This window comes from Tenacibaculum profundicola (assembly GCF_057220795.1).
This window is the reverse complement of the sequence record NZ_CM170137.1, coordinates 4,451,687-4,567,029: the sequence shown is the minus strand read 5'-3', so window position 1 is coordinate 4,567,029 and position 115,343 is coordinate 4,451,687. Positions and strand designations below refer to the sequence as shown.

Here is a 115,343-nt window from a genome sequence, read left to right as displayed (position 1 = left end):
AACCTCTTTATAAATTATTTATTGGTCAGGCAGGGAGTTCATTTACCTTTGAAGTCGCACAAAAAAATGGCATTCCTTACAGTTTAATAAACCGCGCAAAAAAACGTGTAGAAACTGAAAAAGTTCGTTTAGATAAAACTATTTCAAAACTTCAAAAAGAACAAAATAGACTACAGAAAACTTCAGACTCTCTTGAAAAACAAAAATATAAGGGACAAGAACACCTTGAAAACTTACAACAGAAAGAAGACAAAATACGTGAAAAACTAGCAGGTTTTCAAGAGCTCTATGATAACAATCAAAAAATACTAGGATTAGGGCGCTCTGTAAATGAACTTCTTAATAAATACTTCCAAACCAATAATAAAAAAGAGTTTTCGGCTAACTTTTTTAAATGGGTAACCACAGAAAAGATAAAATACACTAAAAAAAACCCACCGCAAAAGAAAACCAAAACAGAGAAAAAACAAGATCAACTTGTAAACAAGAAGCAAAAGGAAGCTATACAAAAAGTGGAACAAGAAGTTTTACAAAAGGTGGTTAAAGTTAGAGCGGAAAAGAAAAAAGAAGCAGATAAAATTGCCATAGAAAGGGCTTCTTACATTTATAAAATTAATGACCGTGTACGTTTAATTGATGGGAATGCTGTGGGAACCATTGACAAAATAGAAAAAAAGGCTGTTTTTATTAATTATGGAATGTTCACGACGAAAGCTTCTATTGATCAACTAGAGTTGGTGCAGAAAGCTAAATAACCTCATCGTTTATATGACCAAATTAAATACAACAACTGAGTTTAGGAATCCATTTTTTAAATATGCGCTTATTGTATTTATAACGCTACTATTATGTCGCAATGTATATGTACTTGCAACAGGTAACCTTTACGCACTACTTCCAATTGCACTTCAAGGATCTCTGCTGTTTTTACTGTTTTTAAGACATCATTATGCTAAAGTTGGCATAAAAATCTGGGGGATTCTTTTAATGTTGGGTTCAGGGCTTTCTCTAACAGGTAAATTACTAAAAGTCTTTTTGGGAGACGAATTGGTTAGCGGTGAATTTGTATATCAAATTATATACCTAGCAATTGGTATCTCTGTTTATGCTTTTAACGAAAAATACGTTAAACTTATAAAAGGAAATGTGTAAAAGATAAACATAGTATAGCAACAACCATCATTAATTTTCAGTTAGAAAAATATAGCTAGTACTGATTGAAGATGCATCAGAGTGTATGCTAAATTTTCAAGAAAACAAAAGTTTATATTCCCCACTATTGATGTTGTTTATAGTTATAATTTCGTTATGATGATAATCAAATCAATTATACTATTATTCTCGTTATGGATCATTCTTGGAGGAATTCGCGGATGCATTATTACTAGATTGTTTTGGAATTACCATCTTGGAAAAGAAAGCAACTATGAAATACAAAATAGTTGGGCACCCTTAATTATTGGAATTGCTATCTATGGAAGCTTTACAGTATGATCAATTCTATTAAATTTAATATCAGTTATCGTTTGAGTTTACTGTAAAAGAAAATATTTTTTTTTCTTTATATAAGATAGAAAAATCAATAATAGCCGTCAGTAGTTATGATTTCTTATTATATTGAAATAGAATGGGAAAAAGGACGCTTTATTACGGTAATTTCAAATGGTAAATGGTAAATGGTATATGGTATATGGTATATGGTATATGGTATATGGTATATGGTATATGGTATATGGTATAATACGATTTACAAATAAATATTTCGTTTATAGGTATTGAATTATTTTAAGTTAGTTTAAGGCATAAAACTTTAGCATAGCCAAGCTATGGTTAAGTTTTATAACGCAAAAATAGCTACAAAAGAAATAATAGATATGCGAAGTATTTATTTATAAATCGTATAAGTACGTCAAAACACCATACATCATTTGAGCAATTGAATTATACATTATGTTTACTTGAGCTCTAAGGAAACATTAAAAATTATTTGCCTTTGAATTTATTGGAATATACCTCCCCAATAAAAAGTTTTTTAGACCATTCAATAGCTCAAAATTGCAAATCACATCAAAAGCAGACACCCCTGCATCATTTGCCATTAAAGAGCATACAGAATATCGCTAGCTTGCGCGATTTTAGAGAATTTAAAGTGCAAATTACAAGAACTGATATGCATTCGTTATTTTCATATAGCTTATAAGCTTTGAGAGAAAAATAAAATTACACGTTTATTTTTTAATAATCCAACCCCATTTTAACATGAAAAAATTATTATTACACCTAATAGCAATTCTTAGCTTTAATTGCTACTCTCAAATTTCTTTTGAAAAAGGTTATTTTATCAATAACTCTGATGAGAAAGTTGATTGTCTTATCAAAAACATTGATTGGAAAAACAATCCAACAGATTTCACCTATAAACTATCCAAAAACAGCGAAATTGCATCAGCAAATATTTCCTTCGTTAAGGAATTCGGTATTCATGAACTCTCTAAATATATGAGAAAAACTGTAAATATCGATAGGTCTAGTGAAAACATAGCCTACATGAGCAATGATAGAAATCCAATATTGAAAAAAGAAGAACTATTCTTAGAAGTATTGGTTGAAGGCAAAGCCAATTTATATTTCTTTGAAGAAGGGAATTTGAAAAGACACTTTTACAATATCGGAAACTCTGCTATTGAACAGTTAATCTTTAAAAGTTACAAAACATCAGATAACAAAATTGGAACGAATAATCGATTCAAGCAACAATTGTGGAAAGATTTAAAATGTTCGACCATTACATTGAAAACTATTGAAAACCTAAAATACACCAAAAGGAGTTTAATCAATTTATTTATCACTCATAATCAATGTAGTAACTCAAAATATACGAATTACAGAAAGGAACAAAAAAAGGATTTATTTAATTTAACGCTACGACCACGTTTAAATAACACGTCCTTAAGTATACAAAATTCTATTTCAAATGCTAGAAATACTAATTTCGAAAATAAATTCGATTTTGGTTTTGGAATTGAAGCAGAATATGTTTTACCCTTTAACAAAAATAAATGGGCAATTTCTATTGAACCAACGTATCAAAATTTCAAAAGCGCGAAAACTCAAAAAGTAACGAATGTATCAGGAGAGAAATTAATCTCAGAAGTGAAATATACATCTATTGAAGTTTCTTTAGGCTTAAGGCATTATTTTTTTCTAAATAGTAATTCAACTATTTTTATCAATAGTGCTTACATGATAGACCTAAGATCGAAATCATCTATTTATTTCAAAAGATCTGACAATTCCATCTTAAGTGCATTACAAGATATTAATCGTACTGATAATTATTTAGCGTTTGGAGTAGGTGCTAAGCTCCATAACAAGTATAGCATGGAACTGAGGTACTTCAGCAGAAATATATTAAGTGAGTATAATAATTGGAATTCTGACTATAAAACATTTTCAGTAATTTTTGGCTATTCTTTATTTTAAGACTTCATGACTATTGTAAAACTCCCTTAAACGAACTATTTAAAAGCAAAAAGAAAAATAAACATTGAAAAAAGGATAATACTTAAATCTGAATTATGTATTAGTAAATCAATTTCAAGCTGGAAATGCTGTAAAATAAAGCACTTACTTTTATGGAGTCTTCAACTCTCATTACGAAGCTCTAATGCATAATTCGGGTTAAACTCCATTATATCCATTTCGAAGAAATCAAAGAAAGAAAAGCCAATATATCGATTAAGATGATATTGGCTTTTTAATAATTAAACTACCATAAGGTGAGTATATCTATTGTTTTGTAACTATAAAACAACGTTTTATTTTGGCAAACTTAATTGTTGTCCGCCGGTAAATCCATCTAATCGAACTCTATAAATTTGATTGCCATTAAAAGCTGATCCTTCACAAGCTGGTTTAAAAGGTTGGCCTACCACCCCTACACTGTTTTCTACTCTTACATCTTGATCAATAAATGTATCGTAAGATTTACCTATTGTATGATCTTCTAACCAAAGATGCTCTGGACATACCTGCTCAACACCTTCTGATGGTCTAAACCCTCCACATATAAATATTCTATGATTTGTACTGATTGTTCTTCGCGATGCTAGTGCCGCAATCTTTTCCATAGTTTCTTGTCGAATGGTAGCTAGTGACTTTCCTTTAAGTTTAGCTCCATGACCATAATTGGTTCCTATTGCATCTGATAATTTTACGTACTTCTGATTAATTGATTCACCTTCTTCTGGATTTCCACTTAATGCCCATGTGTGACATGCCATTTCTTTTGTTTTCATAATATTTAAATAATTATATTTCCTACTCTTTTCAAAACTAGGCTTTTCGGATTCCACCTGTGTAATCAAAAAATTATCGTAGCTACTAAATCGATATTTATATTTTTTAATACTTTTTTATGTTTCTTTGTTTTACAATGAATGCATTTATCTGACGTAAACTCTAGTTATTCTTTTGTTTACTTAGTCATATGGACACTCCCAAATAGCTATGTTTTTATTTTATATAGTATACATTTAGCTATTCGATACAACAAAGATGAAGCACATATTACAAGTAGATTTGCTATAATGTAATGAGCAGAAAGATGAATGTTATAAGTGGCAAATAAAACTATATAGCAAGTATTTTATTGGTTCTAAAACAGCAACGTTATGATCAAATCTATAAACACAGCAATACGATTGGTTTTTAAGTACTATTGTTATGAAGAAGCACCTACAATCGATTGATATACATAAAAAAATAAAGAAATAGTAGCTTAACTACTTAGATTCCCCCCACTAAGCTGATTTCGATATGAAATAACATCAAAAATAAATAATAGCAGTAGCTATGATTTATTCTTATATTGAAATAGAAAGAGAAAAAGGACGTTTTATTACGGTAAATTCAAATGGTAAATGGTATTAAAAAGCTGTAACGTAAAATTACGTCAAAATCACGTTACAAGTATTAAAAAGAGGAGTTTTCATATAAAAACAACACAACTCCCGAACCATTTCATTCTACTTTCAGAAAGACAAAAGGTATTCGGGAGTTGTGATCATTTAAATACACGCACTAGTTAAAACGCATAACCAATGGTGCATAAAAAGTTTCTTGGAGCTCCTGGGAAAACGCGACCTGCATTTAAACCACCTACGAAGTAACGCTTATCAAATATATTATTGACATTTAAAGAAAAGTCGATATTATTAACCTTATAAAATAAGCCCAATCTTGCCTTAGCATAACTTGGGAAACGAATAACATCGTTAATTCTGTTCGTGCCAGTATCGGCAATCTGACTCGTACTAACGTAGCTACCACCAAGTCCAATTCCGAAATTAGTTAAAAAGCCTCTATTAAAGCTATATTTACCCCAAAACCCAGCGGTATGCTTTGGATTATTATTACCTAACTCTAATTGTTGAATAGCAAAGCTATCATCTAAAATTTCAACATCGTTAAAAGCATAATTAGCAGTTAAAATTAAGTTTCTTGATACCCTACCTGTAATGTCCATTTCAATACCTCGACTGGTTTCATCACCAACTTGCAATAATTTAATGATTCCACTACCTCCATTTGGATCTTCAATTAACCTACCAGATCTATTGATCGTATAGAAACTCAGTTGTGCCAAAAGTCGATTGTTGAAAAATGATGTTTTCGTTCCTATTTCAATTTGATTACTTGTTAACGGATCAAATACCTGCCCCTCCTCTATCGTGTTTACCCCAAAAGGAACCACTTGATTTGAAAAAGATTCTGTATAACTGGCAAATAAATTTACACGTTTATTAAGTTCGTATGTTATACCAAACCTAGGTAATAAAATAGTATTATCGATATTATCTGTAAGTTCAAGTCCGTCACCAACAATGGCAGACTGATCTAAGTTTTCATATCGTAACGAAGCTAAAATTTTGAACTTCCCAATACCAATTAAATCTTGAATGTAAATTCCTCGGTACTGGCTATTATCTGTAAATCTAGTTTGCTCTTCATTAAAGTTAACACTCATCCCAACTAAACTATGAATCGGAACTCTATCATTGAATACTAGATTTGGAACACCATTTGCCTCACCCGAAGCTGATCGCGTTTGTGAGTCTTGGAAAGTATTATAATAATCCCAACCTAAAACACTTTCATGAGTTATATTTCCTGTTTTAAATTTACCTACAACATAAGCTGTAATAAAGTTTGAATATCCGGTGGTAATTCTATCATTAATTATTCGAATTAATTCCGTACCATCATCCGTAAAACGTCCAGTAGATCTAGTTTCTAGAAAATTTTGATCAAAATCAGAACGTGTATAAGACACATTAAAAACTAAATTATCTGAAAACCTATGATTTCCTGAAACTGTAAAAAGAACACTACTATTCTGACGGTTGTCATAAGGTTCGGCGGTATTAAAATTTATAGGCAGTGCAAATAAATCATTTTGTAACATAGGCATACCTCTGTCAACACCTGCCCTATCATTATTAAAAGTCCCAACTATATCAACATTTATGCTAGTCTTATCACTTGGTAAATATGATAGTGACGGAGCAAATAAAATACTTCTATTTTTCTGAAAATCTCGAAAAGTCTCCGCATTTTCCAAACCAAAATTCACTCGATACAATAATGTTTTATCCTTTTTCAAAGGCCCTGTCACATCCATCGTTGCCCTTTTAGTTTCAAAGCTACCATAAGATATACTGGCAGCAGCCCTATTTACTTTTAATGGTTTTTTTGTTACTGCATTCACAACACCACCCGGTGAACTATTCCCGAAAAGTGCTGCTGCTGGTCCTTTTATAAATTCAATACGCTCATACTGTGTTGTTATTGACGACGAAGCAAAGTCAGGAGCAAGTAAGGCTCTATTACCATTAACATAGTCATGACGTACTCTAAATCCACGAGAGGTAAAATTATCTCCTGAACGAGTTCTCGTAACACCAGCAACATTTTCAGATACTTCCTCAAGTCTAAAAATTCCTTGATCAGCTATAATCTCTTTATTTAACACAGCGATGCTTTGTGGAACCAACTTAATATCAGCACCTGTTCTTGTACCTGCGAAAGTAACATCAGCACGATAAGCCGTTTTTTTACGTCCAACAATCTCAACTGTTTGTAAAAGATCAGTATCTTCAAAAAGTTGTGCATCTACATTCAACAAGTCGTCCGTTATTGTTATACTCTGAGTAAAATCAGCATATCCAATATGACTAATCTCTAGTGTATAAGTACCATTAGCGATGTTTGGAAGAATATATTTTCCTAATTTATTAGTCAGGGTCCCTTTAGTGGTTCCTTCCAAAATTACATTGGCAGTTTCTATCGGATTACCATTCACATCAGTAACGGTTCCGGTGATTTCAATTTGTGCATTTAAAATAACACTGCTAAAAAGTGTTATTACACATAAATATAAAGTTTTCATATAAAGTAATTATTAAGGTAGTAAAGCGCTGTTATTAACAAAAACAAGCGTGTGGCCATTTGATGATGATGAGTCAGGGTGTAACATAAAGGTTCCGAAATTTCCATCTACGTTTGATGGTAAATCAATAGACACATCATTACTTATACGCACTCCATCAACTGTTGCCCAAATAGGTAAGGGAAGAATTGAATTTGATGGAAAGAAAATCTCTGAATTATCCTTAAAGTTTAATGCCCCAAATTGCTCTGGAACACCTAATGCACCAAACAGCGCATCCACTGGAATATTTCCAAAACCAACAGAAGTAGCGTCAATATACAATACTACATTTTGAGTTTCTTCAGACAAGTTAACAGCATCAAGTGCTACCAATCCTAGACCAATTGAATTTTGATTTCTTTGTTTTTCAACAAAAAAAAGTTCAGGGTTGTTCTCTGTTCCTACCAAATATAGCGTATAACTTTTAAGCGCTGCTAAAGTTTGATATGTAGTAATTTTCAAACCATTATAATCAACCTCTAACAAAACAGTACCATCGCTTTCAGTAGCTACGTTGGTATCAATATCATAATAGGTTTCATCTGAATTTTTAGAAGCTACTGGATTACCCGTGATATCTATTGATGGAATTCTCAAAGTAGCTGTATAATCAGCATCAATAGCGTTTACAAGAAGTACTTGTGCAATGGCAGGGTTGACATCTATATTCACAAAGTCTTGAGCGATTTGTGCTCCTTTAAAAATACGAAGTTGTAACTGAAATCGGCCAGAGGCATCGTTCGGTACTTCCAGTGTTGGTTTAGCAATATTAGGATCGCTCAACGTAACAACTGATCCTTCTGGAGTACTTATAACCTTCCATTCATAGTTAAAGCCAATATCATTGACATCTGACGATCCGCTGCCATCCAACTGGATCGTAGTACCCGATTCGTCAGTAAAAACAACCTGATCTGCCCCAGCATCAGGAAGTAAAACAGTAAAATCTTGATTGTCATAATCTGAACACGAAAAACATATCGTAAACAGTAGTAGTAGTAGTAGGTGTAATTTTCTCATAAATTTGAAATTTCGTGCAAAGATAATGCTCTTATTTTAATTTATTCTAAATTAAAATAATATCTATTGTGTTTTTTATATATTAAAGGCCAATACAGCTATCAATTTGTTTCACATATAATTACAAAAACGCTTTGTCATTCATCCCGAATTTGATTCCAATAATTTAAAGACAACCATTATAACAACTGTTCTTAAAGTTCCAAAAAAAACTTATCAACCCTAATAAATTCGGTTTATTACCTCAGCACTATCAACACATAACCCATAGAAAACCAAGATCATAAGAAACAAACACATCACTAAATTCAATATTAAATTTTACCATATATAGTAACAACTATGGTTAAAAAATTAATATGTATCATTAATTGTTTATCCATATATTTCCGTTGAAGTCTAATAAATATAAATTATATTCAAATTAATGTATGTATTATTGACACGATAAGTACTTAAAATTTTAGATAATAGGAATTAAACATAATAAATATCATTAAAGCAACCGATGGAAATACTTAAGACCAAAAATTTAACTGATATACAGTTTCAACAAATAAATCACCTTTGGAACAAAGAGTTTCCTATGAATTTAAAAGATCGATTTGCACTGTTATTAGAAGGTGTTAAAAACTACAATCATTATTTAATAGAAGATAAAAACAACACTATTTTAGCTTGGGCTGTTGACTTTGAAAAGGACGATGAACTACGATTTTCCATTATTGTTGATAGAAATCAACAAGGAAAAGGTTTGGGTAGTATACTTATAAATAGACTTAAAAAAGATATTAAAGTATTTTATGGCTGGGTAATTGATCATGATGATGACAAAAAAGAAAATGGAGAAAACTACCAGTCTCCTTTATCCTTTTATATTCGTCAAGGATTCAAAGTTTTACACGACAAACGAATTGATACTGATATATTGAAAGCTGTAAAAATTAAATTTGAGTTATAATTTGACTGACACAACTTTGACCGTAAAAAATCACCCTTCAATATAAAACATTAAAAACAAAGACTATACCCCAAAAAAAAGAAAATAATTTACAGAATTACTCCAAAACGCTACTCTAAAAGAGAGTATTGGCTGTCACCAACAACTCCTAAATGTTAAATTATCAATAAAAAACACCATTTTTTATATTTAACATAAAAAAGTAGTCTTTTTTGTTATATTTGGCCAATCTAAAATTAAATTTATTATTAAAAATTCAAAAAAAATAGGTTTTTGGTCAAGTACTGCCCTTGTTATTGGAAACATGATTGGGTCAGGTATCTTTTTGTTGCCTTCAACACTAGCTGCTTTCGGAGGAATTAGTTTACTAGGTTGGCTTATCTCCTCTTTTGGAGCAATTTTATTATCTATTGTTTTCGGAAACTTAGGAAACTTAGCTCCAAAAACTTCCGGTGGACCTTACGCTTATACTAGAATTGGATTGGGAGAATTTCCAGCATTTTTAGTCGCTTGGGGCTATTGGGTATCTATATGGTCTACGAATGCAGCAATTACCGTAGCATTGGTTGGATATTTAGAAGTGTTTTTTCCGCATCTGGCAGAAAATGCTCTGGCTTCAATTTTAACAGGACTAGCATTTATCTGGTTCTTTACTTGGGTAAATTCAAAACAGCTCAAAACCATTGCCCTAATTCAACTAATCACTACTATTCTTAAAATCATACCCATTATATTAATTGGCTTCTTAGGGATACTTTATATTAAAGCGGATCATTTTTATCCATTTAACTTAAGCGGTGAGTCTAATTTTTCTGCTATCGTAACTGCTACAACGTTAACCTTTTTTGCTTTTTTAGGAATGGAGAGTGCTACCATTCCAAGTTCAGATATTAAAAATGCCGCAACAACGATAAAAAAAGCAACAATTACTGGAACAATTGTAACCATAATTGTTTATGTATTGAGTTCTATTGCCATTATGGGCATTATCCCTGCAGAAACACTAGCTCAATCCAATGCTCCTTTTGCTGATGCCGCAGCGCTGTTTTGGGGAGAATCAGCCAAATATATAGTGGCAGGTGGTGCCGTAATTGCAACACTTGGCGCCTTAAACGGATGGATCCTTATTCAAGGGCAAATACCTATGGCAGCTTCCCATGACAAGTTATTTCCAAAGATCTTTGGAAAAAGAAATAATAACGGATCACCTATCTCCGGTATAATCATATCAAGTTTATTGGTTTCAGCTTTAATGCTTTTAAATTATTCTAAAAGTTTAGTAGATGCTTTTACTTTTATGATGACACTATCTACCCTCTCTGTGATCACACCATATTTGTTTTCAACAGCAAGTTTTGCTATTCTGATGTTTCTCAATAAAGAAAAACGCATTACTGGAAAATTAATAATCGCCTTTTTAGCATTCTGTTTTTCAATTTTTGTTATTATTGGTTGTGGTCAAGAGGTTGTTTTTTGGGGATTCATTTTATTAATGTTGGGAATTCCATTTTATGTAGTACTAAAAAGAAATCATTTAAAATAAATAATATGGAAAAATTTCATATAGATCCAGATATTACAAAAGCAGAAACATTACCTGCGTCATTTTACAAAAGTCAAGAAGTCTTCGATAAATTGAAGGAAAATGTTTTTGTAAAATCATGGCATTGGATTGGAGATGAGAACACACTCGTTCCTTTGGTGGAAAGTGTATATCCCTTGGTTCTATTAAAAGACTATTTAACAGAACCTCTTTTAGTTGTTCGAGATAAAGAGAATAAAACAATGTGTCTAACCAATGTATGTACACATCGTGGCAATTTAATTATTCATGCACCAGGGAAGACCAAAAAATTAGTGTGCATGTATCATGGAAGAAGATTTGGATTGGATGGAGCATTTAAAAAAATGCCTGAATTTCAAGACGCAGAGGACTTTCCAAGGCCTTGTGACAACCTGCATAAATTTCCTCTAGAAAAATTAGGAAACCATTTGTTTATTGGGCTAGACCCAGCTTTTAATTTCTCAGAAGTTATTGACATAATGAATGAACGAATTGGTTTTTTACCACTAAATCAGTTCAAACTAAATGAAACGTTAAACAAAGATTATATTGTTAACTGTCACTGGGCATTGTACTGCGATAATTATTTAGAGGGATTTCACATTCCGTTTGTTCATGAAGACTTAAATGCGGTTTTAGATTATGGCAGCTATACTACAGAAATCTATGATCACGTGAATCTACAAATTGGGTATTCTAGCGGAGGCGAAGAAGTTTTTGATTTACCCGAAGGGCATGTAGACTATGGTAAAGAAGTGGCCGCCTACTATTATTGGATATTCCCTAATATGATGTTCAATTTTTATCCATGGGGATTGTCTATAAACATTATAAAACCATTAAGTATTCATAAAACAAAAGTTTCTTTTATTACCTATGTTTATGACGAAGCAAAAATGAACGCAGGTGCAGGAGCTCTTTTAGATAAAGTTGAACGTGAAGATGAGTTTGTGGTAGAAGGAGTACAAAAAGGTTTACAATCGAGATTTTACAAAGCAGGTAGATTCTCTCCTACGATGGAAAAAGGTGTTCATCATTTCCATTCTCTACTTGCAAAATACATGAACAAGTAACTAGTGCTAATTAACACAAAAAATGTAACAACATAACCTTCAATATGGTTAGTTTTTAAAATTTGGTAAGCTAATTTGTACGTATACAAGATTACCGAATCTATAATCTAACTTTAAAAAATAACATCTAAACAATAAGGCTAGCAGAAAAATTTAAACCTACTCCTACTACTGCTAGTTCAATGATCATGGTAAATAAAGCCTACCCCATAAACTAACTGATATACATCTTTTAAGCTATCTTAATACTGACATTGGTGAATCTGATAAGATGCTATACACCTAAATGAATAAATTCTTTTAAAATATCTCAAATATTAATCATTTATCGGATTAAAATCCGATAATTATAAATATCTGCTAAAAAACCGATATATTTGTATATCGGCTAAAAAACCGATATACTATATTCATAAGAAATAACGGCAATGGTAGCAGTAATAACAGGTGATATTATTAATTCTAGAGAAGGAGACACTCATAAATGGCTAACTCTTCTTAAAGCAACACTAAATTATTATGGTAAAAACCCAAAAAACTGGGAAATATATCGAGGCGATAGTTTTCAACTATTAATAGCTCCCGAAAAAGCGATGTTAGCAGCTATTCATATTAAATCCGCTATTAAGCAAGTAAAATCACACGACGTTCGTATGGCCATTGGCCTCGGTGACGAGAAATATAGCGCTCCAAAAATAATTGAGTCAAACGGCTCTGCCTATGTACGATCTGGTGACTGCTTTGAATCTCTAAAAAAACAAACGTTAGCTATAAAATCAAATAATGAAATATTTGATCAATCGCTAAATATCATGCTTAGCTTATCGTTACTAACGGCTAATAATTGGAGCAGTACGGTTGCTAAAGTCATCAAAACATCTATCGAAAACACTGGTAAAAACCAAAAAGAATTAGCAGAACTACTTGATAAATCTCAAAGCAGTATAAGCGAAGCTCTCAAACGAGGTGGCTTTGACGAAATCATGATTATGAACAATTTTTATAAAAAACAAATTTCCAAACTATGATTATTCTGACAATCAAATTACTAATTGCTCATATTATTGGTGATTTTGTACTTCAACCTGATAATTGGGTAAAAGATAAAAAAGCAAAAAAACACAAATCAAAGTATTTATACCTGCATGGTTTAACTCATTTTATATCACTACTCGTGCTACTTCAGTTCGATTGGTCATATTGGGCATATTTAATCGTCATTATAATCAGTCATTTGATCATTGATCTCATAAAAATAAATGTTGAAGGAATAATTAATAGCAAACTATTATTCATCATAGATCAACTATTACACATCACTATAATCGGAATAGTTGTCTATTTATACACTCCCTATACAATAGATTGGGATAAAATATATTCAAAAGAATCATTATTGTTGGTGCTTTCTATATTGTTAATTACTTATGTATCTTCCATTATGATGAAAATAATAATGAGCAATTGGAGCTTAGAAGATGATACCCCAAATGATTCTTTACAGAATGCAGGAAAATATATTGGTATTTTAGAACGCCTTTTTGTGTTCGGTTTTATAATTTTTAATCAATGGGGAGCAATAGGTCTATTGATAACAGCTAAATCTGTTTTTAGATTTGGTGATCTTTCTAGAGCGAAAGACAGAAAACTGACAGAATATATGTTAATAGGCTCTTTAATAAGTTTTGGTTTAGCTATCTTAATCGGTTTGTTATATAACTATTTGATTGAACTCACTTAAATAACCGATTACAAAAAAATACTTAATTAATTTTACATCCATTTCAGAAAGAGTCAACTAATCATGATTTTTTTTACCCCCAGTAGTTAAAACGATTGCACCTAACCTCTTTGTTGTCCTTTTAAATTTAATCGTAGCGGTGCTCTGGTTAAATTTAAAAGGACTTGCTTTTTTACGTTTACCTCTACTCATGACGAAATTCTATTGCTTAATTCGGGGTACAGTACATACGTATAATTATACCATTTCTGCCTCCCCCAAATCAAAACTATAAATAATATATAAAATCAAAATAATTATAGTTAAATTTGGATCCCTTCCACACAAACAACTAAATATCAACACCTAACACTAACAAAAAACAATGAAAGAGTATTTAGAAAATTACATAAAAGAAAAAGTAAGCACTCCTAATCAAGAGGAAATTGACGAAATTTTAAGTCTTTTTAATACACAAGAATTTCGCAAAGGCGAATTTTTTAAAAAACCCAATATAACGACAAAAAGAGTTGCTTTTTTAGCAAGAGGAGCCGTCAGAATAATTATTTACAAGCCCAATGGTGATGAAATAACAGGAAGAATTCGTGAAGATAATTCATTCATTTCTGGCCTTTTTAATCTTGACAATCAAAATAACCATGCGTTAGGAATTGAATGCTTAACAAACCTTACATTATTAGTAGCCCCAGCCGAGGCCTTTCAGAAAACACTAGAAACCAATCTGACCTTAAATATTGTTATTCGAAAACACCTAATAGAACAAATAAAAATAATAGGGTCAAACCACTTATTATTTCTTACTGGAACGGCTAAAGAACGTTACCAATTTATAGTGAAAAACAATAAAGGATTATTGAAAAAATTTCCGCTTCGCTACATCGCCTCTATGATTGGCATTACACCTACTCAGTTAAGTCGAATACGAAAAAAAAAATAACCCTATTTTTCAACATTTGTTGATGGCTTTCATAATTTGTACAGAATATATTTGCTCTTATTAATTTAAGTATTCAATATAGTTTAATTTAAAGTTATAACAAAATGCAGTTTTTACAAAAAATACTACCTCGTGAAGCGAATAACAACTATAAAGGAAGTAAAATTGCTCTTTATACGTTAATTGTTATTAGTGCAATATTTGTTTTTCGTTCTTTAGTTCATTTCTTAGCACCCGATAGCGGAGTTCAAATGATCGCTTCTATTGTAAAGTTTGAAGGTGATCCGGATCCTAACAGAATCGTATATATGTTTAGCTCACTTGGCGGTTGCATGCAACTTCTTATGGTTATGGTTTACATTATTATCTTATTTCGTTACCGTAGCTTAATTCCTTTAATGTATGTACTACTTCTTCTAGAAACCCTTTTTCGTTACGTTGTCGGGGTATTGCATCCTTTAACCCCTGAATATTATACAACCCAGCCTCCTGGTACATACATAGGTCTTCCTTTATTAATAATTTCTATAGTTATGATATATCTATCAACTAGAACAGTTCGAAATTAAAACAAAATCCATTACTTAATTTACATATTATGAAACGATTCTTATTATCAATTATTTTAGTGCTAATTTCTTTGTCTGCCTTTACTCAAGAATCTATAAACGGTATCTGGCTTATAGAAGACAACAATACCAAAATTGAAGTCCTTGAAGAAAATGGCTCATGGATCGGAAAAATTAAATCTTCAGATAACGAAAACACAAAAATTGGCGCATTGATTTTAAAAGATCTAAAAAATGAGGGCTCCTTTTTCAAAGGGAAAATTTTTTCTAATAAACGAAAAAAATGGTACGACGTAAAAGTAACCCCTAAAGAAAATGATCTTCATCTTAAAGTTTCAGCGGGTCTTATTAATAAAACTATAAAGTGGCAAAAAAGTAAATAACAAAGGTTCATTCTATTTACATTGGTTGCTATACCAACTGTATTAAATAAAAGCTGAATAATGCTATCATTATTCAGCTTTCTCGATATGATTGACTTCTCTTCTATTATTCATATAAAAATTAACTATCCTCTTAACAAAACATCCAACTATTACGTTTGACACCCTGAATATTTAATGTGTTTTTAAGTCAGAAACAGCCTTGTACTTTCCTTGTAAAAAAATCCTCGTATCTTTACTAATAACCTGATTTCGATTTATATTACTTCCACAGAAGCCTTATAATATCAGTTATTGTTTGAATTTACTGTAAAAGAAAATGAGTGCTTTTTTTTATAAAATAGAGAAATCAATAATAGCAGTAGCTATGATTTCTTTTTATATTGAAATAGAAAGGGAAAAAGAACGTTTTATTACGGTGAACTCAAATGGTAAATGGTATGAATAGTGAAATTTGATTAAAAAAAACGTAGGTTTAGTCTTTTATTCAAGGTTTTTTCGAGTAAAGATTGCTTTTAATCAGGCTTTGTTCCTTTATTTTTGTTTTTTCTTATGCATTGTTATGATTTTTAGAATTAAAAATAATCATCCAAAATCATGCCTAGCCTAAGAAAGTCAAAATTAACTGTATGTATAAGATAGATCAGGTTAATAAGTTTCGGCAGAAAAATTAATATCACTTTTCACTTTAATACCTTACCTGATAATTAAGGGAGTAGCAAAAAAACAAGAAATGTCAAAAATAAAAAGAGAGGATATCCAAATAATTGCGCGTCACAGTAACTGGACTGAGAAAAGTATCGCTTACACTTTAAAAAATGAAATTTATAATGACCAAAAATCTTGGTATAGATTTCTTAGGCTATTTTTTATTAGTTTGGGGATTGTTTTTTTAGTGTCTGGACTGATATTCTTCTTTGCCTATAATTGGAGTGACATGCATAAGTTTGTTAAAATCGGGTTGATCGAAAGTCTTATTATTCTCACAACATCAATTGTATTGATAACTAAAATAAAAAAAGACATAAAGAACATAGTATTGACTGGTGCCTCAATGCTGATAGGTGTTCTATTCGCAGTTTTTGGCCAAATCTACCAAACCGGAGCTAATGCTTATGATTTTTTCTTAGGTTGGACAATTTTTGTGGCTATTTGGGCTCTTGTTTCAGATTTTGCCCCATTATGGCTTTTACTGATCCTACTTATTAATACTACCCTTTTATTATATGCTCAACAAGTAGCTAATGATTGGTCGGAGGTTATTATTTTTACCTTACTGTTCACTATTGATGTTTTATTTTTGATTTTCTTTTTACTCGTCAATAGATTTATAAAAGAGTTAACGCCTCCTATTTGGTTTACGAATCTGTTAGCTCTGGCTTCCGCAACTTTCAGTTCTATAGGAATTAGTACAGGTGTTTTTAATGAATTACAAACATCTTTCTTTGTTCTTGTGTTAATTACAATATTCGTTTATGCTGGAGGTATTAGCTACGGATTAAAAATTAAAAGTAAATTTTACCTTTCCATAATTTCTTTTAGTATTATTTTCATTATTTGTGCTCTCTTGGTTAAAATATCAAATGATGCAGGGATGTTTTTTATAATCAGTGTATTCGTTATCGCCGCTATAAGCCTCGTTATTAAAATTTTATTAGACCTTGAAAAGAAATGGATGAATTAACTAACAAAAAAGCCTTGCTCAATACTATTAAATTATTAGAAGGTGATACTTTTGAATGTGATGAAAAAGCTATTTTTAGCGAATATATAATTCAAAAAGAGAGCAACTCTGGCATAGCTATTAAAATACTATCAATTATTGGTGGGTTTCTTGCCTCTTTTTCTTTTATTACTTTTTTAATCATTGCTGGATTGTATACTTCAAAATATGGATTGTTGACTTTTGGAATCGGTTTTGTGATCGTTGCAGTTTGGTTAGCTACACTATACACTAAATTGGTTATTGATACTTTTAGCTTCGCTACATACGTTTCTGGTTTTGCAATGGTTGCTGCTGGGTTATTAGAATTAAATGTAGATGAAAGCATCATAACAATAATCATACTTATTTTAGCGATAAGCACTATGTTGATCGTTCAACGTTATATTTTATCATTTATTTCCGTTCTTATTGTTATCAGCAATCTATTTATTCTTATTCTTATCAATAACACATACGATCTAATTCATCTACTCATTGCAACCATTACAATAGCTCTTTCCTATGTATTTATAAAAGAAGCAAAACTAATTTCATTACATAAAAAATTATCCAAATTATACAATCCTATAAGAATTGGTTTAATAATTGGTCTTGTATTAATGCTCATCGCTATCGGAAAAAAAGACTTAATTCCTATATCTAAAGATTATGTATGGCTGTCTTCTATAGTAATGGTATTTATTACTCTCTATTTAATCAATACAATCATGAAAATCATGAATATTCGTAGTTTACAACATCAAATACTAATTTTCGCTTTTACAGGTATAATACTATTACTAACTGCTTTCTCCCCATCTATTCAAGGAGCCATTGTAATTATCTTATTAAGTTTTTTAGTCAATTACAAAACAGGTATAATCATTGGGATAATTTCATTAATATACTTTATATCTCAATATTATTACGACTTAAATTATACATTATTAACGAAATCAATAATTTTAATTTCATCAGGAGTGATTTTCTGCTTATGCTACCTATTGACCACTAAAACAAAGAAACATGAAAAAAATTAAGTGGATTGCCATTCTTATTAATCTATTTGTTCTACTTGTTTTGTTTAATAACTCAATCATCAAAAAAGAAAAAACATTATCTGAGGGCAAGCTCATACTCTTGGAATTAGCACCAGTAGATCCGAGATCGTTGATGCAAGGAGATTATATGCAATTGAGATATGCTATTCTAAACAACACTAACTATGACAGTATTTCTAAAAGAGGCTTCTGTGTGGTTAAATTGAGTACTACTAATATTGTTAAACAAATTAGGTTTCAAAAAAACAAAAACAACATTAAAAAGGGAGAATATCTTATAAGATATACAAGCGATAATTGGAACAATATCTTTATAGGAGCTGAATCATTCTTTTTCCAAGAAGGAGAAGGTGATAAATATGAAAAGGCAACATACGGAGGTTTAAAAGTAGATTCGAATGGACATAGTATTTTAATAGGTTTATACGATAAAAATAGAATAAAAATAGAATAGCTTACCTAAAGATAGCTTCTCGTTTTTTTATAAATATATAGGGTAAATTCACGATGAAAAGTATAATTATATGCTACCAAAATACATACGCTACTTTTCTAGAATTTACCCTATAACTAAGTGTCCCCCACTTATTATTTTAATATTTTAATACTGCTTTAGTTCTATTTTTTTATATAGTTTTTATCGTTTCACTACAAATTATATCTTCAAAGTCATACGACTTATTTTAAGATATATACTTTTCATTAAGTTCAATTGCTTATTGAGTTTTTCAATAGTAGTGGAATTCATTTTACGTACTACTGAAATTATTTTTTAATCAGAAATTTCTATTTAGTAAATTGAATAACATGAACATCTCAGTTTCCAAATTCAATACAATACCAACGCATTATAAAAAATAATTTGATTTGTTGACTGTATATAAACAAATATAAGTTCTTTTTTGAGTATGATTCTTTTAAATAAGTAGTACATTACAATATTATACAACATATATGCTACATCATGCCAACAAAAGAAAAGTATTCAATCTAAATAATTTAGGGTTCAATGGTTGTTTAGAATTTGGTTATTATCACTACAACAAAGCCGAACCGATAATAGAATCTCACCATCATAAAGATTTTATAGAAATTTGTTACTACTTAAAAGGTCAACAATATTATCAAATAGAAGAAACTTTATTTTCGCTAACGGGAAATGATGTAATTATTGTACCGCCTAACCTACCCCATGGATCAGGAGCACATCTTGAAGATATCGGTGAATTATTTTGGTTACAACTATCAATAAACAAGAAAGACAACTTCTGTTACCTACCCAAAGAACAGTCTAAACACCTACTTGAACAACTTAGAAAAAAAGAAAACATATTATTTGAAGGCGCCTATATTTTAAAACCTATTTTAGACAAAATTCTCAGTAATTTAGAACAACCTAAACATCTATTTAACACCCTGTATGTAAACAACTTAATAACCCAATTACTTATTGAAACCATATTCATTAGTAAAAAACCTGTTAAAAAACAAGGTACTAAAAAACTAGATCTAATTAATGCATTCATTCTAAACAACATGAATCGCCAAGTTTACGTAGATGAATTAGCTGATTTACTCTCTCTTTCTACGGTCTATTTTAAAGTATGGTTTAAGCAAAATTTTGGTACACCTCCTAAAACCTATATCAATCGTTTAAAGATTCTTCGTGCTAAAGAATTAATGAAAACCAAAACTAACATTACAAAAATAGCCTATGGCTTAGGTTTTAACTCTTCACAATACTTTTCTACTGTCTTCAAAAACCATATGGGAATAACTCCAAAAGAATATATAGAAAATACTAGGGTTAACTAACGTATTTTGTTTTCTTTAATGTACTTAGAATAACAAAAGAGGCCAAAAAGAATACGGCTAAACACAACACACTCCATTGCATTGAATTGGTAATAGAGTACAATAAACCATATACAAAAGTTCCTAAGACAATTGCAAACTTCTCTGTAACATCGTAAAAACTAAAATAAGTAGCATGATCTTGTGTTTCAGGTAATAATTTTGAATATGTTGAACGCGTCAGTGACTGTATTGCTCCTTGAACAAAACCTAACAAACCACCTAAGCCATAAAAATACAAACCAACATTCTCTTGATTCTTATCTAGTAAAAAAGCGCAAAAACAAACCAGTGTCCATATACCCAAGGTTACTTTCAACGCCGAAATATTCCCATATTTCTCAGACCATCTCGAGAATATAGCTGCACCTGCAATTGCAACAATTTGTACCAGTAAGATCGTTACAATTAAGTTAATAGAGGGCAGTCCTAATTCTGATGAACCAAAAATAGCTGCCATTAAAATAATCGTTTGTACCCCAACACTCAATAAAAAAAATGAAATCAGAAAGCGTTTTAAGGTTGGGTAGTTATGCATTTCATTAACCACTAGTTTCAATTCTCTAAAACCTTTCCATATATAATCTCTATCTGGTCGCTTATTATAAATATCATCTGGTAAACGTTTAAATGTTATTTGTGCAAACCCTAACCACCATAAACCCACCATTATGAAAGAAATACGCGAAGCCATTCCTGTTGTTATTCCGAACAAGTCGGGCATTTGAATTAAGATCAAATTTATAACCAGTAAAATAACCGAGCCAATATACCCATAGATAAATCCTTTAGCACTTGCTCTATCTTGTTGTTCTGGTTTTGCAACTTCTGGTAAATAAGCATTATAAAATACTAAACTTGCCCAAAAGCCAATACTAGCCAAAATGGTAAATACGATTCCGATCCAAACAGTGTCAATATCAACAAAAAAATATAAACTCATTACCGATAATGAGCCCATCCAACAAAAAAACTTCATAAATTTTTTCTTACTCCCTGTATAATCGGCTATACCAGATAAAATAGGTGAAATAAAGGCCACCACAAGAAAAGAAAATGACAGTGCATAACTATATAAACTATCGGGGTGTTCCCATTCCATTCCTAAAAAATGAACCAGCTGCCCTTCTGTAATGGCACTATAATACAGAGGAAATATAGCGGTACTAATTACTAATGAATACACTGAGTTAGCCCAATCATAAAAGGCCCAACCATTTATTACTTTTTTACTACCAATCTTATACATAAATACTCGATAAAAAACCGTTCATTTTTTTGAACGGTTTGCAATATACTATAATAATAATAATATGTTACGATTATTTTTTTACAGGTACGTTGAACTTTGCAGCCATATTTCTCGCTTCAGGTAAAAAAGCCTTCAATGTTTGAATTCGTGTTTCATTTGATGGATGTGTACTCATAAACTCCGGTGGTGCCGACCCTCCTGTTTTACTCATTCTAACCCATACTTCAGCTGCTTCTTCACCTCTATACCCTGCCATAAGCATAAAAACCAACCCAAGTTTGTCTGCTTCGGTTTCATGACTTCTACTAAAAGGTAACATTACACCAACATTACTTCCAATTCCATAAGCTGTATTCCATAGTGCCGCATTTTTACTATTCTGCGTCCCTATCGCCACAGCAACCCCTCCTAGTTGTTGTAATTGCCCTGTTGACATTCTCTCTTGTCCGTGTTTTGCAAAAGCATGAGCAATTTCATGTCCCATAACGGCAGCAATTCCATCTTCATTCTTACAAATCGGTAATATTCCTGTATAGAACACAACTTTTCCTCCAGGTAAACACCATGCATTTACAGTCTTATCATCTACCAAATTAAACTCCCATTTATAAGAATTTGCCTCTGCAACCATATTGTTAGCACGCATAAATCGATCTACCGCCACAGAAATCTTCTTTCCAACCACTTTAATCTGATTTGATTTTTTTACATCTTTTGATAGTTTATTTTTTTCCAAAAACCCTTTATACTGAGCAAAGCTAGCAGGAAGTACTTGTGCATCACTAACAAAATTTAAACGTTTTCTTCCCGTAATTGGTACAGTACTACACTGCACCATCAAAATGATTATACAGGCTATTGCTACTATTTTTTTCATGTATTTCTATTTTTTAATGGCTTTATATAACTGCGACCCGAATTTTAATACCATGTCACAAACCACCACCTAAATTATGAGTTTAAAGTTACATATTCTATCTTTAGCACAAAAATTATCTAAATGGATTTCATAAACGTTCGTAAAAACAAAAAAAGCATCACCATTCCAAAAAGCGTAATTTTTTTTACCAACATTTTACAAACTGTCTCGCCTTGGTTAGCGGCAAAATTTGGAGCTAAACTCTTTGTAACTCCGATAAATTTCCCTCTTCCTAAACGGGAAAAAATTCTCTACAAAAGTGCTCAGAAAAAAACAATTAATATTGATTCAATTCATAAAAAAATTGAGGTTATATCATATGGGTATTCTAAAAGAAAGGTGTTATTTGTTCATGGATGGGCAGGAAGAAGTACTCAACTGTTTATGACCGCAGATAAATTGTTAGAAAAAGGATACATGTTCATTGCGTTTGACGGGCCTGCCCATGGAAAATCAACGGGTAAAACCACTTCTATGCCCGAGTTTTTAGCGGCTATAAAAGAAATCGATAAACAATTTGGTCCTTTTGAAATTGCCATTGGCCATTCTTTCGGTGGAATGTGCCTGTATAATGCCGTTTCTGAAGGGTTTATAGTCGAAAAATTAATAACAATTGGTGCTGTTGACAAAATTTCAAATGTCATTTTAAACTTTACCAGAAGCTTACGCATCAAAGATCCCATTGCAAAAAAAATAAAAGCTATTTACGATAAACAATGGCAAAAAGACATAGACGAACACTCGTCTAGTGCAAAAGCAACAAATATCTCCATCCCTTCCCTTGTAATCCATGACAGTTTTGATGGAGATGTCGATGTAAGTTCCGCCTTAAACATACGTCAAAACTTAATACAAGGAGAGCTCTTTATAACACAAGGTTTAGGTCACACCAAAATTCTTCGTCATAAAAAAGTGACTTCGAAAATAATTGATTTTATACTTTATAATTCATGAAAAAATTTAGTTTACTGCTACTACTATCACTAATAATTTGTTTTACCGGTTATACTCAGAACAAAAAACATAAAATTTCTAAAACCAAAAGTGAATGGAAAAAAGTATTAACTTCTGAACAATACCATATTTTAAGAGAAGGAGGCACAGAGAGACGCTTTTCAAGCCCATTCAATAAGAATAAACGAAAAGGAGTTTATGTTTGTGCTGCCTGTAAAAATCCGCTGTATTTATCGCAACACAAATACGATTCTGGATCGGGATGGCCTTCTTTTGACAGAGAAATTAAGGGTAATGTTGAACTTGATGTAGATTATAAAATTGGCTATGCCCGTACTGAACTAAAATGCAGTGGATGTGGGGGTCACCTGGGGCACTCTTTTAATGATGGGCCGAAGGAAACAACAGGTGTAAGACATTGCATTAATGGTATTGCCTTAACGTTTACTTCTAAAGAATAAGCAAATAAAATTGTACCTTAGAGCCTAATATAACCTCCCGCTATTATGGAAAGCTCTTATCTTGAAAGTGTAAGAAAACAACTTATATATTATAAAGACCTTGGTGATAAAACAATCAATCAACTCACACAAAAACAACTATTCTTCCAGTACAATACAGAAAGTAATTCTGTCGCTATTATAGCAAAGCATCTAGCAGGCAATATGCTATCTAGATGGACAAACTTTTTTACCGAAGATGGAGAAAAAGAATGGCGGAATCGGGATGATGAATTTATAAATACATTCACCTCTAAACAAGAAATGATTTCTTACTGGGAGAAAGGGTGGCAGTGCTTTATTAATGTTTTAGATTCATTAGATAATAATGATTTAGAACGAATTGTATATATTCGAAATCACGGACATACGGTTACCGAGGCCATCAATAGACAAATTTGTCATTATCCATATCATATTGGTCAAATTGTTTTTTTAGGAAAAATGTTGAAAAACAACGAATGGCAGTCTCTTTCTATCCCCAAAAACGCTTCAAAAACCTATAACAAGGAAAAATTTAGTAAAGAAAAAACACTTAAACATTTTACAGATGATCTTTAAAGGGAAAATCTATATTTTTGAGCATGCAAAACTATCTTTTTAACTCGGAACGTTTAGGTTTTAGAAACTGGAAACAATCGGACCTGTTTAAGCTACATAAAATAAACTCAAATGAGAAGGTAATGCAATACTTCCCTTCCATACAATCCCAAGAAAAGAGCGCTGATTTCATTACCAAAATGCAACATCAATTTGCAAAGAACAATTTTTGTTATTTTGCCGTAGAACTACTGGAAACGGAAGAGTTCATTGGTTTCATAGGTCTTTCAGAACAATCCTATGAGAGCGACTTTAATCCTTCCATAGATATAGGTTGGCGGTTACACCCAAATTATTGGGGCAAGGGGTATGCCTTTGAAGGAGCCATAAGATGCTTAAATTATGCCTTTAACACCCTAGACTTAAACGAAATTGTTTCCGTTGCACCTATTGTTAATATTCCTTCAATTACTGTTATGAAAAAAATAGGTATGAAAAAAAGTCATGAATTCAAGCACACACTACTCACCAACTTTCCTCACATACAACAATGTGTTCTCTACAAAATAAGAAAGAAAGCTAAATGATTTATACGATTTACAGATACATATTTCGTTTATAGGCATTGAATTATTTTAAGTTAGTTTAAGGCATAAAGCTTTAGCATAGCCAAGCTATGGTTAAGTTTTATAACGCAAAAATAGCTACAAAAGAAATAATAGATATGCGAAATATTTATTTGTAAATGAATTACTAATTGACTTGTTAAAAATACATAAAGGAACCTCTAGCTTCCCTCAAACCAATCTTTAAAAGCGACCACCTTCTCTCTGCTAACGATAATTTCTTTATCTACCTTAGTTTTCGGTGTAATTTTTAAACGACTATTAGAGAACACCACAACATCTTGTATCGCATTGATACTTATAATAAATGTTCTATTAACTCTAAAAAACACTAAAGAATTTAAAACATCATGTAACGTTTCCAATTTAAAATCTAAGATGTACTTTTTCCCTTCAATGGTAACCAAATAAACCGTTCTCCCTTCTGCGTAAAACAACGAAATCTCATTTGTTTTTATGGAATGAATATGATTTCCTAATCGCACTAAAAACCGATCTTTAATTTTATTTTTATGTAGATTTTCAGCTAGTTTAGCAATATTTTGGTCATGAACAAATAAACCTTTCATTGATCGTAACTTACTCATGGCTTTTGATATATCAGTAAATGTAATCGGTTTTAGTATATAATCAATACTATTCACTTTAAAAGCGTCAATGGCGTATTCATCAAAAGCTGTTATAAAAATTATTGGTTTATTAATTTGAACTTGGTTAAAAATTTCAAAACTTAAACCATCAGTAAGTTGGATATCCATAAAAACAACATCAAAACTAGAATTATGTTTAAACCATTGAACAGATTCCTTAATACTTCCTAATTTTTCCTGAACAGCTATATTTTGATCGTATTTCAAAAGATAGCGTTCCAATTTATCTACGGCTAACGATTCATCTTCAACTATTACTATTTTCATGATCTTTCTTTTAGGCTTTAGTTATCAATTTTGGGATTTCTATTGTTCTTTTCAGATCATTTTCAATGACCATTACACGATTATTACTGTAAATTCCATAGCTGCGTCGTATTCCATTAAGTTTTGCTAATTTAAAAGGAGTTGTTATTCTATCATTTTTATAATACGAAACGATAAAAGTATCTTTATTTTCTTTTAAACGAATTTCCAATTTCACGTCTCTAAAAGAAATGGTTGTTCTTATAATTTGTTCTATTATAAACAATAAACTCCTTGGCACTATTAAAAATGTATTTTTCAATTCATTCACAATAGAAACATCTCTGTAAGGTAAATAGTTAAATAACTTTACTAATTGATGTATATTTTCGAGCTCCTCTTCTATAGGCACCAATTGCTCATTTCTACTCGATAATATATAACGATATATCGTTGCCAAATAATCAATAAAATCATCAGACTTATCCTTATCTTGTTTCATCAACACGAGCAAGCCTTCAAAACATTCAAACAATAAGTCGGAATTAATTCCCATCTGAAAATTTTTAAAATCTTCTTCTACATATCGTTTTAAATCTAATTCCTTAGAAAGTTTATCGGTATTTACTCTATGTAAATACTGATGACTCACAAATAATAAAATATAAATAAGCGTAATCGCGCAAAACACGCTATTAAATAACCATAATTCTTCAGCGTTTGGAGAAAATCGGAGCACCTGTTTAAAATATATTGTGATAAATATTGTGACAATAGCAACACATAAAAACATGGACATTATTACTTGAAATATGAGTAGTACAACTTCTGATGTGAACTTGGGGATTTTCTCAAACAAAATCAATAACAATCGAGAAAATTCTTGAATTACATAAGACATTCCAATACAAACATACAGTTCTTGACCTAAAAATTCTTCTTGTAACTGAGCGACATTATTGTTTACCAATAAAATCAACAAATACACTACAAAACCACTAAAAACAGGACTTAATAAACGGAATAAAGGCTGATGTATAAATAATTTGTTCATCGAATAATCGGTAGTTTTACAGTAAAACTTTGCCCATTTGTGATCACAATACCTTTACCTGAAATTAATAAATACCTTGAGTGTACATTTTTTAACCCAATATTAAAAGAACTTATCTTTTGGGGTATCTCTGTTTTGTTATTATTGACTATTATGTGCTTTTCTGTAGCAGTGATACTAACGTTTAAAGGAATCTGATTACTCATCACATTATGTTTCACCGCATTTTCAACTAGTAGTTGCAATGTTAATGGAGGGACCTTAGTCTTTAACAACATCGAAGGAATCTCTATATCACAACTATACTTCTTACCAAACCTCGTTTCTACCAAGTAATTATATGAACTTACAAAATCTAGTTCTTCTTGCAAGGTTATTAATTTTGTTTGGAAACTATTTAAGGTGTATGTATACATACTAGCCAATTTTCTAACAAATAACGCAGCTCTGGTTTCATTTTTATGAACTAACGAAGAAATCGTATTTAAACCATTAAATAAAAAGTGCGGCCCTAGTTGTAACTTTAAAATATTTAATTGGTACTCAATATGTTTCCTCTCTTGCCTAACAATCTTTATTTGTAAATTAGAATACGAATAATAAGAATAGAGTGCTAAATAAATTACTTGAAAAACAACAGCGAGTATAAAAAGTAAAATTCCTAATTTTATAAACGCCAATTTATAAGTTTCAATAACGTTATCCATAGGCTTATATAAGTTAATGTATATAAAAACTAGTATTAAAGAAATACTACTAGAAACACAAGAATGCACAACAACACCCAATAACAATCTATATCCTATGTGATTTTTCCATGGTAGTACAGTATCTAATAGTTTAGCTATTTCGAGATTACCATAGGTAATTAACACCCCCAAAAAGCCTGCTAAAGCAAGCTTTAAATTAATGCTTCCCCCCAATTGATTCTCACTAATCAGCATAAAATACCCTACAAGAATACCTCCAAGAATCCCGATCAACGCAATACTAATGTGTTTTTTCACTATGGATTTATAAATCAGATTATTAATTCTTAGTACAAAACTAAAGTAATCAATTCTTAATCAAGAATTTAACTACTTTAGTTTAATTTAGTAAATAGCTTTCATTGCACGTCCAAAGTAAGTATCAGAATGTATGGATTTTGCAATTTGAATATATGTGTTTTTAACCTGCTGAGAGCTTGATTTAACCTGTGGAGCAAAGGTTATGAGCGTACAAAACAAATAATTATCAGAGCTAACAACCTCATCTAAACCCTCTAAGGTTTTTTGCAATTGCTTTTTAGTCATTTTTTTTGTTGCTAATCGTTGATAGATTTCTGAGGCATAGTAATCTGACTGTACATTTTTATCAATTAAACCAAGAATTTGTTCTAAATTTTTATCATTTAAGTCTTTTTTAATCAAATCATTAATACGATTTGTAGTGGAATGATCCGATTTCACATCATCGATAGACGACATAAAAGTATCATAATTTTCTTTTGTCAAGTTTTTGTTCTTCATAATCTTGTTTAATACTTGTGATTTAAAATGATCAGAATGAATATTTTCACAAAGCTCCAATACCTTTGTCATATTCTTTTTATTCAAATCGCGATTATCAAGAACATCCATCAAAACTTGCGACATAAAATGGCCTGATCGAATGGCTTCAGCAATTTCTAATAAATCATACAACTGATCGTCTTTTATGGTATGATTTTGAATTACACCTCTCAAAAACTCTGATATAAAATGATCTGAATGAATACTTTTAACAGCCTTAATATAAGCAGGTAATATTTTACTATTTGACATAAACATGTTTTGATTCGACTTTAAAACTTCAACTAAAAAATGATCCGAATCAATCGTACCTCCTAAAGCTCCAATAACCTCTATAGTTTCTTCTATACTTAATCCTTTTTTAAATAAGTAGTTAAAATATTTGGTTTTAACCAAATCTTCTTCTAATTTATTTATTTCAATTAATACTTTAGCTATTCCTCCTTTCTTAAAATAACGGTCGACCCTAGATTGTAATCCTATACCTGTCTTTTTAATAACTTCCGGTAAAATTTCTACTAACCAAGTTTTTCCCTCTGGAATAAAACTTTTAAGCTTCGAACCAACATAATAACGCTTATTCAAAGTTTTTCCATCAGGCTTGATCACTATTCTTCTCTTTTTTCCGAAGCTTGATTTTTCGAATTCTAAAAAGCCGTCTTTTGAGATCTTAATGATATCATTATCATCCTCTGACAAAGTAAACTCTCCTTGATACTCAATCTGAAAATTTTGCCCTTCACGATTCACCTGAACTCTATAGAGTTGATCATTAAAATTATGATAACTATTGCCATTGTGATAAAAAAAAGTATCACAATGCCCATTCTCTGAATCTGTAGAAATTATTTTTTGTTGTGCTGAACTTCCTGCGCTATTTATTAAAAAGAATAGTGTTAAAAGCATACTCATTACCCTAATTTTTATTTTCATTATATATTGTTTTTCAATTAATTACACAACAAACTTATACTTATACCTCCCTTAAAAAAAAAAGAATGTAGCGAACTGTGGCTATATTGTATTCAATTGTAAGTTTGACTAAATTTTCCTTTTCTATAAGGAAACAAACTTTAGGTTATTTTATGCTTAATTTCAATATTAGAATAAAAATATCACTCTATTCGTATCTGAGAAAGCAGTAATGATGATTATAATATGACAAATAAGGTCAACTACTTTATAATATCGATATGATATACAAGCTCATCAACACTCTTTTTATCATAAATTTACGACTATATTATATATTCATTAACTTCTTCATATACAATAACATAAAGTGCTGTTAATTGTACAACAACGAGTCATTAAAGGGTAAAACAATCCTAAATTTGCCTCCGATAAAACACAAACATTAACACGAATTTTATGAACAAAAAAATACTATTTAATCAAAAAAACACAATAAAAATGTATACTAATTTTAAGATTATTATTGCAAAGATGTTACAACAAAAAAATTCTTTTATAGTATTGGCTACGCTACTCATTGCTTTTGGATGTAGTAACTCGGAAGATGACAACAACATCGAACCTGAACCAGAAAATACTGAAATTCAAAGAATTATTGCAAACATTTCAGGAGAACAGATGTTTACCTATATTAAAGATTTACAGGATATGGATCGGGTTTCAAAACCCAATGAAGTCGAAGAAAATATGGAGGTTTCAAAATATTTACTCGAGAAGTTAAACGACTTAAAAAACGACAATGCTATTGATGAAATAATTACTGACAAATGGCTCGACGATGAACATAATCCTAACATTATTGCCGTGAAGAAAGGATGTGCTAATCCTGAATCAATTATGGTAATTGGCGCACATTTTGATGCCGTTATCCCATACGCAGGTGCAGATGACAATGCATCAGGTGTTGCAGGTATATTAGGCATGTTAGATGTTCTTACAAATATTCAAACAGAAAAAACAATATATTTTTGCTTTTTTGCTGCCGAAGAGGAAGGGCTATTAGGAAGTAAGTCTTTTGTGAATTCATCGTATATATCAGCTGAAAAAGTAGATTTCGCTTTAATTTTTAATGGTATTTCTCATAAAAAAGCGAATTCAGAAAAACTTAACATGCTTTTGCTAGATGGTAACCATTCTATATCAACAGCTCTTGTGCATGACCTAAAAAACACCATGGCTCCATATACGGATTCTTTAGAAATTAACTTTAAAACAAAAAACGATTTAGAAACCGTATTTGCAGATTTTATAGATGGAATATCCTCTGACAATACCTCTTTTCAAGAAAAAAACATTCCTTCCATTCATATCATTGAAGATCTAGGTATTGAACAAGCAAGCCATTATCATACAAATTCGGATGTGATAGGTACCACACCAAATTCATCAGCCAATAGCCCTGATCTGATAGAAAAAATTAGTCAAATGACTTTAGCTTTTCTATTAGAAAAAGGAAAACTATGTGAATAAACGCAATCATATCTAAGTATTGATTGGACTCTAAGTTAAAAATATCGCATCATATCCTTGCATTGACACCAAGTTGAAGCTAAAAATTGACAGACTAAAGAGTTAGACATACGATTAAAATAATCTTGCTCCCGATATTTTTTTGGGAGCAAGATTTCATACTAAAACAGGAAGTAATTAAATTCAAATGGCAGCTATCAAAAACACCATAATTACTAACAAACAACAACAAGTGCCTCCAGTAGCTCATAGAATTCCCATGGAATAGACTATCCGGTGAATCATGAAAAGAAAAGAACTAAAACAGCCATAAGTACGTAATTCTAAAAGATAAAAACAATCATACACATCTCAGTCAAATTTCTTATATTTGTGCTTCCAAAAATGAAGCCTATACATGTTTAATAATTTAAGTGAGAAGTTAGATAAAGCGTTACATACGCTAAAAGGTCACGGAAAGATTACTGAGGTTAATGTAGCAGAAACATTAAAAGAAGTTCGCAGAGCTTTGTTAGATGCTGATGTTAACTTTAAAATAGCGAAAGACTTTACTAAGAGAGTAAAAGAAAAAGCTATTGGTCAGAACGTATTAACAACACTGAATCCAGGTCAGTTAATGGTTAAATTGGTTAAAGACGAATTAACCGATTTAATGGGAGGTGACTCAGTAGGTATTAACCTAGGTGGCTCTCCTTCTGTTATTTTAATGTCTGGTTTACAAGGATCTGGTAAAACTACTTTCTCTGGTAAATTAGCGAATTATCTCAAAACCAAAAAAGCCAAAGAAGTTTTATTAGTAGGGTGTGATGTATATCGACCTGCTGCCATAAACCAGTTGCGTGTTGTTGGAGAACAGATTGGAGTTGAAGTCTATGCAGAGGAAGGAAATAAAAATCCAGTTGAAATTTCTTTAAACGCTATTAAACATGCGAAAGCAAATAGCAAAAATGTTGTGATCATTGATACCGCCGGTCGTTTGGCTGTGGATGAAGAGATGATGACAGAAATTTCTAATATTCATAAAGCTGTTAGCCCTCAAGAAACATTGTTCGTTGTAGATTCTATGACTGGACAGGACGCTGTGAATACGGCAAAAGCATTTAATGATATCTTAAATTTTGAAGGTGTAATTCTTACAAAGCTTGATGGTGATACACGAGGTGGTGCTGCTTTATCTATTAAATCAGTAGTTAATAAGCCTATTAAGTTTATAGGTACTGGTGAAAAAATGGATGCCATTGACGTTTTCTACCCAGATCGTATGGCCGATCGTATTTTAGGAATGGGAGATGTTGTCTCGTTAGTAGAACGTGCACAAGAGCAATACGATGAAAAAGAGGCACGTGAATTACAAAAGAAAATTGCTAAAAATCAATTTGGTTTTGATGATTTTTTAAATCAGATTCAGCAAATCAAAAAGATGGGTAGCATGAAAGATTTAGTTGGGATGATTCCTGGTGCTGGTAAAGCTTTAAAAGACATCGACATTGATGATGACGCTTTTAAAGGAATCGAAGCCATTATACATTCGATGACTCCTTCTGAAAGAAGTTCTCCTACAGTAATAAATGCAAGCCGTAAAAAACGAATTGCAAAAGGTTCGGGAACCTCCGTACAGGAAGTGAACCAATTAATGAAGCAGTTTGATCAAATGAGTAAGATGATGAAAATGATGCAAGGTGGCGGTGGAAGAAAAATGATGCAGATGATGCGAGGAATGAGATAAGACATATACTATACGATAAAAAAGAGAAGCGATGACTTCTCTTTTTACTTTATACGTTTTTTCAATAACCAAACAATACAACAACAATACAACAACAAATGATATTACTTGACGGTAAAAAGACCTCGGCAGATATTAAAGAAGAAATCGCATTAGAAGTAGCGGAATTAAAACAACAAGAAAAAAAAGCACCTCATTTAGCGGCTATTATTGTTGGAAGTGATGGCGCTAGTTTAACTTACGTTAATGCCAAAGTAAAAGCTTGTGATAGGGTCGGTTTTGAATCTACTTTGATAAGACTTCCTGAAGAAATCACAGAAGAAGAATTATTAAATGAAATCACAGTTTTAAACGTTGATAACGATATTAATGGCTTCATCGTGCAATTACCACTGCCAGATCATATTGACGAACAGAAGGTTTTAATGGCCGTAGCTCCGGAAAAAGATGTGGATGGTTTCCACCCAATGAATGTTGGTAAACTCGCATTGAATTTACCTACTTTTATATCTGCAACACCTTTTGGTATTTTAGAGTTACTAGATCGTTACCAAATCGAAACTTCAGGTAAAAATGTAGTCGTTATAGGACGAAGTCATATTGTTGGAAGTCCGATGAGTATTTTATTGTCTCAAAAAAGAAAAGTTGGTAATGCAACGGTAACCTTAACACATAGTAGAACGAAGAATCTGGCTGATATTACAAAAGAAGCCGATATTATCGTTGCTGCTCTAGGTATTCCAGAATTCTTGAAAGGAGATATGGTAAAGGAAGGTGTAGTCATTATTGATGTTGGTATCACAAGAGTAGCTGATGCTTCGAAGAAAAGTGGATTTAGACTAGTAGGTGATGTTTCTTTTAATGACGTAAAAAGTAAAGCTTCCTACGTTACTCCTGTTCCCGGTGGCGTTGGTCCGATGACCATTGCCATGCTATTAAAAAATACTTTAATAGCGTATTACAGACAGGATAATTAATTTTAACATCTTATATCTAATACCATTTACAAATTAAAATTACCATAATAAAACGCCTTTTTTCATTTCTTCTTCGTTAGAAAAAGAAACCATCAACTAAGGCTATGCGTAGTTTGTATAAAGAAAATATCATCATTTTCTTTAACTCTAATTTCAAATCATAAACGGTATAAATACCCTCAAAGTACCAAGTACGCAGTTTACTTAGTTCTTTGAGGGTATTGACACATTCTTTACCTAGATTTTCGGGAATTCAACAACGAAATTTATTCAAAGTCTAAGATAAAAAAGGTCTTCTTTTATCAAGAAGACCTTTAAATACACGTATTTATTTTCTATTCCTGTAAACTAGCTAAACTATTTTTTAATGTTTCTATTTTAGCTAGCGTATCTGCTTCTTTTTTACGTTCTAAAGCAATTACTTGGTCAGGTGCTTTACTTACAAAACGTTCATTAGACAGTTTCTTTTGAATCCCCATTAAGAATCCTTCTGCTCTTTTTAATTCAGCAGCTAATTTCTTAGCCTCTGCTTCTACATCAATACTATCTAATGCTATTGGAACAAAGTATTCATTAGATTTTACTCTAAAAGAAGCTGCTCCTTCAATTTTTTCAGAAACATAGTTAATTACAGATGTATTGGTTAATTTCTGAATTACTAAATCAAAGTTTTTTGTATAATTTTCATTATTCACCACCAACAATTCTACCGTCTCTTTAAATGAAATATTTTTGTTCTTTCTTATGGTACGTATTCCTGACACTACCTCAGATGCAAACTCAAAATTGCTAATTAATTCATCGCTTGTTGCCTTTATCTCAGGATATTTTGCTATAATCAATGCTTCCTCTGGTGTTCTTTCAGTAATATGCTGCCAAACCTCTTCTGTTAAGAAAGGCATAAATGGATGTAGTATTTTTAAATTTTTCTCGAATATATCAATAACAGCCTTATATGATTTAACATCAATAGGTGCGCCGTAAGCTGGTTTTACAATTTCTAGTAACCACGAACAGAAATCATCCCATACCAGCTTATAAATCGCCATTAAAGCATCTGACAAACGATATTTACTAAAATGATCTTCAATCTCAGTCAACACCTTATTAAATTTAGCTTCAAACCATTCTAATCCTATTACCGCTGTTTCAGGTTGGTTTATAGTTTCATCAACCTTCCATCCTTTTATTAAACGAAAAGCATTCCAAATTTTATTTGCAAACTGTTTTCCTTGTTGGCATAAAGCTTCATCAAACATTAAATCATTACCAGCTGCAGAACTCAATAACAAGCCAACGCGTACACCATCAGCCCCAAAATTTTCAATTAACTTCAGCGCATCGGGAGAGTTTCCTAATTGTTTTGACATCTTTCTTCGCTGCTTATCACGAACAAGTCCTGTTAAGTAAACATTTTCAAATGGACGTTGATCTTTGTATTCATATCCCGAAATAATCATACGGGCTACCCAGAAAAATAGAATATCTGGTCCTGTTACTAAATCATTTGTAGGGTAATAATATTTAATTTCCTCGTTTTCAGGATTTCTTATTCCATCAAAAACACTCATTGGCCACAACCATGATGAGAACCATGTATCAAGCGCATCTGGGTCTTGTTTTAAATCACTTGTTCTCAACGCTGCATTCCCAGTTTTTTCTTGTGCTAACTTTAGGGCATCCTCCATATTTTCGGCAACTACAAAATCCTCTTTTCCATCGCCGAAATAATACGCAGGAATCTGTTGCCCCCACCATAATTGACGAGAAATATTCCAATCTCGGATATTCTCCATCCAATGGCGGTAGGTATTTTCGAATTTTTTCGGAAATAATTTAACCTCTCGATCTTCTCCTAAAACTGCTTCAATTGCCGGTTTAACTAGATCTTCCATTTTTAAGAACCATTGATCTGATAATCTAGGCTCAATTACGGCTTTGGTTCTTTCAGAGGTTCCAACTTTGTTTGTATGTTGTTCAATTTTTACTAAGTACCCTTTTTCCTTTAATTCTTTAGAAATTTCTTTACGAGTAACAAAACGATCTTTACCTTGATAGTGCAATCCATAAGAATTTAATGTTGCATCTTCATTAAAAATATCGATTACCTCTAAATTATGTTTATCTCCTAGAATTTTATCATTTTCGTCATGAGCTGGAGTTACTTTCAAACAACCAGTACCAAATTCAACATCAACATAGTCATCTTCAATTATTGGAATTTCTCGTTCACAAAGAGGAACTATAACTTTTTTTCCTTTTAGGTGCGTAAAACGTTCATCATTCGGATTGATACAGATTGCGGTATCTCCCAAAATTGTCTCTGGACGTGTCGTTGCTATTGTTACCTTTTCATCCGACCCTACAATATCATATTGCAAATAATATAAATTTCCTTGACGTTCCTCGTAAATCACTTCTTCATCTGACAAGGTCGTTTTGGCTTCAGGATCCCAGTTTACCATTCTAAAACCACGATAAATAAATCCTTTATTATACAGATCTATAAACACTTTAATTACCGATTCAGACAGCGCTGGATCCATCGTAAAAGCAGTTCTCTCCCAATCACAAGAAGCTCCTAACTTTTTTAATTGATCTAAAATGATTCCTCCATATTCATTTTTCCATTCCCAAGCATGCTTTAAAAACTCTTCACGACTTAAGTCATTTTTATCAATTCCTTGCTCTTTTAGTTTAGCTACTACTTTTGCCTCAGTTGCAATAGAGGCATGATCGGTACCTGGTACCCAACAAGCATTTTTGCCTTGTAAACGAGCTCTTCTTATTAAAACGTCTTGAATAGTATTATTTAACATATGCCCCATATGCAATACTCCAGTGACATTTGGAGGAGGGATTACAATTGTGTAAGGTTCTCTGTCATCTACTTCCGAATGAAAATAGTTATGTTTCATCCAGTAATCGTACCATTTCCCTTCTACTTCTTTGGCGTTGTATGTTGATGGAATATTCATATGTTTTTACTATATTTAGCCCAATATATTTTTTGGCATTATTTTTGAAATCTAATTAGCAAAAATACAACTATCTCTGAGCTACAGAAAAATAGTTGCTATTTTTTTAATCCCGAAAAATAATTATAAATTTGCAACAGGTTGTGAGACCCTTAATTAAAATTAACATTATGAAAACAATATTATCATTTGTAGCTATTTTCTTCATCACTTTAACAGTAAGTGCTCAAGAGTTTAAATTTGAAAAAGAGGTGATCGATTACGGTAAAATAGCATTAGGATCAGAAGGGAAGCGTGTATTTGAATTTACGAATGTAGGTGATGCTCCTTTAATCATTAAAAGTGTAAAGTCTACCTGTGGATGTACAGTCCCTAAAAAACCAGAAAAACCAGTTATGCCAGGAGAGAAAGGTGAAATAGCGGTTTCTTATGACACGAAAAGACCAGGTGGTTTTCATAAATCAATCACGATTATTTCGAATGCTCAAGTAGAAAGAAAAGTATTAAAAATTAAAGGTTTCATCGTTAAAGAAGCTATACCTGCTAAAGAAAAAAGTATGGTTTCTAATGGAACTAACTAATATTAACTTTACTATTTAAGTATTTAGTATAGAATTAAAATCCTGAGATTTTTGATAAATCTCAGGATTTTTTTGTTGTCTTTTCTATCTAGTACCATTTGAATTTACCATAATAAAACGTCCTTTTTCCCTTTCTATTTCAATATGAAAATAAATCATAGTTACTACTATCATTTATTTTCTATCTTATATAAAGAAAAGATACTCATTTTCTTTTACAGTAAATTCAAACAATAACTGGTATAGCCTCGCTTCATTTTATTTCTACCTATCAATAGAAGCACCAGTTCTATGATAATATTAACTCAATTATTCCCTTAGCCTTCAAACTAATTGCACTAGTTTTTCTTGTATGCTCATTAATAACGCACAACATAATTTTTATCTTTTTTGAATCTTATACCGCTTCTTAGGTTAAGTTACACAGTCTTTCTTTGTGGTCAACGCTTATCTCTTATCTATACATCGGCATGTACCCTAAATACCAAGGAGTCTATATATTTTATTACATAATTCGGGTTGAATCAGCAAATACATCCATTTGCATGCATAAAAAAACCACATTACAACTTATGCAATGTGGTTTTCATTTATCATATTAATTTCTAGATATTATCTATCTCTTCTTCTTTCTTTGTCTTCATCTTTAGAAGCCTTATTCCAAATTTTGATTTCATCATCTTCGGTTACCCCTTCAAGTATTTGAACATTTACCCCATCAGAAGTCCCTAATTTAACGGTTCTTTTTTCAAATTTTCCATCTCCGTCTGCACCTACTTTAATTTCAACATAAGGTTCTTCTGTTTTCTTATCAAAGCGTAACAATGATTCTTTTATAGACAAAACACTATCTTTCTTTTCTAAAACAATATCTGCATTAGCGCTATAACCCGCTCTAATAAAGTACTGGTCATCTAAAACAACATCTGCTTTAATTTTAAACTGTACAGCTCCATTTTCTTCAGTTCCTTTAGGGGCTATAAAATTTAATCGTGCTGGAAACTTCTTCCCTTCAATCGCTCCTAAAGACACTTCAATTTCAGAGCCTTTTACCAATTTTCCAACTTCAGATTCATCTACCTTTCCTTCGAAAATCATTTTTGTCATATCAGCAATTGTGGCAATAGTTGTTCCTGCATTAAAGTTATTACTTTCTATAACTTGATACCCTTTTTTCACTGGGATCTCTACTAACATTCCAGAGGCTGTTGCTCTAATATTGGTATTTGCTGTTTTACCCAATCTTGCAGTGGTTCCTTTTTTGATAATATCTAAATCAGATTTTGCATTTGCTAAACTTTGCTTTGCATTTTTGTAATTTAATTCAGAATTTTCATACTCTTGCCTAGAAATCACACCTTTATCAAATAATTTTTTATTTCTATCAAATTGTATTTTCGCATTATTAAATGATAATTTTGCGTTCTCTATTTGACCGTTTGCAGAGTTCAATGACTGAATATTAGGCACTACCCTAACAGTAGCGATTAAATCTCCCGATTTAACAACCATTCCTTCTTCTAAATAAATTTTATTAATTATTCCAGAAATTTGTGGTTTAATTTCAACCTCTTCTAAAGGAATTACTTTTCCAGTTGCCACAGCTTTTTTTATTATGGTTGCCTTAAAAGGCTTTTCTGTTTCATAGGAAATTATACTTTTTTGATTTTTTTTACCTAACCATATTAGAACGGCTACAAATAGTAATGCTACAATTGCTAAAATGATTTTTGCTCTTTTACTCATGATTTGTTGATTATTTTATTCTTCTCTTAATGCTTCAATTGGTTTAATAATGGTTGCCATATAGGCTGGTATCAGTCCTATCATCGTACCTAAAACTACTAATATGCTAAATGCTACCATAATTATCGGAATATTAACGGTAGGGTTTACCAGTGTGGGATCTTCCCCACTCCCTAATGTAGTATCGAGTAAATACAATACTAGTCCTCCAAATATTATTCCCAGCATACCAGCAATGGTTGTTAAAAAAACTGATTCTAAAATGATTTGACTTCTTATACTTTTTGGCGTTGCGCCAATGGCTCTTCGTATTCCAATTTCCTTTGTTCTTTCCTTCACAGTTATTAATAAAATGTTTCCGATTGCAAATACTCCTGCTATTAAGGTTGCTATTCCTACAAACCAAGTTAAAAACTGCATTCCTTTTAAAAACCCTGTTACTTTAGCTATTCGATCTCCTAAATTAACACTTCCAAAAGCGCGTGAATCTTCTGGATGCACTTTATGTAAATTCCTAAGTGTCAAGAGAATATCTTTCTCCATTTGATTAATATCTACCCCTTCATTGGCTGTAATCATCATCCAATCAACCTTGTTTGATGTATTGTATACTTTTTGAAAAGTCGTGAAAGGAATATACGCCGTATCTCCATCAATATCGATGGTAGTCGAAGGCTTATATACGCCAATTACCTTGTAATTAACATTGCTTATTTTGATGTATTGTCCAACAGGTTTTTCATTTTTATCAAACAACTGTTTATATATATTTTCTGAAATCACACATACCTTAGTATTACCATTGATATCATTTTTATTTATAAACCTTCCATAAATAAGATCTTTCTTTTGTACTTTGTCTAACTCTGGATAGTCACCACTAACTGAAAAATCTCCAGATTTAAAATCCTTCACTAAAAGTCCACTTGTCTGGTTTCTCGGAACTAATAACTTAATTTCTTTCGCATACTCTTGTTTAAGTGTTTGTATATCTTCAAAAGTTAAACTAAATCTTCTTCCCTTTTGAAAGCCTTTAAATGGCATATCAGTGCTTTGTGTCCACATAAAAACACTGTTAGTGGCAAAATCTCCAAATATCCTTTTAAAGTTATTTTCCATCCCTCTTGCCGCACCTAATAAAACGACAAGAATAAAAATTCCCCAGAGTACACCAACTATGGTAATTCCTGTTCTTAGTTTATTTTTACGAATACTTCCGTAAATTTCTTGCCATGAATCTGAATCAAATAAAAATTTCATAGTTAATCTGCTCTTAATGCTACAATAGGTTTAATTTGTGCTGCTCTTTTTGCTGGTAAATACCCAGCAATTAATCCTGATAAAATCAGTATAACTGTAGCACCAATAACAATACCAGGGCTGACATGTGGATCTTTAATAAAATATTTTTCCAAATCTTCTCCTATGGTACTTAGTATATACGTTCCTAAGGAAAGTCCTAAGTACCCAGCAATTGTTGTTATTAAAATCGACTCTTGAATTACCATACCAATGATAGACGATGGTTGTGCTCCTAAGGCTTTTCGTATACCAAATTCTTTTGTTCTTTCTTTAATAACAAAAATCATAATATTACTAATTCCAATGATCCCTGCTATTAAGGTTCCTGACCCCACAAAAACAACAATAAAATACAATGCAAACATAAATTGATTAATTCCTTTGTTTGCTTCAGCCATATTACTTAAAGATAAGGCATTTTGATCATCAGGATGAATATCCAACTTCTTTCTTAAGTCTCGTTCTACTCTATTACCAAAAGCAATAGCCTCATTTAAACTTAATTTTGGATCATATCCTATATTTATTTGGCTGATATAATCATTGTTTCCATACAGTTTTTGCGCAGTGGTAACCGGCATGTATGTTAATCTTTCTTCTCTATCCCCTCCTTTGTCAGAAAAAATACCAATTATCTTATAGGAAATTCCATCGACATTCAATTGTTTACCCAGAGCTGGTTTTTCTCCAAACAAATCCTTTTTCACCAATCTTCCTATTACAATTACTTTTAACCTATTCTTTAAATCAAGCTCATTAATGTACCTGCCCTCTTCCATTATTGTTTTTTCAAGGAATTGATGATCTGGGTGTACCGCTCTTAATTGATAATTGTTCTGCTTACCTTTATAAGCTATATTGACATTTTTATAAATTCTTGCCGTTAAATGCTGAATTTTATTTTCATATTTATTTTTAACGTAATTAAAATTTTCATTTTTTAACTGAATTCTTCTTCCTGTTTGTAACCCTTTATATGGCTTTGATGTTTTCCATACTCTAACAAACATCGCATTGGTTGCATCATCTACAAATGCTGTTTTAAATTGATTTTGCAAACCAGTAACAATCCCAAAAAGCAAGGTAAAAAGCAATATTGCAAATGCTACCGTAAAACCCGACAATATAGAACGAAGCTTGTTTTTATTAATACTTTGGAAAATTTCTCTCCAACGATCTATATCAAACATAACTTTGATTTTTAGCTTTTTCTGTAACAGTATCGCTTATAATAACACCATCTTTTAAACGCACTATCCTTTTTGTTTGCGCTGCTACTTCTTCTTCATGCGTAATTACAAAAACAGTCATTCCATCATCATTTATGTCTTTTAGTAAGTCCATAACAGAATCTGTGGTTGTAGAATCTAGTGCTCCAGTTGGCTCATCGGCTAATACAACTTTAGGTCTAGTCACCAATGCCCTAGCAATTGCTACACGCTGTTTTTGCCCACCTGATAGTTCATTAGGTAAATGATTTGCCCAGTCTTTCAAGCCCACTTTTTCAAGGTAATCTAGAGCTGTTTTTAAACGTTCTTTTCTACTTACCCCTTTATAATAAAGTGGTAATGCAACATTTTCTAAGGCAGTTTTGTATGAAATTAAATTAAAAGATTGAAATACAAATCCAAGAAATTTATTTCTTAAAATCGCTGCTTTTTTTTCATTTAAATCTTTTATTAACTGTCCATTCAAATAATAATTTCCTTCATCATGTGAGTCTAATAAACCTACAATATTCAATAACGTAGATTTTCCAGATCCAGATGACCCCATAATAGACACAAATTCACCTTCTTTAATATGTAAATCCAGTCCTTTTAAAACATGCAGTGAATCTTTTCCAATTGGGTAGGACTTATGTAGGTTCTCTATTTTTATCATTCGTTAGTTAATTTTTGCCAAAAAAATCAAATAGCAATTAAGCTACTAATTTTGTGTAAAATGACTTATTACTTTCTTACAAGACGTTCGTTTAAAAATTATGTTACAAAAACTTATCAAATTTTTTATTTTCTTTCATCAAGCAACATAAACTCAAAACTTATTAAAACCAGATTATGTATTAGAAAATATATGATAACCTGAAAGCTCTACAAAATCAAACACTACGTTCTATTTTTCAGTTTTAGAACAGCACTGCTGCGCTAAATTGATAAAACAATTGCTTTTATGATGTTTTCAACTCTCATTACGAAGTTCTAATACAGAATTCGAGTTAAACATAAAAGGTACTGCTTTTGGCGTTCTCTTTCGCCCTCTAAGAAAAGTATTTTAGCACAAAAAAAGCTCACATAATGTGAGCTTTTTTTTGCTAAAAATTTATATTTCAGTAATTAAAAAATGTGTTAAAAATTTAAACGAACACCTAATTTATAATTTCTTCCTAATGTTGAATATCCAAAGGTTTCTTCATAATCTTCATTTAAAACATTTGTTACCGTTAAAAATAATTTAACATTTTTATTTAACGTATGATTCGCAGAAAAATCAACCAAAGAATAAGCGCTTAAAGGAACATTTACATACGGATAACTTCTAAAATCTGTATCATCTCTATCACTGACATATTGGTAACTTAGTGATACGTTCGTTGCTTTAAAACCATAATTAGCACCGATATTTATTTTATGTTTAGGTATCCTTATCGCAACTTCATCATTATTTGTATACGTATAATTCGTATTTAACGTTAAATTATCTAACGGTTTATAGTTCGCGTTCACTTCAATACCTTCTATACTCGTACTACCCATATTTTCCATTCTAAAAGTGGTATTATTATATCCTATAATATTCATTACATCTCTGTTAAAATACACAGTATTTAAAACCAATGAATTCAACTTATATTCAACTCCACCTTCATAAGTAGTACTCTCTTGTGGGGTCAAATCAATATTACCCCATGAAGCGTATAAGTCTTGAATAGATGGTGCTAAAAATGCGGTACTATAAGAAGCTAGAAACTTTAGGTATCCATTTTCCTGTTTTATTCTATAGGAAGGGTTTATATTATATACAAAATGATTTCCATACTTATTATGATTATTTAATCGAACACCCGCATTCAGGTTTACACCAATATCTGATACATATACAACGTTCACATAAGGATCTATCAGTTGTGTTTTAGGCTCTTCTGTATATACTGTTTTTGTCAACTCCGTTAGACCATATGGTATCTCATAGGTTTCAATAGTGTTATGCTGAAAATTAACTCCTGCAACTAAGAATAAATTATTAAATTGATGTTTTGCAAAAGCATCTACTATGTAGTTTTCTCCCCTACTTATACCTGGATATGTTGTTTGTGTTCTATCTGCATCGTACTTACTATACGCCATATTAAGCTGAACACTTCCCTTCTCATACTCGTATTTTGGTGCTAAGCTTACTCTATAACTTTTATCTAAAGAAGTATTAGAACCGTCGGTAAAAGGGCCCGAATCATAATTATTGCTAAACTCACTGTAACTTCCTAAAGAATTGATAGAAAACTTATCGTTAAATTTATAGCCTAGCTTTACATTTGTTGCTATTCGTTGAAAAGGATCATCATTAACAACAGCTTCATTTTCAGATCGAGCACCTGAAACTCCTCTTGCGTCAAAAGAAGAAAAACTAACCAAATAATTAAAATCGCTGATCTTTCCGTTAATATTCGCGACACTTTGAATGACTGTTCCATTTTTTGTGTCTTGACTATTATTGGTTCCTCCAAAAAGTGATAATGCTGTATTGGCTGTTCCTGATTTAGCCTCCTTCAATGTAATATTGATTACTGCTGTGGCTGCTCCTGTTCCATATAAAGTACTTGCAGCTCCTTTAATCACTTCAATTGACGCTACGTCATTTAAATCTAATAATCGCAAATCAAAGCCTCCAGAAACATCGGCTGGGTTTGCTACCTGAATTCCATCAATCAAAACCACTACTTCCTTTGTACTTCCACCTCTCACAAAGATTCCTAGATTTTGGCCAGGCACGCTAGTATTTCCATTTATTTCTATACCCGAAATAGTATTGATTAGGTCAACGACATTTTTACCTGTATTTCTCTCAATAACTTCTGCAGTAATTTTATGGATAACTTTCCCTGAATTCTCTTTTTTTAATTTGAATTTGGAATCTGAAATAACAACCTCTTCGAGTTGTATATTCTGCTCTTTTTCTTGTGCATTAACGTTGAATGCAAAGACGGTTGCTAAAACACTTAAACAAAGTACTTTTTTTTTCATTTCTACTTAATATTTTAAATTTTATTCAGGAAAAAAATAGCGCAGTATGTACTACCCTCAAACCTTTATCCCGAAAGTTCGAATTGTGTGAAATTTGGCAGGTCTCCTGGCTTACGTCTTGTAATTGGTCTTCCCGTTCCTTATTAAACAGTGACATTAAGAATAATTACAAGCTTTTTAGCTTACAGTTGCGGGAACAGCTTCGGATTTAAACCGAATTCCCTTTTAATTTTATTTAATCTTTGCTAGCGATTAAAGAAAAACCAAAATTCGGTGCGAATTTATACTATTATTATAAACTTACAACAAAAATCTATGGTTTTTTTGACGATTTAATTTTCAAAAACATTACTCGGCTTCCTTCCAGCCAATTTAAAGTGTAAAGTTTGGTATATAAGTTTTTCTTATCTAAAAAACTTTGTAATCTTTGTGTTCCATAATTTTTTAAGATGATATATTACATTACAGGAGGTGAGCGTTCAGGAAAAAGCAGGTACGCACAAGAACTTGCTGAATCTTTGTCAGATTCTCCAATATATTTAGCTACATCGCGCATTTGGGATGATGATTTTAAAAAACGTGTTGACAGGCATATTGCTGAAAGAGATAATCGCTGGACAACCATTGAAGAGGAAAAATGGATAAGTAAAAAGATTTCTGAAAACCAAACAGTGGTTATCGATTGTGTTACACTTTGGCTAACTAATTTATTTACAGATACCGAATACGATGTTACTGCAGCCCTCGAGCTTGCGAAAACAGAAATAGAAAAGCTTACCCGTATCAATTCTAATATTATAATTATTTCGAACGAAATAGGAATGGGATTGCACGCTACCACCCAATCTGGAAGAAAGTTTACAGAGCTTCAAGGTTGGACCAATCAATACATTGCCAAACATGCTCACAAAGCCCTTTTTATGGTGTCTGGTTTACCATTAACATTAAAATAACATTTCTTATGAATACAAAAATAGCTCCACTTTCTAAAAGTTTACAACAAACTATTCAAGAAAAGATAGACTATAAAACCAAACCCATCGGTGCTTTAGGAATGTTAGAAACCATTGCTATGCAAATAGCTTTAATTCAAAAAACAACGACCCCTAGTCTTTTACATCCAACAATAATGGTTTTTGCTGGCGATCATGGTATAGCGACGACTCATAAAGTAAGTCCATATCCACAAGAAGTTACACAGCAAATGGTGCTGAATTTTTTAACTGGCGGTGCAGCAATCAATGTGTTCTGTAATCAAAATAATATCAATCTGAAAATTGTTGATGCCGGTGTAAATGCCGATTTTGAAAGTCATGCACAGTTAATTAAAGCTAAAATAGCGAAAGGAACTAACGATTACAGTACTAGCAAAGCCATGTCTTTTGAGGAATATAACCTAGCTCTAAGTAAAGGAAAAGAACTCGTTCGAAAATTACATACCAACGGTTGTAATATTATTGGTTTTGGTGAAATGGGTATCAGCAATACTTCTTCTGCTTCCTTATTAATGAGTTATCTTACCAACACACCTATTAGTCAATGTGTAGGCAGAGGTACTGGCGTTAGTGATGAAGGTCTTAATACCAAAATAAAAACCTTAGAGGAGGTCTATAACTTACACAAAACGTCTTTACAATCTTCTTCTGATGCTCTACGTTCATTTGGAGGATTCGAAATTGTAATGATGTGCGGTGCTATGCTAGAAGCAGCTTCTTTACAGATGACTTTATTAATAGATGGTTTTATTGTTACTGCTGCTTTATTAGCAGCCCATTCCATGGATCCTGCCATTTTAGAATATTGTATTTTTTGTCATACCTCTGGTGAACAAGGACATCAAAAAATGCTGAACTACCTAAATGTAAAACCATTAGTAAATCTAGGACTCCGCTTAGGAGAAGGTACAGGTTGCGCAATTGCTTTCCCAATTGTACAAGCAAGTGTAAATTTTTTAAATAATATGGCTACTTTTGAAAGTGCCAATGTAAGTGAAGCATAATTATGATCAAAAAGCAAGTTCATTATTTTTTAACAGCAGTTTTATTTTTTACACGTATACCATGCCCTAGTTGGGTAGATCATTCATCTGAAATTCTAAATAAAAGTAGTAGGTATTTCTCTCTAGTTGGAATTTTAGTTGGTGGTATAGCTGCTTTTACCTACTATACTTTCTCTTTCGTTTTTCCTGCTGATATAGCTATTTTATTAAGTATGATCAGTTCGTTATGGGTAACGGGAGCTTTTCATGAAGACGGATTCGCAGATGTTTGCGACGGTTTTGGTGGCGGATGGACGAAGGATACGATTTTAACTATAATGAAAGATTCCAGATTAGGAACTTTTGGAGTTAGTGGACTTCTTTTCATTCTCAGTTTAAAATTTCTATCATTATATCATCTACAAAAGAACGCAGTAAACTTGGTTTTTGTTATTATTTCAGGTCATGGTGTAAGCCGATTCATAGCCACAATTTTGTTATACACGCATACCTATGTAAGAGATAACGATAGTTCAAAAGTAAAACCTACTACCAAAAAGATGAGCACTAAATCACTCATTATTTCTGGTATTATAGGTCTGACACCTCTTTTATTTTTACAAGAAAATTTTGTGTTTTTAGTTTTGATCCCTTTATTTATAACCTATGTATATTTAGGTCGTTTTTTTAAAAAATGGATTGGAGGTCAAACTGGCGATTGTGCTGGAGCATTACAGCAAGTTTCAGAAGTCATTTATTATATAAGCTTGTTAGCCGTATGGAAGTTATTCTAGTTAGACATACCACACCTAAAATAGCCAAAGCAACCTGTTATGGCCAAGCAGATATCGGAGTAACAGCTACGTTTTTAGAAGAAATCCACCCCATTTTAGACAAGGTTCCCTTTAACGAATCATCCATTGCATATTATAGCAGTCCGCTTCGACGTTGTGCTTTGTTAGCAGAACAATTATCAGATACTGTGATTTTTGATGAGCGTTTAAAAGAACTTAATTTTGGAGATTGGGAACTCCAAAGATGGGATGATATTGACAAAAATGAGTTAAATTATTGGATGGAAGATTTTGTTAATGTTCCAACAAAAAATGGAGAATCTTATCTTGATATGTATAGCCGTACCACTGATTTTTTAGAGGAGCTAAAGCAAACAACAAACGAAAGAGCCGTAGTTATAACCCATGCAGGAGTAATACGAAGTATGTGGGCTTATATAAATCACATTTCACTTGAAAAATCATTTGACCTAAAGCTCAATTATGGCGCCATGGTCACACTCAACATATAAAAAATGAAACACTATTTACTATTTATTTTTATGCTATTTCTTTTGGAATCTTGCAAGCAAGAAAGCTCCCAAAAAGTTGTTCCAATACCCCCTACAAACAATAGCATTAAATATGCTAAGGGATTTGATATTGTCACACAAAACAATCGAAAACAATTAATTATTAAGAGAGTTTTTCAAAATTCTAACAAAAGCTATTCTTTTACACTTACCAATATTACAAATATTGACAAGAATGAAATTAAAGTTCCTGTTGAAAAATTAGTGGTTACCAGTACTACACATATACCGATGCTGGAGTTGTTGGGAATTGAGAACAGTTTAGTTGGATTTCCACATACCAAATACATTTCTTCTCCAAAAACACGTAATAGAATCAAAGAAGGAAAAATTACGGAATTGGGTATGGAGCAAGATATGAATACAGAAAAAATACTCGACTTACAACCAGAATTAGTGGTAGGGTTTTCATTACATCCTAACAGTAAATTGTATGAGAATATCAAAAAAACAGGTGTTCCTGTTATTTTTAATGGCGATTGGTTGGAAGAAACACCATTAGGAAGAGCTGAATGGATTAAATTTTTTGGAGTTTTATTTGATAAAGAGAAGGAGGCTGATAGCATTTTTAATTCAATTGAAACCGCTTACTTAGAAGCAAAGGAAATTGCTAAGAAAAATGTAAACACTCCAACGGTCCTATCTGGTAGTATGTTTAAAGATGTATGGAATGTTCCGGCTGGTCAAAGCTATAACGCCACTTTTTTTAAAGATGCAAATTTAAATTATCTATGGAAAGATACACAAGGAACTGGAAGTTTACAACTTAGTTTCGAAAGTGTGTTGGAAAAAGGAAAACATGCAGATTATTGGCTTAATTGTGGCTTATATGAAACCAAAGAACAACTAGTTACTGCTAATGTTCACTATAAAGAATTCGATGCATATACAAATAACAAGCTTTATTCAATCGCTGGAAAAAGAGGAGAGACAGGAGGTTTGTTGTATTATGAATTATCTCCTGTACGGCCAGATTTGGTTTTAAAGGATTTGGTTAAAATCACGAGTCCTAACGTGTTACCAAATTATACATTGACTTTCTTTAATAAGGTAGAATAATTTAAAATCCTTTCATTTTGAACCATACTAAAAGCATAAAACAAAGAGATGATTTAAAAGAAATAGCTTTGCTTTTTTTTAAGTTAGGTTGCATTGCCTTTGGCGGTCCTGCCGCGCATATAGCCATGATGGAAAATGAAATTGTTACCAAAAGGAAATGGATGACGCAAGAACATTTTTTAGATCTCATGGGTGCTACTAATCTAATCCCTGGCCCGAATTCAACAGAAATGACCATGCATTGCGGACATGAAAAAGCAGGTTGGAAAGGCTTATTCATTGCTGGCTTTTGTTTTATTTTTCCTGCTGCATTCATTACAGGTATATTTGCTTGGTTATATCAATCTTATGGCCAATTACCTGAAGTTACTCCTTTTATATACGGTATTAAACCTGCTGTTATAGCCATTATTGCAATCGCTGCCTATAAATTAGGAAAAAAAGCTGTAAAAAATTTACAATTGGTTATTCTTGGTTGTATTGCCATAGCCGCTAGTTTGTTAGGTATTAATGAAATTGCAGTACTTTTTGGTAGCGCCATAACGGGATTACTAATGTTTTATTTTAGAAAAAATAACAGTCATTTATATACTCTTTTACCGTTTGTATTCGCCTTACAGGCTAACACAAAAATTGCTACATATTCTATATTTTTTACTTTTCTAAAAATTGGAGCTATTCTTTACGGAAGTGGTTATGTATTGTTTGCTTTTTTAGATACCGAATTGGTTGGTAATGGTTGGCTTACCCAACAAGTACTTATAGATGCCGTAGCTGTAGGCCAAATAACCCCTGGTCCAATTTTAACAACCGCAACCTTTATAGGTTGGCAAATGAATGGCTTTTCTGGTGCACTTGTCGCTACTGCAGGTATTTTTCTTCCTTCTTTTCTCATGGTGTTATTACTGAACCCTTTAATTCCCAAAATGAGAAAATCGAAAGCTGTAGGCGCAATGCTCGATAGTGTTAATATAGCTGCTGTAGCTCTTATTATCGCTGTTTGTATGATAATGGCTAAAAATACCATTACCGATTGGCGCACAATTGTAATTATGATTATTAGCTTTTTAGTAGTGTTTATGTTTAAAAAAACGAACAATGCTTATATTGTTTTAGGTAGTTCTTTATTAGGCTATATACTTACCCTTTTTTAGCGCTTATACGATTTACATTTGTATTGAGAAGGGGTGTCATTTTGGTATGCTATAATTTCAAATCATAAGTGATATAACATTATTTCAGAACGAGACACGTAGGCATAAAAAAAGCATCTTACTTGACGTAGATGCTCTTTATTTTGTGAACTATAATAAATTTATTATTCTTTATAAACGCCCATACTAGCGTATTTATTCATACGTTTTTCAACCAACTCAACTTCATTTAAGTCTTTCAACTCATCAAATGCACTTAACACCTGATTCTTAACAGCTTCAAAGGCTCCCTCTCTATCAAAATGGGCTCCACCAAGTGGTTCTTTAATAATACCATCAATTAATTCAAGCTTCTTCATATCCTCCCCAGTTAATTTAAGTGCTGCCGCTGCTTGTTCTTTATATTCCCAACTACGCCATAAAATAGAAGAACACGACTCCGGAGATATTACCGTGTACCAAGTGTTTTCCATCATATACACTCTATCACCTACACCAATACCTACAGCTCCTCCAGAAGCACCTTCTCCAATTACCACAGTAATAATAGGTGTTTTTAAACGAGTCATTTCTAAAATATTACGTGCAATCGCTTCTCCTTGCCCTCTCTCTTCGGCTTCTAAACCAGGATATGCTCCCGGTGTATCTAATAAGGTAACCACAGGTATACCAAATTTTTCTGCCATACGCATTAAACGCAACGCCTTACGGTAACCTTCAGGATTTGCCATACCAAAGTTACGATATTGACGTGTTTTGGTGTTATACCCTTTTTGTTGTCCGATAAACATAAATGATTGATCTCCAATTTTACCTAAACCTCCAATCATTGCTTTATCATCCTTCACACTTCTATCTCCATGAAGTTCCATAAAAGTATCACCACAGATAGCTCTTATATAATCTAAGGTATACGGTCTATTCGGGTGACGTGACAACTGCACACGTTGCCATGGTGTTAAGTTTTTATGTATATCTTTTTTTGCTTTTTCTAATTTTCTCTCAATCTTCTTATATGTCTCCGAAACATCAACATCGCTCTCTTTCCCTATGTCATAGCATTTTGCCAACTGATCTTCAAGTTCTTTAATTGGCATTTCAAAATCTAAATATTCCATAGTATACAGTTTGATTTTTCTATTTTTTAAATTCGTTGTTTGCTAAGGCAAACATACTAAAAATTTGAACAGATATTTTAATACAACCACTTTTTTACCTATTTTTTTACGGTAATTTTCTTTCTAAACAAAATTTTATTTTTTAACAATCCATTCAATAATACGACCAATAAAACGATAAACGCTCCATAATAAAACTCTACTTTCATCTCTTCTTTCTCGCCAAAGATTATAAGTGCCAAAATGATCGCATAAATGGGTTCTAAATTAATAGTAAGCATTACTGTATATGGTGTTAAATACCTCATTACCTTTACTGAAGCTATAAAAGCATATGCTGTGCATATACTACTTAAAATAACTAAGTAAAACCAATCTACCATAGATATACTAAAAAACTCTACTGAAAATTGATTTTTAAATATTAAAAACAATGTAATTCCTAATACGCCGAAAAGTAGTTGATAGAAAGATATTATTGTGGGGTCGTACCTTTTCACGAATAGCCCATTTAATACTGAAAATAAAGCAGATAGAAATGCTGATATTAATGCATAAACAATTCCGAGGGTATACTGACTTTCAAAATTAAAAATAATATAAAGACCGATCACTACAAGTAACCCAAATAAAATTTCAATAGCCTTAATTTTTCTTCTAAAAAATAGAGGTTCTATTAATGATGCAAAAAATGCACCAGTACTCATCGTTACTAAAGCAACTGAAACATTAGACACCTTTATTGCTTTAAAAAAAGTAATCCAGTGAACGGCGATAATCAATCCTGAAATTATAAATTTAAATATGGCTTTACCTTCAATAGCAAATTCCTTCTTTTTTACTAAAATGTAAACAGCGATAAAAATAACCGCCAACAGCATTCTGAACCACACTAAAGGTATTGCGTCTACTGTTATTAAGGCCCCTAAAATAGCGGTAAAACCCCAAATAAAAACGATAAAATGTAGTGTTAAATAACTTTTAATTTTACTTTCTTGCATTTATATATAAATAAATTGCATACGTACCAAAAATGATATTTGGCATCCATACGTTCAACAAAGAATTCGCTCCTGCTACCGCACCTAATACTTCTCCAATTTTCATAAAAAACACATATACAAACATTGCCCCAATACCCAGTGCCAGATTAACTCCTAAACCTCCTCTTTTCTTTTTATGTGCTAAAACCACAGCTATTAGAGTTAAAATATACGAAGCAATAGGTAAACTTGTTCTCTTATACAATTCTACATAATATGCGTTCAAATTTTTTATTCCTCTTTTTTTAGACAGGTTAATGAAGTCTTTTAATTCTCCAGATCGCATTTCCTGAGCTACAAGATTTTTATAATTAAAATCGTTGGGAGTAAATGCAAAGGTAGTATCTAATGTATTTCCCGAAAAAATACTATCCCGATCCTTAAATATTTTTCGTTCTTTCCAGCTATTCAATTTAAAAGTACTATCCTTAGGGTTCCAATTAATATTATCAGCTATCAATTTGTACTTCAACCGAATGCCATCATACACTTCCGTGGAAAAATTATAGCCAGAATTTCTTTCCAAGTTGAAATTCTGGACAAAAACATAGGTACTATCATTTAGTTGTAAACTAAAATCTCTAATGGTATTGTCTACATATGTTTTTCGTGATAGATATTTTTTCTCAAAAGTTCTCCTCGTTTTACTACTAGATGGAACAAACAAATGATTCATTAAAAGAGCTACAGAAGTTATAATGGTTGCTCCTATAAAGTAAGGGTACAAAAAACGTGTAAAAGAAACTTGAGCATTATTTATAGCTACTATTTCTGTATTATTCGACAACTTTGACGTAAACAGTATAACGGCAATAAATAATGCCAAAGGCATAAATGTATTCGAATAGTAAATTATAAAATTCTTGTAATAATCATTTACTACTTCAAATAACGTTAAATTTTCATTTCTTAGGAACCGATCAATTTTCTCTGCTATATCGATAGCAACAGCTATTGGAATCAATATTAACAAAGTAAACAGAAATGTTACCAAGTAACGTTTTAGTATGTATTTATCTAGTAACTTCAACTTATAAACGTTTGTTCATTTGAATAACCATTTTGTTTTTCCATTCAGTAAAATCTCCTGCTATAATATGTTTTCTAGCTTCACGAACCAACCATAGATAAAATCCTAAGTTGTGTATTGATGCTATTTGCTTACCGAGCATTTCTCTAGCAGAAAATAAATGTTTCAAATAGGCTTTAGAGTACATTGTATCGACATAAGTAATTCCCATTTCATCAATAGGAGAAAAATCATCTTCCCATTTTTTATTCTTGATATTAATGGTGCCATGAGCGGTAAATAACATTCCATTTCTGGCATTACGAGTTGGCATAACACAATCAAACATATCAACCCCCAGTGCAATATTTTCGAGAATATTAATCGGTGTACCCACCCCCATCAAATACCTTGGTTTATCTTCTGGAAGAATACTACAGACCACATCAGTCATCGCATACATCTCTTCAGCAGGCTCTCCTACAGATAGCCCTCCAATGGCATTCCCCTCTGCTCCAACAGATGCTATAAATTCAGCAGATTGCTTTCTTAAATCAGTATAAGTACTCCCTTGTACTATTGGAAAAAATGTTTGGTTATAGCCATATTTCGGCGGTACTTTTTCTAAATGATTAATACATCTTTTTAGCCATCTATGGGTCATATGCATCGATTGTTTGGCATAGCCATAATCACATGGGTAAGGAGTACATTCATCAAATGCCATAATAATATCAGCACCAATTGATCGCTGTATTTCCATAACATTTTCAGGAGTAAAGAAATGAGTTGAGCCATCAATATGACTCTTAAACTTAACTCCTTCTTCATTAATTTTTCTTCTTCCCGAAAGAGAATACACTTGATATCCTCCACTATCTGTTAATATATTTCGATCCCAATTCATAAACTTGTGAAGTCCTCCTGCTTGTTCAAGAATCTTTATTTTCGGGCGTAAATATAAATGATAGGTATTCCCTAATATTATATCCGGGTTTATCTCGTTTTTTAATTCTGATTGGTGAACTCCTTTTACTGTAGCCACTGTTCCAACCGGCATAAATATGGGAGTTTCTATAGTTCCGTGATCCGTTGTTATTGAACCCGCACGGGCTTTACTTTTAGGATCGGTTATTTTTAAATTAAATTGCATAGTTGGCAAAGATACGCATGTAAGTTTAATGTTGAAAAGTAGAAGGTTAAAAGTTTCTTATTGTTCTAATCTTAGCTCCAATATTTATCTTCTTTTTCTACCAAACCTAGATTTAACGTTCTTTTTATTGGGAGTTTTATTATTTTTATTAGGTTTTGATATAACAGAGGCTTCTTCAGTTTTAGAAGAAGAAGTAACCATTCTATTAATTCCCTCCATTTCTAACACTGATAATTCTCGCCATTCTCCCGTTTTTAATTTTCCGAGAGATACGTTCATAATACGAGTACGTTTTAACTTTTTAACTTCATATCCTAAATACTCGCACATTCTTCGAATTTGACGATTTAACCCTTGAACCAATACTATTTTAAATGTAGTATCGTTAACGCGTACTACTCTACATTTTTTTGTTACAGTACCTAAAATAGGAATACCATTACTCATTTTATTTATAAATCGTTCATCAAAAGCTTTATCAAGAGTTACTATATATTCTTTTTCATGGTTGTTACCTGCCCTTAAAATTTTATTTACAATATCTCCGTCATTTGTTAAGAAAATAAGGCCCTCCGAAGGTTTATCTAATCTTCCTATTGGAAATAACCGTTGAGGGTACCCAACAAATTTTACAATATTCTTTTTTTCTTTACTATCGGTTGTACAAACAATACCTACAGGTTTGTTTAATGCAATATAAATTGTTTTCGGTTTTGACTTTAAAGGCTTTCCGTCAATCTTCACTACATCTCCTTCAAAAACACGATTTCCAAGCTGTGTAGCTTTTCCGTTTATTGTTACCCTTCCTTCTTTTATGTACTTCTCAGCATCACGTCGTGAACATATACCAGTGCTACTAATATATTTGTTAAGGTTTATTGATTTCTCGTTTGTCGTATTCATTATAACAAAGAAAAAGAAAATCCTCAAGATACGTTAAGTACTTGAGGATTTTATATTACTTTTTTTAATTACCACTAAAAAATCATCATTTTTTGTGTACATCGAGCTAAACTAGGCCTCCTTTCATAATCAAACCCTAAGGTAATCATATGAGTTCCATAATTAAAATTTTGCGTTTCATTAACATTAATACTAAAACCATATGACAAATAAAAATTTGTCTTTTTTAGCCCTACTAATGGCGTAATTGCATTGGGTGTAAAAAACTGATCATTCAAGAAGGTATAACTTAAACCTGCCCAAACGTATCCGTCAGGAATACCCTTTCGTGCCTTTAGGTTTAAATCTGTTCTGGAACGTTTGTCAAATTCTCTATACTCAATTAAAATAGAAGGTTCCAATTCTATTTTCTGACTTAGCCGTGCTAATACATACGAGGAATATAATATATATTTTCTTAAAACTCTCGGTTCATCTGTATCAAAATCTATGACTTTTTTATCCAATAAATTCGCCACATTAGCACTAATACTAAAACGTTCATAACGATACAGCATTCCTACATCAAAATTGGAGTTTCCAAAAGATCTATTTGGTATCCCTCCTTCTGATGTGTTGTTTTCGGAAGTATCTATTCCAAACTGATTATAGGAATAACTCAGTGCAAAAGACAAAAAACTATCGTGAAAGTTACTTAATGTTAAGTGACTTGCCAAAGATAATTTCACTCCTTGCTGAGATGTAAATCCATTTTTATCATTATAAATAGTTATTCCTCCACCAAAACGATCAGCCAATCTAGCTTCGATAGATACGGATTGGGTATCTGGTGAACCTTCAACTCCAATCCATTGACTAACTCCATTTAATCGAATTTGTAAACCAGATCCAATACCAGCGTATGTTGGTGATATTAGAAATGGATTATCGGCAAGGTGACTTACATACTGTGGTAATTCAACTTCTTGAGCCAACATGTTAGTGCTCCAAATTATACTACTTATAATTAATAATAGCTTCTTCATGGTTATCTATATAGTGTAAAGTGACCCATAATTTTTCTTTCTTGACCTGATAACTCGTTAAAGTAAATGGTATACCAATAATCACCCGAAGGTAATTCTACGCCTTCATAAGTTCCATCCCATCCTTGTTGTGAACCTTCATAAACGGCAATATTTCTAGCATACCTGTCGTAGATATATACTTTTACACCATGATAATCTTCAACATTTGTTGGATACCAATAATCATTTAATCCATTCCCATCAGGAGTAAATATATTAGGCACTTCAATGGTAATATACACACCTTGAATAATGAGTTCAACTTCACATCCTCTACTATCTCTTACTATTACTGTATAATCTCTAGTTTCCAAAATAGTAATTTCATTTTCATTACCAAATGAATCACCATCTAAACTGTATTCATAAGGAGCCAGTCCAAAATTCCCGTTCGCTATTAATTTATTCTTTTCAGAATCATTGATAGTGAGTGTTAACTCTTGAATATCTTGTACTTCATCTACATCCGTAGTTATAGAACACGATTCTAGTACATGCTCTACAGTTATTGTATAACCATCTCCGGGTGCAACATTCGTAAAAACTCCTGTATCATTAGATGCTACCAATCCAGCTCCATTATTCAACGAAAAGATCACTGCATCTTTATATTCATCTTGCACTGCTGCCCTAATGACATTACCAACAGGACAATTATATTCTCGATCAGCCTCTAATAATAGATTAATTGCCCTTGTCGTAGTAATTGGCCCCACATTTTCTGGCACACAGTCTCCGTTACTATTTCTAATAGAAATTCCATAGATCTTATCGGCTTCAATTCCTTCACTCGCTCCCAAAACAATAGCTCCTTCTGGATAGGTACCAGGTAAATCTATACCATTAATACTAACAATATATGTTACTGTACTACTTGGTACTGCTCCTCCTGTTGCTTGAATCGTGATCGTAGGTGTAGGATCTGAAATACAAACTTGTTGAGTTACATTAACTAAAGATACCTCTATTTCTGTTGGTTCTTCAATGGTAACATCAATAGTGTCGTAACATCCTACTTTATCTTTCACGGTAATCACATAGTCACCAGGCGCTAGATTTTCAAACACATTCGATGTTACAAATTTATTAGGATCAAAACCTGGACTGATATTATACTCATAGTCTTCATTTCCTCCCTCAGCATTAATTGTTATAACACCGTCATTACCGCCATAACAACTTATATGCGCTGCTACCGCTCCTATTTCTAACATCTCAGGCTCTACAACTTCATGTAAACCTGTATCCATCAAACAAACATCTCCATCATCATTCGTACTACTTATTCTTATTTTATAAATCCCTACAGGTAATCCTGAGAACATATTTGATGTCTGGAGCGGTCTAATAACCGCATCACTTGCATCTAGTAGCTCGTACTCATAATTTCCAAGACCATTAGACACTGTTGCCGATAGTACCCCATTATTTTCTCCATTACAAGTAACAAACCCTGACTCTATATTCAATGTTGAGACCAGTGCCTCATAAGGATCAACGGTAACTAGTGTAAAAGGATCAGAAGTACAGCCGCTAGCATCTCTTACATAAAAATTATGCTCGCCTGCATTAACAGTAAAGATGTTACTCAGTACAAAATTGACCCCATCTACACTATATGAATATCCGCCAGCACCACCCTGACCTGTTACCTCAATCGTAGATTGATTTCTGCTACAGGTTATCGAATTTAATATGGTTGCATCAGCGACTACTTTTGTTGGATCCGTAATTGATACGTCAATTGGTAAACTTTGACATGAATAATCGTCATAGACTGTAATCACATAATTTCCAGCAAGCAAATTGGTAAATACATTACTCGTTTGGTTAGCTGATACCGTTCCTCCAGGGTAGGTTAAAGTGTAGGTATAAGGAACTCCTGTACCTTGACCTCCCGTTACATTGGTAACCGTAATTATTGCTGCTTGATCACCATTACAAAGATTATCTCCCACTATATAATTTGCTGTTATCGGTGTAGGGTCTGTTAATTCAAAGGTGACTGTTTCATTACAACCATTCACATCTCTAACAGTCGCAGCATAGAGGCCTGCATCTAAGCCATCGATGACATTGTTGATATCAAAAGCCTGCATAGTTACGCCTGTAGTTGTATTCACCAGTTGATATTCATAAGTTCCCCATCCTCCTGAAGCGTTTAATACCACTTCACCAGAGTTAGGTCCGACACAACTAATTAACGATGGTAAGGTTGCTAATGATAACCCAGTAGCGGGTGCTTCTATGGTTATATCCGTAGATTGTACCGGACAAAACGGACTTGCCTGCATAGTGAGCTCAACGTAGTACGTTCCTGCTCCTAATGTAGACACGGTAGTTACTCCACTCACTCCTGTTCCTGTAATTCCTGTGGTTACTCCGCTTGATTGGAACACCTCATAATCATACGTTCCTACATAAGGTGTGGTACTACTGAATCCAAATACTATTTCACCTGTATCAGTTCCCAAACAACTTACATTACTCGACCTACTGATATCTATAAAGAAATTAGGTTCTGGCCTAACTTCATGAGCCGTTTCTAGTATACAACCTGTATTACTATTTACTACCGATACCTGATAAACATCCGTTGCTAAGTTTGTAAATACACCCGTAGCATTCGTATCTGTATACCCTGTATTGGCTCCTGTTATGTTATAACTTATTGCGGTTGGCGGCACTACTGGACTCGTTGAAGTATAACCCACGGTAATATCCTCTCCTGTTGCACAGTCAATCAGTTTATCTACTGTTACCGTAGCTGTATCTAATCTGGCAAATGCGGCTATCGTTGCCGTTGTTGAGCCTACACATCCTTCTTCATCATATACATTAATTTGATAACTTCCCCCGGCTTCATCTGTCGATCCATACACAAAACTCGATCCGTCTTGAACCACCACATCATCACCCGTTGTTAGGGTTCCTTGGGTATCTATAAACTCTACACGTACATAAGTTCCACTACCACCTGTGATTAAAGTTCCTCCAACATTTGGTATGGTAATCGTGGCATGATTCGTTACATTACCCGTTATACATCCAAATTCTACCACTTCGGGTGTAGGTATTGTTATCGGTACAAATTCAGTAATTATAATGTTATTTATGGTAGTTGTACAATTATTCGATCCTGTAGCAGTGATTGAATACGTATTAGGCGGTAAGTCATCAAAACTATTGGTTGCCGCATTAAATGTTCCTGCTGCGGGACTTATACTATACCCTACAAATGGTACAACTCCATTATCTACCTCTGTTAAATATATAACTCCAGAATTACTTCCATTACAGGTACTATTCTCTACAATATACGTAAAGCTAGGCGTTATTATATCTAAAATATCTATCGTCTTATCTTCTGAACAGTTTGGTGATGCTCCCACATCGTGAACTCTTACAGTATATGTATCGGCTGCTGACACCGTAAAACTTACAGTGGAACCAACAATCGCTACTCTCGGTACAACGATACCACTTGAACTATCAAATACTTCGTACTCATAGTTCCCTGAACCAGATGTTACGGCTACTTCTATCACCGCATCTGGGCTACCCGTACAATCAATTTTCTTAGTTTCTATTATAGAATACTCTAAATCTGGCAACAAGGTAATATTTTGAGTAGCAGTCGCGCTACACCCTTTACTATCTCTTACCTCTACCGTATATAAACCTACTCCTAAATTTGTAAACACATTGTCCGTTTGATTACGAACCTCTATTCCTCCTTGTGATAATATATACGTATAGACTCCTGTTCCTCCTAAGGCTGCTACCGTTATACTTCCGCCAGTTGTAGCGGTACAAGCCTGATCATCCTTTGTTAAGTTAAACGTTATTGGTGTCGGATCGGATATGGTCACATTACGAGTAGCAATACATCCATTAGCATCACGAACACGAACTACATAGGTGTTTTCACTTAAATTATAGAATACATCTGTTCCAGAATACCCTGCTATAACCCCCCCTAAGGTATCCTCTAATTGATATTCATAACTACCCCAGCCATCAGTAGCTGTCACTGTTATCGATCCATTAGTGTCTCCTATACAATCTATAGCTCCTTCTACTGTTGTAAAATCTAATGCTGCCGTCGGTGCTTCTATGGTTACATTCGTGGATTGTACCGGACAAAACGGGCTTGCTAGCATAGTAAGCTCAACATAGTACGTTCCTGCTCCTAGTGTAGACACTGTAGTTACTCCACTCATTCCTGTTCCCGTAATTCCTGTGGTAACTCCGCTTGATTGGAACACCTCATAATCATAAGTTCCTCCGTAAGGTGTAGTACTGCTGAATCCAAATGAGATTTCACCTGTATCAGTTCCAAAACAACCTACGTTACTCAACTGATTGAGGTCTATCAAGAAATTCGGTTCTGACCTAACCTCATGAGCTATTTCTAGTATACAACCTGTAACAGCATTTGCTACCTCTACCTGATAAACATCCGTAGCTAGGTTTGTAAATACTCCTGTAGCATTCGTATCTGTATATCCTGTATTGGCTCCTGTTATGCTATAACTTATTGCGGTTGATGGCACTACTGGACTTGTTGAAGTATAACTTACTGTAATGTCTTCTCCTGTTGTACAATCAATCAGCTTATCTACAGCCACTGTAGCTGTTTCTAATCTTGCAAATGCAGCTATAGTAGCCGTTGCTATCCCTATACATCCTTCTTCATCATATACATTAATTTGATAGCTTCCTCCAGCCTCATCTGTTGATGTATATACATAGCCTGGACCATCTTGTTCTACCACATCATCACTTGTGGTTGTAGTTCCTTGGGTGTTTATAAACTCTACACGTACATAAGTTCCACTTCCACCTGTGATTACAGTTCCACCAGAATTCGGTATGGTAATCGTAGCATGATTCGTTATATTACCCGTTGTACATCCAAATTCTACCACTTCGGGCGTAGGTACTGATATTGGTGTAAACTCGGTAATTACAAGGTTATTAACCGTTGTTGTACAACTATTTGCTCCTGTTGCCGTGATCGAATAGGTATCTGGAGGTAAATTTTCAAAACTATTAGCCGCAGTGTTAAACGTTCCTGCTGCTGGACTTATACTATAGCTCAATGGGAAAACACCATTATCTATATCCGTTAAATATATAACTCCAGAATTGCTTCCATTACAGGTACTATCCTCTACAATATATGTAAAGCTAGGCGCTATTATATCTAAAATATCTATCGTCTTATCTTCTGAACAGTTTGGTAATGCTCCCACATCGTGAACTCTTACAGTATATGTATCGGCTGCTGCTACTGTAAAACTTACGGTAGAACCAACAATCGCTACTCGTGGTATAACCGTACCACTTGAACTATCAAACACTTCATATTCATAGTTACCTGAACCAGATGTTACAGCTACTTCTATCACAGCATCTGGGCTACCCGTACAATCAATTTTCTTAGTTTCTGTTATAGCGTACTCTAAATCTGGCATCAAGGTAATATTTTGAGTAGCGGCTGCGCTACAACCATTACTATCTAGCACCTCTACTGTATATGTCCCAACTCCTAGGTTTGTGAACACATTGCTCGCTTGATTACGAATCTCTGTTCCTCCTTGTGACAGGATATACGTATAGACTCCTGTTCCTCCTAAGGCAGCAACTGTTATACTTCCACCAGTAGTAGCGGTACAAGCCTGATCATCCTTTGTCAAGTTAAACGTTATTGGTGTCGGATCAGATATAGTGGCATTACCAGTAACGATACATCCATTGGCATCACGAACACGAACCACATAGGTGTTTGCAGCTAAATTATAGAATACATCTGTACCAGAATACCCAACTATGATACCCCCTGAGGTATCCTCTAATTGATACTCATAACTGCCCCAGCCATCAGTAGCTGTAACTGTTATCGACCCATTAGTACCTCCCGTACAATCTACAGCTCCTTCTACTGTTGTAAAATCTAATACTGCCGTCGGTGCTTCTATGGTTACATTCGTGGATTGTACCGGGCAAAATGGACTTGCTTGCATAGTGAGTTCTACGTAGTACGTTCCTGCTCCTAATGTAGACACTGTGGTTACTCCACTCACTCCTGTTCCTGTAATTCCTGTGGTTACACCACTTGATTGGAAAACTTCATAATCATAATCTCCTGTGTAAGTCGTTGTATTGCTAACTCCAAATGATATTTCACCTGTATTCGTTCCAAAGCAACCTACATTACTCAACTGATTAAGATCTATCAAGAAATTCGGTTCTGACCTAACTTCATGAGCAGTTTCTAGTATACAACCTGTTGCAGTATTTGCTACCTCTACCTGATAAACATCCGTAGCTAGGTTGGTAAATACTCCTGTTGCATTCGTATCTGTATATGCTGTATTGATACCAGTTATAGTATAACTTATCGCTGTTGGCGGCACTACCGGGCTCGTTGAAGTATAGCTCACTGTAATGTCCTCTCCTGTTGTACAATCAATCAGTTTATCTACTGCTACCGTAGCTGCTTGCAATCTGGCAAATGCAGCTATGCTTGCCGTTGCTGTTCCCACACATCCTTCTTCATCATATACATTAATTTGATAACTTCCTCCGGCTTCGTCCGTAGATGTAAACACAAAACTAGAACTGTCTTGTACTATCACGTCATCCGCTGTTGTAGCGGTTCCTTGGGTATTTATAAATTCAGCACGTATGTAAGTTCCACTACCACCTGTGATTAAAGCTCCTCCTGAGTTCGGTATGGTAATCGTGGCGTGATCTGTTACATTACCGGTTGTACACCCAAATTCTACCACTTCTGGCGTAGGTACTGATATTGAATTAAACTCAGTAATTACAAGGTTATTAACCGTTGTTGTACAACTATTTGCCCCTGTTGCCGTAATTGAATACGTATTAGGCGGTAAATCTTCAAAACTATTTGTTGCTGCGTTAAACGTTCCTGCTGCTGGACTTATACTATAGCTCAATGGGAAAACACCATTATCTATATCTGTTAAGTATATAACTCCAGAATTACTTCCATTACAGGTACTATCCTCTACAACATACGTGAAACTAGGTGCTATTATATCTAAAATATCTATCGTCTTATCTTCTGAACAGTTTGGTGATGCTCCCACATCGTGAACTCTTATAGTATATGTATCGGCTGCGGCTACTGTAAAACTTACCGTAGAACCAACAATCGCTACTCGTGGTATAACCGTACCACTTGAACTGTCAAATACTTCGTACTCATAGTTCCCTGAACCTGAAGATACTGCTACTTCTATCACAGCATCTGGGCTACCAGTACAATCAATTTTCTTAGTTTCTGTTATAGAATACTCTAAATCTGGCATCAAGATAATATTTTGAGTAGCGGCTGCGCTACAACCATTACTATCTTTTACCTCTACTGTATATGTACCAACTCCTAAGTTAGTAAACACATTGCTCGTTTGATTACGAATCTCTGCTCCTCCTTGTGACAAGATATACGTATACACTCCTGTTCCTCCTGAGGCAGCTACTGTTATACTTCCACCAGTAGTAGCGGTACAAGCCTGATCATCCTTTGTCAAGTTAAACGTTATTGGTGTCGGATCAGATATGCTGACATTACCAGTAACGATACATCCATTGGCATCACGAACACGAACTAAATAGGTGTTTGTACTTAAATCATAGAATGTATTTGTACCAGAATATGCTTCTATGATAATTCCAACATTATCCTCTAATTGATACTCATAACTGCCCCAGCCATCAGTAGCTTCCACTGTTATCGACCCATTAGTACCTCCTGTACAATCAATAGCACTAACTGTTGGTGTAAAATCTAATGCTGCCGTTGGTGCTTCTATGGTTACATTCGTGGATTGTACTTGACAAAACGGGCTTGCCAACATAGTGAGTTCAACGTAATAAGTTCCTGCTCCTAAAGCAGATACGGTGGTTACTCCACTCACTCCAGTATCCGTAATTCCTGTGGTTACCCCACTTGATTGGAACACCTCATAATCATAATTTCCTGCGTAAGGTGTTGTACTACTGAACCCAAATGATATTTCACCAGTGTTCGTTCCAAAACAACTTACATTGCTCAATTTATTGACATCTATCAAGAAATTAGGTTCAGCTTCTACTTCATGAGCGGTTTCTAAGACACAGCCTGTAATGCCGTTCGTTATCTCCACATTATAAACATCCGTTGCTAAGTCTGTAAATACTCCTGTAGCATTCGTATCTGTATATGATGTATTTACACCTGTTATAGTATAACTTATTGCTGTTGGTGGCAGTACTGGGTTTGTTGAAGTATAGCTTACTGTGATGTCTTCTCCTGTTAAACAGTCAATTGGTTTATCCACCACAACTGTAGCCGTATCTAATCTAGCAAAAGTAGCTATAGTTGCCGTTGTTGTCGCCACACATCCTTCTTCATCATATATATTAATTTGATAACTTCCTCCAGCTTCGTTAGTAGATGTAAACACAAAACTAGAACTGTCTTGCACTACCACGTCATCCGCAGTTGTTGCGGTTCCTTGTGTGTTTATAAATTCAGCACGTATGTAAGTTCCACTACCGCCTGTGATTAAAGTTCCACCAGAGTTCGGTATGGTAATCGTTGCGTGATTCGTTACATTCCCTGTTGTACATCCAAATTCTACCACTTCGGGTGTAGGTACTGATATTGAATTAAACTCAGTAATTACAAGGTTATTAACCGTTGTTGTACAACTATTTGCTCCTGTTGCCGTAATTGAATACGTATTAGGCGGTAAATCTTCAAAACTATTTGTTGCTGCATTAAACGTTCCTGCTGCTGGACTTATACTATAGCTCAATGGGAAAACACCATTATCTATATCCGTTAAGTATATAACTCCAGAATTACTTCCATTACAGGTACTATCCTCTACAACATATGTGAAATTTGGGGCGACTTCCGTTCCGACTGAGAATGTCCTTGTTAAACTACATCCCGAAATTACATCCGTTAAAACTACTCTATAATTACCAGCTGTTGCTATATTAAACGTTGTATTAGTCGCTGCGAAAGTTGTAGTAGGAACCACATTAGTTCCTGACGGATGATTCTCTACCACATAACTGTAATTATTGGTTCCTGAAGTAGCATTAATTTGTAGTGTAGCATCTGAAACACAGTCTAAATTTTTTATCGAAGCGACATTGAAGTCTAAAGAAGGATGAATTGTTCTTGACAATATTGAACTCTCACACCCACTGGCATCACTTACAATAACATTATAATTCCCTGGTGTTAAATTCTCAAATAATGCATCTGACTGGTAATTTGCACCATTATCGATTGAGTACAAATATGGAGCTGTTCCTCCAGAAGCAACAACATTTATTGTTTTATTTGTTCCACATGTGCTAACCAAAGCATTGGTCAAAACTGGAGGTTGGCTTATATTTAAATTAACATTTCCTAAATTTTGTGAACAACCATTACTATCAGTTACTGAAACATCTACATTTACAGGTAGTGCAGTGTTTGTAACATTTGCATAAGGTATGGCTATACTAGTTGATGATGTTGATGATGTTATTCCAGTTGCATTTGTTACCGATATAGTATAGGTATATCCAGGGAAACCACCAACTACATTCTCTATATTTACAATACCTGGTGAATCACAAGTTATATCACCTCCATTGTTTACATTTCCAGCTATTGCTACACCTTCTCTAATTTCTGTGTCTATACTTGCAAATTGACAAACAGGTGGACCACCTACTCTGTTACTGATTAGAATATAATATTGCCCCGAAGGTAACCCAGTTGAAGAAGTAATCGTTAAGGCATTTTCACCTGCTGGAAGTGAAGACTCTATAATAGGATCCGTAATTGGTCCTCCACTCGATGGAGTTACACGCCTGTATAAAGTCCAATCATATGGTAGTATTAAATCACCAGTTGAATTGTCAATGGTGAATGTAATCTGCCCATTAGAAGCTCCTGAACACTGATTACTATCAACAGTTGATGAAATCGGAACAGAAGGAGAGAATGTATCATATACATCTTCATTATTTTGTCTAATACAACCTGTAGCATCTCTTACATAAAATACATAAGTTTGGCCAGGTATTAAATTATTATATGTTCTTGTTCTTGTTTGATCTGGTTGAATATGCGTTGGACTAACAGTATCAGGGCCTTGCCATCCTGTAGGAGTACCCATAGCAAACTCAAATGGACCACTTCCTCCAAAAGCTTCAACGGTCACACTAAATCCAGTTGTACAATCAGATGGATTAGCAACAGGGTTTACAATAAGTCCTTCCACATTAAAGGCTATTTCATATCTTCCATATGCTAATAAACATTTCGTGGTAGAAGCTCCTGCATCAAAAACTCTTAAAGCCGGGTAAACTATATCTCCCGAATTATAACCTCTAACTTGTCCTCCTGTAGAAGTGAAGTCAACCCAATTAGCACCATTATCAACACTATACTGAAGTGTATATGGTAAATAATCATTCGGGTCTACATTTATAAAATCAAAACCTGTATTCAAAGGATCCACAATACAATTTGCAGGCAATATATCATCTATATCAATTATCAAAGCAATTGGATCTACCAAAGTAACGGTTTCTGTGTCTTCACATCCATTAGCATCCGTTATGGTAATATTATAAGTACCCGCAATCAAATTTGTATAATTATTGGTACTTTGAACAAAGTTAGCCACAGTATTATTATAGCCACTTGGACCAGTTACATCAATAGTATGTGGCTGCAGACCACCTGCAATTGTAACAAGGAAGCTACCAGTATCACCATTACATGTTGGTTGTGTATCCGCCGTTGTAATATTTAATACTGGAGTAGTATTTATTTCAACCCCCGTTACTGAAGTTTCACAATATCCGGTATTTCCTCCATTATCTCTTACGTAAACGTCATATCTTCTAGGTGTAACTGTAGCTACAGGAATACCAAAAGTATTTGTTGCCGTAAAATCACTAAGTACCGGAAGGACTCCTTCATCCACAAAAGCATAAAAATAGGTACCTACTCCTCCAGAAGCCGAAGCAGTTATTTGTCCAGAATTACAATTGACATCAACAGTATCTGTCGTCAAAAGTAATTCTGTACTTATCGTCTCATTTGAGATAGACGTACAACCTAAAGCATCTTGTACTTCAATTGTATAATTTCCTGCCGTTAATCCTTCAAAAACATGCGTAGTTGAATTTGATGGTGCTGGTGTTACCCATGCTCCGCCATTAATTCTAAACAAATAATCCTGTAATCCTTGTGTTACATTCACCTCTATTTGCCCATTAGCTCCATTGTAACAGTTTGTTACTGTCGTCGCATGAGTTACTCCTAGTGGTGCATTTACGACAACACTCGCATTAGTGGTAGAAATACAATTTCTACTATCTCTTGCCTCAATAATATAGGCTGTTACACTATCAGCTATATTCGTAAACACTCCACTAGCTTGCCATGCTCCGCTATTTATTCTAAATTCATATGGACTTGTTCCTCCCGTTGCTTCTGCTGTTATTGTGGCGCCAGGAATTGACGTACAACTTGTTGGACTAGTTATATTAGCGGTTACCGCTACAGCCGCTGGTTCTGTTATTGTTATATTCCCTAAATCAAGTTCACACCCTGATGCTCCTGTTCGAACTCTTATATTATGTGTTCCATCTCCAAGACTAGTTACTGTAACTGGATCTGTTCCCGTATTTACCCATGATGCACCTCCATCTACCGAATAATCATACGATGTACCAAAGTTTGTAGCATCAATTATAACCGTTCCATCATCAGAGCCGTTACATGTACTATTACTTGTTCCTGTTATACTGGCAGTAAATTCTTGATTAGCCAATACAGTTACCGAAACATCAGTAGTACACGATCGACCATAATCAATAGTCATTGTATGGTTTCCTACTGATACATTATTAAATACATTACTTGTTACTGCACTTGCCCCATCTAAACTATAGGTATAGCCTGCTACTGCAGGTGTTATCGTTATATTTCCAGTTCCATTACAATTATAAGCTATATTCCCTGTAAAAGTAGGTTCCGTTGGTAAAGGATCTATAGTAATAGCACTTAAGTTTAAAACACACCCATTGTCATCTCTTACGGTTAACGCATACGTTCCTTCTGTTAATCCATTTTTTATTCGATTTGTAGAATATACTCCATCAATACCATAACTATAAGGTGCTGTTCCACCAGAAGCTGTAGCAAATGTGATTTGTCCTTGTTGGGTACACGTATAATTCTGAGATAAACTTGCTGAACCACCTATTGGATTCGGTACTGTAATAACCTCGTTTTCAACAGCACTAGTACATCCATTTGTGTCTGTCACTTGGATAGTATACGTGTCTGCTGCTAAGGTATCAAATAATACAGTGGTACTTGCACTAGGGCCAACGGTAGTAGTGGTTCCTGCTGTTACGGCAGTAATACTAACACTATAAGGACCTACGCCTTCTGCTATAGATACACTGATGCTTCCCGTATCTCCATCACAATTTGGTTGTGTAGGTGTTAAAGTAGCTGTTGGGTTATTAACTCCTTCTACAGTAATCGTTTCCGTAAATTCACAATATCCTGTATTTCCAGTATTATCTCGAACATACACATCATAATCCCCTGCTCCGGTTACACTAAAAGTGTTCCCTGATACAAATGTTGGCATTCCTCCTGTTGCTATAAGTCCATACACATAGTTACTATCGCCACCTGAAGCCGTAATTTCTACTTCACCGGGGTTACATGTAACACTTACTATTGACGTTGTTGCTGTTAATGTATCATCTAAAGTATGAGTGCTTGCCGTTGAAACACATCCTAAAGCGTCTTGTACTTCTACCGTATAATCGTCTGGTATCAACCCTGTAAACACATACGTCGTAGCATCGACCGGTGTTGGGCTTTCCCATGCTCCTCCATTGATTCTAAATAAATAATTTAAAGATCCTTGAGTGACATCTACAGCTATTTGTCCGTTGGTACCATCATAACAGTTTGTTACCGTCGCTGTATGTAAAACTTCAACTGGTGCATTTACCATAATACTAGCATTGGTGGTAGAAATACAATTTCTACTATCTCTTGCCTCAATAACATAAGCTGTTGGATCATCTGCTATATCCGTAAACACTCCACTAGCTTGCCATGCTCCACTATTTATTCTAAATTCATATGGACTTGTTCCTCCAGTTGCCTCTGCTGTTATTGTGGCGCCAGGAATTGACGTACAATTTGTTGTACTAGTTATATTAGCGGTTACCGCTACAGCGGCTGGTTCTGTTATTGTTATATCCCCTAAATCAAGTTCACATCCTCCTGCTCCTGTTCGAACTCTTATATTATGTGTTCCATTATCAAGACTAGTTACTGTAACTGGATCTGTTCCCGTATTTACCCATGATGCACCTCCATCTACCGAATAATCATACGATGTACCAAAGTTTGTAACATCAATTATAACCGTTCCATCATCAGAGCCGTTACATGTACTGTTACTTGTTCCTGTTATACTGGCTGTAAATTCTTGATTAGCCAATACAGTTACCGAAACATCAGTAGTACACGATCGACCATAATCAATAGTCATTGTATGGTTTCCTACTGGTACATTATTAAATACATTGCTTGTTACTGCACTTGCCCCATCTAAACTATAGGTATAGCCTGCTACTGCAGGTGTTATCGTTATATTTCCAGTTCCATTACAATTATAAACTATATTCCCTGTAAAAGTAGGTTCTGTTGGTAAAGGATCTATAGTAATAGCACTTAAGTTTAAAACACATCCGTTGTCATCTCTTACGGTTAACGCATACGTTCCTTCTGTTAATCCATTTTTTATTCGATTTGTAGAATATACTCCATCAATACCATAACTATAAGGTGGCGTTCCACCAGAAGCTGTGGTAAAGGTAATTTGCCCTTGCTGTGTACATGTATAATTCTGAGATAAACTTGCTGAACCACCTATTGGATTAGGCACTGTAATAACCTCGTTTTCAACAGCACTAGTACATCCATTTGTGTCTGTTACTTGGATATTATATGTATCTGCTGCTAAGGTATCAAATAATACAGTGGTACTTGCACTAGGGCCAACGGTAGTAGTGGTTCCCGCTGTTACGGCAGTAATACTAACACTATAAGGACCTTCTCCTTCAGCTATAGATACACTGATGCTTCCTGTATCTCCATCACAATTTGGTTGTGTAGGTGTTAAGGTAGCTGTTGGGTTATTAATTCCCTCTACAGTAATCGTTTCCGTAAATTCACAATATCCTGTATTTCCAGTATTATCTCGAACATACACATCATAATCCCCTGCTCCGGTTACACTAAAAGTGTTCCCTGATACAAATGTTGGCGTTCCTCCTGTTGCTACAAACCCATATACATAGTTACTATCACCACCTGAAGCCGTAATTTCTACTTCACCGGGGTTACATGTAACACTTACTATTGACGTTGTTGCTGTTAATGTATCATCTAAAGTATGAGTGCTTGCCGTTGAAACACATCCTAAAGCGTCTTGTACTTCTACCGTATAATCACCTGGTATCAAACCTGTGAACACATACGTCGTAGCATTGGCCGTTATTGGACTTTCCCATGCTCCTCCATTGATTCTAAATAAATAATTTGGCGAACCTTGAGTGACATCTACCGTTATTTCTCCGTTGGTGCCATCATAACAGTTTGTTACCGTTGCTGTATGTAAAACTTCAGCTGGTGGATTCACTGTTACTGCAACAGGTGCACAACTTACCTTGTTAATCTGAACACTAACATTATCAATAAAGTTTCCAACAGTTAAACTTCCTGAAGCTACGGACACGGCTTCAAAAGATATAATGGTAGTAGACTGATCTGCAGGAACTGTATAAGTACCAGAGTAACTTCCCCACGCAGTATTTCCATCAGACATAGTTTGCTGCGCTACCGCTGTTGCCAAACTTCCACCGATTTTAACTTCCGCTACATCAACTCCAGCTCTTCCTCTATGATCTACTGACCAAGAAATTATATCACCTGGTCTAGTACAATATTCTTGATATAAGGTTGAAACTGCATTTGCATTTAACTCTACGTGATTATCTCCGTGAGAAGCTGGTACTCCTTGGAAATTATTATGCCAAATCTCAATCATGTTATCGGCTGCATTGGTATCCCAGCCAGGAACACCATCTTCATGTCTTAATTTCCAACCTGTACCAGGTATTACAGGCTCTTCAAAACTTCCATTTATAAAAGGTTTTACTGTACATCCACATTCATCACAATTTCTACTGTCACGTATATTAAGGATATAATCAGTACCACTAGGAGCTATATTTGTAAACACCCCTGAGTTTTGCCAAGTTAAACCTCCATCTATACTAAATGTATATGGTGGTGTACCCCCTGAGGCAGAAGCTGTGATTGTTGCTCCTGTAACTGCCCCTGAACAACTTGGTTCTTGAGTGACACTAGCCGAAAACACTAATTCTGTTGGTTCTGAAATTATCGTCTGCCCTAGGTTTACCGTACAAGCAGAAGCCCCTACTGTTTCACGAATAGCTACATCATAGGTTGCCTCTCCTAAACCAACAATTCGGTATGGATTATCGACAGCCAAAGACCAACTCGCTCCACCATCAATAGAGTATTCATAATCACCTCCTACAAAATTTGTTGCTGAAATTGTTATGGTTCCGTTGTCTGCACCGTAACAAGTGCTGTCTTCACTTCCAACAATTGTTCCTGCAAACTCTCTATTAGGAAGTACCGTCACTGAAATATCTGTGGTACATTCGCGTCCATAATCAATTTTAATTGTATGGTTACCAACGGTTACATCATTTAATACGTTTGAAGTTACAGCTGTTGCTCCATCCAAACTATAGGTATAACCCGATCCAGTTGGTGTAACTGTAACATTTCCTGTTCCATCACAATTATAAGAAATGTTTTCACTAAAAGAAGGTTCAACTGGTAACGGGTCAACAATAATACTTGGTAAGGTTAAAACACATCCATTATCATCTCTTACCGTTAACACATATGTTCCTTCGGTTAATCCTGTTTTCACTAAATCTGTGGAATACACTCCATCAATTCCATATGTATAGGGTGCTGTTCCGCCAGTAGCTGTAACAAATGTGATTTCTCCTTCTTGGTTACACGTATAATTCTGTGTTAAGCTAGCTGAGCTGACTATTGGATTTGGCGCTGCAATGGTTTCGTTTACAAGGGTACTTACACATCCATTATCATCGATTACTTGAATAGTATACGTATCTGCTACTAACATATCAAACAATACGGTAGTACTTGAATCTGGTCCCACTGTAGTTGTTGTACCTGCAGTTACAGCAGTGATACTTACGTTGTAAGGGCCTACTCCTTCAGCAATTGTTACGTTGATACTTCCAGTATCTCCAACGCAATTTGGTTGTGTAGGTGTTAAGGTAACTGTTGGATTGTTTATTGCTTCTACCGTAATGGTTTCAGTAAATTCGCAGTAGTCAGTATTTCCATTATTATCTCGTACATATACATCATAATCTCCTGCTGATGGAATACTAAATATAGTATTTGTTCCAAAAGTTGGTGTTCCTCCTGTTGCTACTAATCCATACACATAATTACTATCTCCACCAGAAGCAGTAATTTCAACTTCGCCTGGATTACAGGTAACACTTGTTATGGATGATGTGGCTGTTAGCGTGTTATTTAGCGTATGAGAACTCGGCGTTGAAATACATCCTAAAGCATCTTGTACTTCTATGCTATAATTTCCGGGAATAAGCCCTGTAAAGGTATAAGTTGCGTCAGTAACTGGTGTGGGGTTTTCCCAAGCTCCTCCATTGATTCTAAATAAATAATTTGAGACTCCATTTGTTACCGTCACAGAGATTTGTCCGTTTGTTCCATCGTAACAATTCATTACAGTTGCCTCATGAGTCACAGCCGATGGTGGATCTACGGTAATCGTTGTTGTATCAGTTGATACACATTCAAACTGGACAGGAAGACAAGCATACGGACAAGAGGCTCCATCATTATGGCCATTAGGTGTACCATTGTATAACTTGACTGCGGTTGGATTTACCCCTTCAAAATTATCGATTCTAAAAACTTCACCTGTGTTATTACTAAAACCATAAAAATTCCTACTTATGTCAGTAAACACACTTCCAAAAGCATTATGACCTGGCCCTAAACCTGTTATATCTTTAGACGTTACAATAATTGGGTTTGTTGATAAATCCGATATATATAATTTTTGCTGTCTAATTCCATAGGCATTTCCATTAATATAAACCATATCCACTGGTTTTCCAGTTCCAGTAAAATTAATTTCTTGATAGGCTCTGGTGATCGTATCAATTTTGTAGAACTTGCTTGAGCCTTTTCTAATCCAAAGTGAACCAGCATCATCAAAAAAGCATACATTAGGGTTTAAATTTAGTGGGGTTCCTCCATTTGTAACAGGTCCTAAATCAGTAGCGATGCCATCTAATCCCATTCGAAATAAATTACCTGTACCCTTAATAATTCCATATATATAATTATCAACAGGGTGAATTGCTATTGCATTCGTCTCAACCGTTGGGTTTGCCACGAACTCATTATTTCCTGTAATAGGGTCTATAATTCTAAGAACCCCATGAATCACCTGATAAAACCCAGGCTGACATCCTCCCGGTCCTGGCGCAGGTGCTGCCGATGAATCACAATCACATTCTGTACAATCTCTGCTGTCTTGAACATATACCGTATAATCAGTAGCACTTGGAGCTACATTGGTAAATACCCCTGATGCCTGCCAGCTTACTCCATCCAGACTATACATATAGGGAGGTATACCCCCTACTGCTGTTGCTGTAATAGTTGCTCCTGAATTTGTTACAGCACAGGTAGGATCCTTTGTAATTGATGCTGAAACTACCAATTCTTCAGGTTCTTCAATAGTTACTTGACCTAAATTAATTTCACAAAAACCTCCACCGTTAGCTTCTCGGATATAGATATCATAAACACCATCACTTAAATTGTCAATTTCATAAGGGCTTGTTGTAACGGTAACCCACGACACTCCTGCATCCGTAGAATATTGATAATCTCCATCAACATAACCATGAGCATCAATGGTAATACTACCGTTACCCATAGTATTACAATAGTTTCCTGTACTTCCTACAATACTTCCGCCAAATTCCTGATTTGCAAGTACCGTAGCCGCAATATCTGTGGTACATCCACTACCATAATTTATAGTAATCGTATGATTTCCAACAGAAACATTGTTAAACACATTGGTTGTTACTGCGGTTGCTCCATCTAAACTATAGGTATATCCTGCTGATGTTGGTGTAACCGTAACAGTTCCTGCTCCATCACAATTGTATGCTACCCCTGCTTCAAACGCGGGCTCAGTTGGTAGTGGGTCAATAGTAATGCTTGGTAATGTTAACACACATCCACTATCGTCTCTTACCGTTAAATCATAAGTTCCTTCGGTTAATCCTGCTTTCACTAAATCTGTGGAATATACTCCATCAATTCCATACGTATAGGGTGCTGTTCCGCCAGTAGCTGTAACAAATGTGATTTCTCCTTCTTCCGCACACGTATAATTCTGTGTTAAGTTGGCTGAACTCGCTATTGGGTTTTTATCTTCTATTTCAATATCAACAATACTGTAGTCACACTGATATGAGTTTTTTGAGGTACGAATATTTATAGTGTAAATACCTACTGACAATCCAGAGAAATTACCTGTTGTATTCCATGTTGTTTCTCCATCTAAATTATATTCAACCAAATACCCCTGATTACTTCCGTTTACAACAATATTTATAAATCCATCAGATTCTCCTGTACAAGAAATAGCATTAGCTGTATGATTAAAAGCTATCGGTGCCTCAACGGTAATATCGATAGGGTTTGATATGATAAAACAGTTATTACTGTCAACTACAACAAACCTATAAACTCCTTCATCACCATTAGCTACTGGATAGGTATAAGATGTAAAATAAGCTGACGGTGGAATATCAGCAACTGAAGCATATAAATCTGTGCCCTTGTCTGTCCAAACAGCAAATGTATATTGGTCACCTGCATTCAAAGTTCCTCCACCCGCTGTTAGTGTTATTATTCCATCCGATGAACCAGCTAAACATGAAATATTTTTCGTGTTTTCAGCCGTTAACGTTAAATCTGCCGCTTGGTCAATTGTGATACTTTCTGTTATACTACACGTATCTGTTGTTACCGTAACTTCATATGTACCTCCAATGGTTACATCAAATGTATAGTCATTATTATTAGTAGGTCCTTGAGTACCAACTGTATCAAGACCATCTGTTAAGGTATAAGTGTATTGTCCGGGTACATTATTAACTTGCACCCTAATTTTTCCAACATCACCAGCACATAAAATATGTGTTGGAATGATATCTAAATCAATTGCTTGGTCTTGAATATTAATAGGGCCAAAATCATAGGTACAAGAAGCCGCAGTAGGGTTGTTTATTCTTATTTGTAAATTGTAATTTCCAGGATCTGAAACAATGAACGTGTTTGAGCTCTGAAAATCTACAAAATACCCTAAGGGTCCTGTTAAACTATAATCGTATCCTGCTGGTATTCCATTAATTGTAATTTGTCCATTACTCCCACAAACAATATCTTCTTTAATAATTTCAGGGGTCAATGTTGCTTCAAAAACATTAAAATAATATGTTTCCGGACATCTACCATCGTATAACACTGTTAAACGATACTCGCCTGCATCAGTAAAACTTTGTGCTAGTGAATTACTGATATCATTCCAAGTACAGCTTGTATTGATATTAGCACACCCAACAGTGATTTCATCAGGACATGAACTTTCGTCAAGTTTAGCCCAGGTAACTGTTGTACTTGAAGCTGGATCAAATGGCAGATTAATCGTTCTTGAAGCTGTATTACCACATAAATATATTTCTGCTAAATCGGAGCCATCATTTGGACAGACTAACATTTTATCAGCAAACGGAACTAATGGATTAGGCTCCGTATTAAATGCTATTACATTGATAATTTCAGTAGTACTAATACAACCAACAGGAGCTACTTTATCCACCGTATACGTTCCTAACGCACTTACCGTTACAGATTGGGTAATTCCTATAACTACGCCACCAGAATCTTGCCATTCGTACGAGTCAAAACCTGCTCCTGCATTTAAAGTTATAGTAGCTCCACATAATACTTCATCTCTTTCAAAGGTACAACCCGCGGTATCTGCCAAGAAATTTGACGTTCCAACAACCCCTAAATTACAAGCATCGATTCCTGCATAACTCGGTTCGTTCATCACTCTTGGTAAGCCCGCCTGATCACTGTCATAATTAGCATATGCTTGATTTTCAATAACATCAGAACACACATCTCGTAAATCATTACAAGTAGCCACTACCTTGACTTTAAAACGAATATCATATTTAGCACCTCCTTCCAGTACCAAACTATCTGGTACATTCACCGTTAACTTTCCTCTAAACCCATTGGCCAATGAAGGAGGTTCATAAGTATAATCTGAAGCTGTTATACCAGCCGGCAGGATTAAGTCAGATACTACTAAATCAACATTTTTAGGAAGAATATCAATTATTTCAGTATTCTTAGCATTATCAGTACCTACATTTTGAAAACTAACATTATACCATAATTCAGAACCTAAAGGAACTGTTGCTCCTCCTAAATCATTACCAGCACCGTCATCTATCGTTTTTACTAGCTGTATTTTAGGCTCTATAATTTCAACTGACATAACATTTAAAAAGGGCCAATACACATCTCCCCCCGTAGTAAATCTGACATCTGCTGAGGTATCTCCATTTTCTAGTATGGAGTTACTTGGATTATTTATGGTTAATAAATTACAATCAAAACCTAATGTATTCGTACTTGCAGGAGTTCTGGTGGTTGTGTGACTTCCATACCTAGAAATACTACCATTAAAAAAGTTATTTGCATCATTGACCGCATCCGAGATCTCTTGATAATTCCCTCCATTATCTAAAATTTGAAATTGGTCTCTCGTTATTGCGTCATCACCTTCTAGCGCCCCTACAATTAACTCAGCGCGCACGGGTCCTGATGGTATGGTTGTAAAACCAGAAAAGTTAACATCTACATCATTTGTTCCATCTATTGTAACAAATCCGTCAAAAATAGAAATATTTTTACTGGACTCCATTGGATCTTCATAAATAACCACCAAGGCCCACCCTCCAGAACCTCCTAAACCACTAGTATCTAAACCTGTAGTCCCATTAATATCGGCTACATAATAATCTCCACTAGCATTTGTTTGCCCCGCTACTAAACTCGTTATATCTTTAAAGCAAACATAGGCTCCTTGGTCATTGTTATCGTATATTTCGTTATCAGCAGGGAGCGTACTTGCTGTAATATCTATATAATTACTATTACTTGGTAATTTAAGCTTTATGTTCCTTAAGGCTTCAGGATCTCTAGGTTCAAGACCTGTATAGGTTTCATATGGGTAAATTGCCGCCCAATACAAACCTGCAAATACTACTTTAGAACAACTTGGCAAGTTTAATGTCGATTTACTCGATGAAAATGTGTCGGCACTCCCCGTAATGCCGTCTGTATCATCGATATCAACATATTCCATATTTGACCTACCATTAGTAAGTCTATCAACACGATCATAGTAAGTGTAACCACAACCATTTGTTGAAACTTCATAATACAAACCTGATGACGCCGGATTTGGATGCACATCATTAGCATTAAGAACTGTAGATACTGGCGTATAAGTATATGTCCACATACTATAACCACAAGCAGGGTAATATACCCAACTACCTCCACTACGTTCATACATAGTAATTCCTTCTCTGTTTAAAGAGCTATTCGCGATAAAAGTCATGTTACCCTTTACTTTAATACCGCCAGGGTCTAACCTTTGAGTAAATTCTTTATCGGGCCTACTATTTACTATACTTTCCTTTAATTCTTTATTTATTAATTCTTTTACAGATTTCTGATCTTTTTTCACTTCTTGAGCAAAAAAGTTCAAAGCCAAAAAGAAAAATGTTACATTAATTATTATTAATCTTTTCATTGGTAATGGGGGGATTTATGTTAGCTAGTTCTAGGTAATATGGTTATCATGTGATATTCATAATTGATTTTCTATAATAAAGAGAACCATTTAGATCATTTTCATATAATCTGAATGGCTCTCACATATATTGTTTGTCTTTAGTATATAATACTTTACTGTATCCTGTTGATGGTTTTACAAAATAATTACCATCTATGTTATCATTACGTAATTCATTTAAAAACTTATAAGCATAGGCTTTTTTAGAAAACCCATTTTGCACCAAGCAATAACTTTCTTCAAAATCACCTGATGTTTTCATTACTAACAGCTTCTTGTAATCATCACCTTCTCCATTGCTGTCTAATGTTATTTTTATCACAAATACAGGTTCCTTTACAACCTCTATCTTTTTTCCACGCTTACGAATAACATTATATGTCTCTTGAATTACATACAATAATTCCTTGTGCTCAGGGTTTTTATACTCTTGCTTTGGGTTTCTTTTAGGTGACTTAACGCTTACTCTTCCTGCTCCTCTCTGTGGCGTTTTTATACTATAAGTCTTTTCTTCAAAATTATAGATGACTTCGACCTCATTCGCAGTGGTAACATTACTTTTTTTATAAAAAAAGTCAATTCTTTCCTTTAATTTTAAATTTATTAATTCTTTTAAAGGTCTGTGCTCATTTTCAAGTTCAAGAGCAAAAAAGTTTAAAGTTAAAAAGAATAATGTTACATTAATTATTATTAATCTTTTCATTGATAACGGGGAATTTATGTTAGTTAGTTAGTTTTCGATAATATTATGGTTAGTTAATATTTATAATCGATTTTATACAATAGAGAGAACCATTCAAATTATATCAAAATAATCTGAATGGTTCTTACTTATATTATTGGTCTTTACTATATATACTTTTGTATATCCTTTTGATGGATTTACTAAATAATTGGTATCTATATTATCTTTACGTAATTCATTTAAAAATTTATAAGCATAGGCTTTTTTAGAAAACTCTTTTTCCACCAAGCTATAACCTTCTTCTAAATCACCTGACATTTTCATTAATAATACTCTCGCCGGTGATTGTTGTTTAGCTTCTTTATAGCTATTATCTTCTCCATCATCCCCTAGTAGTATATTTATCACACACACAGGTTCCTTTAAAAGTTCTACCTTTTTTATAAGCTTATTCGATAAATCGCTATGTTCAGTTTTTTTATGCTCTTGATTTGGTATTCTCTCAACTACTTTCTTTAGCCTTTTTATACTATAGCCGTTTTCTCCAAAGCTATAGATAACTTCGACCTTATTAGTAGTGGTAACATCACTTTCTTGATACAAAAAGTCAATTCTTTCCTTTAATTTTAAATTGATTAATTCTTTTAAAGGCTTCTGCTCATTTTCAAGTTCTAGAGCAAAAAAGTTTAAAGTTAAAAAGAATAATGTTACATTAATTATTATTAATCTTTTCATTGATAACGGGGAATTTATGTTAGTTAGTTAGTTTTCGATAATATTATGGTTATTTAATGTTTATAATTGATTTTCTATAATAGAGAAAACCATTCAGGTTATATCAAAATAATCTGAATGGTTCTTATATATGTTGTTGTTCTTTAGTGTATATACTTTTGCGTATCCTGTTGATGGATTTACAAAATAATTGGTATCTATATTATCATTACGTAATTCATTTAAAAACTTGTAAGCATTAGCTCTTTTAGAAAACTCTTTTTCCAAAAAGCAATAACCTTCTTCAAAATCACCTGACATTTTCATTACTAATGCCCTCGCTGGTGATTTTTGTTTAGCTTCTTTATAGCTACCATCATCTCCTAGTTGTATGTTTATCGCACACACAGGTTCCTTTAAAAGCTCTACCTTTTTTATAAGCTTATTCGATAAATCGCTATGTTCAGTTCTTTTATGCTCTTGATTTGGTATTCTCTCAACTACTTTCTTTAGCCTTTTTATACTATAGACGTTTTCTCCAAAGCTATAGATAACTTCGACCTTATTAGTAGTGGCAACATCACTTTCTTGATAAAAAAAGTCAATTCTTTCCTTTAATTTTAAATTTATTAATTCTTTTAAAGGTCTGTGCTCATTTTCAAGTTCTCGAGCAAAAATGTTTAAAGTAAAAAAGAATAATGTTACATTAATTATTATTAATCTTTTCATTGATAATGGGGAATTTATGTTAGTTAGTTAGTTAGTTTTCGATAATGTTATGGTTATTTAATGTTTATAATTGATTTTCTATAATAGAGAAAACCATTCAGGTTATATCAAAATAATCTGAATGGTTCTTATATATGTTGTTGTTCTTTAGTGTATATACTTTTGCGTATCCTGTTGATGGATTTACAAAATAATTGGTATCTATATTATCATTACGTAATTCATTTAAAAATTTATAAGCATTAGCTCTTTTAGAAAACTCTTTTTCCAAAAAGCAATAACCTTCTTCAAAATCACCTGACATTTTAATTACTAATGCCCTCACTGGTGATTGTTGTTTAGCTTCTTTATAACTATCATCCTCTCCATCATCTCCTAGTTGTATGTTTATCGCACACACAGGTTCCTTTAAAAGCTCTACCTTTTTTACAAGTTTCTTAGTAGTGGCAACATCACTTTCTTGATGAAAAATATCAATTGACAAGTTGGTTTCAGCCTCTCCCAACAGACCATACTTTTTGGCATACCCTGCTATGAACCAGCCTACTTTAGGCAAGTCAACATTTATATTTCCTCTAAAGCCAAAAGTTCCACTCACTGGTTTTCTTAAGACCAAAACTATTGAATCAGGTTCTTCAAAGATTCCACCCGCATAGGTGAACTCATAAGAGTACATGACATGTCCTGAAAATGTTCCTTCTGGAAAAGACGTATTTAAATTATTTTCTTTCAAATTAAAATATTACAAATTTCAAAAAAACACCTATATGAAATTAATCAAACGACATCGTAAGTGCTGGTTGAAAATTAACCATCGGTATATCTTGAAAATTGCTCATTGTTTGGTTAGGTTCTACTAAATTAATTTATTTTTATTTCATTGACAGTTCTAAAATTATTAAAAAATCATCATTTTTTGCGTACATCGAGCTAAACTAGGCCTCTTTTCATAATCAAACCCTAAGGTAATCATATGAGTTCCATAATTAAAATTTTGCGTTTCATTAACATTAATACTAAAACCATATGACAAATAAAAATTTGTCTTTTTTAGCCCTACTAATGGCGTAATTGCATTGGGTGTAAAAAACTGATCATTCAAGAAGGTATAACTTAAACCTGCCCAAACGTATCCGTCAGGAATACCTTTTCGTGCCTTTAGGTTTAAATCTGTTCTGGAACGTTTGTCAAATTCTCTATACTCAATTAAAATAGAAGGTTCCAATTCTATTTTCTGACTTAGCCGTGCTAATACATACGAGGAATATAATATATATTTTCTTAAAACTCTCGGTTCATCTGTATCAAAATCTATGACTTTTTTATCCAATAAATTCGCCACATTAGCACTAATACTAAAACGTTCATAACGATACAGCATTCCTACATCAAAATTGGAGTTTCCAAAAGATCTATTTGGTATCCCTCCTTCTGATGTGTTGTTTTCGGAAGTATCTATTCCAAACTGATTATAGGAATAACTCAGTGCAAAAGACAAAAAACTATCGTGAAAGTTACTTAATGTTAAGTGACTTGCCAAAGATAATTTCACTCCTTGCTGAGATGTAAATCCATTTTTATCATTATAAATAGTTATTCCTCCACCAAAACGATCAGCCAATCTAGCTTCGATAGATACGGATTGGGTATCTGGTGAACCTTCAACTCCAACCCATTGACTAACTCCATTTAATCGAATTTGTAAACCAGATCCAATACCAGCGTATGTTGGTGATATTAGAAATGGATTATCGGCAAGGTGACTTACATACTGTGGTAATTCAACTTCTTGAGCCAACATGTTAGTGCTCCAAATTATACTACTTATAATTAATAATAGCTTCTTCATGGTTATCTATATAGTGTAAAGTGACCCATTGTTTTTCTTTCTTGACCTGATAATTCTTTAAAATAAATGGTATACCAATAATCACCCGAAGGTAATTCTAAGCCTTCATAAGTTCCATCCCATCCTTGTTGCGGACCTTCATAAACGGCAACCTTCCTAGCATATCTGTCATAGATATATACTTTTACATTATTATAATCTTCAACATTTATTGGATACCAATAATCATTTAACCCATCCCCATCAGGAGTAAATATATTAGGTAATTCAATGGTGATATACACACCTTGAATAATGAGTTCAACTTCACATCCTCTACTATCTCTTACCGTTACTCTATAATCTCTAGTTTCAAAAATAGTAATTTCCTTCTCATTACCAAATAATCCTCCATCAAAACTGTATTCATAAGGAGAAAGTCCAAAATTCCCGTTCGCTATTAATTTATTCTTTTCAGAATCATTGATAGTGAGTGTTAACTCTTGAATCTCTTGTACTTCATCTACATCCGTAGTTACAGAACACGATTCTAGTACATGCTCTACAGTTACTGTATAATCATCTCCGGGTGCAACATTCGTGAAAACTCCTGTATCATTAGATGCTACCAATCCAGCTCCATTATTCAACGAAAAGATCACTGCATCTTTATATTCATCTTGCACTGCTGCCCTAATGACATTACCAACAGGACAATTATATTCTCGATCAGCCTCTAATAATAGATTAATTGCCCTTGTCGTAGTAATTGGGCCCACATTTTCTGACACACAGGCTTCGTTACTATTTCTAATAGAAATTCCATAGATCTTATCGGCTTCAATTCCTTCACTCGCTCCCAAAACAATGGTTCCTTCTGGATAGGTACCAGGTAAATCTATACCATTAATACTAACAATATATGTTGCTGTACTACTTGCTACTGCTCCTCCTGTTGCTTGAATCGTGATCGTAGGTGTAGGATCTGAAATACAAACTTGTTGAGTTACATTAACTAAAGATACCTCTATTTCTGTTGGTTCTTCAATGGTAACATCAATAGTGTCGTAACATCCTACTTTATCTTTCACGGTAATCACATAGTCACCAGGCGCTAGATTTTCAAATACATTCGATGTTACAAATTTATTAGGATCAAAACCTGGACTGATATTGTACTCATAGTCTTCATTTCCTCCCTCAGCATTAATTGTTATAACACCGTCATTTCCTCCATAACAACTTATATGCGTTGCTACTGCTTCTATTTCTAACATCTCAGGCTCTACAACTTCATATAAACCTGTATCTATCAAACAAACATCTCCATCATCATTCGTACTACTTATTCTTATTTTATAAATCCCTACAGGTAATCCTGAGAACATATTTGATGTCTGGAGCGGTCTAATAACCGCATCACTTGCATCTAGTAGCTCGTACTCATAATTTCCAAGACCATTAGACACTGTTGCCGATAGTACCCCATTATTTTCTCCATTACAAGTAACAAATCCAAATTCCACATTCAATGTTGAAACCAGTGCCTCATAAGGATCAACGGTAACTAGTGTAAAAGGATCAGAAGTACATCCGCTAGCGTCTCTTACATAAAAATTATGTACGCCTGCATTAACAGTAAAGATGTTACTCAGTACAAAATTGACCCCATCTACACTATATGAATATCCGCCAGCACCACCCTGACCTGTTACCTCAATCGTAGATTGATTTCTGCTACAAGTTATCGAATTTAATATGGTTGCATCAGCGACTACTTTTGTTGGATCCGTAATTGATACGTCAATTGGTAAACTTTGACATGAATAATCGTCATAGACTGTAATCACATAATTTCCAGCAAGCAAATTGGTAAATACATTACTCGTTTGGTTAGCTGATACCGTTCCTCCAGGGTAGGTTAAAGTGTAGGTATAAGGAACTCCTGTACCTTGACCTCCCGTTACATTGGTAACCGTAATTATTGCTCCTTGATCACCATTACAAAGATTATCTCCCACTATATAATTTGCTGTTATCGGTGTAGGATCAGTTAATTCAAAGGTGACTGTTTCATTACAACCATTCACATCTCTAACAGTCGCAGCATAGAGGCCTGCATCTAAGCCATCGATGACATTGTTGATATCAAAAACCTGCATAGTTACGCCTGTAGTTGTATTCACCAGTTGATATTCATAAGTTCCCCATCCTCCTGAAGCGTTTAATACCACTTCACCAGAGTTAGGTCCGACACAACTAATTAACGATGGTAAGGTTGCTAATGATAACCCAGTAGCGGGTGCTTCTATGGTTATATCCGTAGATTGTACCGGACAAAACGGACTTGCCTGCATAGTGAGCTCAACGTAGTACGTTCCTGCTTCTAATGTAGACACGGTGGTTACTCCTGTTCCTGTTCCTGTAATTCCTGTGGTTACTCCGCTTGATTGGAACACCTCATAATCATACGTTCCTACATAAGGTGTGGTACTACTGAATCCAAATACTATTTCACCTGTATCAGTTCCCAAACAACTTACATTACTCGACCTACTAATATCTATAAAGAAATTAGGTTCTGGCCTAACTTCATGAGCCGTTTCTAGTATACAACCAGTATTACTATTTACTACCGATACCTGATAAACATCCGTTGCTAAGTTTGTAAATACACCCGTAGCATTCGTATCTGTATACCCTGTATTGGCTCCTGTCATAGTATAACTTATCGCTGTTGGTGGCACTACTGGACTCGTTGAAGTATAACCCACGGTAATATCCTCTCCTGTTGCACAGTCAATCAGTTTATCTACTGTTACCGTAGCTGTATCTAATCTGGCAAATGCGGCTATCGTTGCCGTTGTTGAGCCTACACATCCTTCTTCATCATATACATTAATTTGATAACTTCCCCCGGCTTCATCTGTCGATCCATACACAAAACTCGATCCGTCTTGAACCACCACATCATCACCCGTTGTTAGGGTTCCTCGGGTATCTATAAACTCTACACGTACATAAGTTCCACTACCACCTGTGATTAAAGTTCCTCCAGCATTTGGTATGGTAATCGTGGCATGATTCGCTATATTACCCGTTGTACATCCAAATTCTACCACTTCGGGTGTAGGTATTGTTATCGGTGTAAATTCGGTAATTACAATGTTATTTATGGTAGTTGTACAATTATTCGATCCTGTAGCAGTGATTGAATACGTATTAGGCGGTAAGTCATCAAAACTATTGGTTGCCGCATTAAATGTTCCTGCTGCCGGACTTATACTATACCCTACAAATGGTATAACTCCATTGTCTACCTCTGTTAAATATATAACTCCAGAATTACTTCCATTACAGGTACTATTCTCTACAATATACGTAAAGCTAGGCGTTATTATATCTAAAATATCTATCGTCTTATCTTCTGAACAGTTTGGTGATGCTCCCACATCGTGAACTCTTACAGTATATGTATCGGCTGCAGACACCGTAAAACTTACAGTGGAACCAACAATCGCTGCTCGTGGTACAACTGTACCACTAGAATTGTCAAACACTTCGTATTCATAGTTCCCTGAACCAGATGTTACGGCTATTTCTATCACCGCATCTGGGCTACTCGTACAATCAATTTTCTTAGTTTCTATTATAGAATACTCTAAATCTGGCAACAAGGTAATATTTTGAGTAGCGGCTGCGCTACAAGCATTACTATCTCTTACCTCTACTGTATATGTACCTACTCCTAAATTTGTAAACACGTTGTCCGTTTGATTACGAACCTCTGTTCCTCCTTGTGATAATATATACGTATAGACTCCTGTTCCTCCTAAGGCTGCTACTGTTATGCTTCCGCCAGTTGTAGCCGTACAAGCCTGATCATCCTTTGTTAAGTTAAACGTTATTGGTGTCGGATCGGATATGGTCACATTACGAGTAGCAATACATCCATTAGCATCACGAACACGAACTACATAGGTGTTTGCACTTAAATTATAGAATACATCTGTTCCAGAATATCCTGCTATAACACCCCCTGAGGTATCCTCTAATTGATATTCATAACTGCCCCAGCCATCAGTAGCTGTCACTGTTATCGATGCATTAGTGTCTCCTATACAATCTATAGCTCCTTCTACTGTTGTAAAATCTAATGCTGCCGTCGGTGCTTCTATGGTTACATTCGTGGATTGTACCGGACAAAATGGACTTGCTTGCATAGTGAGTTCTACATAGTACGTTCCTACTCCTAGTGTAGACACTGTAGTTACTCCGCTCACTCCTGTTCCCGTAATTCCTGTGGTAACTCCGCTTGATTGGAACACCTCATAATCATAAGTTCCTCCGTAAGGTGTAGTGCTGCTGAATCCAAATGAGATTTCAGCTGTGTTTGTTCCAAAACAACCTACGTTACTCAATTGATTGAGGTCTATCAAGAAATTCGGTTCTGACCTAACCTCATGAGCTGTTTCTAGTATACAACCTGTAACAGTATTTGCTACCTCTACCTGATAAACATCCGTAGCTAGGTTTGTAAATACTCCTGTAGCATTCGTATCTGTATACCCTGTATTGGCTCCTGTTATGCTATAACTTATTGCGGTTGGTGGCACTACTGGACTTGTTGAAGTATAACTTACTGTAATGTCCTCTCCTGTTGCACAATCAATCAGCTTATCTACAGCCACTGTAGCTGTTTCTAATCTGACAAATGCAGCTATAGTAGCCGTTGCTGTACCTATACATCCTTCTTCATCATATACATTAATTTGATAGCTTCCTCCAGCCTCATCTGTTGATGTATATACATAACCTGGACCGTCTTGCTCTACCTCGTCATCAATTGTGGTTGTAGTTCCTTGGGTGTTTATAAACTCTACACGTACATAAGTTCCACTTCCACCTGTGATTACAGTTCCACCAGAATTCGGTATGGTAATCGTAGCATGATTCGTTATATTACCCGTTGTACATCCAAATTCTACCACTTCTGGCGTAGGTACTGATATTGGTGTAAACTCGGTAATTACAAGGTTATTAACCGTTGTTGTACAACTATTTGCTCCTGTTGCCGTGATCGAATAGGTATCTGGAGGTAAATTTTCAAAACTATTAGCCGCAGTGTTAAACGTTCCTGCTGCTGGACTTATACTATAGCTCAATGGGAAAACACCATTATCTATATCCGTTAAATATATAACTCCAGAATTGCTTCCATTACAGGTACTATCCTCTACAATATATGTAAAGCTAGGCGCTATTATATCTAAAATATCTATCGTCTTATCTTCTGAACAGTTTGGTAATGCTCCCACATCGTGAACTCTTACAGTATATGTATCGGCTGCTGCTACTGTAAAACTTACGGTAGAACCAACAATCGCTACTCGTGGTATAACCGTACCACTTGAACTATCAAACACTTCATATTCATAGTTACCTGAACCAGATGTTACAGCTACTTCTATCACAGCATCTGGGCTACCCGTACAATCAATTTTCTTAGTTTCTGTTATAGCGTACTCTAAATCTGGCATCAAGGTAATATTTTGAGTAGCGGCTGCGCTACAACCATTACTATCTAGCACCTCTACTGTATATGTCCCAACTCCTAGGTTTGTGAACACATTGCTCGCTTGATTACGAATCTCTGTTCCTCCTTGTGACAGGATATACGTATAGACTCCTGTTCCTCCTAAGGCAGCTACTGTTATACTTCCACCAGTAGTAGCGGTACAAGCCTGATCATCCTTTGTCAAGTTAAACGTTATTGGTGTCGGATCAGATATAGTGGCATTACCAGTAACGATACATCCATTGGCATCACGAACACGAACCACATAGGTGTTTGCAGCTAAATTATAGAATACATCTGTACCAGAATACCCAACTATGATACCCCCTGAGGTATCCTCTAATTGATACTCATAACTGCCCCAGCCATCAGTAGCTGTAACTGTTATCGACCCATTAGTACCTCCCGTACAATCTACAGCTCCTTCTACTGTTGTAAAATCTAATACTGCCGTCGGTGCTTCTATGGTTACATTCGTGGATTGTACCGGACAAAACGGGCTTGCTAGCATAGTAAGCTCTACGTAGTACGTTCCTGTTCCTAATGTAGACACTGTGGTTACTCCTGTTCCTGTTCCTGTAATTCCTGTGGTTACACCACTTGATTGGAACACCTCATAATCATAAGTTCCTGTGTAAGAGGCTGTATCACTAACTCCAAATGATATTGCACCTGTATTCGTTCCAAAGCAACCTACATTACTCAACTGATTAAGATCTATCAAGAAATTCGGTTCTGACCTAACTTCATGAGCAGTTTCTAGTATACAACCTGTTGCAGTATTTGCTACCTCTACCTGATAAACATCCGTAGCTAGGTTGGTAAATACTCCTGTTGCATTCATATCTGTATATCCTGTATTGATACCAGTTATAGTATAACTTATCGCTGTTGGCGGCACTACCGGGCTCGTTGAAGTATAACTCACTGTAATGTCCTCTCCTGTTGTACAATCAATCAGTTTATTTACAGCCACCGTAGCTGTTTCCAATCTGGCAAATGCAGCTATGCTTGCCGTTGCTGTTCCCACACATCCTTCTTCATCATATACATTAATTTGATAACTTCCTCCGGCTTCGCCCGTAGATGTAAACACAAAACTAGAACTGTCTTGTACTACCAAGTCATCTATTGTTGTTGCGGTTCCTCGGGTATTTATAAATTCTACACGCACATAAGTTCCACTTCCACCTGTGATTACAGTTCCACCAGAATTCGGTATGGTAATCGTGGCATGATCTGTTACATTACCGGTTGTGCACCCAAATTCTACCACTTCTGGCGTAGGTACTGATATTGAATTAAACTCAGTAATTACAAGGTTATTAACCGTTGTTGTACAACTATTTGCTCCTGTTGCCGTAATTGAATACGTATTAGGCGGTAAATTTTCAAAACTATTTGTTGCTGCATTAAACGTTCCTGCTGCTGGACTTATACTATAGCTCAATGGGAAAACACCATTATCTATATCTGTTAAGTATATAACTCCAGAATTACTTCCATTACAGGTACTATCCTCTACAACATACGTGAAACTTGGTGCTATTATATCTAAAATATCTATCGTCTTATCTTCTGAACAGTTTGGTGATGCTCCCACATCGTGAACTCTTACAGTATATGTATCAGCTGCGGCTACTGTAAAACTTACCGTAGAACCAACAATCGCTACTCGTGGTATAACCGTACCACTTGAACTGTCAAATACTTCGTACTCATAGTTCCCTGAACCTGAAGATACTGCTACTTCTATCACAGCATCTGGGCTACCAGTACAATCAATTTTCTTAGTTTCTGTTATAGAATACTCTAAATCTGGCATCAAGGTAATATTTTGAGTAGCGGCTGCACTACAACCATTACTATCTTTTACCTCTACTGTATATGTACCAACTCCTAGGTTTGTGAACACATTGCTCGTTTGATTACGAATCTCTGTTCCTCCTTGTGACAGAATATACGTATATACTAATGTTCCTCCTGAGGCAGCTACTGTTATACTTCCACCAGTGGTAGCGGTACAAGCCTGATCATCCTTTGTCAAGTTAAACGTTATTGGTGTCGGATCAGATATACTGACATTATCAGTAACGATACACCCATTGGCATCACGAACACGAACTACATAATCGTTTGGACTCAAACTATAGAATGTATTTGTACCTGAATATGCTTCTATAATAATTCCAACATTATCCTCTAATTGATACTCATAACTGCCCCAGCCATCAGTAGCTTCCACTGTTATCGACCCATTAGTACCTCCTGTACAATCAATAGCACTAACTGTTGGTGTAAAATCTAATGCTGCCGTTGGTCCTTCTATGGTTACATTCGTGGATTGTACTTGACAAAACGGGCTTGTAAACATAGTGAGTTCAACGTAATAAGTTCCTGCTCCTAAAGTAGATACAGTGGTTACTCCACTCACTCCAGTATCCGTAATTCCTGTGGTTACCCCACTTGATTGGAACACCTCATAATCATAAGTTCCTACGTAAGGTGTTGTACTACTAAACCCAAATGATATTTCACCGTTGTTAACACCAAAACAACTTACATTGCTCAATTTATTGACATCTATTAAGAAATTAGGTTCAGCTTCTACTTCATGAGCGGTTTCTAAGACACAACCTGTAATGCCGTTCGTTATCTCCACATTATAAACATCCGTTGCTAAGTCTGTAAATACTCCTGTAGCATTCGTATCTGTATATGATGTATTTACACCTGTTATAGTATAACTTATTGAACCTAGTGTTACAACAGGATTTGTTGAAGTATAGCTCACTGTAATATCCTCTCCTGCTCTACAATCAATTGGCTTATTCACAATTATCACCGGTGAACTGATAGCATTAAATGGTGAAATAGTAGAAGTCGTACTTGCTGAACACCCTTCATCATCATAAACCGTGATAGTTACTTCTCCTCCCAATACATTAGACATTGAGAATGCAAAATTTGAACTATCTTGAGTAATATCATCCGCCAGATTTGTAGGAGTACCGTTATCATAAACAAACACTGCTCGAGTATAAGTAAGGCTTCCTCCAGATAAATCTGATGTATTCACTGTTACCACTGCATCATCAGTACTATTACCTGCGCTACATCCGAATTCTGTTACCACTGGGGCAACTGCAAAACTTACTGGAGGACGTTCATTTATTGTAATTGTTGGTGAATCTGTAGTACACCCATTTGCTCCAGTAGCAGTAATAACGTAGTTTCCACGAATTAATCCGGTAAACTGTGTACCTGTAGTAGTTGCATTATAAGTACCTCCTGAGGTTAAACTCCCATTGATCTCATAACTTAACGGTATAATACCGTTGTCTGTCTGAATCATCTCAATTATTCCTCCACTACTGCCTGAACAATTAAAGTCATCAACTACACTTGCAGTGAACACGGGTACAACAGGTGTTTCTATTGTAATTTGTCTTGTTATAATACATCCTGAAGCTACATCTGTTACTACTACTTCATAAGTACCACTATTTGTAACTGTATGATCTGTATTTGTATTTGTTCCAGTTATCGCTCCAACAGTAATCGCTGGGTTTGCGGTAGGCATAACACCATTAATTGTATAAGAGAAATCTCCCGTAGTTCCTAGATTGACTCCTGAATTAATATTAACTCTAATTAATGATTCACCTGGGACGCAATTTAAATTCTCTTGAACTTCTAAATTAAAATCTAATTCTTCATGAATAGTTACTGGAACTACTGCACTACTACATCCATTAGCATCTCTAACAATAGCATTATAGTTCCCTGATGCTAAATTCTCAAATAATGCATCCGACTGGTAAGTTACACCATTATCAATTGAATAGAAATATGGAATTGTTCCCCCAGAAGCAACAACATTTATTGTTTTATTTGTTCCACATGTGCTAACCAAAGCATTGGTCAAAACTGGAGGTTGGCTTACATTTAAATTAACATTTCCTAAGTTTTTTGAACAACCATTACTATCAGTTACTGAAACATCTACATTTACAGGTAGTGTAGTATTTGTAACATTTGCATAAGGTATGGCTATACTAGTTGATGATGTTGATGATGTTATTCCGGTTGCATTTGTTACCGATATAGTATAGGTATATCCGGGGAAACCACCAACTACATTCTCTATATTCACAATACCTGGTGAATCACAAGTTATATCACCTCCGTTGTTTACATTTCCAACTATTCCTAAACCTTCTCTAATTTCTGTGTCCATACTTGCAAATTGACAAACAGGTGGACCACCTACTCTGTTATTGATTAGAATATAATATTGCCCCGAAGGTAACCCAGTTGAAGAAGTAATCGTTAAGGCATTTTCACCTGCTGGAAGTGAAGACTCTATAATAGGATCGGTAATTGGTCCTCCACTCGATGGAGTTACACGCCTGTATAAAGTCCAATCATATGGTAGTATTAAATCACCACTTGAATTATCAATAGTGAATGTAATTTGCCCATTAGATGCCCCTGAGCACTGATTACTATCAACAGCTGACGAAATCGGAACAGAAGGAGAGAACGTATCATATACATCTTCATTATTTTGTCTAATACAGTCTGTAGCATCTTTTACATAAAATACATAAGTTTGACCAGGTATCAAGTTATTATATGTTCTCGTTCTTGTTTGATCTGGTTGAATATTTATTGGACTGACAGTATCAGGGCCTTGCCATCCTGTAGGAGTACCCATAGCGAACGTAAATGGGCCACTTCCTCCGAAAGCTTCAACGGTTACACTAAATCCAGTTGTACAATCAGATGGATTAGCAACAGGGTTTACAATAAGTCCTTCCACATTAAAGGCTATTTCATATCTTCCATATGCTAATAAACATCTCGTAGCAGAAATTCCTGTATCAAAAACTCTTAAAGCCGGGTAAACTATATCTCCCGAATTATAACCTCTAACTTGTCCTCCTGTAGAAGTGAAATCAACCCAATTAGCACCATTATCAACACTATACTGAAGTGTATATGGTAAATAATCATTTGGGTCTATATTTATAAAATCAAAACCTGTATTCAAAGGATCCACGGTACAATTTAGAGGTAATATATCATCTATATCAATTATCAAAGCAACTGGATCAACTAGAATTACATCTGCAGGAGTAAATGAACAACCATTATCATCTGTAATAGTTACAGAATATGTTCCTGCTGGTAAATTAGTAAAGTTATAAGTGGAGCCGACATAATCATTAACATTTAAATTCACGGGTCCTGCTAAAACTAAATCATGAGGTTGTAAACCATTAGAAATAGCCACATTAATAGCCCCTGTATCACCATTACAGGTAGGCTGTGTTTCTGTTAATACAATACTCACAGCTATTATCTGACTAACAGTAACATTTAATTGTTCGTATTGACAAAAATCAGTTCCTAATACACCTGAACCATTATTATCTCTAACATAAATATCATAGTTACCTGCAGCTCTCGTTATTGGACTCGTTCCAAAATCAACAGCCGTAACTGGTATTCCATTCGGTACCGCTGCATATACATAATTACCATCTCCTCCCATTCCCGAAACAGTTATGATGCCATCACTACAATTAGCATCAACAATATCTATATTAGCCGATAATTCATCATGAATAATATGAGTTTGTTGTGGAGCTGGACATCCTTTTCCATCGATGATATCGATGGTATACGTTCCTGCACCTAAACCTGTAAAGGTATGGTTAGCTGTTCCTGGTGCTTGGGCAGCCCCTCCATTTAATATAAATTGATAATTTCCATCACCTCCACTGGCTGTAACAGTAATTTGACCATTTGATCCATCGAAACATCTAGTTGGAACCGCTGTAAATGTAGGGCTTATTGTAGGGTTTACAGTGATTGAAAATGCTACTGATAAACATCCATTAGCATCTCGAGCTATAATCGTGTGATTTCCTACTGCTACATTTATAAAAGCCCCTCCTTGGAATGCCCCGATTCCATCTAATTGAAATTCATACGACCCCGTTCCTCCTGTTGCACTAGGATGAATCGTTGCCCCTGTTGCTGGATTACATGTTACTTCTTTCGTAAGTATTGCATTAGCCACTACTCGATTTGGCTCTGCTATGGTAAAGTTCCCTAAATCTAACTCACAACCTGAAGCACTTGTGCGAACTCGTGCGTTATAAGTACCTGCTGGTAATGTGTCTATTATTAACGGACTAGTTGTACTATTAGTCCATGTACCACCACTACCGTCATCTATAAAATACTCAAAATTCCCTGTAAAATTACTTGCTGTTATAGTTAAACCTCCATCATTTCCTCCATTACATGTAGCATCTATAATATTACTTACAGCACCCGTAAACTCGTGGCCAGCAGTAACTGTTACTAAGACATCAGTAGTACACGATCGACCATAATCAACAGTTATTGTGTGATTTCCTACCGACACATTATTAAATACATTGCTTGTTACTGCACTTGCCCCATCTAAACTATAGGTATAGCCTGCTACTGCTGGAGTTATCGTTATATTTCCAGTTCCATTACAATTATAAGCTATATTCCCTGTAAAAGTAGGTTCTGTTGGTAAAGGATCTATAGTAGTGGTCCCTAAATTTAAAAAACACCCATTGTCATCTCTTACGGTTAACGCATACGTTCCTTCTGTTAATCCATTTTTTATTCGATTTGTAGAATATACTCCATCAATACCATAACTATAAGGTGCTGTTCCACCAGAAGCCGTAGCAAATGTGATTTGTCCTTGTTGGGTACACGTATAATTCTGAGATAAACTTGCTGAACCACCTATTGGATTAGGCACTGTAATAACCTCATTTTCAATAGCACTGACACATCCATTTGCGTCTGTTACTTGGATATTATAAGTATCTGTTCCTAGAGTATCAAATAATACAGTGGTACTTGCACTAGGGCCAACGGTAGTAGTGGTTCCTGCTGTTACGGCAGTAATACTAACACTATAAGGACCTACGCCTTCTGCTATAGATACACTAATGCTTCCCGTATCTCCATCACAATTTGGTTGTGTAGGTGTTAAAGTAGCTGTTGGGTTATTAATTCCTTCTACAGTAATCGTTTCCGTAAATTCACAATATCCTGTATTTCCAGTATTATCTCGAACATACACATCATAATCCCCTGCTCCGGTTACACTAAAAGTGTTCCCTGATACAAATGTTGGGGTTCCTCCTGTTGCTACAAACCCATATACATAGTTACTATCACCACCTGAAGCTGTAATTTCTACTTCACCTGGGTTACATGTAACACTTACTATTGACGTTGTTGCTGTTAATGTATCATCTAAAGTATGAGTGCTTGCCGTTGAAACACATCCTAAAGCGTCTTGTACTTCTACCGTATAATCGCCTGGTATCAAACCTGTAAACACATACGTCGTAGCATCGACCGGTGTTGGGCTTTCCCATGCTCCTCCATTGATTCTAAATAAATAATTTAAAGCCCCTTGAGTGACATCTACAGCTATTTGTCCGTTGGTACCATCATAACAGTTTGTTACCGTCGCTGTATGTAAAACTTCAACTGGTGTATTTACCATGACACTAGCATTGGTGGTAGAAATACAATTTCTACTATCTCTTGCCTCAATAATATAAGCTGTTGGATCATCTGCTATATCCGTAAACACTCCACTAGCTTGCCATGCTCCACTATTTATTCTAAATTCATATGGACTTGTTCCTCCAGTTGCCTCTGCCGTTATTGTGGCGCCAGGAATTGACGTACAACTTGTTGGACTAGTTATATTAGCGGTTACCGCTACAGCCGCTGGTTCTGTTATTGTTATATTCCCTAAATCAAGTTCACACCCTGATGCTCCTGTTCGAACTCTTATATTATGTGTTCCATCTCCAAGACTAGTTACTGTAACAGGATCTGTTCCCGTATTTACCCATGATGTACCTCCATCTACCGAATAATCATACGATGTACCAAAGTTTGTGGCATCAATTATAACCGTTCCATCATCAGAGCCGTTACATGTACTGTTACTTGTTCCTGTTATACTGGCAGTAAATTCTTGATTAGCCAATACAGTTACTGAAACATCAGTAGTACACGATCGACCATAATCAATAGTTATTGTGTGATTTCCTACTGGTACATTATTAAGCACATTGCTTGTTACTGCACTTGCCCCACCTAAACTATAGGTATATCCGGCTACTGCAGGTGTTATCGTTATATTTCCAGTTCCATTACAATTATAAGCTATATTTCCGGTAAATGTCGGTTCTGTTGGTAAAGGATCTATAGTAATAGCACTTAAGTTTAAAACACATCCGTTGTCATCTCTTACGGTTAGCGCATACGTTCCTTCTGTTAATCCATTTTTTATTGGATTTGCAGAATATACTCCATCAATACCATAACTATAAGGTGGCGTTCCACCAGAAGCCGTAGTAAATGTGATTTGTCCTTGTTGGGTACACGTATAATTCTGCGATAAACTTACTGAACTAACTATTGGGCTAGGCACTGTAACAACCTCACTTTCAAAAGTACTAGCACATCCGTTTGCGTCTGTTACTTGGATATTATAAGTATCTGTTCCTAGAGTATCAAATAATACAGTGGTACTTGCACTAGGGCCAACGGTAGTAGTGGTTCCTGCTGTTACGGCAGTAATACTAACACTATAAGGACCTACGCCTTCTGCTATAGATACACTAATGCTTCCCGTATCTCCATCACAATTTGGTTGTGTAGGTGTTAAAGTAGCTGTTGGGTTATTAATTCCTTCTACAGTAATCGTTTCCGTAAATTCACAATATCCTGTATTTCCAGTATTATCTCGAACATACACATCATAATCCCCTGCCCCAGTAACACTAAAAGTGTTCCCTGATACAAATGTTGGGGTTCCTCCTGTTGCTATAAGTCCATACACATAGTTACTATCGCCACCTGAAGCTGTAATTTCTACTTCACCGGGGTTACATGTAACACTTACTATTGACGTTGTTGCTGTTAATGTATCATCTAAAGTATGAGTGCTTGCCGTTGAAACACATCCTAAAGCGTCTTGTACTTCTACCGTATAATCGCCTGGTATCAAACCTGTAAACACATAAGTCGTAGCATCGACCGGTGTTGGGCTTTCCCATGCTCCTCCATTGATTCTAAATAAATAATTTAAAGATCCTTGAGTGACATCTACAGCTATTTGTCCGTTGGTACCATCATAACAGTTTGTTACCGTTGCTGTATGTAAAACTTCAGCTGGTGGATTCACTGTTACTGTAACAGGTGCACAACTTACATTGTTAATCTGAATACTAACATTGTCAAGAAAATTTCCACTCCTTATATTTCCTGAAGCTACAGATAAGGCCTCAAAAGATATAATGGTAGTAGACTGATCTGCGGGAACTGTATAAGTACCGGAGTAACTTCCCCAGGCTGTATTTCCGTCAGACATGATTTGCTGCGCTACCGCTGTTGCCAAACTTCCACCGATTTTAACTTCTGCGACATCAACTCCAGCTCTTCCTCTATGATCTACTGACCAAGAAATTATATCACCTGGTCTAGTACAGTATTCTTGATATAAGGTTGAAACTGCATTTGCATTTAACTCTACGTGATTATCTCCATGAGAAGCTGGTACTCCATCGTAATTATTATGCCAAATCTCAATCTTGTTATCTGTTGCGGTAGTATCCCAACCAGGAACCTCTCCTTCATCCCTATATCCCCAACCTGTACCAGGTATTACAGGTTCTTCAAAACTTCCATTTATAAAAGGTTTTACTGTACATCCACATTCATCACAATTACTGCTGTCACGTACATTAAGGATATAATCAGTATCACTAGGATCTATATTTGTAAACACCCCTGAGTTTTGCCAAGTTAAACCTTCGTCTATACTAAATGTATATGGTGGAGTACCTCCTGAGGCTTCGGCTGTGATTGTTGCTCCAGTTACTGTCCCTGAACAAGTTGGCTCTTGAGTAACACTGGCCGAAAATGTTAATTCTGTCGGTTCTGAAATTATCGCCTGCCCTAGGTTTACTGTACAAGTAGAAGCCCCTACTGTTTCACGAATAGCTACATCATAGGTAGCATCCCCTATACCAATAATTCGGTATGGGTTATCGACAGCCAAAGACCAACTCACTCCACCATCAATAGAGTATTCATAATCGCCTCCTACAAAATTTGTTGCTGAAATTGTTATGGTTCCGTTGTCTGCACCGTAACAAGTGCTGTCTTCACTTCCAATAATTGTTCCTGCAAACTCTCTATTAGGAAGTACTGTCACTGAAATATCTGTGGTACATTCGCGTCCATAATCAATTGTAATTGTATGATTTCCAACGGATACATTATTCCATACGTTTGAGGTTACAACTGTTGCTCCATCCAAACTATAAGTATAACCCGTTCCAGTTGGTGTAACAGTAACATTTCCTGTTCCATCACAATTATAAGCAATACTATTCCCGAATACTGGACTCGTTGGTAACGGATCAATGGTAATACTTGGCAAGGTTAAAACACATCCATTATCATCTCTTACCGTTAACACATATGTTCCTTCGGTTAATCCTGTTTTCACTAAATCTGTCGAATACACTCCATCAATTCCATATGTATAGGGTGCTGTTCCGCCAGTAGCTGTAACAAATGTGATTTCTCCTTCTTGGTTACACGTATAATTCTGCGATAAACTTACTGAACTAACTATTGGATTAGGCACTGTAACAACCTCACTTTCAACAGTACTGACACATCCGTTTGCGTCTGTTACTTGTATAGTATATGTATCTGCTGCTAAGGTATCAAATAATACAGTGGTACTTGCATTAGGGCCAACGGTAGTAGTGGTTCCTGCTGTTACGGCAGTAATACTAACACTATAAGGTCCTACGCCTTCTGCTATGGATACACTGATACTTCCCGTATTTCCATCACAATTTGGTTGTGTAGGTGTTAATGTTGCTGTTGGATTGCTTATTGCTTCTACAGTAATGGTTTCTGTAAATTGGCAGTAACCAGTATTTCCAGTATTATCTCGTACATATACATCATAATCTCCTGCTGATGGAATACTAAATATAGTATTTGTTCCAAAAGTTGGTGTTCCTCCTGTTGCTACTACTCCATACACATAATTACTATCTCCACCAGAAGCAGTAATTTCAACTTCGCCTGGATTACAGGTAACACTTACTATTGACATTGTTGCTGTTAATGTATCATCTAAAGTATGAGAGCTTGCCGTTGAAACACATCCTAAAGCGTCTTGCACTTCTACCGTATAATCGCCTGGTATCAAACCTGTAAACACATAAGTCGTAGCATCGACAGGTGTTGGGCTTTCCCATGCTCCTCCATTGATTCTAAATAAATAATTTAAAGATCCTTGAGTGACATCTACAGCTATTTGTCCGTTTGTTCCATCGTAACAATTCATTACAGTTGCCTCATGAGTCACAGCCGATGGTGAATCTACGGTAATCGTTGTTGTATCGGTTGACACACATTCAAACTCGACAGGAAGACAAGCATACGGGCAAGAGGCACCATCATTTTTGGTATTAGCCGTACCATTGTATAACTTGACTGCGGTTGGATTTACCCCTTCAAAATTATCGATTCTAAAAACTTCACCTGTGTTATTACTAAAACCATAAAAATTCCTACTTATGTCAGTAAACACACTTCCAAAAGCATTATGACCTGGCCCTAAACCTGTTATATGTTTAGATGTTAACGTGATTGGGTTTGTTGATAAATCCGATATATATAGTGTTTCCTCTCTAATTCCATAGGCATTTCCATTAATAGAAACCATATCTAATGGATTTCCATTTCCAGTAAAATTAATTTCTTGATAGGCTCTGGTATTCGTATCAATTTTGTAGAAATTGCTATGGCCTTTTCTAATCCAAAGTGAACCAGCATCATCAAAAAAGCACACATTGGGTTTTATATCTAGCGGAGCTCCTCCATTTGTAACAGGCCCTAAATCAGTAGCGATGCCATCTAATCCCATTCGAAATAGATTACCTGTACTGATAATAATTCCATATATATAATTATCAACAGGGTGAATTGCTATTGCATTCGTCTCAACCGTTGGGTTTGCCACTAATTCATTATTTCCTGTAATAGGATCTATAATTCTAAGAGCTCCATCAATCACCTGATAAAACCCTGGCTCGCATCCTCCTGGTCCTGGTGCAGGTGCTGCCGATGAATCACAATCACATTCTGTACAATCTCTGCTGTCTTGAACATACACCGTATAATCAGTAGCACTTGGAACTACATTGGTAAATACCCCTGATGCCTGCCAGCTTACTCCATCCAGACTATACATATAGGGAGGTATACCTCCTATTGCTGTTGCTGTAATAGTTGCTCCTGAATTTGTTACGGCGCAGGTAGGATCCTTTGTGATTGATGCTGAAACCACCAGTTCTTCAGGTTCTTCAATAGTTACTTGACCTAAATTAATTTCACAAAAACCTCCACCGTTAGCTTCTCGAATATAAATATCATAAACACCATCACTTAAATCTTTAATTTCATAAGGGTTTGTTGTAACGGTAACCCACGACACTCCTGCATCCGTAGAATATTGATAATCTCCATCAGCATAACCATGAGCATCAACGGTAATACTACCGTTACCCATAGTGTTACAATAGTTTCCTGTACTTCCTACAATACTTCCGCCAAATTCCTGATTTGCAAGTACCGTAGCCGCAATATCTGTGGTACATCCATTACCATAATTTATAGTAATCGTATGATTTCCAACAGAAACATTGTTAAACACATTGGTTGTTACTGCGGTTGCTCCATCTAAACTATAGGTATATCCTGCTGATGTTGGTGTAACCGTAACAGTTCCTACTCCATCACAATTGTATGCTAACCCTACTTCAAACGCGGGCTCAGTTGGTAGTGGGTCAATAGGAATGCTTGGTAATGTTAACACACATCCACTATCGTCTCTTACCGTTAAATCATAAGTTCCTTCGGTTAATCCTGCTTTCACTAAATCTGTGGAATATACTCCATCAATTCCATACGTATAGGGTGCTGTTCCGCCAGTAGCTGTAACAAATGTGATTTCTCCTTGTTGGGTACACGTATAATTCTGTGTTAAGTTGGCTGAACTTACAATTAGATCTTTATCTTCTATTTCAATATCAACAATACTATAGTCACACTGATATGAGTTTTTTGAGGCACGAATATTTATAGTGTAAGTACCTACTGACAATCCAGAGAAATTACCTGTTGTATTCCATGTTGTTTCTCCATCTAAATTATACTCAACCAAATACCCCTGATTACTTCCGTTTACAACAACGTTTATAGATCCATCAGATTCTCCTGTACAGGAAATAGCATTAGCTGTATGATTAAAAGCTATCGGTGCTTCAACAGTAATATCGATAGGATTTGATATGACAAAACAGTTATTACTATCAAGTACAACAAGCCTATAAACTCCTTCATTGCCATTAGCTACTGCATAGGTATTAGATGTAAAATATGCTGACGCTGGAATATCAGCAACTGAAGCATATAAATCTGTGCCCTTGTCTGTCCAAACAGCAAATGTATATTGATCACCTGTATTCAAAGTTCCTCCACCCGCTGTTAGTGTTATTATTCCATCCGATGAACCAGCTAAACATGAAATATTTTTCGTGTTTTCAGCCGTTAACGTTAAATCTGTCGCTTGGTTAATTGTGATACTTTCTGTTATACTACACGTATCTGTTGTTACCGTAACTTCATATGTACCTCCAATGGTTATATCAAATGTATAGTCATTACTATTAGTAGGTCCTTGAGTACCAATTGTAGCAGAACCATCGGTTAAGGTATAGGTGTATTGTCCGGGCACATTATTAACTTGCACCCTAATTTTTCCAACATCACCAGCACATAAAATATCTGTTGGAGTAATACCTAAATCAATTGATTTGTCTTGAATATTAATAGTACCAAAATCATAGGTACAAGAAGCCGCAGAGGGGTTGTTTATTCTTATTCGTAAATTATAATTTCCTGGATTTGAAACGGTGAACGTGTTTGAACTCTGAAAATCTACAAAATACCCTGAGGGCCCTGTTAAACTATAGTCGTACCCTGCTGGTATTCCATTAATTGTAATTTGTCCATTACTCCCACAAAAAATATTTTCTTTAATAATTTCAGGGTTCAATGTTGCTTTAAAGACATTAAAATAATATGTTTTCGGACACCTACCATCGTATAACACTGTTAAACGATACTCGCCTGCATCAGTAAAACTTTGTGCTAGTGAATTACTGATATCATTCCAAGTACAACCTGTATTGATATTAGCACATCCATCTGTAATTTCATCTGGACATGAACTTTCGTCAAGTTTAGCCCAAGTAACTGTTGTTCCTGAAGTGGGATCGAATGGCAGATTAATAGTTCTTGAATCTGCATTACCACATAAATATATTTCTGCTAAATCGGAGCCATCATTTGGGCAGACTAGCATTTTATCAGCAAACGGAACTAATGGATTAGGCTCCGTGTTATACGCTATTACATTGATCATTTCAGTAATATTAACGCAGTCAGCAGAAGTTTCTGTGTCCACCGTATATGTTCCTAAAGCACTTACCGTTACAGATTGAGTATTTCCTATAACTACACCATCAGAATCTTTCCATTCATACGAATCAAAACCTGCCCCTGCATTTAAAGTTATGGTAGGTCCGCATAATACTTCATCTCTTTCAAAGGTACAGCCCGTGGTATCTGCCAAGAAATTTGACGTTCCAATAAACCCTAAATTACAAGCATCGACTCCTGCATAACTCGGTTCGTTCATCACTCTTGGTAAGCCCGCCTGATCACTGTCATAATTAGCATACGCTTGATTTTCTATAACATTAGAACATGCATCTCGCAAGTCACTACAAGCAGACACTACCTTGACTTTAAAACGAATATCATATTTGGCACCTCCTTCCAGTACCAAACTATCTGGTACATTCACCGTTAACTTTCCTCTAAACCCATTGGTCAATGAAGGAGGTTCATAAGTATAATCTGAAGCTGTTATACCAGCCGGCAGGATTAAGTCAGATACTACTAAATCAACATTTTTAGGAAGAATATCAATTATTTCAGTATTCTTAGCATTATCAGTACCTACATTTTGAAAACTAACATTATACCATAATTCAGAACCTAAAGGAATTATTGCTCCTCCTAAATCAATACCAGCACCGTCATCTATGGTTTTTATGAGCTGTATTTTAGGTTCTATAATTTCTACTGACAGAACATTTAAAAAGGGCCAATACGCATCTCCTCCCGTAGTAAATCTGACATCTGCTGAAGTATCTCCATTTCCTAGTATGGAGTTACCTGGGTTATTTATGGTTAATAAATTACAATCAAAACCTAATGTATTCGTACTTGCAGGAGTTCTGGTGGTTGTGTGACTTCCATACCTAGAAATACTACCATTAAAAAAGTTACTTGCCCTATTGACCGCATCCGAGATATCTTGATAATCCCCTACATTATCTCGAATTTGGAATTGATCTCTCCATAACGTGTCATCTCCTTCTAACGCCCCTACAATTAACTCAGCACGCACGGGTCCAGAAGAGGCGGTTTTAAAACCAGAAAAGTTAACATCTACATCATTTGTTCCATCTATTGTAACAAATCCGTCAAAAATAGAAATATTTTTACTGGACTCCATTGGATCTTCATAAATAACCACCAAGGTCCACCCTCCAGCACCTCCTATAAAGTTAACAGTATCATTACCTGTAGTTCCATTAATATTGGCTACATAATAATCACCATTAACATTTGTTTGACCTGCCACCAAACTCGTTACATCTTTAAAGCAAACATAGGCTCCTTGATCATTGTTATCGTATATCTCGTTATCAGCAGGGAGTGTGCTTGCTGTAATATCTATATAATTACTATTACTCGGTAATTTAAGCTTTATGTTCCTTAAGGCTTCAGGGTCTCTAGGTTCAAGACCAAAGGTTTCATATGGATAGATTGCCGCCCAATACAAACCTGCAAACACGACTTTAGAACAACTTGGCAAGTTTAATGTCGATTTACTCGATGAAAATGTCTCGGCACTCCCCGGAATGCCATCCGCATCATCGATATCAATATATTGCATATTTATTTGACCATTAATCATGGTCTCAACAGGAAAATAATAAGTGATCCCACATGAATCTGTAAAAAATTCATAATACAACCCTGATGACGCCGGATTTGGATGCATATCATTAGCATTAAAAACTGTAGATACTGGTGTATAAGTATGTGTATATTGATCTATATTACAAAGTGGATAATGTACATCGCTACCTGTACTACGTTCATACATGGTAATTCCTTCTCTGTTTAAAGAGCTATTCGCGATAAAGGTCATATTACCTTTTACCTTAATACCACCAGGGTCTAATCTTTGAGTAAATGCTTTATCAGGCCTACTATTTACTATACTTTCCTTTAATTCATTATTTACTAATTCTTTTACAGATTTCTGCTCTTTTTTCACTTCTTGAGCAAAAAAGTTCAAAGCCAAAAAGAAACATGCGACACTAATTATTACTAATCTCTTCATTTGATAAGGGGAATTTATGTTAATTAGTAGTTCTCTGTAATATTTATACTTATGATTGGTTTTATTTTATATCTATAATTGGTTTTATTTTATATTTATAATTCGTTTTATTACTAATTGGTTTTATTTTATACTTACAATTGGTCTTATTTTATATTTATGATTGATTTTCTATTATAATAAGAACCATTTAGGTTATTCTCATATAATCTAATAGCTTCACTTTCATTATTCGTTTTTAAGATATAAACATGTCTATACCCTGTTGATGGATTTATAAAATAATCGGCATCTATATTGTCATTACGTAATTCATCTAAAAATTTATCAGCATAGGCTCTTTTAGAAAAAACATTTACCACTAAATAATAGCCTTTTTCTAAATCACCTATCTTTTTCATTCCTAACACTCTTGCTGGCGGTTGTGTTTTAGGTTCTTCATAACTATTACCTTCGCCATTACCTCCTAATGTTATTTTCATCACAAACACAGCCTCTTTATACGTCTTCTTCTTGGTCAAAGCAAGAGGGTCTTCATCACCGCCTTCAAACATTTTCTTTTCTTTGAATTCTTCTGTCATCTCTTTGGCATCCTCCTCTTTCCCAAACCTATCGAAATAAACATAATAATATTCAGTTTTGGGATCAAAAACATATTTTGCTTCTATATTTTCCTTTTCAAACTTCGGCTTCTTTTCTTCTATATAAGCCTCAACATTTTGTTTACTTCTAAATTGATTAGCCGCGACATAATACATCGTACCGCCACCTCCTGATCGCTTAATTGTCTTTTCTCTCCAAGGTGTATTTTCACTTCTTTTTAACGAAAGATCCTTTTCTTCTGAAGTTTCCTCATTCACAGAAGGTTCCTTTACAAGCTCTACCGTTTTTCTAGGCTTATTCTTAAGAATTCTTAATATCTCGTCTACCTTTTTATTTAGCTTACCAATAGAATCATACGCCTCTTGAATTTCATCTGATAAATCATTGTGTTCAGAATTCTTATACTCTTGTTTTGGTTTTCTTTCAGGTAACTTAACACTTACTCTTCCTGATCTTCTCTTTGGTCTTTTTCTAGTAAACGTTTTTTCTCCAAAATTATAGATAATTCCGACCTCGTTAGTAGCGGCAAAATCACTCTTTTCATAAGAAAACCCTATTGACAAATTATTTGATAAGTTAATTCCAGCCCCTGCCGAAAGACCATACTGTTTATCATAACCTGCTTTTAGCCATCCTACTTTAGGAAGATCAAAAATTACATTTCCTCCAAAACCAAAAGTTCCATTCCCAGGTTTTCTGGCTAGGGCCAAAACTCTTAAGTCAGCCCCTTCAAAAATGCCGCCCGCATACGTAAATTCATAAGAATACATGGCATGTCCTGAAAATGTTTTTTCCGAAAAAGAAGTAGCTAAATTGTTTTCTTTCAAATTAAAATCTAATAAGTTTTCAAAAAATAAACCTACATCAAACTTACCAAATGAGACGGTAAGTGCTGGTTGAAAATTAACCATCGGTATATCTTGAAAATTACTAATAGCGGGGTCAGGTTCCACTGAATTTACTTTTAAGCCATTGGCACTTCTACGACTGTATAATACATTAAAGCCAAAAGTCAAATCTAAATTTTCATTTAATTGAATTCTCTGTGCATAATTCGCTATGGCTCCAAAATCTTTAAAAACCCCCACTTCTTGTTGGTATACTGCCATTCCGGCACCAACATTTTCACGCATTTTACCAGAGTAACTTAACAAATATAGTCGAGGAGAATCTTCGAACTCAACAAAACTATTTCTTACTATAGCACTCATAGAAGTTTTATTTTCTCTTAGTGCAGAAAATGTTGGTACGGTTAAAAACCGATTAAACTTCATAAAGTTACGAGAAGTAAAACTATTATATATTTCAGCATTACTAGACACTTGAGAAAACCCACAAGTGCAAACTAATAATAACATATAAATAGTGTATCTTTTAATCATATTCCTTTAATGTAAAACAGAGATACTTCCAGCCTTAATAAGCCGATCCTCTCTAATAATTCTATAATAAAAAACTCTTTGATTACCTAACAAACTTTCTGAAGGCCAATCATTTTTATATTCTGTAGTTTTAAACACTTCAGTGCCACTTGAATCATATATTGCTATGGTTACCGTTGGTTGAAATGAATACTTGTTTGATAATTGCCAAGTATCATTTATTCCATCTTGTATACCCGGTGAAATAATATTCGGGACAACTATTTGATCATCTTGTTCCACCACTTCAATAGTTTTTCGAACCTCGCAATCATCAACAATGGCAACCAATGTGTAAAACCCAATTTTATTAACCTCTACAGTTTCATTCGTTGATAATAAATTTCCAGTAGCATCATCGTACCATTCATATGAGTTTGCTCCACTGGCTGTTATAGTAACAACTTGACCTACAATCAATACTACTATTTCTGATGGTGTCACAACCACAGCTGAATCATCAAAAGGAATAACCTCAATAGGATCTAGTTCATTGGTACATCCAAAGCCCGAAATTTGTAATATATATTCTCCCGTTTCTGTTACTTCTAACAATTGTGGATCGTCAACTATAATTTCAACGGTATCTTTAAACCACGTATAGGTAAAACCTGAAACGATTTCCGACACAGTATAGGTTATTGTTCCTCCTGTACACAACGAATTTGAAGTAGAAGACGAAGCAATTTCAGGGGCTGTAATCGTAAGCCTAACATCTAACTTATTTGATTTATCGGCTATGGCTCCTGCCTTTACCTCAAGATCATACACTCCATTTTCTACATATGAATCGATATCTAATTCTTTTTGTGTTTCTCCTGTTAAGGCCACATCGTCTTTATACCATTGATACGTTAGTAACTCCAGTTGTTCGTCCGTAAGTTCGTATTGGTTATCGTCAGAACCCGTTGCATCAACTCCCACAATTAATAATTTGGTTTGTTCGCTTTCACAATCTACATAATCTGCAGCCGTTCTAATCGCAGTATTTAATGATTTTACGGCCAACAACGTAAATAATTCAGAATCTTGTGTAAAATTACAAGCACCTCCTGTTTCCGTAACTCTTGCAAAATACTCTCCTTCACCTGGGGCTTGAATTGCCAATACCGGACCTGTAGCTCCTGCAATAAGCTGTCCATTTTTATACCATGATATTGTTACTGTGGTGGAAGCTGGTTCTACTTCTATTGTTAACTCTCTATTTTCTCCTGGCAACCATACAGTCTTAACAGGAGGCTGATTCGTTATAGTAAAACTAGCCCCTGTTTTTTGTTTTAAAACTACACCCTGTGATTTTGCGGTACAACCATCCGATTCTATTTCTAAATGATAAGTTCCAAACTGACCTGTATTAGGCGTCGTATATGATGATGAATTGGACGATGCTACTTCTACATCATCTTTAAACCATTTATAGGTATATGAAGGATTGTTAACAGTTGCTTGGAACGTATGTGTCTCATCTGAACATATTTCAACTTCAGAAGGGCCTTGTATTTGTGCATTGGCAGTACTAACAACGTACACATCAATTAACCTAGAATCTACATAACCACATTGTCCATAATTTATTTTCGCTTGATAACTTCCCTGCTCACTTACCTCTAACTTTGGTTCAGATGTAGTCGCGATTAAATTAGCGTCTCTGTACCAATCATAAACACTAATTCTATCTGTATTCAACTGCAGGGTCACTTGTCCTGCTCCACAAATAGTTTCACTTTCTTTATTATCATTAATCCATAAAACTCCTGAAAAAATATCGTAGGCCGCAAATACGTCTGATTCAGGACTGAACATTTCAGGAGATGTGGCTTTTATGCGGATTTTAAACCCTGTACCAAAAGTTCCTTCAGGGATCTGAAAAGAAGTTAAAATTTCTGAGAAATTTGCATTTTGATTAACAATAGTCGCGACATTTACGGCATTATCAAAATTCCCGTTTTCATCAGATAGTTCAACAATAAATTGATTATCGCTATTAAAAGGACTCGTAGTATATCTAAAACCTATTTGAAAATCTTTATTTGCATCATTACTGCACGCAGCAGAAAACTTCAACTCTGGCTTCAACAATACTTGAGAAACCAAACCCGAACCGTAACACAGCCAACTAGTTACTAAAAGTATTTTGATGCTTTTAGCTAATATTCTATTCATCGAAGGAATTCTTTAGGGGGTGACAAACTTAAACATTGTTTTCAATAAAAACAACGAAAACACATATTTACCACATGGAAAGTTATAAAATATAAACCACATTTACAAGAAAAGATCAATTGTCTATAAAATAATAAATATTTTTCACGTTTTTTGTAGTAATGTTTACCTTTACTCGTGAATAAATTAACGTACATATTTTTCTTACTAATTGCCCCTCACCTTTTATACGCTCAAACAGGTGGAGAGACTACTTTTAATTTCCTAAACACTCCCAGTTTTGCACGTCAAGTGGCCTTGGGTGGTAAAGTTTTAACTTTAATTGATGATATTAATCAACCTACTTGGAATCCTTCAACTATCAACAACAGTATGCATAATCAATTATCAGTTAATTATACTAGCTATTTAACTGGTATAAATATCGGATCTATTTCTTATGCTTATGAAATTGATAGGCATTTTGAAACATTACATGGTAATATCAACTACATTAATTACGGAGAACTAATCAGAGCAGATGAAGAGGGTAATGAGTTAGGTACTTTTAGCGCCAATGATATTGCTCTTTCTATTGGCTATGCTCGAAATATTCCTAAAAGTGACTTTTATTTTGGGGCCAATTTAAAATTAATTTACTCAGCCATAGATTCGTTTTCTTCAAGTGGTGTAGCAATTGACTTTGGAATTACGTATTACAGTGCCAATCATCCTTTTATTATTGCTTTGGTAGCCAGAAATATTGGCACACAACTCAGTTCATACAACGGAACAAAAGAACAACTTCCGTTCGAATTATGCTTAGGTGGTTCTTATCAATTAGAACACGTACCGCTTCGTTGGTATGTTACCTTAGATAATTTACAAAAATGGAACGTTGCAGTCGCAAACCCATCTAATCAAACTCTAGATTTAGAAGGAAATACAACTCAAGAAAATATATCAATTTTGAATAATGCTTTCAGGCATGTAATTGTTGGTGCCGAATTATTTCCGGAAAGTGCTATAAATATCCGAGTAGGTTATAACTTTAAAAGAAGTAAAGAATTACAACTACAAAATGTTCGTACTTTTGGTGGATTTTCTTTTGGCTTTGGATTAAAAATGAATCGTCTAAAATTTAATTATGCGTATTCTAAATTTCACTCTGCTTCAAATGTAAGTACTTTTAGTCTTGAAATAAATTTAGATAAAGGTTACTAAAAAAACTATTTAAATATTGAAATCTAATGTATATTTGTTTTATACTATATAATCTATGACAAAAAAAATTATCATCGCCATAGATGGCTTTTCATCTACAGGAAAAAGCACTATTGCAAAGCGATTAGCTACAAAATTAGGATATATTTATATTGATACAGGCGCCATGTATAGAGCTGTTACTTTATATGCCATGCAACACAATTATATATCAGAAAATCACTTTTCGAGTGATCAACTTATTGATGAGTTAGGGAACATTTCACTTTCTTTTCGTTTTAATAAAGACTTAGGCTTTGCCGAAATGTTTTTAAATGATATCAACGTCGAAAGAGAAATTAGAAGTATTGATGTTTCGAAACTGGTGAGTAAAGTGGCTACCATATCAGAAGTTAGAAAAAAGTTAGTAAAAGAACAGCGAGCAGCGAGCATTAATAAAGGTATTGTAATGGACGGCCGAGATATTGGAACAGTAGTTTTTCCAAACGCTGAATTAAAACTTTTTATGACAGCTTCTGCTGATAAGCGTGCTAAACGACGCTACAAAGAACTTTTAGATAGAGGTGATACTATTAATTACAGTGAAATTTTGCACAATGTACAGGAAAGAGATCGAATTGATTCTACCAGAAAAGATTCTCCTTTAATTGTGGCTGAAGACGCAATAGAGTTTGACAATTCAAACATGAATTTAGACGAACAATTTGAGCGTATAATGAGCTTAGTTAATGACAAAATCAATTAACAAGAAATTAAACACCATGCTCCGGTTTTAAGAATCAATATTTCGACGAAAACATACCTGTTCTTGCTAAATATTCAATGGTGAAGAGACAGTAAAAAATCATAAAAACATAATAACCAATCAATTAACATAAGGCAATAAAACATTATATACCAAGTAGTTAATAACTGCAAATGTTTTATCACTACCCTATTTTAAAAAAGGCACTAACTTGAAGTTAGTGCCTAAACAGAAAATTAACTTTATTAGAAAAAAAAATGATGGTTATACAAGCTCTTCCACCAATTCATTTTCACTTACCATGTTTGCTTTATAAATACCACTTAACGACTGAACAGATATAGATGAATTTCTACTATTTTGAACACTATCGGCATTTACCCAAACAATTTGACTTCCATTTCCTTGTAAAGTAAATGAAACAGACTGCTGTGGTGAAGGAATTATTTTAACCATTTTTTTAGTTTCTTCACCACCTAAATACTGAATAAAATCATGGTTTCCTTGCATTACATCTTGTGTTGCATTCACAATATAAACCTCTGCGCTATGCTCCTTGAATTGCACTGATATAAATTGGTTAATATCACTTTGAATTTGCCCAGAATACCAGTGTGAAGCAGGAACAGAATAATAACGTGTAAACTTGCTAAACTCATGTAATTGCCCATCTAATGGTAAACTTTTATTTTGCATTTTATCAGTATCTAAAGGCATTTTTACACTACATATAAATGCTTGAATTTGTGCACCAGGAGTTCCTTGCGTAATAGAAATAGAAACTGTATTAGTTTTGCTTCCATCCACAAAACAAATTGACGCAAGACCTTCTTTAGCAGTAGTACCAGGAACATTTATTATCTTAGGCTCTTGAGATTGCGCCCCAACTACCACAACAGGAGTTGGTGTATCATTCGCCGCCGAATTATAAAAAAACAGTCCGTATAACTGACCGTTATTTAAGTTTCCTGTACAGGTTGCTGTATCACCTTCCTTTAAGGTAATTAAGTCTCCTTGATTCCAATTAATTTTTGACATTTTTAAAAGTTTATTTTGGTTAGTCCTTACTCTGTTAGAAGATTTTCAGGTTGCTCTTGTTATCCAAATTTACATACAAATCAACCACCTAACAATACCTAGTTCTCCCTAAACTAACTACCCAATATACCTAAGCAACTTAGATAAAAACACTTACATCAAACAAGGGGTATTCCCTATAAAAACCTCCATCAATTAAATTTTGTTAGTAATACCATTTAGATGTAACATAATAAAACGTCCTTTTTCCCTTTCTATTTAATTATAAAAAGAAATCATAGCTACTGCTATTGTTGATTTTTCTATCTTATAGAAAAAAAAACATTCATTTTCTTTTACAGTAAATTCAAATAATAACTGGTACAAAATATATGTATACAGCATGCTATTATCATGATAATAGCATGCTGTATAATTGAATAAAAGTAGATTTCTAGTACTATTTGTTTAATCTTCTGGAATTTCTAAGGTCGAGCTTTTAGCATACCTACGCCATTTTTCAAGGCAATTTTCTATATCACTCGGTATTTCAGAATCGAATTGTAAAAATTTACCAGAAGTTGGATGAGTAAAACCAAGTGTTTTAGCATGTAATGCTTGCCTGGGTAATTCTTTAAAACAGTTTTCTACAAACTGCTTGTATTTTGAAAATGTAGTTCCTTTCAATATTTGATTTCCTCCATAGCGTTCATCATTAAATAATGTATGTCCAAAATACTTAAAATGTGCTCTAATCTGGTGGGTTCTGCCGGTTTCTAACTTACATTGAACCAACGTAACATAGGTAAAACGTTCTATGACCTTAAAATGTGTTACTGCATGTTTCCCTAACTCTCCATCAGGAAAAACCGTCATTTGCATTCTATCTTTTAAACTTCTTCCTATATGTCCAGTAATGGTACCTTGCTCTTCTTCTACGTTACCCCATACTAAAGCATAGTATAACCGTTCTGTAGTTCTATCAAAAAATTGTTTTGACAAATGCGCCATTGCAAACTCTGTCTTAGCGACTACTAAAAGACCACTTGTATCTTTATCAATTCTATGCACCAAACCAGGTCGTTCACTACTGTTTTGGGGTAAATTTTCTATATGGTGTATTAGTGCATTGACTAAAGTTCCAGAATAATTCCCATGGCCAGGATGAACTACCATCCCTGGAGGTTTATTTACTACAAGAACTTGATCATCTTCATATACTATTGTCAATGGAATATCTTCTGCAACCAGCAAGTTTTCATGAGGTGGATAGGTAAGTACTACCCTCACTACATCTTTTGGTTTTACTTTATAATTCGACTTTACCGAAACCTCATTTACTAAAATATTGCCTGCTTTAGCGGCCTGCTGAATTTTACTTCTTGTAGCATTTTCAATAAAATTCATTAAAAATTTATCAACTCTTAACGGTACTTGACCATCATTGGCTACAAAACGGTAATGTTCGTATAAATCGTCGTTCTCTATCTCTCTATTTCTATCTTCCTCCATTAATATAAATTAATAACCACCGTCACCGTCACCTAAAATTAAATTAATAGTAGATTGTTTAGGTAATTTTGTCCCTGGTTGAATCTGTTTTCCGTTATGTTTTAAGCCTCTCACTACATTCTTACCTATATCTTTCACCCAAGTAATCTCTTCACCTATTTTAAAGCCAATTGATTGTAAATGCGTCATCGCTTGTCTGCTAGTACGTCCGTTTAGATCAGGAATTTCTACATCACGGTATTTAGACGGGTTCAACGTTAAGTATATTTTTCTATTTTCTTTTACAAAATCACCTTCTTCTGGATTTTGTTCAATTACTGATTTTTTAGGATAATTAGGATTAAAGCTTGCGCTATCAATAACCACATAATCCAAATCAAGCTCATTTAACTTATGTTCTACTTCATCCAATGATAATCTATGCAAATTAGGTACCTGAATTTTTTGACCGTGATTCGTTGTAATTCCTAACCACCATTTCAATAAAAAAACAAGAATGAATAACCCTACTATAGCTATTACTACTTGCTTTAAAAAGCTTTTACTTTTTAAAAACTCAAATACGCCTTTTATGCGTTTTGTAAATTTACTCATATCGACTTTTTGTAAAACGGAACAAATTTACTGTAAAAATAACACAATTTACCAATTCCGAATTAGGAATTTGAATTGTTAGACCTTTTGTGATATGATTTTAGACTTTTTAACTTTGAAATGCTTCTATTGTCTTCATGACACAGTGACCATAGCTATTTAAGCCTTTTTATAAGAGAATCGAAATTAAAGTATAATTTCAAACTCCAATCGGTATTCCTGTATACGGAAATGGTGTTTTTTTCTTTTCAGAAATTAAAAATAAAATGTACTCATAAATTGTTATTCCTTTTATTATAAGATACAGAGCAAAATAGCGGGTTTTATATTTTATTATTTCAAGGTATTGCATTATAGCTAAAAAAGCATAAATTACATATTTCAACTTCTTTTAAAAGTTCTAAACAGTGAAACTAATTTAAAGGAGTTTTTTTGGTAAGTTTGTATCATATAGGAAATCATTTAGTTTATTATTTAAGTTTTAACGCACATGAAAAAAAATATAGCCATTGTAATGGGCGGGTACTCTTCGGAAGTCGAAATCTCCTTACAAAGCGGTACTGTCGTTTATAAATATCTTAATAAAGAAAAATATAATGCCTTTAAGGTTCACATTTTATCTGAAAAATGGGTTGTTATCGTTGAAAACACTGAATACCTCATTGATAAAAATGATTTTTCTTTCAACAAAGGAAATGATAAAGTAACCTTTGACTGTGTGTTCAATGCCATTCATGGGAACCCTGGCGAAAACGGTAGTCTTTTAGCCTACTTTGATCTGCTTAAAATAAAGCATACCTCCGCTCCATTTTATCAAATGGCTTTAACCTTTAATAAAAGAGACACCTTAAGTGTTCTTAAGCATTACGGAATTCCGACAGCGAAATCAGTTTATTTCAACCAAGGAGATGATTTCTCAGTTGATCATATTATCGAAAAAGTCGGGCTTCCTTGCTTTGTAAAGCCTAATAATGCTGGTTCTAGTTTTGGTATTTCAAAAGTTTATAAGAAAGCAAGTTTGCTTACAGCAATTAAAAAAGCATATCAGGAGGATTCTGAAATTTTAATAGAGAGCTTTCTAGATGGGACTGAGGTTTCTGTAGGAATCATTCAGTATAATGGCGCCCCTTTAGTTTTGCCGATAACTGAAATTGTCTCAGAAAATGATTTCTTTGACTATGAA

67 protein-coding genes and 1 riboswitch (2 of these 68 running past the window's edge) are annotated in these 115,343 nt (G+C 34.4%); of the genes, 34 read left to right on the top strand and 33 right to left on the bottom strand.

What is annotated here, in order from left to right:
- From AC2TDS_RS18580 to AC2TDS_RS18565, 4 genes are all read left to right on the top strand, one after another.
- Positions 1 to 755, top strand: the end of a protein-coding gene (locus tag AC2TDS_RS18580) for an endonuclease MutS2 (protein ID WP_484737073.1). The gene continues 1,450 nt to the left of window position 1, outside the view; the window shows 755 of its 2,205 coding nt (coding positions 1,451-2,205); its start codon lies beyond the left edge, outside the window; its stop codon occupies positions 753 to 755.
- Positions 756 to 768: 13 nt separating this feature from the next.
- Positions 769 to 1,152 carry a hypothetical protein gene (locus AC2TDS_RS18575; RefSeq protein WP_484737072.1) on the top strand — a complete coding sequence of 128 codons (384 nt, stop codon included), beginning with the start codon at positions 769 to 771 and terminating at the stop codon, positions 1,150 to 1,152.
- Between the two features lie 156 nt (positions 1,153 to 1,308).
- Positions 1,309 to 1,494: a hypothetical protein gene (locus AC2TDS_RS18570; protein ID WP_484737071.1), complete on the top strand. Its 186-nt coding sequence runs from the start codon at positions 1,309 to 1,311 to the stop codon at positions 1,492 to 1,494.
- A 765-nt stretch (positions 1,495 to 2,259) separates the two neighbouring features.
- Positions 2,260 to 3,483, top strand: coding sequence for a porin family protein (locus AC2TDS_RS18565; protein WP_484737070.1), 1,224 nt, complete (start codon positions 2,260 to 2,262; stop codon positions 3,481 to 3,483).
- 335 nt (positions 3,484 to 3,818) lie between these two features.
- Here the strand turns inward: AC2TDS_RS18565 and AC2TDS_RS18560 are convergent, their stop codons facing one another.
- From AC2TDS_RS18560 to AC2TDS_RS18550, 3 genes are all read right to left on the bottom strand, one after another.
- Positions 3,819 to 4,298, bottom strand: a complete 480-nt coding sequence (locus tag AC2TDS_RS18560; protein ID WP_484737069.1) for a hypothetical protein — start codon at positions 4,296 to 4,298, stop codon at positions 3,819 to 3,821.
- Positions 4,299 to 5,086: 788 nt separating this feature from the next.
- On the bottom strand, positions 5,087 to 7,450 hold the full coding sequence (locus AC2TDS_RS18555) for a TonB-dependent siderophore receptor (RefSeq protein WP_484737068.1): 2,364 nt from the start codon (positions 7,448 to 7,450) through the stop codon (positions 5,087 to 5,089).
- A 12-nt stretch (positions 7,451 to 7,462) separates the two neighbouring features.
- Positions 7,463 to 8,512, bottom strand: coding sequence for a hypothetical protein (locus AC2TDS_RS18550; protein WP_484737067.1), 1,050 nt, complete (start codon positions 8,510 to 8,512; stop codon positions 7,463 to 7,465).
- A 586-nt stretch (positions 8,513 to 9,098) separates the two neighbouring features.
- Here AC2TDS_RS18550 and AC2TDS_RS18545 point away from each other — a divergent pair.
- From AC2TDS_RS18545 to AC2TDS_RS18485, 13 genes are all read left to right on the top strand, one after another.
- Complete coding sequence (locus AC2TDS_RS18545) at positions 9,099 to 9,473, top strand: GNAT family N-acetyltransferase (RefSeq protein ID WP_484737066.1); 375 nt, start codon at positions 9,099 to 9,101, stop codon at positions 9,471 to 9,473.
- Between the two features lie 217 nt (positions 9,474 to 9,690).
- Positions 9,691 to 11,016: an amino acid permease gene (locus AC2TDS_RS18540; protein WP_484738977.1), complete on the top strand. Its 1,326-nt coding sequence runs from the start codon at positions 9,691 to 9,693 to the stop codon at positions 11,014 to 11,016.
- Between the two features lie 5 nt (positions 11,017 to 11,021).
- Positions 11,022 to 12,110, top strand: a complete 1,089-nt coding sequence (locus AC2TDS_RS18535; protein ID WP_484737065.1) for an SRPBCC family protein — start codon at positions 11,022 to 11,024, stop codon at positions 12,108 to 12,110.
- Between the two features lie 428 nt (positions 12,111 to 12,538).
- Positions 12,539 to 13,138 carry a SatD family protein gene (locus AC2TDS_RS18530; RefSeq protein ID WP_484737064.1) on the top strand — a complete coding sequence of 200 codons (600 nt, stop codon included), beginning with the start codon at positions 12,539 to 12,541 and terminating at the stop codon, positions 13,136 to 13,138.
- The gene (locus AC2TDS_RS18525) at positions 13,135 to 13,851 is read left to right on the top strand and encodes a DUF3307 domain-containing protein (protein WP_484737063.1); all 717 of its coding nucleotides are present in this window, start codon (positions 13,135 to 13,137) and stop codon (positions 13,849 to 13,851) included. Before AC2TDS_RS18530 ends, AC2TDS_RS18525 begins: the two co-directional genes overlap by 4 nt.
- 364 nt (positions 13,852 to 14,215) lie before the next feature.
- On the top strand, positions 14,216 to 14,788 hold the full coding sequence (locus AC2TDS_RS18520) for a Crp/Fnr family transcriptional regulator (RefSeq protein ID WP_484737062.1): 573 nt from the start codon (positions 14,216 to 14,218) through the stop codon (positions 14,786 to 14,788).
- A 104-nt stretch (positions 14,789 to 14,892) separates the two neighbouring features.
- Positions 14,893 to 15,357, top strand: a complete 465-nt coding sequence (locus AC2TDS_RS18515; protein ID WP_484737061.1) for a hypothetical protein — start codon at positions 14,893 to 14,895, stop codon at positions 15,355 to 15,357.
- 29 nt (positions 15,358 to 15,386) lie between these two features.
- Positions 15,387 to 15,740, top strand: coding sequence for a DUF2147 domain-containing protein (locus tag AC2TDS_RS18510; RefSeq protein ID WP_484737060.1), 354 nt, complete (start codon positions 15,387 to 15,389; stop codon positions 15,738 to 15,740).
- A 319-nt stretch (positions 15,741 to 16,059) separates the two neighbouring features.
- Positions 16,060 to 16,188, top strand: a complete 129-nt coding sequence (locus AC2TDS_RS18505; RefSeq protein WP_484737059.1) for a hypothetical protein — start codon at positions 16,060 to 16,062, stop codon at positions 16,186 to 16,188.
- 285 nt (positions 16,189 to 16,473) lie between these two features.
- Positions 16,474 to 17,424, top strand: a complete 951-nt coding sequence (locus AC2TDS_RS18500) for a DUF2157 domain-containing protein (RefSeq protein ID WP_484737058.1) — start codon at positions 16,474 to 16,476, stop codon at positions 17,422 to 17,424.
- Positions 17,412 to 18,485 carry a DUF4401 domain-containing protein gene (locus AC2TDS_RS18495; protein WP_484737057.1) on the top strand — a complete coding sequence of 358 codons (1,074 nt, stop codon included), beginning with the start codon at positions 17,412 to 17,414 and terminating at the stop codon, positions 18,483 to 18,485. The genes AC2TDS_RS18500 and AC2TDS_RS18495 overlap by 13 nt, the downstream gene beginning before the upstream one ends.
- A complete protein-coding gene (locus AC2TDS_RS18490; RefSeq protein ID WP_484737056.1) occupies positions 18,472 to 18,960 on the top strand; it encodes a GDYXXLXY domain-containing protein in 489 nt (162 codons plus the stop codon). Before AC2TDS_RS18495 ends, AC2TDS_RS18490 begins: the two co-directional genes overlap by 14 nt.
- A 500-nt stretch (positions 18,961 to 19,460) precedes the next feature.
- Positions 19,461 to 20,321: an AraC family transcriptional regulator gene (locus AC2TDS_RS18485; RefSeq protein WP_484737055.1), complete on the top strand. Its 861-nt coding sequence runs from the start codon at positions 19,461 to 19,463 to the stop codon at positions 20,319 to 20,321.
- Here AC2TDS_RS18485 and AC2TDS_RS18480 read toward each other — a convergent pair.
- Together AC2TDS_RS18480 and AC2TDS_RS18475 are read right to left on the bottom strand one after the other, a co-directional pair.
- On the bottom strand, positions 20,314 to 21,609 hold the full coding sequence (locus AC2TDS_RS18480; protein ID WP_484737054.1) for an MFS transporter: 1,296 nt from the start codon (positions 21,607 to 21,609) through the stop codon (positions 20,314 to 20,316). The two genes, AC2TDS_RS18485 and AC2TDS_RS18480, sit on opposite strands and share 8 nt — an antisense overlap.
- Positions 21,610 to 21,682: 73 nt before the next feature.
- The gene (locus AC2TDS_RS18475; RefSeq protein ID WP_484737053.1) at positions 21,683 to 22,489 is read right to left on the bottom strand and encodes a M48 family metallopeptidase; all 807 of its coding nucleotides are present in this window, start codon (positions 22,487 to 22,489) and stop codon (positions 21,683 to 21,685) included.
- A gap of 123 nt (positions 22,490 to 22,612) precedes the next feature.
- On the opposite strand from AC2TDS_RS18475, the gene AC2TDS_RS18470 reads away from it, so the two are divergent.
- The 4 genes from AC2TDS_RS18470 to AC2TDS_RS18455 are packed head-to-tail and all read left to right on the top strand — an operon-like array spanning position 22,613 to position 25,112.
- Complete coding sequence (locus AC2TDS_RS18470; RefSeq protein ID WP_484737052.1) at positions 22,613 to 23,485, top strand: alpha/beta hydrolase; 873 nt, start codon at positions 22,613 to 22,615, stop codon at positions 23,483 to 23,485.
- Entirely contained in the window at positions 23,482 to 23,946 is a 465-nt protein-coding gene (gene msrB, locus AC2TDS_RS18465) for a peptide-methionine (R)-S-oxide reductase MsrB (RefSeq protein ID WP_484737051.1), read from the top strand. The genes AC2TDS_RS18470 and msrB overlap by 4 nt, the downstream gene beginning before the upstream one ends.
- Positions 23,947 to 23,991: 45 nt before the next feature.
- Positions 23,992 to 24,546 carry a DUF1572 family protein gene (locus AC2TDS_RS18460; protein WP_484737050.1) on the top strand — a complete coding sequence of 185 codons (555 nt, stop codon included), beginning with the start codon at positions 23,992 to 23,994 and terminating at the stop codon, positions 24,544 to 24,546.
- 23 nt (positions 24,547 to 24,569) lie between these two features.
- Positions 24,570 to 25,112, top strand: coding sequence for a GNAT family N-acetyltransferase (locus tag AC2TDS_RS18455; protein ID WP_484737049.1), 543 nt, complete (start codon positions 24,570 to 24,572; stop codon positions 25,110 to 25,112).
- A gap of 200 nt (positions 25,113 to 25,312) precedes the next feature.
- Here the strand turns inward: AC2TDS_RS18455 and AC2TDS_RS18450 are convergent, their stop codons facing one another.
- From AC2TDS_RS18450 to AC2TDS_RS18435, 4 genes are all read right to left on the bottom strand, one after another.
- Complete coding sequence (locus AC2TDS_RS18450) at positions 25,313 to 26,068, bottom strand: LytR/AlgR family response regulator transcription factor (RefSeq protein WP_484737048.1); 756 nt, start codon at positions 26,066 to 26,068, stop codon at positions 25,313 to 25,315.
- A 10-nt stretch (positions 26,069 to 26,078) separates the two neighbouring features.
- Positions 26,079 to 27,101, bottom strand: a complete 1,023-nt coding sequence (locus AC2TDS_RS18445) for a histidine kinase (protein ID WP_484737047.1) — start codon at positions 27,099 to 27,101, stop codon at positions 26,079 to 26,081.
- Positions 27,098 to 28,108: a sensor histidine kinase gene (locus AC2TDS_RS18440; protein ID WP_484737046.1), complete on the bottom strand. Its 1,011-nt coding sequence runs from the start codon at positions 28,106 to 28,108 to the stop codon at positions 27,098 to 27,100. The genes AC2TDS_RS18445 and AC2TDS_RS18440 overlap by 4 nt, the downstream gene beginning before the upstream one ends.
- An 87-nt stretch (positions 28,109 to 28,195) precedes the next feature.
- Complete coding sequence (locus tag AC2TDS_RS18435; RefSeq protein ID WP_484737045.1) at positions 28,196 to 29,587, bottom strand: hypothetical protein; 1,392 nt, start codon at positions 29,585 to 29,587, stop codon at positions 28,196 to 28,198.
- A 438-nt stretch (positions 29,588 to 30,025) separates the two neighbouring features.
- Here AC2TDS_RS18435 and AC2TDS_RS18430 point away from each other — a divergent pair, with 438 nt between their 5' ends.
- From AC2TDS_RS18430 to folD, 3 genes are all read left to right on the top strand, one after another.
- A complete protein-coding gene (locus tag AC2TDS_RS18430) occupies positions 30,026 to 31,099 on the top strand; it encodes a M28 family metallopeptidase (RefSeq protein WP_484737044.1) in 1,074 nt (357 codons plus the stop codon).
- Between the two features lie 397 nt (positions 31,100 to 31,496).
- Positions 31,497 to 32,825 carry a signal recognition particle protein gene (gene ffh / locus AC2TDS_RS18425; RefSeq protein ID WP_484737043.1) on the top strand — a complete coding sequence of 443 codons (1,329 nt, stop codon included), beginning with the start codon at positions 31,497 to 31,499 and terminating at the stop codon, positions 32,823 to 32,825.
- Between the two features lie 98 nt (positions 32,826 to 32,923).
- Positions 32,924 to 33,802, top strand: a complete 879-nt coding sequence (folD, locus tag AC2TDS_RS18420) for a bifunctional methylenetetrahydrofolate dehydrogenase/methenyltetrahydrofolate cyclohydrolase FolD (RefSeq protein ID WP_484737042.1) — start codon at positions 32,924 to 32,926, stop codon at positions 33,800 to 33,802.
- A 335-nt stretch (positions 33,803 to 34,137) separates the two neighbouring features.
- Here the strand turns inward: folD and AC2TDS_RS18415 are convergent, their stop codons facing one another.
- Complete coding sequence (locus AC2TDS_RS18415; RefSeq protein WP_484737041.1) at positions 34,138 to 36,780, bottom strand: valine--tRNA ligase; 2,643 nt, start codon at positions 36,778 to 36,780, stop codon at positions 34,138 to 34,140.
- A gap of 170 nt (positions 36,781 to 36,950) precedes the next feature.
- Between AC2TDS_RS18415 and AC2TDS_RS18410 the strand changes: the two genes are divergently transcribed.
- Positions 36,951 to 37,361 carry a DUF1573 domain-containing protein gene (locus AC2TDS_RS18410; protein WP_484737040.1) on the top strand — a complete coding sequence of 137 codons (411 nt, stop codon included), beginning with the start codon at positions 36,951 to 36,953 and terminating at the stop codon, positions 37,359 to 37,361.
- 612 nt (positions 37,362 to 37,973) lie between these two features.
- Here AC2TDS_RS18410 and AC2TDS_RS18405 read toward each other — a convergent pair.
- The 5 genes from AC2TDS_RS18405 to AC2TDS_RS18385 form a co-directional block, all read right to left on the bottom strand.
- Entirely contained in the window at positions 37,974 to 39,107 is a 1,134-nt protein-coding gene (locus AC2TDS_RS18405) for an efflux RND transporter periplasmic adaptor subunit (RefSeq protein WP_484737039.1), read from the bottom strand.
- A gap of 15 nt (positions 39,108 to 39,122) precedes the next feature.
- Positions 39,123 to 40,367, bottom strand: coding sequence for an ABC transporter permease (locus AC2TDS_RS18400; protein WP_484737038.1), 1,245 nt, complete (start codon positions 40,365 to 40,367; stop codon positions 39,123 to 39,125).
- Positions 40,368 to 40,369: 2 nt separating this feature from the next.
- Complete coding sequence (locus tag AC2TDS_RS18395) at positions 40,370 to 41,599, bottom strand: ABC transporter permease (protein WP_484737037.1); 1,230 nt, start codon at positions 41,597 to 41,599, stop codon at positions 40,370 to 40,372.
- Positions 41,592 to 42,293 carry an ABC transporter ATP-binding protein gene (locus AC2TDS_RS18390; protein WP_484737036.1) on the bottom strand — a complete coding sequence of 234 codons (702 nt, stop codon included), beginning with the start codon at positions 42,291 to 42,293 and terminating at the stop codon, positions 41,592 to 41,594. Before AC2TDS_RS18390 ends, AC2TDS_RS18395 begins: the two co-directional genes overlap by 8 nt.
- A gap of 464 nt (positions 42,294 to 42,757) precedes the next feature.
- Positions 42,758 to 44,650, bottom strand: coding sequence for a TonB-dependent receptor plug domain-containing protein (locus tag AC2TDS_RS18385; protein ID WP_484737035.1), 1,893 nt, complete (start codon positions 44,648 to 44,650; stop codon positions 42,758 to 42,760).
- 79 nt (positions 44,651 to 44,729) lie between these two features.
- A riboswitch (cobalamin riboswitch) is annotated at positions 44,730 to 44,933 on the bottom strand.
- A gap of 166 nt (positions 44,934 to 45,099) precedes the next feature.
- Here AC2TDS_RS18385 and AC2TDS_RS18380 point away from each other — a divergent pair.
- Genes AC2TDS_RS18380 through chrA form a run of 6 tightly spaced genes read left to right on the top strand, consistent with a single transcriptional unit; the run spans position 45,100 to position 50,207 of the window.
- Positions 45,100 to 45,603, top strand: coding sequence for a bifunctional adenosylcobinamide kinase/adenosylcobinamide-phosphate guanylyltransferase (locus tag AC2TDS_RS18380; protein WP_484737034.1), 504 nt, complete (start codon positions 45,100 to 45,102; stop codon positions 45,601 to 45,603).
- A gap of 8 nt (positions 45,604 to 45,611) precedes the next feature.
- Entirely contained in the window at positions 45,612 to 46,649 is a 1,038-nt protein-coding gene (gene cobT, locus AC2TDS_RS18375) for a nicotinate-nucleotide--dimethylbenzimidazole phosphoribosyltransferase (protein WP_484737033.1), read from the top strand.
- Between the two features lie 2 nt (positions 46,650 to 46,651).
- Positions 46,652 to 47,422 carry an adenosylcobinamide-GDP ribazoletransferase gene (locus AC2TDS_RS18370; RefSeq protein WP_484737032.1) on the top strand — a complete coding sequence of 257 codons (771 nt, stop codon included), beginning with the start codon at positions 46,652 to 46,654 and terminating at the stop codon, positions 47,420 to 47,422.
- The gene (gene cobC, locus AC2TDS_RS18365) at positions 47,407 to 47,934 is read left to right on the top strand and encodes an alpha-ribazole phosphatase (RefSeq protein WP_484737031.1); all 528 of its coding nucleotides are present in this window, start codon (positions 47,407 to 47,409) and stop codon (positions 47,932 to 47,934) included. Before AC2TDS_RS18370 ends, cobC begins: the two co-directional genes overlap by 16 nt.
- A gap of 3 nt (positions 47,935 to 47,937) precedes the next feature.
- Positions 47,938 to 49,053 carry an ABC transporter substrate-binding protein gene (locus AC2TDS_RS18360; RefSeq protein WP_484737030.1) on the top strand — a complete coding sequence of 372 codons (1,116 nt, stop codon included), beginning with the start codon at positions 47,938 to 47,940 and terminating at the stop codon, positions 49,051 to 49,053.
- A gap of 17 nt (positions 49,054 to 49,070) precedes the next feature.
- On the top strand, positions 49,071 to 50,207 hold the full coding sequence (gene chrA, locus AC2TDS_RS18355; RefSeq protein WP_484737029.1) for a chromate efflux transporter: 1,137 nt from the start codon (positions 49,071 to 49,073) through the stop codon (positions 50,205 to 50,207).
- Positions 50,208 to 50,371: 164 nt separating this feature from the next.
- Here chrA and AC2TDS_RS18350 read toward each other — a convergent pair whose 3' ends face one another.
- The 15 genes from AC2TDS_RS18350 to AC2TDS_RS18280 all read right to left on the bottom strand — a co-directional run bounded on the left by AC2TDS_RS18350 (position 50,372) and on the right by AC2TDS_RS18280 (position 109,089).
- Positions 50,372 to 51,325 (bottom strand): acetyl-CoA carboxylase carboxyltransferase subunit alpha, encoded by a 954-nt coding sequence (locus AC2TDS_RS18350; RefSeq protein ID WP_484737028.1) that lies wholly within the window; start codon positions 51,323 to 51,325, stop codon positions 50,372 to 50,374.
- Between the two features lie 98 nt (positions 51,326 to 51,423).
- Positions 51,424 to 52,326 carry a DMT family transporter gene (locus AC2TDS_RS18345; protein ID WP_484737027.1) on the bottom strand — a complete coding sequence of 301 codons (903 nt, stop codon included), beginning with the start codon at positions 52,324 to 52,326 and terminating at the stop codon, positions 51,424 to 51,426.
- Positions 52,313 to 53,398: an LptF/LptG family permease gene (locus AC2TDS_RS18340; RefSeq protein WP_484737026.1), complete on the bottom strand. Its 1,086-nt coding sequence runs from the start codon at positions 53,396 to 53,398 to the stop codon at positions 52,313 to 52,315. The genes AC2TDS_RS18345 and AC2TDS_RS18340 overlap by 14 nt, the downstream gene beginning before the upstream one ends.
- Position 53,399: 1 nt before the next feature.
- Positions 53,400 to 54,530, bottom strand: a complete 1,131-nt coding sequence (gene tgt, locus AC2TDS_RS18335) for a tRNA guanosine(34) transglycosylase Tgt (protein ID WP_484737025.1) — start codon at positions 54,528 to 54,530, stop codon at positions 53,400 to 53,402.
- Positions 54,531 to 54,614: 84 nt separating this feature from the next.
- Positions 54,615 to 55,433, bottom strand: coding sequence for a 23S rRNA pseudouridine(2604) synthase RluF (gene rluF / locus AC2TDS_RS18330; protein ID WP_484737024.1), 819 nt, complete (start codon positions 55,431 to 55,433; stop codon positions 54,615 to 54,617).
- A gap of 74 nt (positions 55,434 to 55,507) precedes the next feature.
- A complete protein-coding gene (locus AC2TDS_RS18325) occupies positions 55,508 to 56,458 on the bottom strand; it encodes a PorP/SprF family type IX secretion system membrane protein (protein ID WP_484737023.1) in 951 nt (316 codons plus the stop codon).
- A gap of 2 nt (positions 56,459 to 56,460) precedes the next feature.
- On the bottom strand, positions 56,461 to 78,663 hold the full coding sequence (locus tag AC2TDS_RS18320) for a T9SS type B sorting domain-containing protein (protein ID WP_484737022.1): 22,203 nt from the start codon (positions 78,661 to 78,663) through the stop codon (positions 56,461 to 56,463).
- Positions 78,664 to 78,784: 121 nt separating this feature from the next.
- A complete protein-coding gene (locus AC2TDS_RS18315) occupies positions 78,785 to 79,408 on the bottom strand; it encodes a hypothetical protein (RefSeq protein WP_484737021.1) in 624 nt (207 codons plus the stop codon).
- 93 nt (positions 79,409 to 79,501) lie between these two features.
- The gene (locus tag AC2TDS_RS18310; RefSeq protein ID WP_484737020.1) at positions 79,502 to 80,125 is read right to left on the bottom strand and encodes a hypothetical protein; all 624 of its coding nucleotides are present in this window, start codon (positions 80,123 to 80,125) and stop codon (positions 79,502 to 79,504) included.
- 93 nt (positions 80,126 to 80,218) lie between these two features.
- Positions 80,219 to 80,833 (bottom strand): hypothetical protein, encoded by a 615-nt coding sequence (locus AC2TDS_RS18305; protein ID WP_484737019.1) that lies wholly within the window; start codon positions 80,831 to 80,833, stop codon positions 80,219 to 80,221.
- Positions 80,834 to 80,930: 97 nt separating this feature from the next.
- The gene (locus AC2TDS_RS18300) at positions 80,931 to 81,566 is read right to left on the bottom strand and encodes a hypothetical protein (RefSeq protein ID WP_484737018.1); all 636 of its coding nucleotides are present in this window, start codon (positions 81,564 to 81,566) and stop codon (positions 80,931 to 80,933) included.
- A 165-nt stretch (positions 81,567 to 81,731) separates the two neighbouring features.
- Positions 81,732 to 82,682 carry a PorP/SprF family type IX secretion system membrane protein gene (locus AC2TDS_RS18295; protein WP_484737017.1) on the bottom strand — a complete coding sequence of 317 codons (951 nt, stop codon included), beginning with the start codon at positions 82,680 to 82,682 and terminating at the stop codon, positions 81,732 to 81,734.
- Between the two features lie 2 nt (positions 82,683 to 82,684).
- A complete protein-coding gene (locus tag AC2TDS_RS18290) occupies positions 82,685 to 104,902 on the bottom strand; it encodes a T9SS type B sorting domain-containing protein (protein WP_484737016.1) in 22,218 nt (7,405 codons plus the stop codon).
- A 146-nt stretch (positions 104,903 to 105,048) separates the two neighbouring features.
- Positions 105,049 to 106,887: a PorP/SprF family type IX secretion system membrane protein gene (locus AC2TDS_RS18285; RefSeq protein ID WP_484737015.1), complete on the bottom strand. Its 1,839-nt coding sequence runs from the start codon at positions 106,885 to 106,887 to the stop codon at positions 105,049 to 105,051.
- A 6-nt stretch (positions 106,888 to 106,893) separates the two neighbouring features.
- The gene (locus AC2TDS_RS18280) at positions 106,894 to 109,089 is read right to left on the bottom strand and encodes an Ig-like domain-containing protein (protein ID WP_484737014.1); all 2,196 of its coding nucleotides are present in this window, start codon (positions 109,087 to 109,089) and stop codon (positions 106,894 to 106,896) included.
- A 177-nt stretch (positions 109,090 to 109,266) separates the two neighbouring features.
- On the opposite strand from AC2TDS_RS18280, the gene porQ reads away from it, so the two are divergent.
- Both porQ and cmk read left to right on the top strand, forming a co-directional pair.
- Positions 109,267 to 110,292, top strand: coding sequence for a type IX secretion system protein PorQ (gene porQ, locus AC2TDS_RS18275; RefSeq protein WP_484737013.1), 1,026 nt, complete (start codon positions 109,267 to 109,269; stop codon positions 110,290 to 110,292).
- 55 nt (positions 110,293 to 110,347) lie between these two features.
- Complete coding sequence (cmk, locus tag AC2TDS_RS18270) at positions 110,348 to 111,037, top strand: (d)CMP kinase (protein ID WP_484737012.1); 690 nt, start codon at positions 110,348 to 110,350, stop codon at positions 111,035 to 111,037.
- 264 nt (positions 111,038 to 111,301) lie between these two features.
- On the opposite strand, the gene AC2TDS_RS18265 is transcribed toward cmk, so the two are convergent.
- The 3 genes from AC2TDS_RS18265 to AC2TDS_RS18255 form a co-directional block, all read right to left on the bottom strand.
- Positions 111,302 to 112,075, bottom strand: coding sequence for a hypothetical protein (locus AC2TDS_RS18265; RefSeq protein ID WP_484737011.1), 774 nt, complete (start codon positions 112,073 to 112,075; stop codon positions 111,302 to 111,304).
- A gap of 447 nt (positions 112,076 to 112,522) precedes the next feature.
- Positions 112,523 to 113,566 carry an RluA family pseudouridine synthase gene (locus tag AC2TDS_RS18260; protein WP_484737010.1) on the bottom strand — a complete coding sequence of 348 codons (1,044 nt, stop codon included), beginning with the start codon at positions 113,564 to 113,566 and terminating at the stop codon, positions 112,523 to 112,525.
- 9 nt (positions 113,567 to 113,575) lie between these two features.
- On the bottom strand, positions 113,576 to 114,160 hold the full coding sequence (locus tag AC2TDS_RS18255) for a PASTA domain-containing protein (protein ID WP_484737009.1): 585 nt from the start codon (positions 114,158 to 114,160) through the stop codon (positions 113,576 to 113,578).
- A gap of 490 nt (positions 114,161 to 114,650) precedes the next feature.
- Between AC2TDS_RS18255 and AC2TDS_RS18250 the strand changes: the two genes are divergently transcribed.
- On the top strand, positions 114,651 to 115,343 hold the 5' portion of the coding sequence (locus AC2TDS_RS18250; RefSeq protein WP_484737008.1) for a D-alanine--D-alanine ligase. The gene runs 282 nt beyond the window's last position; 693 of the gene's 975 nt are visible here — the first part of the coding sequence; its start codon is at positions 114,651 to 114,653; its stop codon lies off the right edge, out of view.

What these genes read in the sequence shown, in the direction of transcription:
- AC2TDS_RS18575 (WP_484737072.1), top strand. Translation starts at nt 769, where the DNA reads ATGACCAAATTAAATACAACAACTGAGTTTAGGAATCCATTTTTTAAA.
- AC2TDS_RS18570 (WP_484737071.1), top strand. Translation starts at nt 1,309, where the DNA reads ATGATGATAATCAAATCAATTATACTATTATTCTCGTTATGGATCATT.
- AC2TDS_RS18565 (WP_484737070.1), top strand. Translation starts at nt 2,260, where the DNA reads ATGAAAAAATTATTATTACACCTAATAGCAATTCTTAGCTTTAATTGC.
- AC2TDS_RS18560 (WP_484737069.1), bottom strand. Translation starts at nt 4,298, where the DNA reads ATGAAAACAAAAGAAATGGCATGTCACACATGGGCATTAAGTGGAAAT.
- AC2TDS_RS18555 (WP_484737068.1), bottom strand. Translation starts at nt 7,450, where the DNA reads ATGAAAACTTTATATTTATGTGTAATAACACTTTTTAGCAGTGTTATT.
- AC2TDS_RS18550 (WP_484737067.1), bottom strand. Translation starts at nt 8,512, where the DNA reads ATGAGAAAATTACACCTACTACTACTACTACTGTTTACGATATGTTTT.
- AC2TDS_RS18545 (WP_484737066.1), top strand. Translation starts at nt 9,099, where the DNA reads ATGAATTTAAAAGATCGATTTGCACTGTTATTAGAAGGTGTTAAAAAC.
- AC2TDS_RS18535 (WP_484737065.1), top strand. Translation starts at nt 11,022, where the DNA reads ATGGAAAAATTTCATATAGATCCAGATATTACAAAAGCAGAAACATTA.
- AC2TDS_RS18530 (WP_484737064.1), top strand. Translation starts at nt 12,539, where the DNA reads ATGGTAGCAGTAATAACAGGTGATATTATTAATTCTAGAGAAGGAGAC.
- AC2TDS_RS18525 (WP_484737063.1), top strand. Translation starts at nt 13,135, where the DNA reads ATGATTATTCTGACAATCAAATTACTAATTGCTCATATTATTGGTGAT.
- AC2TDS_RS18520 (WP_484737062.1), top strand. Translation starts at nt 14,216, where the DNA reads ATGAAAGAGTATTTAGAAAATTACATAAAAGAAAAAGTAAGCACTCCT.
- AC2TDS_RS18515 (WP_484737061.1), top strand. Translation starts at nt 14,893, where the DNA reads ATGCAGTTTTTACAAAAAATACTACCTCGTGAAGCGAATAACAACTAT.
- AC2TDS_RS18510 (WP_484737060.1), top strand. Translation starts at nt 15,387, where the DNA reads ATGAAACGATTCTTATTATCAATTATTTTAGTGCTAATTTCTTTGTCT.
- AC2TDS_RS18505 (WP_484737059.1), top strand. Translation starts at nt 16,060, where the DNA reads ATGAGTGCTTTTTTTTATAAAATAGAGAAATCAATAATAGCAGTAGCT.
- AC2TDS_RS18500 (WP_484737058.1), top strand. Translation starts at nt 16,474, where the DNA reads ATGTCAAAAATAAAAAGAGAGGATATCCAAATAATTGCGCGTCACAGT.
- AC2TDS_RS18495 (WP_484737057.1), top strand. Translation starts at nt 17,412, where the DNA reads ATGGATGAATTAACTAACAAAAAAGCCTTGCTCAATACTATTAAATTA.
- AC2TDS_RS18490 (WP_484737056.1), top strand. Translation starts at nt 18,472, where the DNA reads ATGAAAAAAATTAAGTGGATTGCCATTCTTATTAATCTATTTGTTCTA.
- AC2TDS_RS18485 (WP_484737055.1), top strand. Translation starts at nt 19,461, where the DNA reads ATGCTACATCATGCCAACAAAAGAAAAGTATTCAATCTAAATAATTTA.
- AC2TDS_RS18480 (WP_484737054.1), bottom strand. Translation starts at nt 21,609, where the DNA reads ATGTATAAGATTGGTAGTAAAAAAGTAATAAATGGTTGGGCCTTTTAT.
- AC2TDS_RS18475 (WP_484737053.1), bottom strand. Translation starts at nt 22,489, where the DNA reads ATGAAAAAAATAGTAGCAATAGCCTGTATAATCATTTTGATGGTGCAG.
- AC2TDS_RS18470 (WP_484737052.1), top strand. Translation starts at nt 22,613, where the DNA reads ATGGATTTCATAAACGTTCGTAAAAACAAAAAAAGCATCACCATTCCA.
- msrB (WP_484737051.1), top strand. Translation starts at nt 23,482, where the DNA reads ATGAAAAAATTTAGTTTACTGCTACTACTATCACTAATAATTTGTTTT.
- AC2TDS_RS18460 (WP_484737050.1), top strand. Translation starts at nt 23,992, where the DNA reads ATGGAAAGCTCTTATCTTGAAAGTGTAAGAAAACAACTTATATATTAT.
- AC2TDS_RS18455 (WP_484737049.1), top strand. Translation starts at nt 24,570, where the DNA reads ATGCAAAACTATCTTTTTAACTCGGAACGTTTAGGTTTTAGAAACTGG.
- AC2TDS_RS18450 (WP_484737048.1), bottom strand. Translation starts at nt 26,068, where the DNA reads ATGAAAATAGTAATAGTTGAAGATGAATCGTTAGCCGTAGATAAATTG.
- AC2TDS_RS18445 (WP_484737047.1), bottom strand. Translation starts at nt 27,101, where the DNA reads ATGAACAAATTATTTATACATCAGCCTTTATTCCGTTTATTAAGTCCT.
- AC2TDS_RS18435 (WP_484737045.1), bottom strand. Translation starts at nt 29,587, where the DNA reads ATGAAAATAAAAATTAGGGTAATGAGTATGCTTTTAACACTATTCTTT.
- AC2TDS_RS18430 (WP_484737044.1), top strand. Translation starts at nt 30,026, where the DNA reads ATGAACAAAAAAATACTATTTAATCAAAAAAACACAATAAAAATGTAT.
- ffh (WP_484737043.1), top strand. Translation starts at nt 31,497, where the DNA reads ATGTTTAATAATTTAAGTGAGAAGTTAGATAAAGCGTTACATACGCTA.
- folD (WP_484737042.1), top strand. Translation starts at nt 32,924, where the DNA reads ATGATATTACTTGACGGTAAAAAGACCTCGGCAGATATTAAAGAAGAA.
- AC2TDS_RS18415 (WP_484737041.1), bottom strand. Translation starts at nt 36,780, where the DNA reads ATGAATATTCCATCAACATACAACGCCAAAGAAGTAGAAGGGAAATGG.
- AC2TDS_RS18410 (WP_484737040.1), top strand. Translation starts at nt 36,951, where the DNA reads ATGAAAACAATATTATCATTTGTAGCTATTTTCTTCATCACTTTAACA.
- AC2TDS_RS18405 (WP_484737039.1), bottom strand. Translation starts at nt 39,107, where the DNA reads ATGAGTAAAAGAGCAAAAATCATTTTAGCAATTGTAGCATTACTATTT.
- AC2TDS_RS18400 (WP_484737038.1), bottom strand. Translation starts at nt 40,367, where the DNA reads ATGAAATTTTTATTTGATTCAGATTCATGGCAAGAAATTTACGGAAGT.
- AC2TDS_RS18395 (WP_484737037.1), bottom strand. Translation starts at nt 41,599, where the DNA reads ATGTTTGATATAGATCGTTGGAGAGAAATTTTCCAAAGTATTAATAAA.
- AC2TDS_RS18390 (WP_484737036.1), bottom strand. Translation starts at nt 42,293, where the DNA reads ATGATAAAAATAGAGAACCTACATAAGTCCTACCCAATTGGAAAAGAT.
- AC2TDS_RS18385 (WP_484737035.1), bottom strand. Translation starts at nt 44,650, where the DNA reads ATGAAAAAAAAAGTACTTTGTTTAAGTGTTTTAGCAACCGTCTTTGCA.
- AC2TDS_RS18380 (WP_484737034.1), top strand. Translation starts at nt 45,100, where the DNA reads ATGATATATTACATTACAGGAGGTGAGCGTTCAGGAAAAAGCAGGTAC.
- cobT (WP_484737033.1), top strand. Translation starts at nt 45,612, where the DNA reads ATGAATACAAAAATAGCTCCACTTTCTAAAAGTTTACAACAAACTATT.
- AC2TDS_RS18370 (WP_484737032.1), top strand. Translation starts at nt 46,652, where the DNA reads ATGATCAAAAAGCAAGTTCATTATTTTTTAACAGCAGTTTTATTTTTT.
- cobC (WP_484737031.1), top strand. Translation starts at nt 47,407, where the DNA reads ATGGAAGTTATTCTAGTTAGACATACCACACCTAAAATAGCCAAAGCA.
- AC2TDS_RS18360 (WP_484737030.1), top strand. Translation starts at nt 47,938, where the DNA reads ATGAAACACTATTTACTATTTATTTTTATGCTATTTCTTTTGGAATCT.
- AC2TDS_RS18350 (WP_484737028.1), bottom strand. Translation starts at nt 51,325, where the DNA reads ATGGAATATTTAGATTTTGAAATGCCAATTAAAGAACTTGAAGATCAG.
- AC2TDS_RS18345 (WP_484737027.1), bottom strand. Translation starts at nt 52,326, where the DNA reads ATGCAAGAAAGTAAAATTAAAAGTTATTTAACACTACATTTTATCGTT.
- tgt (WP_484737025.1), bottom strand. Translation starts at nt 54,530, where the DNA reads ATGCAATTTAATTTAAAAATAACCGATCCTAAAAGTAAAGCCCGTGCG.
- rluF (WP_484737024.1), bottom strand. Translation starts at nt 55,433, where the DNA reads ATGAATACGACAAACGAGAAATCAATAAACCTTAACAAATATATTAGT.
- AC2TDS_RS18325 (WP_484737023.1), bottom strand. Translation starts at nt 56,458, where the DNA reads ATGAAGAAGCTATTATTAATTATAAGTAGTATAATTTGGAGCACTAAC.
- AC2TDS_RS18320 (WP_484737022.1), bottom strand. Translation starts at nt 78,663, where the DNA reads ATGAAAAGATTAATAATAATTAATGTAACATTTTTCTTTTTGGCTTTG.
- AC2TDS_RS18315 (WP_484737021.1), bottom strand. Translation starts at nt 79,408, where the DNA reads ATGAAAAGATTAATAATAATTAATGTAACATTATTCTTTTTAACTTTA.
- AC2TDS_RS18310 (WP_484737020.1), bottom strand. Translation starts at nt 80,125, where the DNA reads ATGAAAAGATTAATAATAATTAATGTAACATTATTCTTTTTAACTTTA.
- AC2TDS_RS18305 (WP_484737019.1), bottom strand. Translation starts at nt 80,833, where the DNA reads ATGAAAAGATTAATAATAATTAATGTAACATTATTCTTTTTTACTTTA.
- AC2TDS_RS18295 (WP_484737017.1), bottom strand. Translation starts at nt 82,682, where the DNA reads ATGAAGAAGCTATTATTAATTATAAGTAGTATAATTTGGAGCACTAAC.
- AC2TDS_RS18290 (WP_484737016.1), bottom strand. Translation starts at nt 104,902, where the DNA reads ATGAAGAGATTAGTAATAATTAGTGTCGCATGTTTCTTTTTGGCTTTG.
- AC2TDS_RS18285 (WP_484737015.1), bottom strand. Translation starts at nt 106,887, where the DNA reads ATGATTAAAAGATACACTATTTATATGTTATTATTAGTTTGCACTTGT.
- AC2TDS_RS18280 (WP_484737014.1), bottom strand. Translation starts at nt 109,089, where the DNA reads ATGAATAGAATATTAGCTAAAAGCATCAAAATACTTTTAGTAACTAGT.
- cmk (WP_484737012.1), top strand. Translation starts at nt 110,348, where the DNA reads ATGACAAAAAAAATTATCATCGCCATAGATGGCTTTTCATCTACAGGA.
- AC2TDS_RS18265 (WP_484737011.1), bottom strand. Translation starts at nt 112,075, where the DNA reads ATGTCAAAAATTAATTGGAATCAAGGAGACTTAATTACCTTAAAGGAA.
- AC2TDS_RS18260 (WP_484737010.1), bottom strand. Translation starts at nt 113,566, where the DNA reads ATGGAGGAAGATAGAAATAGAGAGATAGAGAACGACGATTTATACGAA.
- AC2TDS_RS18255 (WP_484737009.1), bottom strand. Translation starts at nt 114,160, where the DNA reads ATGAGTAAATTTACAAAACGCATAAAAGGCGTATTTGAGTTTTTAAAA.